The sequence below is a fragment of the Phyllobacterium myrsinacearum genome, assembly GCF_002980555.1.
GTDB classification, from domain to species: domain Bacteria; phylum Pseudomonadota; class Alphaproteobacteria; order Rhizobiales; family Rhizobiaceae; genus Phyllobacterium; species Phyllobacterium myrsinacearum.
Window position 1 is genome coordinate 56,778 of sequence record NZ_PVBT01000009.1, and the last position, 115,343, is coordinate 172,120.

Here is a 115,343-nt window from a genome sequence, read left to right on the forward strand (position 1 = left end):
CCGTCTGCCCGGGAGACCCGGAGCCGGCTGAAATCTGTGTCTGTCATACGTAAGGTCTCTGTTCTTCGGGAAACTATGGCCCTGATCTTCCGCGCCATTGACTCTAAAGTATTCATTGCATACCTAGCGTCAATTACGCACCTGAAGCATCCCAGGGATGCCGGAGGATACCGATGGATAAACCAACACGTGAAAATGACCCGGTCTACCGTGCCGACTGCCCGAGCCGGGTGATCCTCGACCAGATCGCGGACAAATGGTCGATGATGGTGCTGGCTGTGCTCAGCGATCCCCGGCGCTTCAATGCGATCAAACGCCGTCTCGATGGCGTAACCCAGCGCGTGCTGACCCAGACGCTACGCAAGCTGGAGCGCAACGGCATGGTGACGCGCAGGGTTCTGGACGGGCGCGTGCTCGGCGTCGAGTATGCGCTGACGCCGCTTGGGCGATCGCTGCAAGAGCCGTTCTCGATCCTGTTCGACTGGACCATCGAGAACATCGACGTGATTCAGGACTGCCAACGTAGCTTTGACGCGCGCCACGATCAGGTAACAGTTTGAGCCACGCGCGGCAAAATGCAGGCAAACGTGCGGGTTGCCATCATTAGCGCTTTGGCCCTTAGTTTTCACGATCTGTTGAAAAGTCTTCAAAACACTCGACTAGCATCTCGGTGAGCACCCGTATCTTGCGTGCGGGATGCTGCCCCGGCGGCCGGATCACATAGATGCCCAATTTGGGCGGCGGATAGCGCGTCATGACCGGGACCAACACGCCGGAAGCCAGATGCTCCTTAATTAATTCTTCGGGGACACCGGCAAGACCAATCCCGGCAAGTGCTGCAGCCACAAGAGCCACGGCATTATCGGCTTTGAAGCGGCCCTGCGGTTTCAGCGTGATGATCTTCTCCCCATCCATTGCCAGCCAGGTTTCAGTGCCCTGCATGACGACCTCGTGCGTGAGGAATTCCTCTGGCGTCTCGGGCGAGCCGTGCTTTTTGATGTAGTCGGGCGTTGCAACGTATTTGGCGGAGGTCCAGCCAACGCGTCTTGCAAGCATATTTGAGTCAGCAAGATGGCCGACCCTTATCGCGCAGTCGAACCCTTCTGCGATCAAGTCAACGAACCGATCCGTATAGCTGGTTTGAACCTGCAACTCCGGATGGCGCTGCGCCAAGGATGCGAGCACCGGGGCAAAGTGTGTCGGACCGAATGTAAGCGGAGCTGCTATTCTTAGCCGACCGCGAAGGTCGCCGGCAGGCAATATCGCCTCCCTGGCAATGTCGATCTCGGCGCAGACTTTTGCCGCGTGTTCCCGGAAGGTGATGCCGGCCTCGGTTAGGGCGGCGCCGCGCGTCGTGCGGGCGAGCAACTGCACGCCCAGATCCTTTTCAAGCCGAATAAGACGCCGGCTGACCATCGACTTGGAGATGCCGAGCCGCCGCGCGGCGGGAGAAACCCCGCCAGCGTCGGCAACTTCCACGAAGGTCCGCAAGTCTTCGATATCCAAATCAACGTTCCTGTATTCACGACAGATTAGTGCTCGAATCGCTCCAATCGTATCACAAAGAGAAATAACCGGGGGCGATGTTGGCGTTCCTTCATTCGCGACACAGCTTCGCGGGAACGGGTGCTACCGGATCATAAAAAGAAATGACAGTGTCAATTGAGGCGCCGCCTGAGGCAGCACCCATCGTTCGATAAACCCACCTCCCAGCAAAGGATGCTTCCATGACCTTTCGTAACGGCCTTGATTCGCTTCTTCGTCCCGAAGACTCGGTCCTCGTTCTGATCGACCACCAGCCCTATCAGCTTGCGAACCTGAACAGCCACGACCCGCAAGCTGTGGTCAACAGCACGACCGCGCTGGCGAAGCTGGCAAAAGCCTTCGATGTCCCGACCATTCTGACCAGTGTGATCGCGGGGCGCGGCGGTCTTCTCTTCAAGCAGATCACCGACGTATTTCCGGACCAGGAGGTCATCGACCGCACCTGGGTCAACACCTGGCAGGACGAGAACGTGGTGAACGTCGTCAAGGCGACCGGACGCAAGCAGCTGATCATCGCCGGCCTGTGGACCGAGGTCTGCGTGGCAATGCCTGTGATCCAGGCCGCCGGCGAAGGCTGGGACGTGACCGTGATCACCGACGCGTCGGGCGGGATTTCAAAGGAATCTCACGAAGTTGCCGTCCAGCGTATGATCGCAGCCGGCGCGAACCCGATGACCGTGATGGCGCTCGCTGGTGAATGGCAACGCGATTGGGCGCGCACCGGGCATGTCGAGCAGCTGACCGAGATACTTATCCAGCACTTCGCCGGCAGCGGCATCGCCTATCTTTGGGAGCAGCAGCTTCTCAATACGCCGGTGGCGCGCAAAACCGCCTGATCTGAATCGGCTATCGGAAAGGGGAAGGGCGTACAATCGCAAGCGTCCTCCCCGTCGCATTCATCAACGCCGGTCGACAGCGAGGCGGAGTTTACGTCGATGCCGGAGGCCGTTGTGAAGCGGTAGGGGCGGCCGCAAATGCGACGACTATCCCGCTGAGCGATATTGGGTACCGGAGGGGTTGAGCAGCGACCTCCCCTCGCGGCCACCCCCATCAACCAAAGAGTTTCGAAGGAGCCTTCATGGAAATTGGTGTCGACAGCTTTGCCGCGATCCTTCCTGATCCGACCACAAGAAAGCTCCCTTCGGCGACCAACCGCATGGCCGATCTTCTTGAGGAAGTGGAGGTCGCCGACAGGGTCGGGCTCGACGTGTTCGGCATCGGCGAGCATCATCGCGCTGAATTCCTCGATTCCGCACCGGCGATCATACTTGCCGCAGCAGCGGCGCGCACCAGCCAGATTCGATTGACGAGCGCGGTAACGGTATTGAGCGCCGCCGATCCTGTAAGACTCTTCCAGGAGTTTGCGACCCTTGATCTGATTTCCAAAGGACGCACCGAACTCGTCGTCGGCCGTGGTTCGTTCGGCGAGGCCTTTCCGCTCTTCGGCCTGGACACAAGGGCATATGACGAACTCTTCGCCGAGAAGCTCGACCTGTTCCTGAAGCTTGGCGAGACAAGCAATCCTGTCTGGGAAGGCCAATTCCGTTCGGCACTGAATGGTCAAGGCGTCTTTCCGCGGCCCCACCAGCCACGGCTGCCTCTATGGATCGGCGTCGGTGGTACGCCACAATCCTTCGCGCGTGCCGGCGCGCTCGGCCTTCCGCTGATGGTGGCGATCATTGGGGGAACCTTTGAACGGTTTCGCCCGCTCGTCGATCTCTATCGTGAGGCCGGCATACGCGCGGGACACGGTCCCGAGAAGCTCAAGGTAGGTGTTCACGCGATGGGCTTTGTCGGCGAGACCGACGCGGCAGCCAGGGATGCCTTCTTCCCGGGCTGGGCGCACCTGACAGCGAAGGTCGGTCGCGAGCGTGGCTGGTCGCCCCCGACGCGTCAGCAGTTCGAAGACATGGTGGGCCCTCAAGGCGCCTTTCTTATCGGCGCCCCGGCGACGGTTGCGGAAAAGATGCTTCAAGCCAGCCAGGCGCTCGGCGCCCTTTCTCGCATCACCTTTCAGATGAGCACCGCTTCTCTGGAAACGGCGGCAATGAAACGTTCAATCGAGCTTCTCGGTACCGAAGTGGCGCCAATCGTGAGGGCTGCGGGAAAGATCTGATCGAGAAACGAAATCGAAGCGGGGTGACGATATGGATATCGAGGATCTGCGGACATTTGTCGAAGTTGCCGATGCCTGCGGCGTTTCTCCCGCGGCCCGTCGGCTGGGGATATCGAAGTCGATGGTCAGTCGCCGTCTCATCCGGCTCGAGGGAGCCTTGGGCATCCAGCTTCTTGCACGAACGACCCGTGGTGCCGCGCTGACAGAGGCCGGGGTTACATTTCGGGAACATGCGGCAAAGGTTTGCGCCGAAATCGATGCGGCGAAAGACGAGATATTGCCGGACGATGACCTTCGCGGGCGGTTGCGCGTCGCCGTGCCACTGACATCGGGGCCGGTGCATTTTGCGCCCGTGCTTTCTCGGATGGCATGGCTTCATCCAAAGCTGCAAATACAGGCCGACTACAATGATCGCTTCGTGGATTTGATCGCAGAGGGATTTGACTGTGCGATCCGGGTCGGTGCACTGCGTGATTCGAACCTGATCGCCAGGCGAGTTGGTCAGATCTATGGGCAGTTGGTCGCAAGTCCCGAATACATCAAGATGCATGGCTCACCGGAAACACCGGATGAGATCAGCTCTCACCACGCATTGGTGGGAGCTGAAACGTGGCGGTTCATGGATGGAGAGAAAATCGTCACCGTGCAGCCACAAGGACGGTTCAAAACCGAGAACGGCATGGCACTTGCCAATGCAGCGGCGGCCGGGCTTGGCCTTGCATGGCTTCCCAACTGTGTCACGCAACATTATCTTGCGTCCGGCGCGCTCGTACCAGTCATGACCGCATATCCACTGCCGGTCGGCACTGTCCACGTCGTGCGCCCACCCAGTCCGCATCCGGCGCAAAAGGTGCGCATCCTTTCAGAGTTGCTGATCGAATCGTTTGGGCGAAATGCGCCTGTTTGGAGTGCCGGGACATGACGGCCTTCACTCGCACGCTTCTCATGTTTCGAATTGGCTTGTCGCGACAGACTACGACTTACAGCCTGCAACTGAACCGCGGGCTTATGCCAGGACGCCGAGGAGATGCTTCGCATGGTCCGGGCGCTGCGCCTGCAGCTCGTCGATCTGGACTGATCCAATGAAGCGACAAGAACATCCGCGTGCCGATGATCGCCCAGAGAAGGATTCAACGACGATCGCTCACCATCGGGAAGATGGTGGCAACCCGGTCTTCCCATCCGAGAACCTAAGGAAAGCAAAGAAACCATGACGGTGATTACAACGCAGGACGGCACCCGGATCTTCTACAAGGACTGGGGTTCGAAAGAAGCGCAGCCCATCATGTTCCATCACGGCTGGCCGCTCAGCGCGGACGACTGGGACAACCAAATGCTGTTCTTCCTTGGCAAGGGGTACCGAGTCGTCGCGCATGACCGGCGCGGTCATGGTCGCTCGGACCAGACCGACACAGGGAATGACATGGACACATATGCGTCCGACGTCGCGGAGCTGGTGCGGGAACTCGATCTGAAGGAGGCGGTTCACGTCGGGCACTCAACGGGTGGCGGCGAGGTGATCCGTTATGTCGCTCGCAGCGAGCCTGGCCGTGTGTCGAAGGCCGTGCTGATTGGCGCCGTGCCGCCAATCATGCTGGCAACGCCGCGTTATCGCGGCGGCCTGCCGATGCAGGTGTTGGATGGATTTCGCGAGGCGCTTCTGCGCAACCGTGCGCAGTTCTTCCTCGACGTCCCGACCGGCCCCTTTTACGGCTTCAACCGCGAAGGTGCCAAAGTCAGCGACGGACTGATCCGCAACTGGTGGCGGCAGGGCATGATGGGTGGCGCAAAGGCCCATTACGACTGCATCTCCGCCTTCTCGGAGACGGACTTCACCGAGGACCTGAAGGCCGTGTCGCAGCCGGTTCTGCTGATGCACGGCGAAGACGATCAGGTGGTCCCTATCGATGCTTCGGCCCGCAAGGCGATCGACCTCCTGCCGAACGGCACGCTGAAGACCTATCTAGGCCTGTCGCACGGCCTGTTCGCCACGCATCCCGAAGTGATCAACGCCGATCTGCTGGCGTTCATCGAAGGTCGCGACAAGGCTTGAGCGAGGTGGCGGACACCATGCCGGGCCTCGCTTCCAACTGTCAATCACGGGGTGACGGCTTATCGTCGGCCGCCCCGTCGCCCTTCGATCATGAACAACGCAAAGCAGGAAAGGCACGTAGATGGCTGAAGTAAGCTTGGGGCAAACCATTGGACCGGCAGTAGTCCTGATGGGAGCGGCTGTTGTCGCTGTACCGTTATTCCGCCGGCTAGGGCTCGGATCGGTGCTCGGCTACTTCGCCGCTGGTGTTCTTGTCGGGCCATCGGTGCTGGGGCTGTTCACCGACACCCAATCCATCCTCCATTTTTCCGAGCTTGGTGTGGTGATGTTCCTGTTTGTGATAGGACTGGAACTGCGCCCGAACAAGTTATGGGCGATGCGGGCCCAGATTTTCGGGCTGGGCCTTGTACAGGTCTTCATAGCCACAGCCGCTCTTACACTGACGGGCGCGGTGCTCCTTGGCCTTTCCGCGACCGTCGCTTTCATCGCTGGGGCGGGTTTTGTTTTATCCTCAACCGCCGTCATCATGTCGGTGCTGCAGGACCGGGGAGAGATCTCGAGCTCAGAGGGACAGAAGTCGGTCGCTATTCTGTTGTTTGAGGATCTGATGATCGTACCGCTGCTAGCGGTGGTTGCCTTTCTCTCACCTCTCTCGCATGGACAGGCAGGATGGACTGAAGCCTTCGTGGCCGTTGCAGCGCTGCTTGTGCTTATGGGCGTGTCGCGCTGGGGCCTGAATCCGTTCTTCGCCTTGCTGGCACGCGCCCGCACCCGCGAAGTGCTGACGGCAGGTGCGCTACTGGTCGTGTTCGGCGCAGCACTGCTGATGGACGTAGCCGGCTTGTCGATGGCGATGGGCGCGTTCCTCGCCGGAGTGATGCTCTCGGGCTCGAGCTACCGCCACCAGATCGAAAGCGATATCGAGCCGTTTCGCGGCTTGCTTATGGGACTGTTCTTCCTTGCCGTGGGAATGTCTCTGGACTTTTCGATCGTCGCGGCCGAATGGCCGCTCCTGCTGGCCCTGCTGGGCGCATTCACGGTCACGAAGGGCGCTGTGGTCTATGCGGTCGCGCGTCTGTTCGGCGGCTCGAACCATCAGGCCCTGCATCGCATGTCGATGTTCCTTCAGGGCGGTGAATTCGCCTTCGTCCTCTATGCGGCAGCGACCTCGGGCGGTGTGATCGACACTCGGGAGAACGCACTGTTTGCTACTGTCGTGATCCTCTCTATGGTACTGACCCCGCTACTCACGATAGCGACCGACCTTCTGCTTCGAACGGAAGCGTCGATGGATGGCGTCGATCCCGCCCACGATCTCAAGGGGCGGGTCCTTGTCATCGGGTTTGGACGCTTCGGTCAGATCGCGTCACAGATACCTCTATCACAGGGCGTGGAGCTTTCTGTCATCGACAAGGACCCTGACCGCATCCGCGATGCCGGGCGATACGGGTTCAAGGTCTTCTTCGGCGACGGAACCCGGCTCGACACGCTGCGCCACTCCGGTGCGGGGGAAGCCGATGCGATCATGGTCTGTGTCGACGACCCGAAGGCCGCGATGAAGATCGTGGAACTGGCGCAACACGAGTTCACCCAGGCGAAGCTTCTTGTCCGCAGCTACGATCGTGGAAACGCGATAGATCTGATCCGCGCCGGCGTCGATTATCAGATTCGTGAAACGGTCGAATCCGCTTACCTGATGGGAGCCGAAGGTTTGCGGGCGTTGGGCTACGGGGAAGCCGATATTGAAGATGCCACCATCGAGATTCGTCGGCGCGATGCCGAGCGCCTGTCTGAGCAGGTTCACGGGGACACCATGTCGGGCAGCAACCAGCTGCTCCTTCAACCCATGCGAAAGCCGCTCTGATGATCCGGCTTTCTGCAAACGCACATATCGCGGTGACCGTCTCTGCTGTGGATCTTTCCGGAACGAGCGTGCTGATGCTCAATGAACAAATGATCCATCTGCGCATAAAGCGTGAGCAGTGACTGACGCCTTGAAGGTAAATGGTGCGCCCGTGGAAGTGCGTGAGCTTCCAGTCGGCCACGGACTGGCGGACGAAGACATCAGCGAGACGGATGGATGGATTGGGAGAAAATTCCAATGAAAGACGGTCAAAACCCAATTGTTCACAAAGAGTCCGCGTAGACGAACGCATAATCCCCGTCCCCGCCTCAATGGGCGCCGAAGCGCAGGCGATGTTGCATGCCGCCGTGCGCGAGGGAACGCCGCTCAACGCGCTATTTCCAACACCGTCACCGCAAGATCGTGAGGGATGCCGGCAGATGCAGATCGCTGCCGACAGGTATTATGCCGAAACTCTGCTGGACGCTGTGAAGAAAACGAAAGGAAATCTCGAAACACTACATCTCGGCACAACCACCGTTCACGTAGCGACCCCGGAGAATATTCGACTTGGGGATTGTGTTCTTATCGATCTGTATGGCGGCGCGCTTGTTTTTGGCGGCGGCGATTGCTGTCGGGGAAGTGCGCGGGTAGACGCAGAGCGGCACGGCATGATCTGCTACGGTATCGACCACCGCATGCCGCCAGATCACCCCTACTTATTTACGAATGCATAGTGCAGCGTTCCGCTTTCAGCGACACAGCTCTTCATGAAAAAGGGCTACCTAAGCTCGTGCCGCAACAATAGAAATCATGCCACCCGCAAGTAAAGGATTGAACGATGACTGCCTGTAACAGCTCTGGTCTGTGTGTCGCTCTGAAGTCTTCGTGCTCGTCGACATCGATCAGTCTTATCTGTCCGCAGATATCGACTAAACGAATGCCGGAATACCTCCAGCGGACCAATAGCAAGACCTGGAGCGTCCACGACGGTGATTATTAGACCGAACGCTTTGCCTTCGGCAGCAAGTTTCGTCCGCGCCTCGGATTCTCCATCCGGGAATACACAAAAACAGATATAGTAGGAACTGATCATGCTCAAGCTTGCTGCAACGGTTGCTATCGCGACCGCCATTCTGTCCGGTGCCGCTATCGCTCAACCGGTCAAGCCCACTATCATCCTCGTTCATGGTGCATTTGCTGACTCATCAAGCTGGAATGGAGTCATCACTCACCTCCAGAAGGAGGGGTACAAAGCGGTCGCAGTCGCCAATCCGCTGCGCAGCGTCGCGAATGACGCCCGCCTCGTTTCCGACGTCGTCGGCAACATCAAGGGTCCGGTGGTCCTGGTTGGTCATTCCTATGGCGGTCAGGTCATCACGAACGCTGCCAAGGGGCACGACAACGTCAAGTCGCTGGTCTATGTCGCGGCGTTTGCACCGGACGCCGGCGAGGCCGCTGCCGAGCTCGCAGGCAAGTTCCCCGGCGGGACGCTTGGGGATGCGCTTGCAGCCCCTGTCAAGCTCACTGACGGCGGCGTCGATCTCTACATCGACCAGACTAAGTTCCGCGCCCAGTTCGCGCACGACGTTCCGTCAGAGGTCTCGGCACTAATGGCTGTCGGCCAACGGCCAATTACTGAAGCGGCCCTGACGGACAAGTCCGGTGAACCGGCCTGGAAAACGCTGCCGTCCTACTTCGTCTATGGCGACAGCGACAAAAACATCCCGGCCAAGGCACTCGGCTTCATGGCGGAGCGTGCAGGCTCCAAGCGGACGGTCGTGGTCGAGGGGGCATCGCATGTCGTGATGGTCTCGCATCCGAAGGTTGTAACATATCTGATCGAAGAGGCTGCGAAATAATCCTGCTTTCGGTCGATATCCGACCACCGTTGCGCGTGTTTCCACCCGCAACGCGATACGCAAGCAGATCCAAATCTGATCGAATACTGAATCGAGGAGTGTCACATTGAAAGCTGTTACAGTTTCGAAGACGGGTGCAGAAACTCACCTTGTCCTTGCCGACCATACAGAACCTGATGCCGCGCCGGACGAGGCAATCGTCGCGGTTCGCGCGTTCTCGCTGAACAACGGTGAAGTTCGCGGTGCGCTCCATGAGGGTACCGATGGTAATCGACCCGGATGGGATTTGTCCGGCGTGGTACAGACGGCCCCAGAAGAATCCGGCTTCCGACCGGGTGATCGCGTGGTGGGCCTGGTATGGAGCGGTGGCTGGGCAGAACGTGTCGCCGTGCCGACGAGCCGGCTTGCCAAAATTCCGGGCGACGTAAGCTTTGAAGTGGCCTCGACCCTCCCTGTCGCAGGTTTGACCGCGGCCGTAGCGCTGCAGAAGAAGGCGATCGGTCCAGGAAGCCGTGTTCTCGTCACGGCGGCCACGGGTGGTGTCGGTATTTATGCAATCCAGCTCGCAGCGGCTGCAGGCGCCCATGTGACGGCCTTCGCGCGGGATGGGTCGAATGCGGAGTTCCTGCGCAGCCTTGGCGCGAACGATATCGCGGTCGGCGTCGAGGCCGGCGAGAAGGGTGGGCCCTACGACCTTATTCTTGAGGGCGTCGGAGGCTCGCTTCTGGGCGATGCGCTGATGTGGCTGGCATCGCGCGGCGTCTGTGTTCTTTTCGGTGATGCTTCGGAGGATACGCTCACGACCTTTGACGCCCGTCGCTTCCGCCTTCAGTCCGGCGGAGCATACGGCGGTACGGTTCTCTACGGTTTCTTTCTCCTCGAGGAATTGACCCGGCCGGATGGCGCGGCCGACGGGTCGGCCATTCTTGCCGACCTTGCGCGGCGGCTCTCCGATGGAAGTCTGCGTCCGGTTATCGGAAAAACCGCCCCATGGGCTACCATCGATGCAACAGCCCGCGAACTCCTGAAAAGAGAGTTCGCGGGAAAGGCCGTCCTTACAGTGGGCGGATGAAGGAAGACCCCAGGATCTATCTGCTCTCCGGTATGCGCGCGATGACCTTGATCTCGAAATCGAACCCGGCCAACCAGTTCACTCCAACGGCAGTCCAGTTGGGATAAGGCGGCTTGGTGAAAAACCTGTGCCTCACTGCCATGATCGTTGCGAACTGGTTCTCCGGGTCTGTGTGGAACGTGGTGACGTCCACGAGATCATCGAACGTGCAGCCTGCTGCATCGAGTGTAGCCTTGAGGTTGTCGAACGCCAGTTGAACCTGACGTTCGAAATCGGGTTCGGGTGTTCCATCGCCACGGCTGCCAACTTGCCCCGAAACAAAAAGAAGATCGCCGGATTGGATCGCTGCCGAGTAGTGATGTTCTTCGTAAAGAGCATGCCTGTTTACGGGAAAGATGGCCTGGGGTTTCGTCATTTCTCGTTCTCTCTTAATAGCTGTCGATGGGTATGTTAACCAATCTGGTTCGACATTCGATTACTTCAGCTGTTCGGGCAGCGGAATGAACTCAGCCTCGTCGCCGGGCGGTAGACGGAAGCGACCATGCTCCCAGTCGCCCTTGCGCCAGGCCTCTTTCGCACCGTCAATTTTCTCCTGCGAAGAGGCGACGAAGTTCCACGAAATATAGCGCGGTCCATTCATTGTCTCGCCGCCGAGCACCATAAGGCGTGCGCCTGCCTCGCCCGCGGTCAGGCTGATCCGGTCGCCGGGACGGAACACCATCATCTGACCCGCGGCAAACGGAGTTCCGGCGATCAGGATGCTGCCCTCGACGACATAGACTCCGCGATCCTCATGATCGTCCGGCAAGGGCAGCTTTGCTTCGGCCGATAGAATGACATCGGCATAGAAGGTCTCAGTGAAGGTCTTGGCCGGGGCCCGTGCCCCCCAGGCCGAGCCGATGATCAGCCGGACCTGCTTGCCTTGATCCTCGATGAACGGCAGCGCCTCGCAGCCGTGATGCTCGAAACTGGCCGCAGTGTCTTCCGCGTGATCCGGCAGCGCAACCCAGGTCTGGATTCCGAAAGCGGTGCGGGGACGGCGGCGCATCTCCTCGCGGGTGCGTTCGGAATGGGTGACGCCATTACCGGCGATCATCCAGTTCACCTCACCGGGGTAGACAATCTGGTCGGCGCCGGTGCTGTCGCGATGGTGAAAAGCGCCCTCATAAAGATAGGTCACGGTCGCCAGCCCGATATGCGGATGCGGACGTACGTCGATGCCAGCGCCAGTCAGGAATTCCGCCGGTCCCACCTGATCGAAGAAGATGAAGGGGCCAACCATCTGTCGTTTCGGGGCGGGTAATGCACGGCGCACTTCGAACCCGCCAAGATCGCGGGTGCGCGGGATGATGAGAGTCTCGATTGCGTCGAGGCTGCCAGTTTCTGGGCATTCGGGGGTCTGTGTGGGATTCCAGCTCATGTCACGTTCCTTCGCTCAAACTGGTTATAGAGGCCACAGCAGGTGGCGGACGATTGGCGGTTGGTCGCCGCATCTTTTGGCAGGCGTCAACCCAAGCTGGTGGGGCTGGTGATCGATCCGAACGGCTACCGAGTGGTTGGGCGAAGAAGCGAGCAAATCCATTATAAAAGGTCATGAAAACGTCTTTTGTTGCCGATGAGACTAGTGTGATTGGCAGGCCAAACCGCCTCCGACAGTGCTTCAAACGACACTGACATTTATATTTATGGTGCGGTAGCGCCCATTCATGCGAAGCTGTGTCACACCAAGGGGAACGGGCAAGTCCGCACCGACTTGGTGCCCGACCAGGCGGACGATGCGTTCGCCGTCGGCGGCCGTCATCGTCTCACCATCTCGACCACAGCCGGGTTTTCCAGAAACCTGGCGATTGCCGCTCCGAACGCGGTGCGCAGCATGCGCACGCCGCGTTGGATCACTTCCCGTCTGTGGTGGGTGGATGCTACCTCGTCCCCGTTTCTCGTTGGGACGCAACAGATGGTCCCGGGATCAGGGATGATTAAAAGAGCCCGGAATCAGGCCGGTTCAACAAGTTTCCGTCGTAGTCGTAGCGTGGCGTGCAAATATAGGAGAATTTTGGCGAGGGCCGCATCTTGACGGATTAGTCGCTGCGATTGGTCGCCGACTGCGTGTAAAAATGCCGGCCGGCGATTCGGCGGCCCTTACAAAGGCAGCAATTGGGTGGAAACCAGTAAGGCTTCGTTTGGAAAGGGGAGCACCGAAAGCTTCCATTTCTGGTATCGGTCCTATCGAGCATTTTCGCGGTAATTGCGGCTATTTTGCCTTCGCCGCACCATACCGCAGGCCATCCAGCAGCAGCATGAGCATTCGTTCGGTGTGCGCCGGCCCATCCTCCCCCGAAGCCACGGCGAGATTTCCGATCGCGCGCAGCAGATCGTAGGGCGCAACGTCAGCTCGGACTTCTCCCGCACCGGCTGCGGCGTTGAGCAGCGTCGACAGAGCCGGTTCAAATCGGCTGCGGAAATAGTCAGGCAAGGCGGCGAATGCCGGATCACCGGAATGGAGCGCGGCGGCCAACCCCTGCTTGGTGGCCAAGAAACGCGTGTAGCGCTTCAGCCAAGCTGCCAACGCATCGGCTGGCCCGCGCTCAGCGGCAAGCGGCGCTGCCGCATCGGCGCACGCATCAACCTCGCGGCGGAATACCGCGGCCACCAAGTCGGCACGCGTCGGGAAACGGCGGTAGAGCGTACCCAGCCCAACGCCCGCTTGCGTCGCGATCTCCCGGATGGGCGCGTCCACCCCCGAACGGGCGAACACGATCTTGGCGGCTTCCAAAACTGCTTCCTCGTTCCTGCGCGCATCGGCACGCATTCGTGGTGTGGGCGCTTGGGCATCGCCAGGAACCGGTGACGCGGCCTCGACTGCATTCCGAAATTTGGTCGACAACATTTTTCGCGATCCTTCTTGCTAAACGGATCAATGATCCGTATTAACAGTATAACGGATCATTGATCCGTTTGCCAGTTCGGAGGTTCGCAGTCCTATGTCCAGCTCGTTCGCTGAAACCCGCGCGCACGCCGCCAGCTTACCCGCTATTGTCTCCATCTCTCCCATTATCTTGCCGTCCCCGGGACGAGGCATTGATCTGCACCTTCGGGTTTCCTTACCGATCGCAGGCGCCGCGCTGCCCTTCGTCGTCTTCTCGCACGGCAATGGCCAGTCATTTCACGCCTATGGCCCCCTCGCTGATTATTGGGCAGCACATGGCTTCGCCGTGATCCAGCCAACACACCTGGATTCGCGGATGCTCGACCTTACCCCGGACGATCCTCGTCGCGCCCAATTCTGGCGCTTCCGTGAGGAAGACCTCGCCGCCGTTCTCGACGGGCTCGATCGCATCGAGAACGAAGTATTGATGATCCGGGGGCGGCTCGATCACTCGCGCATCACGGTTGCTGGCCATTCGCGGGGCGCGCAGACCGCCAGTACCCTGCTAGGCGCCACCCATCCCGATCCCGACGGCGGATCGGTAGTCAATGGGAAGGACAATCGCGTGAAGACGGGCGTGCTGCTGGCGACGCCAGGCCGAGGCAATGACCTGACCGAATATGCAGCTCGTACCTACCCATTCATGTATCCAGATTTCTCGACCATGACGGCACCGACCCTGATCATCGTCGGCGATCGTGGTGTGGGCAGGCTTTCGACACGTGGCGCTGAATGGTGGCGTGATGCCTACGATTTGAGCCCCTCACCCAAGGCATTGTTTACGGCCTTTGGCGGAGAGCATGCTCTTGGCGGCATCCCTGGTTACGAGGCGCTCGAGACGACAGACGAACGGCCCCAGCGGGTCGCCGCGATCCAGCCCCTTTCAACCACCTTCCTCCGCAGCGCGCTATCCCGGCGATCGCGCATTTTCGGATACGGTCTCGGCGCTGGCAGCCGATGCTACGCCGGAAGGTAGCGTCGAGACGAAGTAGGCCGCCGGCGCGCCTTTTCCGGCTCCCTCGTAACGCGCGTCCAGCCCTTCCGCGGTCACGCTATATCATCACCACAAACAGGAGTTTCACATGAACACAATCCTTATCACCGGCAGCTCGTCCGGCTTCGGGCTTGAGACTGCCCGCTATTTCCTCGATCGCGACTGGACCGTCATTGCCACGATGCGCAAGCCTCGTAAGGACGTACTTCCTGCATCCGAACGTCTGCGCATCGTTGCGCTCGATGTGACCGAGGCTGCCAGTATCAGCCGCGCCTTGAACGAGGCTGGACCAATCGACGCCCTCGTCAACAATGCCGGAGCCGGTCTCATGGGCGCGCTGGAAGGCGTGTCGATGGAAGCAATGCGCCAGCTTTTCGAGCTGAACACCTTCGGCACCATGGCGATGACGCAAGCCGCACTGCCCGGCTTCCGCAAGCAGGGATCGGGCGTGATTGTCAATGTGTCGTCCGCCGTGACTCTCAAACCATTGCCGCTGCTATCAGCCTACACGGCCAGCAAGGCGGCGGTGGAGACATTCAGCGAAAACCTCGCCTTGGAGGTGGAGCTGTTCGGGGTACGCGTGCGGCTCGTCATTCCCGGTCGGGCGCCGAAAACTTCCTTTAGCGCGACCGCCCGCGATCGCTCGCAGAACGGCATACCCGAAGCCTATGCCAGCTGGGCGAAACAGGTGTTCTCCGCAACACCGCCGCAGCCGGCCGAAATCACCACTGCGGACGACGTGGCAAAAGCGGTCTGGCAGGCAGTAACCGATGCCTCTTCGCCGTTTCGCATCCTCGCCGGCGCGGATGCCGTAAAGCTTGCCGCACAGGTCGCATAACGGCTCACTTCTGCCCCTTCACCGGCCGGAAGAGTCGAATGAGCCGATGCGCTCCGTCACCCCAATTTCACTCGCCCCTATGAGACACTGAGCGATGACGAGTGGCCGGGTTCCGCGATAGGCCCGTCCGACGGCATATCTCCCGGATCGATAGATCATCCCGAAAATGCCAGCGTCGGATTACGCTCAGGAACGCCATGTCGATCACTCCAGTGCCCCCGCTGAAACCACAGGGGACGATTGAAACAAGGGGCAATTCACAGTGATATTTTCCCGCAATCCAGGATCAGCTCTCAGTGCAAATCAACAGCCGTCGTTTAGTCACCAGCTGCCCCCAACTTTATACGGCCCCGGTTTGCTCCGTTCGCTCCCAATATCGCAACGTCTCATTGTTTTCGACCATCAGATTAATGCGGTGCAAAACAGGAACGTCTCCATGTCCAGCCGACAGGTAGATGGATGAGTGACGATTCATGAGGACGCAGCACCGCTCAATGCTGCGGTATTTCGCCCAAGCGGCCGTAGGGCAATGGAGAGTGCTGTCAGCTTCATGATAGAAATAAAGGCGACCAACAGAGACCTCGAACGCGGATTTCTTGCGTATAAGAGCAAACGCGCGCTTCGGACAGCACGTGTAGAATTTCAATCACGTGAGATTGGACAATATATATCATCCGGCAGGTGTTCATGTACAGCTGCAAAAAGTATTCATGCATGCGAAAACGCCTGCGGACTGGTATGATGCTTAGCTTGGCTCTATGGCCCTGCAAGCCAAGAAATGCTGCGCGGGTGGGCTCTCTCAAACGTTTGATGCACATTCGTCATTGGCGATGAACCGTTAGCCGCTTGGAAATCGGAAAAGAGATAGGTTACAATCAAACTCGGAGTTATCGTGATTGCGAGTTTACAGATATTGTGCGCAAGGGGGAGGACTGGTGGTTTGACCCGATGAATGTGACCGGGCTTGGCAAAGTATGCTCAGTATTTCTTGCCCGGCTTTCACGCGGTTAAGCTCGCCGACTGCGCGTTTATTCAATACGCTGAAAGATTGCCTCGAAGACGACGCGGGCGTTGGTAAAGTCAAATTGCAGTCCCACGACCAAAGTTATAAAATTCGCCGTTTCAGGACTTCATCGAGCCAGTCCGCGAAGACCTGTAGACGCCGTGAAAGATGTTGGCGGTGCGGATAGAGTAGGGTCATCGCCATCGGCGCAGCGCGATGACCGGGCATCACCTCAATAAGTTCACCTGCGTCGAGATGATGTTTTACATCATAGGCCGGGATCTGAATGAGGCCAAGGCCCGCAAGACAACAAGCGATGTAAGCTTCGGCGCTGTTGGCGGTGACCCTCCCCTTGATCGGCATGGTTCGGATTTCGCCCTTCTCAACCCACTCCCAATCTTCAACGCGTCCGTTTGCCGGCGAGGCGTAGTTCACGGCATGGTGGCCGGCGAGATCAGCAGGTCGATCCGGTGTGCCATGATTGGCGAGATAGCCAGGGCTCGCAACGTTGATCAGCGGCAAGTCGCCGATCTTGCGGGCAACCAGACCGGAATCGCTCAACGGACCGACACGCAGAACGCAGTCGACGCTTTCCTCGACAAGGTTCACTGCCCGGTCCGTGACCCGCAACTCAAGATCAAGCTCAGGGTAAAGGGCCAGGAACTCCGGCAGCGCCGGGGCGATGATTAGACGCCCTATCCGGCCCGGGACATCAACCCTGAGATACCCGGCCGGCCCAACCGATGTGTGCCGGAACAGCCCCTCGGTCTCTTCCACATCAGCAATCAAGCGCAGGCAACGCTCGTAGAAGGCAATTCCATCCTGCGTCGGCGTTACCTTACGCGTCGTGCGATGAAGGAGCCGTGCACCTACCCGGCTCTCAAGTTCAATAATGGCTGCCGAAACCGACGAACGCGGCAGAGCCATCGTGTTGGCAGCGCGTGTGAAACTGGCGCACTCAATGACGCGGGTGAAGACACGAAAAAGATCGATGCGGTCCAATGATCCACCTTACGATTGTCCGTTATTTCTGACAGGTGATGTTAGAAACGATGGCTTTATAGGGATTTTTTAAACGATAACCTGGGGCTTGGAAAGCGGCCGCATGGCTGGGTGTGTGTATCTGAAGATGAGGAGACTTAAATCCATGACGGATCATAGCATTAGGGGTAAAACAGTTCTCATCGCGGGCGGAGCGAAGAATCTTGGAGGGCTGCTTGCCCGGGATCTGGCCGCCCAGGGTGCCAAGGCTGTGGTGGTGCACTACAATACCGGTGCAACCAAGCTGGCCGCCGATGAGACCGTTGCGGCGATCAAGGCTGCCGGGGCGCAAGGGTTTGCCTTCCAGGCCGACCTGACCACGGCTGGGGCAATGGAGAAGCTGTTTGCCGATACAATTGCTGCGGTGGGCCGTCCCGATATCGCAATCAATACGGTTGGCAAGGTGGTGAAGAAACCGTTTGTCGAGATCACCGAGGCTGAATACGACGAGGCGACCGCCGTCAACTCGAAATCGGCCTTCTTCTTTCTCAAGGAAGCCGGCAAGCATGTGAGCGACAACGGCAAGATCTGTACTTTAGTGACGTCGCTGCTCGGTGCCTACACGCCGTTCTATGCGGCTTATGCTGGCACCAAGGCGCCGGTCGAGCATTTCACGCGAGCAGCCTCCAAGGAATTCGGCGAGCGCGGCATCTCGGTAACCGCCATTGGTCCCGGCCCGATGGACACGCCCTTCTTCTATCCCGCCGAGGGCAAGGATGCGCAGGAATATCATAAAACCGCTGCGGCGCTGTCGCCGTTCTCCAAGACCGGATTGACCGATATCGAGGATATTGTCCCCTTTATCCGCTTCCTCGTCTCGGACGGCTGGTGGATGACCGGCCAGACCATCCTTGTCAATGGTGGTTATACGACGAAGTAATCTTGGAATGGGGCCGGGCGATTAGCCCGGCCCCATCCGCTCCTCAACGGGCTCTGTTGGAAAAAATTCGGTGATGCGAAAGAGTGCGGAAGATTTTCAGCGAGACTTTTGATGAGCGATTTCAAGTGGCGCCATTTTGAAGGTAAGATCATTCTTTGGGCAGTGCGGTGGTATTGCCGCTATGGCATTAGCTACCGTGAACTTGAACAGATGATGGGTGAACGGGGTGTGCCTGTGGATCATTCCACGATTTATCGATGGGTGCAGAAATACGCCCCGGAGATTGAAAAGCGGCTGCGTTGGCACTGGCGCAGGCCACAATCAACAAGCTGGCGCGTTGACGAAACTTGTGTAAAGGTTCGTGGCCAATGGACTTACCTGTACCGGGCCATCGACAGCAACGGCGATACGGTTGAGTTCCTGTTCAGCAAAAACCGCGACCTGAAAGCAGCTCCGGATTTGCGCGTCACTCTCTTAACAGTCCACAGCTACCGAAACATTTGCGGCAAAATCCTTTTTTGAAAGACCGTTCCCGCCTCTTTTGTAGAACCAGAGATTTCGACGTTCAAATCTAGCAGATGCTAAATATTCTACAGAAGTTCGCGAGATACGGATTGCTGAATGCGGTTTTCTTCTGGTATCTCGGCGCTGTATTGAACAATATCCCCAACAAATAGATAATTATTGAAGAAGTTTATTATCTCCTTCGATATGGAAGTTTGGCAAACAATTTCAACAATTTCGTAGTTATCCAAAAGCTTTTCTTGGAATGTTAAAACAATTCTTCTGGAAAAAAACTCGATCTTTGAGCACCCGCCATATTGTCTCTCGCTATTATACATGAACTCAGTCTCATTGAGGTCTTCATCATCTTCCAGATAAGTTCCCGTCGCGACCGAAAACGCAGAATCGTCGGTTATGAAATTGATCGCATTGGTATCAAATTTATCGTATACAAACTCTATGATTTTGGCATCTAGACGCAAATTCATCAGTTTTTCTCCCTATCGATATACTTTAACAACATTGCTTCTGATTGCGTCGTTCGCGCTTTGCCAACGCCTTTGCTGCTTTTTGAGGGTCGGTTTTCCATTGATGAGCCACGCCGTTTTTATCCACCCAATTATATTCGATGCTAATATTCTTGTTGACAGCGGCATCGTTCATGTTCCCTCTACAACCAAAGCATGGCGGCAACCTAGCTTCCGTATATATTACCCGGTCTCCAGGCTGAATCCTTTCATTAAATATACTAGCTGATTCCGTATGCGTCATAATTTGCTCGGGCCATGACAACGTACGTCCCGGATTGGTGCCTCCGCTCTTGAGCGCTTCCGTATATCTCAAGTCGCCCTTGGAATCATAGACGGATATCCTGGCTTCATGTGGATCCAGGCCAAAGGGATCAACAAAAATGGTTGGCCGTTCAACATAACCATGTCGTCTGGTACCTCCAGCCAATCCAATTGGATCTGGCGAGATATATTGTCCGGCCAATGGGTCGTAATAGCGAAAATGGTTAAAGTAGAGTCCGGTCTCGGCATCTTCATACTGTCCCTGAAAACGAAAAGGACAAGCCAGAACAGCGACGTCACCCTCCAAGCCGGACTCCATTGCATCCATCGACACCGCCGCATTGCCGGATGTGAGCGGCGTTTTCAGCGACTTGACTTTACCCCACACATTGTAACTTGCGGCCCATTGCAGTTTGCCGGCTTCGTCGAACATTTCCCGCGGCGTGCCAAGATGGTCGGTAACGATATAAAGAAGACTGCCGTCTGGATTTTCTTTGGCCAGCGGGCGGAAACTGTCAGGCTCAAAGTGCCAGCCTATGGCGCCATCCCAGTCAACAGTGCCATCAAGCCGGAATGGGGCTTGTTCAGCCAACACATTGCCATCCCAGAAATAATGCACCCCGATTATCGGCGGCCGCGCTTCTTGAACGCGCAAGCCTCTCAGTTTTGCTTCTTCCAGGTAATAGGATTCACGATCTGCATCGGAAGCAGTTCGGATGACATCGGGGAAAAGCCTGGCATAATGCTGCTTCTCTGCCTCAGTGAATGTTCGCACTTTCCACAACCGCCGTCCAAACGGATCGTAGGCATAGACCCAGGTTTCACCCTCGGGCGTCACGCATGAAATCATGCGATCCTTGGCGTCCCAGCCATAGGCCCAGGCTTTTGGGCGAAAGCCAGCGCGCTCAACACGCCGTTTGACAACGCGCCCGCGCTCATCATGAGTCAGAAATATCTTTTCGTTTTGCGGTCCGCGCGATACTTTGATCCGTCCGCCCGGGGTGGAAAGCACGGTTGAAAAGCCATCTTCCGGACGCCGGGTCGAACGCCCGAAACGCGAACCGAAACCCGACGCGACACCGACAATGTTAAGCGCCGCGTCATACTGAAATCGCTCTGTGGTTAGTGTGCGGCTTCCGTCTTGATCCGAACTCGATAGCTCATCAGTGCGGGCTGCCGTGACCTGACCGTTGCCGTCGTAATCATAGACGGTCGCGCCAAACAATTGATCATGGATGGCCAGTGGCGCGAATACTTTGTTCCATTGATATGAACGCTCCGTCACCGGAGCGACATGCCTTGGATCAACAGCCCCAGTGGCCCGCGTACCAGCGATCCCGCCCCCCCCGTTGATGGCACGTCCTGCGGATTGCAGCAATAATTGCCCGGCCAGATCATAGCTCTGCACCAAACGAAAACCCGCAGCGCTCTCGCGCCGCGTTTCCTGACCCAGGCGGTCACGGGAAAAGGCAAGAGGTGCATGGTCAGCAATAACAAGACTCTTGATAGCACCCAGCGGGTCGTAGATCGACTTTACAAGCCTTTCGCCAATGGCGCGTTCAACCCGGTTGCCGCAACAATCATAAACATTCCCGGCCCGGCGTCCGTTCGCAGTTTCTGCGACAATTGCCCCAAGCTTATCACGTTCAAATTCGATGAGAGCCGACGCATTTTCTGCCCTGACAACCAAGCCGCGGCCATCATACCAATAGCGGGTGATATCTTGCGGTGCCGTTGAATCCGGTGCAAAGGCCTCTTCGCGCGTCAAAGCACCCGTTTTGTCGTAAGAAAATTTTAAGTGCGCACCATCGGCGTATCGTGTCTCAACAAAGCGATCTGCCGCGTCGTAGACATGGCTGATCGTCAGTCCGTCAAAATCTGTTTCGCTGACAACGCGACCGGCAGCATCACGTTGGAATGTCCAGTGCAATCCGTTCTGGTTCTCAACATTGATGAGTTTGCCGAAGTGATCATATTTGAAGCGCAGCAATCCACCCTTGGGATCCTCCAGTTCCTGCAGCAAATCAAATTCACCGAAACGATAGGTTGTGGTACGCCCCTCACCGTCGGTCGCTCGGACCACGGCTTGATCCGCATCGAAAGAGCGGGACGTAACCACGCCATCAGGTCTGGCGGTGGTAACGGCTTCCCAGAAATCGCCACCCCTCTGATCGGCGTAGGCAAAAAGGGTAGCACCGCCGGCGGGATCGACGATGGACGTGACGCGCCCAAATGCGTCGCGCTCGAAGACTGTTTTCTCGCCGGAAAAGCTGCGAACACCGATCAAGCGGTGATATTCGTCGTAATCCCGCTGCTCGATCAGACCGTCGTGCCGCATAATGCCGGTCGGTTGACCGGCGGCGTCGTTGACAATATCGGTCCGGAATCCCAGAGGATTCTGCGTCGAAACCAGATTGCCCTTGTCATCATGCTCATAAAGCCAGCGATTGCTTTCGGCGTCGAACATGATCTGAAGATCACCGTCACTGCTCCAATAATAGAGCGTCTCTCGTCCCTCGGCGTCGGTAATTGCCGCGACATTGCCGTTGTCATCGTAGCGGTAAGAGGTCCGGTTGCCTTCAGCATCAATTTCGGCTGTTTTTTCCCCGTTTGGACCATATTCGAAATAACGTGTATGTCCAAGCCCATCCGTTTCGGCGGTGGTTCTCCGGTCATCATTGTAATGAACGGTTGTGGTGGCGTCCGGGCGGTTTACCGGGATATAGGTCGTTCTGTTCTTCTCCGCTTCATAGGCCATCCGATACCGGAATGTACTGTCGCGCGTGTTGACTGCGATGACCCGGTCGTTCTCATCATAGACATATGTGCTGTCGAGTTTGGCACCATCCGAACAACCGGTCATCCGGCCTTTGGCATCATAGGTATAGATGTGCGACGGTCCATACTGGTTGGCGGCCGACACCATATTGCCATCAGCGTCGTAGGCATAGGAAAGCAGAGCTTTGCGCGATCCATCACAAGCAACAACATCGATTGCCTGCCGGCGGCCGGATGCGTCATTGAAAAAATGCAGCGACAGACCATCAGGATGCACGAGCCGCTCCAGATGGCCTGCAGCATCGCGTTCGAAGGCAACGGTATTGCCGTTGCGGTCCTTTATATACTCCAACCGCCAAAGGCCGTCTGGAAACTTGCGAAATGTCTTGCGCAAGCCCCGATCCTTGAGGATCAGCCGGCGCCGTGCGTCCGCCGCCAGTCCGAGATGCGAGTATTTTACATTCCGGCTGAAATAGCCTGGAATCGGTGTCGGCGTCGCGAAAATGGCCTCAAGACTGGATGCCATGCGGTAGAGCAGAGTTCCATCCGCAAGGCGCTCGATTGTTTCATCCAGCGGACCGGTGCGGTTGCGCCCCAGTGGACCGTCCACACCGAGATCCGAGGAGTAATTGCGGTAGAGGGCGAGAGCAATGGTCCAGCCCATGTGGAATTCCGGTGTGTGCAGAACTTTCGCCCCCGTGGCAAAAGCCACGGGCTGCGACGTGCAGGTAATGCAGTTCTTTGCCGGATTTTCCTCCGGGTCTTTCTTTGGCTTGACGTTTTCCTCTTCCGTCAATGTCTTTTTTGCAGCTTCTGTTTCACGCGCAGCTTTGGCGGCGGCCTCCTCTGCCGCAGCCCGTTTTGCCAGCGCCTCTGCCGTCGCCTGTTCGGCGCTCTTCACCAAGGGACCAGCTTCCTCCCCAACCTTTGCGATGCCCGTTCCGGCTCTTCCCAGTTTTGGGACCGGCGCGAACAGCAGGGCCGTATCACCGACACCGGTGCCCCAATCTCCGACGCTTGCCTGCTTTGCCATGCCGACAACCATGGTCACGGGAGAGGACACAATGGCTTTTCCGACTTCCAAATTACCGGCTATGCCGGACTTTGCCATTTCGGCACCTTCGTCGCGCACCTTGTCGTCACCGGTCACAACGCCCTTGATGTAGGTTATCCCGCCATAGGTTTGCTTGGCATTGTTGACGACGAGTTCCTTTCCGAGTCCAAAGAGTCCCTCGACCATCCGCACGGGAGCCATGGCCACATTCTTGATATTGTCGCCAAGCGTATAAACTGGCCTGCCAGCCTCGAGTGCGGCCTTTTCCCGCTCATACATGGCGATGGTTTCTTGGCGGTTAGGCCCTTCCATTGGCGGCGGGCCATCGCCAGCCCAGGTTGGCTCAAAGGCAGAGTCAGGCGCATTTTTTGCGCCCTCAATCATCTCGTTAAGCCTGCCGATCTGCTCCTGCCGGAGCTTGGCGTGGTCGGCATCTTCCTGTCCGGCAACCGCATCCACCCGCACACGCGCCTTGGCATTCCCCACCTCTTCGCCGGTGGATTCGCCATCGCGCGTCGTGACATAGACCTGTTTGCCCATTCGCCAGGCAATTTGCGTCTCACCGCCATCGGGCATCATTCACTCCATACAAAATCAACGGTCGCAATGGGCTCATCATACGTGGTCAATGCCAACACTTGATTTTGACCTGGGCGTCTCGACACGCCCTGGACCAGGGCGGTTGATCTCGGCAGGGTCACCGTCACGTACGGCCGCCCACCCCTCCGTGAAAACGGCGCTTGCACCCTGCTTGATCACAGCATGGCTTTTATATCCGGCAATCTTGACGCCCTTGCCGGTACCCGGCTCGTGTCCAATGCAAACACTGGGTCTGGTGTTGACCACAAAATCTTCGTTGCTGTTGTTGCGAACGGTCGTTGCTGTCCGCACGACTGTGTCGAAAAAGGCGATCGTATTATAGCCCACCGGAACCATGCCTGACCCTACGGGTGTCAGGCAGACGTCCGGACTGATCGAATAGACAAAGTTGGCGCCATCCTTCCGGGCGGAGACTGGAACAGTCATACACTTACTTCCTCTTCAGCCATGAGATCACACGGAACTGCACATTCATCCGGTTTTGGCGCTGAACGCAATACATCTGGATGGCGCGCGAACCATTCCTTCTCAAGTGAATCGGAGGCTGACAGGATGAGGCCCGCCGTTGTCGGCTCGTGAAATACCAATCGCCACGTTATCATCAACCGGCAGTCTAAGAGATCGTCCGCAAGAACATCGAGAAAAACCGTATCGAGCGCCGGCTTGTAATATTCTGTGGTACCATCCACGTGTTCAAGTGCAATACACGGACAGTGGTCCGGGATGCTCAGCTGAAACAAACGCGTTTCCGGACGAAGACCCGCCAGTTCGATGGTGCACGGCGTCTGTATGTGCTCTCCGGGGACAACAAGCCCAGCCGCGGCCGAGTTATTGTAAGAAAAATCGTAGTCTTCGGGCCATCGAGGCCAGATGTTGTCAAGCCAAGCCTGGTCGTAGGTTCCCCCAAACGTCCGGCGCGGCAGCCACGCAGGCGGTATTGCGCCCAAGCCTTCGACTGCATAACTCCTGTAGGGATCGCTAACCGGTTCCTGTGGATTCTCCAACTGCGGAGCAGATTGGGGTAGCGTGAAATCAGTCAGATTTTTGTCGATCCAACCCCGGCCAAGCGGATTGTGGTGCCACGCATCCAGAACCGGTTTTCCATCTTCGTCATTGCCGGTGAATATCGTACCGCCATAGGCATACTCGTAGCGAATGGGCAGCGCCACGATGGGTTCCGGCTCGCTTAATTGCCAGCCCTTGAACAAGGTGTCATGTTTGCGCCAGTCCGCTTTCTCGTCATCATTTAAATGCTGCTTCCATTCGGGGACCCAAACCCGCGGCCCGGTGACCCGGATGATCTTTTCCGCCCGCACACCGCCGTTGTCAGCGACACGCACGCCCACAAGCCAAGATGGCGCTGCCTTGCCTTCCGGCGCATGGGCGATTGCATTGACGATGATGTCCGTCGCCGGTTTGTACGAAACAAAGTCCGAAGGATGATACAACGAAGATATATTGACGTCTTCGTAGCACAGATCGGTGAAGTTGAATGGGTCCTGTTCCTGCGAAAGAACGCATTGCCCCGTTTCACCGATGTCAAACGTCGCTTTGACCATGAAAACACCGAATTCATGACCTCGACTATCCGTATTGGAAAATCGCATATTGGCAAACGGCGTAAAGTTCCTAATTGCAACAGACATCAGGTGCCCCAATTGGCAGCATGTGTTTTTCCGGCATTGAGTGGCATTGGCCGGCGCTCAATTCAGTTGCTATCAATGACCCCTCCGATCATCTGATATGGGCCATCTGCCTCGAAATGAAACTTCACTCCCTTGATAATGATGGTGCCGTCCTTTTTCATCACGATGAGGCTTTTGCCGACCTCAATCGTATATTCCTCTCCCACGGTCAGCTTCTTGGTATGTCCCACCTTTTCCATTGCAACCTGGCCGACAGTCGTAATCTTCACCGCCCCAACCTGCTCGGTCGACACGGCACCGATGTTGATATTATCCATCTGGCCAATAGTCGTGTTCCGTACACCACTGCCAATGAGCCCGGCAAGCGACTCGGCGATTTTGCTCCCCGCGCCGGCCATTGACTTGCCGCCTTCTGCTCGCAGACCGGGCGCCTTGGCACCGTTGACACCGCCTCGCGCATCATCAAAGCCAGTGGGAATGGCCGCAAGGGTGCTTGCACCCAAGCTGGCACCATAACTGCCGGCTTGTTCCGCTACACCGCCCATTCGTTGAGCTTCTTCGGAACCCTGTGACGCATTTTGAACCCCTGCAGCGCCCATTACCGCCTGGGCTGCGCCTGCCGCCTTTGATGCTGCGGACCCGCCCGCACTTTGGACTGCCTGCATTGCGATGCCCATGGCTTGAGAGAGCAATCCTGAACTCTGCGCCATTAGTCCCGAAAGTCCCCCGCCAAGCAGTGAGGCCGCCGCACCGCCGACCGCGCCGACCACGAGATTCATGCCGCCGCCGACCTGCTGGTTCATATTGGCGCCAACTTCAAGCTGGTGATTGGCACCAGTTGAGTGCATGGCATTGGCGTCTACACGGTGTATTTGATTGTTGAGTACTTTGCTCGTCATATCCTTCTGCGCGTGCAGAAAAAAGTTTTCCTGCCCATTGTCATCCTCAAATGACATTTCATTAAAGCCATTGCCTTTGTGGGTATTGGTCCTGAAACTGGATTTTGTCTTGTGAGCCGGCAGATTGTAAGGAACTTTGTTGTCGGCATTGGCTACCAGGCCAATGACATAAGGCCGGTCAGGGTCACCATTTTCATGGCTGCAAATAGCCTGCATCCCGATACGTGGATTGACGCGCGCTCCCCATGTCCCGCCTCCCCAACTTTGAACAACCTCGACCCATTTCGTGTCGGAGCCATCTTTTTGCGCGCGACGGTCCCAAGGAAACCACAGCTTCACACGGCCATATTGATCGACATGGATTTCCTCTCCAGGCGGTCCCGCTATAAGGCCGATATGTGTGCCATCAATGCGCGGCCGTGGTGTGGAGCGATGCGGCGTTGCCGGCACGCGGCTGGGCAAGGCATGAAAACTATTGGAATAGTCGGCAGCTCCGTCATTTGTTTCATAGGTTGGATCGATTGCCGTATGCACAATCCTTGTAACCACAAACTCTTCATGAGCCTGATCGGGATGGGCAACATCATAGGGTTTGAACCGGCGGCCGGCCGCCAGGGTCCGCACGGTGGAATGGCCTTCAACCCGTTCATGATCGGCTTCGACCGCCTGCATGCGCCGTTGAGATGCCGCTTCATTGTCGGCAACGTTCAACGCGCGCGCTGGATACTCATAAAGTTCGTACTCGCCACTTTTCGGCAGCGAGACCAGGGATGGGCTCGTTGCCTTCGGCACAATTTTGGGCGTTTCAAAATTCCAGTCTGCTCCCGTGCGCTTTCCAGGGGTGAAAACATAACGCTTTTCCAGCCCGCCAATGTGGTTGCGGTCGGTTGAACCCGCTGCATAGCGAACATTGGTTTCGGGACCTTCAGTATAGCCGAATGTGTGGGTGGCCACATGCAATGTGTGTGCGCCCGCGACGTGCTCAAACCAGTAGAAAATGCCATCCTCTTCGAGACGGCGGGTGAGAAAGGCCAAATCCGTTTCGTTCCATTGAACCGAATAATGTTGCGGCTTTGGCGGATTGATCACGCCGCCAGTCACCGCAGCCTTGATTCCATGCTCGGACAAAAGCATCTGCAAAACGTCGATTGAGGTTTTGTCGAGCCAGATGCGGCAATCGGAACGCTGCGACAGCAACCAGAGCTGCGGGCGCAGTACCATGCGATACGCGCGAAGGCCGCGGGTTACGGGAGGCCCTTCCATGAGCTCGGTGACCAGGCCATTCCACGGACGATACTGCCCCTCGCCGGTTTCAAGCTCAATGTCCAGCGTCTTCCCGACAATGTCATTTGCCTTAAGATCCGTCTTCTTCGATTTGACCGTAAGGGCGATCTCGAAAAGCCCCGAAATTTCTTCATTTGCTTCAAACCGCTCAGGAAGCAAGACATCTGGTCCAAGAGGGCTTTGAATGCGCAAAATGCGGGTGGCCTGAATATAGCCGGCATCCGAAATAATATTCATAATCAAAGTCCCTCTTCTTTCACAGCAGCAGCCTTGAACTTCAGAACTTGAGAGACTGCGGCAAAAGCTATTCGGAGCCACAATAAAAATTGGGCGGGCGCCAGCCTATCCCTGCCGCCGCCGTCAGATTCGACAATGTTCCGCCATATGCGCCGGCACAATCGTTCGCCTTGCGTGTCACATCCGCAGAAATACTAACCTTGCGGCAGCACCAACCGGGTTTCAACGCGGCGATTTTCCGGCGAGAAGGGATCGCTTACACTTGGATGGCGCTTGCCGAAGCCTTCTGCCTTCAGACGCTCCGGAGATACGCCAAGTTCGCTGAGATAGGCCGAGACGGACCGTGCGCGGCGCATGGACAATGTATCATTATATGCGTCCGTGCCCGTGGCATCCGTATGGCCTTCGACCTGGAACGTCGCAATCTGCAGACGCTGGTCATTCAGAGCCTTGGCGAATTCGCCGAGCGTCTGCCTGGCTTCTTCGGTCAAGCGATCCGAGTTCAACTCGAATGTCACCTTCATGTTGAGCGGCGAGGCAGCAGGATTTACAACCTTCTTCGCACATTCCTGATCTGTCCCGACGCAGATGGCACGTGCTTTGCCAAGATCTGCCGTATTGACGAAATGCTTGACAATATCTTCCGACTTATACGCTGGCCCAGCCATTGCCGGCGAAGCCGCGCCAATCAAAATGGCCGCAGGAACAGTAAAAAGCTGGCGCATGATGTAACCCCTTTGGGAATAGCAAGTTGAGTTCAGACTAAATTAACCAATGGTCGATTTCAAGCGCTGACCATTACGCAACTCCATCACACACGCTTATATTCGGTACAGAGTCATCGGGGCCGACCGACGTAGAGCGAAGCGGGCACAAAGGCCCACTCCGCTTTCTCATGCCTGCCCTTACGCCGCGCGCGTTGTGGCGAGATCGTAGGATGCAATCATGGGCGACTGCGGGCTCTGATTGGCATCGTAAGGCGTGTACTTCACTTCCATCTTGGTGAAGTTCAGGCGCAGCGTCTCGATCGGACGGTCGCCGTTGGAATCAACCGAATAATTGGCAATCAACGTGTTGGTCAGCTTGTATTCGATATAGGTCTGGCCGGGATTGCCGGTGGTGACCAGATGAATGGTTGCAAGCTTGCCGGAGCTGCCCGACACGGCTTCCTGAAACAATTTCGTTGAGGAGGAATCGCTCACCTTCGTCAGGACAACTTCACTGATCGTGGGTTCGGAGGCTTCGCGGTTGGCGGCTGAACCGGCGGACGTGCTCATCTTACGCCCCACATTCCAATGAATGGCTTCAATGTCCATCCAGCGCTTGTGCGTCTCCTGCGTCGCATCGCCCTGAATTCCATCAATCTGCAAGTAAATCGGCATTGTCTAGCTCCTTGGTCAGTAGGACTGGCGGGATATACCCTCTCTTTGAAATTGCCCAAGTAAAATATGGACAACATATTCACCCCTTAGCATCGTTTTGTGACGGATGTTCAGGTGGATCCTGCAATAGCTTTACCGGTTCGACAGAAACAAGAAGCCCCCCGGCATCATCTGTATCTACACGTACAACTTCCGGATGTAAATTCTCCAGTGTCAATTGCAATATATTGCGTGAAAGTTTTGGCAGCAACTCGCGCGATATGGTCGATTCGATCGCTCTTGCGCCGGTTTCCACAGCTTTGGAGCGGGCAATCAGCGCCTGGGCAACCCTTGCCGAAACGGCAAGATCGGCTTTGTACACATCACGCAGGCGCCTGCCGACCTTGTCGAGCTGCAGCTTGACGATGAGACCCAAGACCTTGTCGTCAAGTGGCTTATAAGGAACAATCGTCACGCGGCCCAGAAATGCCGGCTTGAACTGCCCGAGCAACTCCGGCTGCAGCATATCGACCAGAGCCTGTCCTTCAGGCATGGTGTCGGGATCAGCAGCAAGCGCGGTGAGCGTATTTGTGCCGGTATTGGCGGTCATCAGGATAGTTGTGTTCTTGAAATCGATGTCCCGGCCCTCGCCGTCCTTCAGCATCCCCTTGTCGAAGACCTGATAGAAAATATCCTGAACACCCGGATGCGCCTTGTCGATTTCATCAAGCAGCAACACGCCATAGGGCCGCTTGCGCACCGCTTCGGTCAGTATTCCACCCTCGCCATATCCGACATATCCCGGGGGAGAGCCGAGAAGCAGCGAAACCTTATGCTCTTCTTTGAACTCCGACATGTTGATGATCGTCAGATTCTGGTCTCCGCCATACAGCGTCGAGGCCAATGCCAAAGCGGTTTCGGTTTTGCCGACGCCAGAGGTTCCCACCATGAGGAAGACGCCGGGCGGGCGCCGGTCATCACCGAGATTGGCGCGTGCCGTGATCATGGCGTCCGAAATAAGCGCAATTGCCTGATCCTGTCCGACAACCCGTTCCTGAAGACGCGCTTCCAGTGTCTGTACAGCTTCAACGAGACTGCGCACCAGACGGCCGACGGGAATGCCGGTCCAGCGGGCAGCAACAGCAGCAACGGTTTCGCGGTCGACCACGCGGTGAATCAGCGGAGACTCGCCCTGCAGCAGGCGCAGTTCCTTCTCCAGCAATCCGAGTTTCGGCCTGCTTCCCGGCTCGTCAATCGTATTTTCAATCGCGTCGGCCGCCTTGACGAGAGACTTCTCCTGTTCCAACCGCGCGGTGAATGTCCTGGCCGTGGCCTGTAATGTGCTCAGTTGGGCCCCGATCTCGACCAAACGCTCCCGGCCGGCCGTTGTTTCAGGCTCCAATTCCAATCGCTGCCGTTCAAGATTGAGCAGATCAATGGCACGATTGGCATCTTCGATTTGCGCCGGAACGGTGGCACGGGAGATAGACACCGCTGCCGATGCCGTATCAATCAGACTGACCGCCTTGTCCGGCAGCTGCCGCCCCTGGATATAGCGCATCGACAATGAAACGGCGGCCCTTACAGCCTCGTCGCGAATCTTGACCTGATGGTGTTTTTCAAGGGCTGGCACAAGGCTGCGGACCATGCGCACGGCTGTTTCTTCATCCGGTTCGTCCACCTTGACAACCTGAAACCGGCGGGTCAGTGCCGCATCGCGTTCGAAATATTTCTTGTATTCCGCCCAGGTGGTTGCCGCGACCGTACGAAGCTCGCCGCGTGCCAGCGCCGGCTTGAGCAAATTGGCGGCATCCCCCTGCCCCGCCTGGCCGCCGGCGCCGACCAGACTATGCGCCTCATCGATAAAGAGTATCACCGGAACGGGGGACGACTTCACATCATCGATAACGCCTTTCAGCCGCCGTTCGAACTCGCCTTTGACGCCGGCCCCTGCCTGCAGGAGGCCAAGGTCAAGCGTCAGCAAGCGGATGTCACGCAGCATTTCCGGCACATTGCCGGCAATGATCTCAAGGGCAAATGCCTCGACGATTGCGGTCTTTCCCACGCCTGCTTCGCCGACAAGGATGGGATTGTTCTGTCTGCGGCGAACGAGAATATCGATCAACTGGCGCAGCTCAGCCTCGCGGCCGACCACCGCATCGATTTCGCCGTTGCGCGCCTGTTCGGTCAGATCAATGGTAAACGCGGACAGAAACTCTTCGCTGCCGTTGCGCAGCGGTGCGGCCTGTGCCGTTGGCGTCACTGGCACCTCCGCTCCGCGTTCTTCCATCTGGCGTTCCAGTTCGCCCAGCCGGATATCCCGCGCCGATGGCAACGAACTGATCGTCGTGGCACGCAATGTGCTGTCGGACAGCAATGTGTGAAGAAGATCAAGGATTCCGATACTGGTTCGGCCGCTTTGCAATGACACCGCAATCCATGCTTCGCGAATGACATCAATGATTCCCGTCGAAATCGCGGGGGCTGCCGTATTGTCGCGCGGATAGCGCTCCAATGCCCGGTAAGCCTCCGATTCCAACGCCGCCGGATCACCGCCGCTGCGCTGAACAATCGGACCAAAGCGCTCGCTCTTATCATTCAAGCCAAGAAGCCAATGCTCGATCTCGACATGGGAATGATTATTCCTGACGGCAATGGCAACCGCCTCTTCCAGTCCAACGACCACATCGCCGTCAAGCTTTTGAACCAGCCGCCTCAGATCCAGTTTTGGCATGAATTACAACCCTGCTCCCGCTTTCATCACAGCACAATAGAAATATCCATGGCAGGAAATCAATCGCCAAAGCACCAGCATTGAAAAGGCCGACAATGAAACAACAGTGCCCCATAAAATATGACAGTACGATATCACGCGAACATGATCTTCATGGACGGCATGATGAATCTTGCCAAACCGCCGTGACAGCGGTCATTTGCCAATGTTCCGTTTGACATATTCTTCTTTTAAGGTCCAAAACGGCGATACGGAGTTTGTGTATTTGGGTTTGCGCATGAATAACTATGAAATTCTCGGTATAGCGTTTGCGGGTGACAAACCTTGCGGGGTGAACCTGAGAACGGACGGCACACTGGTTTTCGCCTATCAAGCCATCCGGGATGCGCGCTCAACGGCACGTTCCGAAGACCGGACAAGCGAGAATCCGGCCATTGTCAGTCAGGACGATGAACGCAACGTGCGCAATGCGGCACCCTTTGTGCACAAACCCTCGAGTCAATGGCGTAACGTCCATGATCTCTGCTTCGAGGCACTCTCCCTTCATACCAAGGACATAGAACTGTTCTCATGGCTTCTGGAGGCGGCCGTCCGCGTGGAAGGGATCAGCGCGGTGGCGGAAGTACTCGGCGCCTTCGACAAGATCATCAAGGACCATTTCGGTCAGATCCATTCAATCGACGATGAAGACATATCGGATAAACTCGCGCCCCTGACCGGTCTCAACGGCAGCCAGGATGACGGCACGCTGGTGCGGCCCCTGCGGCTTGTTTCTCTCCTTCCCAACGAGAGTTATGGCCGCTTCAGCCTTTGGGCATATGATCAGGCGTTCCGTGATCTTTCCGGTCCGCAATGGGGAGAGTTTCGCGATGCACTCGAACATGTCGATGTCCACGGCTTCAGCCGCGCCAAGAACGATGCACTGCGCTCGCAGGCAGCGCTGGCTTCCATAGATGCGTTTCTGACGCAGGAGAGCGGCAGCAGTATCGGCGCTTTTTCCGTTTCCAGGATACAGTCGGTTCTCGACTCCATCAGCGGGGCTTACAACGAAATGGAAAAGCTCATCACGCAGACACTGCCAAGCGTGGTTCCGGTCGCAGCGAGCGCCCATGGCGAACAGCCCGTCAATCCCGGCGTTCCGTTGCAGGCGCCGATGGCTGCCGGCGCCATCCAAAACCGCGAACAGGCATTTGATCAGCTCTTGCAGATTGCCGCTTTTTTTCGCATGAGCGAACCGAATTCAGCCATTCCGCTCGCTCTGGAAACACTTGTTCGCCGGGGCCGGATGGACTTTTTGCGCCTTCTGGAAGAACTTATCCCCCAGGATGATCTGCGTCGCGATGTACTCTTGCGCGCAGGAATAGACGCCAATCAACGGCGGGAAGGAAACTGATCGGGTGAGCCGTGACAGTATAGACTACATCCATTGGTTGAGAAATTAGTTGCTAACTCGAAATGGTTTGCAATAATCCCCCCACTTCTCAAGAAGCACACATAGGCAGGAGGCATCAATTGGCCAGCGTTCACGACAAACTCGAAAGAGTCCGCAAGCCGAGGGTACACATCAAATACGAAGTTGAAACCGAAGGTGCCGTTGTCGAAAAGGAACTGCCATTCGTTGTTGGTGTTCTCGGCGATTTTTCCGGTAATCCATCGGAGCCGCTCAAGCCATTCGGCGAGCGCAAGTTCGTTCAGATCGACCGCGACAACTTCGACGACGTCATGCGCCGCATGACACCGGGGCTGAATATCCGCGTGGAAAACACCATTGAAGGCAAAGGCCGCGAGATGCCGGTTTCGCTCAAATTTGAAAAACTTGAAGATTTCGAGCCCGGTTCCATCGTCGAGCAGGTGCCTGCTCTCAAGTCCCTGCTGGATGCCCGCAACCAGTTGCGCGATCTTCTGACCAAGGCCGACCGTTCGGAAAATCTGGAAGTACTGCTTGAACGCATTCTGCAGAACCAGGCGGACCTGAAGAAACTTGCTGCAGAGCTTGACGAGCGTAAACCTGACAGCGAAAAAGGGACGAAATAAATGGCGACCTCCAAGAGTGCATCGCAAGGGACCACGACCGTTGTAACGGAGAGCCTCCTTGACGAAGCGATCTCCGCAACCAAGCAGACGTCCGCAGACCGCACGGAGCAGTTGCTGCGCACCCTGACGAGCGAAGCTTTGAAGGGGACGGTTTCCTACAACCGCAATCTTTCGGTCACGATCAACAATGCGATCAAAAAGATCGACGAACTGCTGTCGACGCAGGTCGCCGAGATCATGCACAATGAGGACTTTCGCAAGCTCGAGGGCAGTTGGCGGGGTTTGCGCTATCTCGTCTACAACAGCGAAACCAGTGCAAATCTCAAGATTCGCGTCCTGAACGCCAGCAAGCGCGACCTGTCGCGCGACCTGTCAAAGGCGGTCGAGTTCGATCAGAGCAAGATATTCAAGACCATCTATGAAAGCGAATTCGGCATTGCCGGCGGCGAGCCGTTCGGTGCGCTCATCGGCGACTATGAGTTCGGCAATTCGTTTGAAGACATTGAAACCCTGCAGAACATGAGTTCGGTTGCTGCGGCGGCCTTTGCTCCGTTCATCGCGGCGGCCGGACCCACACTTTTCGGCTTCGATGACTTCACCGAATTGTCCAAGCCGCGGGATCTGGAGAAGATTTTCCAGACCAAGGAATACATCAAGTGGCGGTCGTTCCGCGAAAGCAGCGATTCTCGCTTCGTTACCCTGACGATGCCGCGCGTTCTCACACGCATGCCCTACGGTCCGGCAACATTGACCATTGATGAATTCGATTTCAACGAAGCCATCAAGTTCGGCGACAACGCAATGGATCACGGCAGTTACTGCTGGTCGAACGCCTCCTATATCCTCGGCTCGCGCCTGACGGATGCATTTGCCAAGAATGGCTGGTGCACCGCCATTCGCGGCGCGGAAAATGGCGGCAAGGTCGAATCCCTGCCCGTTCATGTGTTCCAGAGCGATGACGGTGATACGGATACCAAATGCCCGACAGAAATCGGCATTACCGACCGCCGCGATGCCGAGCTTGGAAAACTGGGCTTCCTGCCCCTGTGCCATTACAAGAACACCGACTATGCCGTGTTCTTCGGCGCGCAGACAACACACAGGCCGGAGAAATACGACCGCCCGGAAGCAACGGAGAATGCCGCGATTTCAGCACGCCTGCCTTACATGATGGCAACGTCCCGGTTTGCGCATTATCTGAAAGTGATCGGCCGCGACAAGATCGGTTCCTTCATGGAGGCGGAAGATTGCCAGGCCTGGCTCAACCGCTGGATCAACAACTATGTGAATGCCAATGACGATGCCGGACCGGAAAATCGTGCGGCCTATCCGCTGCGTGACGCCCGTGTCGAAGTCAAGGCTGTTGCGGGCAGTCCTGGTTCCTACGAAGCAATTGCATGGCTGCGCCCATGGTTGCAGATGGAAGAACTGACAACGTCATTGCGCATGGTTGCACGCATCCCCAAGGCAAGAAATTGAACGATATCCCGGCGCCCGTATGCGCGCCGGGAAACAGTAGTGTTGATTGAATCGGCCGCCTTGCGCAGACGGAAACAGGAGCACTCGTGTTCCCCTCCGTTGGCGCACAGGCGGTCTTTCTGCCCGCATGTTCACCGGAAGAATGCAGGAGTGATGATTTCGTGATATCCGAGCGTCTGACACCGGATTTAGAACGATATGCGATCCGTCAATCATCTTCCGATGCCGCTGCGCCGGATATGGCGGCAACATCTGTCATTCGCTTGCAGATTGACCGGCTGATTGATGCCATTGACCAAACTCTGACGCTGCAGGTCAACCGCATCATACACCATGCGGATTTTCAACGGCTGGAAGCGCTGTGGCGCAATCTGCTTCAGCTGATCCAACTGCCAACGGGCACAAGCCCCGTGCAAATTCGCGTTTTCTCCGCCAAGTGGAAAGAGATCGCCCGCGATATCGAACGGGCTGCGGATTTTGACCAGAGCCGGCTGTTCGAACTGATCTATTCGCAGGAGTTCGATATGCCCGGCGGTCAGCCCTATGGCCTCCTGATCGGAGATTATACGATTACCGCAGGTATCAATCCCGCAACGGGCACGGACGACATAGCCATTGTCGAGGGCATATCGAGCGTTGCGGCGGCGGCCTTTTCTCCGTTCATTTGCGCTGCGGGCCCATCGCTCCTTGATCTTGAAACCTTTGCCGATCTCGATCGCCTGCCGGATCTTTCATTTCTGCTCAAGCCGCAGCGGGCAGCCCGTTGGAACAGGTTGCGCCAGGCGTCCGACACGCGGTTTCTCGGATTGACGCTGCCGCGGATTCTGGTTCGTCCGCCTTACCGGAACAATGATATCGCGCGGCGGGACGGCTTTGTCTTTCGCGAGGAAACCGACCCCGATGGCAGCTCCCTTCTTTGGGGCAATTCGGCCTTCGCCTTCGCCTTGCTCGTTCTGAGGGAATATGCCTCGTCCGGATGGTTCGCGGATCTGCGGGGGGTGCGGGAAGACGAGCACAATGGCGGGCTCGTGGATTCACTGTCCTATGTATCGTTTCATACGGACAAACATGCTTTTGCCTCCCAGCCGCCCGTTGAACAGCGGCTCAATGCGGAGCAGGAACAAACGCTGAGTGAAGCAGGCTTTGTCCCGCTTTCCACCGTGCCCTATACACCGCACCTGGTGTTCAATTCCAATCAATCCGTGCACAAGGCGGCACGGTATGATTCGGAAATCGCCAATCGCAACGCACGCATTGCCTCCATGCTGCAATATGTGCTTTGCGCCTGCCGCTTTGCCCATTATCTCAAAATGATCATGCGTGAAAATGTCGGCCAGATTGCAACCTCCGATAGCTTGCGTGACACGCTGGAAAGCTGGCTGTTTACGTATTGCATCGGCAATGATGATGCAGACAGCAGCGTGAAGGCCCGTCATCCGCTACGGTCAGCATCGGTCGACGTTCGGGAAATACCGGGCCGTCCCGGAGTGTATGGCTGCGTCATGCGGCTCCAGCCTCATTTTCAGCTCGATGACGTCACGGCAAGTTTCCAGCTTCTTGCCGATATGAACAGCAAATCAGACCAGTCCAGCAGGGGTAAAGCGCTATGACAAACGCAACCGGAAGCGTTTCCGCTCTCATCGACGCCGGCGATCTGCAAGGCGCAGTCAGTGCAGCCTTGTCGGTCGTTAAGCAGCGGCCAACAGATGGTGCCGCCCGCCGCCGCCTGATCGATCTTCTCATTGTGAGCGGCGACTTTGAACGGGCTGACAAACAGGCCGACATTCTTTCAAAAACCATTCCTGACATGATGGTGGGATTGGCGCTCCTGCGCGGCCGACTGCGTGCTGCCGACGCGCGGGCCGCCTGGTTTGAAACCGGTGCAGTGCCGGCTTTTCCCGACGGGCCGAGCGCGAACGATCAGCTGGCAATGAAGAATGCCCTGGCGATCGGGGGGGGCCATGCAGGCATCAAAGGAGTGGCCGCGACGGCCTTTCCCGAGAATGTCATCGGCGGTTCGGTCAAAGTCGACGGTCGCTCTGCAGCTTCATTTCGGGACCTTGATGACCGCATTCCGCACGCCGTTGAAATTCTCCACACGAATGGCACCTATATGTGGATCGATTTCAACCGGATCAACCGGATCGAGTTTCAGCCTGTCCGCAGCCTGCGCGATCTCACCTGGCGTCATGCGCTGTTAACACTTCGCGACGACTCCCAGTCGGAAATCATCATGCCTGCCACCTATTTCACGCGCGATGGCAGTGATGCCATGAAGCTTGGACGCACGACTGACTGGACGGAAGCGGGCGGCGGCCTGTTTGCCGGCAAGGGTCAGAAATGCCTGCTGGTTGATGACGATGTTGTCGGACTGCTCGACGTGACGTCGATTGAATTCCTTCACGGTCCGGCGAACTAGATCATGGCGGTGAGCGGCAGGATATCCTTTGAATCCGTTCTTGACCGGTTGATGGATTACGACCCGGATATGACGGCTGACCAGCCATTGACCCCGCGCGAACAGATCAACCGCGTGCGAGAAAACGTTCGCCGGGATATTGAAGCCCTGCTCAATGCCCAGCAATGGCCCCATAGCATCGAAAAGGAATTCGATGAGCTTCAGACCAGCCTGCTGCGCTTTGGCACTCCGGGATTTCATGGGCTTATGCTGGCAACGACCCAGCAGCGCCTGCATCTGGCCGAAGCAATTCGAAAGGTCATCACGGCGTTTGATCCGCGATTGGCGCGCGTGCGGGTTGGTCTGGGCAAAAGCCGTGGTAACCAGGACCGCGTTCTCGATTTGCGCATAGAAGCGGAGATGCTGCTTCCAGACGGCGTGGAAGCGATTGTCTTCGATACCTCGCTCGATCCGGCCACCCGGCATTTCATGATTGGCGGCGCCCATCATGGCTAACCGCTTTCTTAACTGGTACAACAGCGAACTCGGCTCCTTGCGCAAACGCGCTGCCCGTTTTGCCCAGCAGCACCCGAAGATCGCTGGCCGGCTTCGCCTCACGCCGGAAGCGGTCGATGATCCGCACGTGGAGCGGCTTGTTCAAGGGTTTGCCTATACGGCCGCACGCATCCGGCAAAAAATCGACGACGATTTTCCCGAGTTAACGGAAACAATGCTGGAGGCGCTCTACCCGCACTATCTGGCACAGATCCCATCCATGTCGATCCTCAAGTTCGACCCATCCCCTCAACAGGACGAGTCGATCGGTCTTTCCCGCGGGATGATTGTCGATTCCGAACCGGTCAGGGGCGACACCTGCCGCTTTTCCACAACGCAGGACCTCAGACTCAGTCCGATCGCCGTTACCGATTGCAAGCTCGCGCAGCCGCCCTACGTGGCCCCGCCGGCGCCGGATTTGTCTCCCATGGCATGCCTGTCGATCAGTGTCGCGACGACCGGGCCGGTTGATGCGCTCGCAAATCTCGATCTTGATCGGCTGACCTTCTTCATCAGGGCCCCCTTTGCAACGGGAGCGGCGCTTTATGAACTTTTGTTCAACCACACCATCGGCATTGCCGCCGGGCGGCATCGCGAGGACAAGGCAGCGTTGCGTCTTTCGCCAGGTGCGCTGAAACCGGTCAGCTTCGACCACGACCGGCGGATGCTGCCCTATTCCAAGCGCAGCTTTCCGGGATTCCGGTTACTGGCTGAATTCTTTGCACTGCCCGAGAAGTTTCTGTTTTTTGAGCTGAGCGGGTTGAAATCATTTCTTGGCAGCATACCGGGTAAAGAGTTCCACCTCTTTTTCTATCTCGACACGCCAGCCAGCACGCTTGCCAATGCAGTGGGCGCAACAAGCTTCGATCTGAACTGCACACCGGTCATCAATCTGTTCGAGCAGCGGGCTGAACCGATTTCTGTCGACCATATGCGCGATGAATACGATGTACTGCCAGATGCCCGCTACAATTCGACCCGCGAGATTTATGCCATTGAACGGGTTGATATTTCGGATCAGAAAGGCCAGCGCAAGGAGGTCCCTCCCTTCTTCGGCCGCAAGAAGCAAAGCAATGAAAGCCGTGCCGGCATATACTGGCAGTACACGCGCGACATTGATGAGGACAACAAATCTTTCAAGGCAAAGCTGCGATTTGTCGATATGAATCTCAATCCGGCAGCGCCGGAAGATCATCTGGTGGCTTCTGTCGATACGCTGTGCATCAATCGCGGCTTGCCTGAACTCCTGCCCTTCGGCGGTGGGCAACCTTATTTCAAGGCCCAGGCCGCAGTCGCCGAGATCGGCCATATCCATTGCCTTTTGCCTCCCACCCATACCCACCGATTTGAGTCGCAAGGCGAGTCCTATTGGAAGCTGATATCGCATCTTTCTCTCAACCATCTTCCGCTGACCAGCGGAGATCCGGAGATACTGAAAAGCATGCTGCGGCTGTACGATTTCAGACAAGCGCCGGAAATGCGCTCGCTGATTGAAGCAATATCCTCAGTGACAAGCCAGAAGGCGACAGCCCGATTGAGCGATGGGAGCATTGCAAGCGGCGTCGACGTGACGATCGAGTTCAATGATGCCTTGATAGATCGCGGCGTTGCCTATCTTTTCGGCTCGGTCCTGTCGCATTTTTTTGGGCTCTACGCCTCCATCAATACATTTGCCCGCCTTACAGTGCGGCTCACCGGCCTCGCATTGCCTGTGGTGCGCTTTCCACCGCGCACGGCCGATGAGGTGCTGTTGTGACCGATGTTCGGCCGGTATCCCTTCTTGACCGGTTGAAAGCCGAGCCACATCTGTTTGATCCCCATGCGGCACATCTGCTGCTCGAATTGGGTGGAGAGCAAGCTGCATCCGCCGTTACGCTGACATCCCATGCCACCCACAGTCACGCGGCTACAGCGCTCTCGGGCACCGAGAATCGCGGCGGGAATGTCCATATTCACGCAAATTATATCGGGCTGATCGGACCGGTAGCGGCATTGCCATCTGTCTATACCGACCGGGCGCTCGACGAGAAACGCAGACGCAGTTCCAGCTATTTTGACTTTCTGGAAATATTTGCGGGGGAACTGCGCCAACTGTTCTTTGCCAGCACGCGAAAATACCGGCTGTCCAGCTTGATCCAGCTCTTTGGTATCGGTCCGAATAACAAGATTACCCGGAGCATTTATGCGCTGCTCGGGCTTGCGGCGCCAAAGTTGGTCGAGGGGCTGAGGATTGAACCTGAAGTACCGCTGTATTTTTCTGGTTTTTTCGCCAACCAGCGACGCACCGCTATCAATCTGAAACTCATGCTGTCCGAATTTCTCGGCTATGAGGTCGCCGTCCATCAATTTCAGAAGCGCTGGCTGCCAGTCGATCCGGCGGAACAGACGCGCCTGGGACGCGACAGGCAGGAAAACGCCTTGCTGGGAATCACGGCCATCGCCGGGTCATCCTATGCCGATCGCCGAAGTGCCATCCGGATTGCAATCGGCCCGCTGCGATATGGCCAATATCTGTCACTCATGCCGGCGGGCAAGAAATTTGCAGAGCTGCGCGAATTGGTGCGCCTTTACTGCGGTCCCTCGCTCTCCTTTGAGATACAGCTCATTCTGGCCAAGGAGGATATTCCGGAGGCCCGTCTGCAGGGCGGATCACCCGTTGGCCGCCTCGGGTGGGATTTATGGGTCAGGCAGGCTCCGGCCGTCAAAGACAGCGACGACGCGGTATTCGACCCCGATAAAATCGTCTGATGCAGCCCTACCCCTGCTGGCGGAAATATTTGACGGTCACAAGCGGCCTTCCAGGATCGCTTTGCAGTTTCTCCGCCAGGCCTTTGAACGCCTCCTTACCTGCGGTCACATCGAGTTTGTCATCGGACTGGATAGCGATGAAAATATAGGGGACTGACAGGTTCTTTGGCGGCGGGGCAAGCTTGAGATTGAAGGTTGTTTTGTCGCCCTGTCGTTCCGACGGATTGATTGTCTCAACAGTGCCATCGGGCCGGACAAGAAGCACCCGGACGTTGCTGCGTTCTATGCCGTCGAGGGTGGCAAGCAGCGGGTCTGCCGAACCCAACACCTCGTGCTTGAGCGTGAAAGCCGCCTTGCCTGCGTTCACTGGGACAGCGGCCATAAAGGCCACGGCATCACACTGTGCTTCCGCTATCTGGCGGACATTGATTGTCGGCTCGTAGCCGAATTTGCTGATGAAAGCACGTTCCATCTCGATGAATGGGCCCACGCCCCGCGCGAAACCCTCAATATTGATCGTCTGCTGCACCGCAGTTGCACCGTGGGCAAAAAAGCAGGGGCCGCCCGCAAACTGCCTTATCCATTCAGCTTCCGTCACCGGGGCTTGCGGCAGACCATTGCCGCCCGGCACAGGCGCCTCTTGCTTCTGCTCCCCGGATGCCAGGACATCCGGCTTTGGCCCGGCATCGGCAAGCGGCATGCCCGGCTTTTCCTCACCTGTCATCTTTGTCTCTGGCGGCGGTTCCACGGCGGGGGGCCGCGCCGGCTTTACCGTCTCGGCTCCGGTCCCGGCATCCGGCTGCAGCGGGGGAATGATCTGTTCTGCCTTTGGCTTTGTTCCATTTTCACCGGCTTCCAGCTTGAATTCCGATTTGCCTGCTGCCGGCACTGGTCTGGACGTGTTTTGCGCGGTCAGGTAGGCCCTGATTTGCTCTTGATGGTTGTATCCATACCAACCTGCCCCACCCAGGGCGAGCAACAGGCAGGCAAGAGCCAGCCATTTTCCGGAAGTACCCTTTGCACTGGACGGGCGCAGTGCACTCTGCCCGCGCCCGTCTCGCGCAACTGCCGGCATAGGTGCGCGGCGCGCGGGCGAATCTTTTGTAACAGGGATCATCGGGCGCAGGGCATCGATGATCTCCTCCTTTTTGGGTCTGAGCGCCGGATTCGGTTGCAACATGCGCTGGATGATGGATCGTGCGGCTGGATGGATCGTCGCAAGATCCGGAACCGATTGACGTTTTCTGACCACATCGGCATGCGTACCGCTCATATCGATCGGTATCCCGCGCAGCGCGGCAGCAAAGACCAGCCCCAAACTGTAGATGTCACTTGGCTCATGAACGTCACCGCCGAACAATCCGAGCTGCTCTGGCGAGACATAGTTGTACTTTCCGGCAAAGCTTCCGGCAAGGAGCGTGCGGTCGCCGCCGATGCCGAGCCGCGCAATGCCAAAGTCAATGAGTTTGGCGCCCTCAACATTGCCCCCCGACAAAATGATGTTGTCGCAGGAAATATCGCGATGAATGACACCCCGTTCGTGGGCCACTTTGAGACCTGAGGTCATCCGGCTGATGAGTTTGGCCGCTTCGGCCAGACTGAGCGGACGGTCCTTTATACGCTCGTAGAGGGATGGTCCTTCCACGAGTTCCATCGTCAGATAGGCGGTATTGGACAAGCGGTCGACCGAGAAGACGTGATAGCGGACAATCGCATCATGTCCCAAAGAGTTGAGAATGGAGGCTTCCTGCTTGAAAAGCGCAATGACCTGTTCATCACTGGCAAGATGCGGCAGGATGACTTTGATCGCCACCTCGTCGAGTGTTTGAATATTGTGCCCTTTATAGACCTCGGACATGCCGCCCACGGCGAGAAGTGCAGTTACTTCATAGATGTCGTTCAGGCGTGTTCCAGGCTTGATGCTTCCGGATTGGAGTTGTTCGCGCATCATGACCGCCCATCAAGGACTGTGGTTATACGATAGTTGACGACGACGACCGTAACGTTGTCGCTCCCTCCCCGTTCGAGCGCGCCATCAATCAGTGAACGGCATGCCGCTTCAGGTGCCTGCGACAGCACAATGTCCTGAATCTCCAACGCCGAAAGGTGGGCCGTAAGGCCATCGCTGCACAGGATGAATGTATCTCCGTCTCTCAGCTCGCTGCTGATGAGGTCCAGATGGGGTGTCTCCCGAACCCCGATGGCATGCAGGATAATGTTCTTGCCTTTGAAACTGGCAGCACCCTCCGGATCAAGTGTACCGTTGTCAAGCATCTGCTGAACTTGCGTATGATCGCGTGAGAGCTGTGTCATGCGGTTGCCGCGATTAAGGTAAAGCCGGCTGTCGCCTGACCATACAACGGAAAATTGCTGACCAGTGACCAGCAGGGCCACCAGTGTCGACCCCATGACGCCCAATCCATGTTCCTGCGTCAGATTGCGGATATCCTGATTGACGGTAAAAATTTGTTCGCGGAAATCCTGAAGCTTTGCCTCATGCACTGCGTGATGGCCGACCCGTCCGGCCGCCTGCGCAATCATCGATGCGGCAACGTCGCCGTGGGAATGGCCGCCCATGCCATCCGCAACAAGCCATACCCCGTTCTGCGGCTTGGCGAGGAAACGGTCCTCATTGACCGGCCGCACACGTCCGGTATGGGTCATCGCATGGGAAACAAACCATCCTGCTGGCTCCGCTGCGTGGATTTTGCTGTGCGTTGGAACGGTCATGTCTTTCGCTTGTTAGCAGCTCTTGGGTTGAAGGGCATTCGACCAATTTTGTCTGTTGTTCGGTTAGTCAGTGCCGGTCGGTCAGAAACAGCGTCCAGTTGTCCGATGACTGGGTATCCACTTCCTTGAATACGCCTCGCAAATGATTGCGCTGCCAGCAAGCATCTTTACCGGTAATCTGGAATTTTTTCGTATCGACACATAATGTAACCGCACCGTCCAGAATCGGCCGCCCCCGAACATCAATGGCGTGAACATAGATATAGCGGTTTGAGAGCTTTGACTTTATGACATCCGCGCAGCGATTGGCAGCAACGGCCCACCACCCCTCCGTCCGCATTTCGCCCCCAACCTGCTCGCCGATCGCAACATTGGCAACGTCGGCAGTCTGATTGCACACGGTGAAGGCCGCGTGCGCCGCGTCGGGCGCCGCGCATAACAAGGGCGCCGCGAGAACCGCGGCAAACCAGAATGTCTCCTTCGCATTAAAGATCTGTGTTTTCCTGCCTGTGCCACAGCAACTGTGCCGAATCTGGTCCATCATTGAAAAGTTCCGCATCCAAATCGCTATACTCTTGGTATCCAACACTTTATTTGAATAGTCTATGGCCAGACAAGAAATGCCGGAGAAGCCAATGCGACTTGTTCTGAGATTGGAGAACCGATCCCTGCACGGGGATGATGTGGTGCCGGAATTTGCTGCGGATCAGCGCGCCTTCATCATCGGCCGCTCCGAGGAAGCGGATTGGTCTTTGCCGGACAGAAGCCGCTTTGTTTCGACCAAGCACTGCCGTATTTTCCATGAACAGGATGGGTATTGGGTGGAGGATCTGTCGGCGAACGGGCTTCTGATCAATGGAGAGGAGTTGCAAAGGGGCACGCGCCGTGCCCTCTCGGCTGGCGATCTCATCGAGATCGGAGCCTATCAGCTTCGTGTGTTTCTGGAGCATCAGCGGCCGCCCGAGCCGTTGCTTACAGCGGAAGAAACAGTCTTCCTTTCCCGTGGCGGCGACGCGCCGCTGCGCGTGATGGAAGACCGCACTATACTGCTTGGGGCAGAACAGAGCCCGCCGGTACAGCCACGCCATCCCCGCACGTCCGATGTTCTCCCAGCGGTGAAGCCGGTCAAGCCCCGGCCATCTCTGGCCCCTTCCCATTCGCGAGAGCGGTTTATCGAACATTTCGCTCGTGGGGCCGGCATCGACCCGGATACGCTCGCTGGGCGGCACGATGACGAGTTTGCCGAAGAGCTGGGTGCAATCTTCCGCACGATCGTCCCTGGATTGACGCAGCTTCTCACCGCACGGTCGCAATTGCGGGCCTTGATCCGGAGCACCAGGCAGACGATTCTGAAACCCAACGGCAACAACCCCCTGAAATTCATCCCTGAAACCTCGGCCGCACTCGGTGCCCTGTTTGCAGTGAACAAACATGAATATCTCGATGCAGCAACGAGTTTCAGCGAAGCGCTTGACGAGCTTAGGCAGCACGAACAAGCGGTTTTCCAGTCGGTGCAAACCGCCCTCTTCCGCCTGCTCAACGAATTATCACCCGATGCGATCGAAGCATCGGGCAGGAGCGCATTCCTGTCGGGAAAAGGTGCGCGGTGGACCCGCTACGTCAACGCCTGGAACGAACGCAATGAGCCCTATGAGAACGGTATTCTCGATGTATTCCTGCACTATTTCGGCGAAGCCTATGATGAGAAGATCGGAAAAGGGCGGATGGAAGACTGAATACCGGCAGGCCATTCATCCCGGCAATCTGGCAAGAATGGCGTCAACAGCAGCGCTATAGGCACGAAATCGCGCTGCCTTGATCCGTGCCTCGCGATAAACTGGTGAAACCTGTGTACCGCCTTGCCCCGACATCTTGCGGCTGGACCAATCTGTGATCCATCCTGCGGTCTTGCCATAAAGAAATGGATTGGCATCAAACACCGAAACATCCAGCAGGGAACTCAGCTGCGTATCCGGGGATGCGGAAAGAACGGAAACGGCGCCGCCGCCGCCAAGAAAATGAGCGAGATAGAGATTACCGGCGGTACCGGCAATGCCCGACGCCTTGAGCGTTGCTTCATTCTCGTTGGCGAGATTCATGACCATCTCGGTCGCCAGCGTCGGATCCGATTTCAGGGCCAGCAACTCACTGACGCTCATTTTTGAAACAAGGTCCGCCCGATAGGCACTCATCATGCGCAGCCACGTGCTGTTAATGAATTGTCCCAGGCCGCTGGCCGAGGACAATGGGTTTGCCGCGTTGGGATTGCCGCCGCTTTCCACATGGATAATCCGCTGGACGAGCTTCTCGGCTTCTCCATCCAGGCCGATTTCGCTGTACCCATAGCCCAGAGGATCCACAAGCCCGCCATTTGCCATCAGTTCGAAATGCAAATGCGGGCCTGTACTCAGACCCGTGGAGCCGACGAATCCGATGACTTGGCCTGCCTTTACGGCCTTGCCTGCGACAATGCCGTTCGCAAAACCCTGCAGGTGGGCATAATGCGTCTCTCTGGCACCCGCGTGGCTGATCTTGATGAAATTGCCGAAACTCCCGTTGGTGCCAGCGAAACTGATTGTGCCGTCAAACGAGGCATAAACCGGCGTTCCCGCCGGCGCGGACCAGTCGACGCCTTCGTGAAATTTGACCGACCCGAGAATGGGATGAACACGCGGACCGAAGCCCGAGCGGAAAACGCCCTTGACCGGCAGCACAAAACCTTCAGCGCCGCCCAAGCCCGAAGTGGTATCGTCTTCCGTCATGCAGGCATAGTCGCCGCCACGTTCGGGACGCAGCAAATAACATTTCAAGGTTTCATCACCCCGCCGAACTGAAACATAGAGTACGCGCCCGCTCTCATTGGTCCCGTCACGCGGTGTTTCGGAATACAGAAGGGATATTTTGTCTTCCGGTGAAATGAATTTCCCCAAATCATAGAGCCGCGACATTCGCATGATCGTCTCGGTAATCACATTGACGGGAACCTCATTGCGGATGCCGGCGCTGTAGATTCCATCCATGATGCGAAAATTCTGATCAAGTTTCGCGCCTTCGCCGCCATGGGTAAGGTCGTTCCAGCTTTCATCCTTCCAGGGATCGTCGATTTTGAGATAACTGCCGTCATCTGCCCGGGCCACACTACCGATCAACCCTTCACTGCCATAGAGCGATATTTGTACCGGAGCGGTTGTTCCGCTCTGCGCATCAACGACCGCCGTGCGCCAGACTGCAAGATAACCAGGCCTAAGCATCTGAATGTTCAAATGTTTGGCCACGCTCTCGGCGGCCTTGGCCGTTTCGGCGGGTGTCGTATCACCGTCCTGAAGAACATCTTTTACGCTGCGCTCGGCAAGCAGCCTGACGACAAATTGCTGGTTTTGCGGCAAACGCCTCTTTTCATCGATGATTTCGATATTGCTTGAACTGCCGGGTGAAGACGCTTCAATCTGGGCCGTTTCACCGGGCGATATCTTGCCTTCCCAGCCCGCATCGGACGGGGATGCGTCGGCTGGCAAGATGGGCTGCGCCGGGTTTTGCTGGGCAACTTGCGGTGATGGCGACGTTGCCGCGGCTGTTTGCATGAGCGCAAAATCCTGCGGTGTCGCAGGCAACGCCGTCATGAGCCTTACGGAGCCCGACAACATTGTATCTGCAACAAAATAGATCGGGCCGTTAATCTCCGAACCGCTGGTGTTTCTCTGGAAACGGATCTCGCTCTTTTGCGGCCTCGGCTTTTCATTGTTGACGGACTGGAGCAGCAGTGCGTCTCGCCGGTCATCTGTCGCAGACAGTTCAAACTCGCCTTCCTTGCCAGCGGATTGAACTTCACCCTCGGGTATGACCAGGGTCTGGTTTGTCAAATCGTTCGGCGTGCCGGAAAATTTTGACAGATAAACGAATGCTCCTGCAGCCATTGCGGCACATGCAGCAAGAGCAACCCCCTGCCGCAGGCGACGCCGGTTGCGGCGTTGCCGCGCCACTGTTTTGGCCTGTTTAAAATCGGCCCTTATCGTATGGAGTTCATCTCCACGCATGGATCAGCAACGGATAGCAAGGGAAACCCGATACGCGGGTTGAAATCGTCGGGTGCGGATCTCAAGCTCTGACATCAGCGATACACGCCGCCAATAAGACTTCCGCGCAGGCTTTTCTTTGGCGGGGCTGCTGGCGCGGCAGGTTTGAAGACACGCGGCGAATCGGGTTCGGAGACGGCGATGCGAGAGGTTCGTGGTTTTGCGGACATGCGCGGGCCAGGCCGGACCGGCGCAACAACCTGACGAGGGGGCTCATAGAGGCAAACAACGGAAGGTTCTCGCTGCAGATTGTCGTAAAGAAACTGGCTGGGATCCGTATCGGTTGCCTTCAGCTTTTTGGTGGCAAAATAGCGGGTCATTGCTTCGCGCGAGCTTGCGCCCCACACGCCGTCCACATCGGAGGTATAGCAGCCCAGCCGTTGCAACTCTGTCTGGATGGCCCAGACAAGGTCTTCCTGACCGAAGATTTCCGCGGGTGCTTCCGGCATGTATATGACCGGGTTGATGCCCATCTGCATATTGAGCGCCGGAGGATAGGCAGGGTCATTGGGTGAAGTGGCGGTTAGCCCCCCAGCAGGTCCTTGCGCTCCATCCTCTACATTGGTCCGGCGTGTCAGCCCCTGATCGGCGCGGGGCTCAGATCCACCCAGCGCGGCCACGCGATTTTCCGCATCGCCTTTGACCGCAGCGGACGGCTCCGAGAAATAAAACTGCTGTTTCAAGGACGACTGATCCCAAGGTGTTTGCTGATAAAGCGTTGCCTTCTCGACATCGTTACGGACCTGGATCATCAGATCGGAAATACTCAGGCCCGGCGTTTTGATGTGATCAACAAGCGCCTTGGTAAACGGGCTGAACGAGCTTGTCCCATCATAGCTGATATTTCCGGGCTGCGTGGCAAAAGCCACAAACACCCCGGCACCAGCCGTAACCTGTGCCAAACCGGCATTGACGGATCCACCGCCGGGGAGTGGATTGTTGCGGCACGCGTCAAGGAAGACCAGGGTCTGCCGGTTGCGCCGCTGAACTTCACCAATCACCGTGTCGAGACTGATCGTTTCATCTGCAATCTTGGATTTGTCGTTGAGGCGCGCGTCGACCGGCACCAGATAATTGACACCATTGAGCTGAAATCCATGCCCGGAGAAATAGACGAGTGCCACATCCGCGGTTTCCGCCTGAGTCTTGAATTCTTCAAATATTCGGTCGAATTCCGCATGTGTCGTATCATTGGCCGGAAAAATATCAAAACCTTCATCGCGCAGCGCGGCTGAAATTCCGGCGGCGTCATTGGCCGGATTGACCAGTTTTTCGACATACTGATAATTGGCGTTTCCCACGACAAGTGCGATACGCTTGTGGCTGCCGGCGGTGATGATCTCAGCCTGGGCGACGTGCCCGGCGAAAAGAAGCGCAAGACACGTCAAAACCACCCGTCCAACATGTGCAAGAAACCATTCTGGGGTTAGCGCGTAAGGCGTCACTCGACTGTCTCTACAGCTCATGGGGCTTGACCAGACGGGTTTTGTCCAGCTTACTCCGGTTGCGGATCTGATTGTCGCCAGATCACACTGGATAAGGAAAAATAGCCTATTTCCTGCTCTACTTGCAACCATGTTGTATGGGGAACTAAAATCGCAAGGCTTCAATATTTGCCTCCCGCAAGGCAAATAGAGAAACTACTGTGATGGTCATCGGCAGGAACAACCATGCGAATCGAACTTCAGGCTCAAAACAATCCCAATGACACGTCATTCACGGGTTCAATGGTTGTGCATGAGGCGCAATTTACCATTGGCCGGGGTGAAAACTGCAGTTGGGTGATCAGGGATAGCCGGCGTGTCGTGTCCAAGCATCACTGCACGCTTGAGCAGCGCGAAGACGGTGTCTATCTGGTCGACAAGAGCACCAATGGTGTCAGTGTCAGCGGTGTTGCCGCCGACCGTCGCTACGGGCATCGGCTGTCGGATGGCGATACAATCGAGATTGCGGACTATCGTTTCCGCATTGCCATCCGGATAGAGAATGTCATGCCAATTCACAGCCCGGATACCTTGCCAGGTCCAAGCCTGACATCGATCCTGTCTGACATTGCGCCGGGCGGGATCGGCGCAACGAGCAAACTTCCCGGCGAAAGTCGCGATGAACTCTTCGACAGTCCAGCAAAGCCAGTAACGCGCGAAGCGCTTGGCGCGGTTGATGTCGGATGGGACGGGCCGCCGATCACGGAAGTCGATATCGTCAAGCCGTATCATGCGATCCGGCCCTCGGCCCTTGCGGATCGGATTGAGCAGACACCGAGCGCCAATTCGCTGTTCGATCTTCCCGTTGTCCGTCCCATTCTGCCGGAAAACTGGGACAGTGATGACGAGGAGCCTGTTGCGCCTGCGCTATCGGCATCACCCCATATGCCGCAACTTGCACCTCAATCTCATGCCGCACCTGCGCCAGCCGCGCGGCCAGCTTACGCCGTCCAACCCCGACCGGAGCCGGCCGAGCATGCTGATGCCAGGCTTTTGGCCGCATTCCTCCAGGGTGCCGGGATCGACGCAGCATTGTCATCGGATGTCGATGCAGAGCAGCTCATGCGAAAGGCCGGCGCGGCGCTCAAGATTGCTTTTGTCGAGCTTTACGAAATGCATGTCGGAAAAAATGCCTCCGCCGCCCGCCTAGAACTTGACGGCATTGCCGGTGAAACGCCCTGGATCTTTTCGCTGGCAGGGCAAAGGAACGATCGGTTAATGGACAGTATCATCGAGTTCATCGGGGATGCAGATCCCACAGACATGAAACTGATCGAGCGGGATTTTCACGCAATCACTAATCACCAGACGGCTCTGTCTGCTGCCGTTCTCGACTTTATCGGCGAAGTCCAGCGGGCCATCGATCCTGCCACCCTTTCCACCAGGGCGAAAGCAAAGGCCATACCCGCCCTGCGCAAGGCTGCGCTCTGGGATGAGTTCCTTGCGTCTTCCAGTCTTTTTGACGGTCAGACGGCGGGCAAACCAAAGCCAGCGCTGATGAAACTTCTGCGCAAGTTCTTTCCCCAGCCATAATTGGGCGCGCTCAAGATTACGTTGACGTGATGCTGTCTTATCTGCAAGTTACAGCAGGTTCACAACCTTAGATTGGGCATATGTCCCACTATAGCGCACGGGGAGAATAGTATGCGTTTTGAAGCGCTTGAGGCACACACACATTCCTGTCGTCGCTCGATGTTTCAACGCCGTGTTTTTCAGGCAACCATCATGGGCATGGGCGTGTTTCTGACAGCCTGTACATCCACACCCGAAACAAGCGGCCCCAAATACCAGGATCCCATCCCAACAACTGTAGCGGCCAGTGCAACCGCAAACCCTTCTCCATCCGGTTCACCCACACCAACATCCGTTGAGATTTTCGTGTTGAAATCACCGGGGCGCTTCCAGTCGCTCGATTACTTCCAGTTGAAGGGTGGCAGCGCCCTTGGCGATGATCTTGTGGAACGCAAGACCGTGTCCGTGCGACCGGGCCAAACGACTGAACTGACTATAAATCCGGGCACGGAGGGTGCTTACGCCGGGGTCATTGCCGGTTTCCGCGATATCGAGAATGCGCGCTGGCGTGCACTGACACCGATTACAGGTTCCAGCCGGTTGAGCATTTCGGTCGGAAAACTTTCCGTCAGCGCAGCCGCAGGCCATTAACCAGGACGGTGTTTACGAATGGAACATGACAATCGCGTCGTCTGGTCGGAAGGCATGTTCCTTCGGGTACAGCACTTTCAGCAGCAGGACCGCTGGACGGAAAAGCTTGTCAAATCCGTCGTGCGTGAACTGGTCAAGTTCCCTTGGGGCGTTTCGCGTATTGCAATCAATGAACAACTGCTGGGCAACGGCATGTTCGCGCTGTCGAGCGTGCGCGGCGTTATGCCGGATGGCAGCATTTTTGAAGCGCCTGGACCGGTTGACCTGCCGCCTGCCCTGAGACTGGAGGAAGGCACCAAGAATGTCTTCGTCTATCTCTGTCTGCCCATGCAGCAGCCTGGGCTTGCTGAGATCGGCGGCGAAACAACCCCTGGCCGCAGCGTGCGGTATGCGCGTCGAAAATACGAAGTGCAGGACACCAATGAGGGCAGTTCGATTTCTGCCCTTCTGGATGTCGGACGTTTGCGATTGAGTTTTCTCTTGTCCGACGAGGAGTTGGCCGGTTACGACCGCATCGCCGTTGCACGCATCGTGGAAGTGCGCCAGGACCAATCCGTCGTTCTGGATGACAGTTTCATTGCACCGTCGATCAATTGCACGGCGCAGCTGCAACTGGAAAATATCGTAACCGAGCTTCTGGGCATCATGTCACACAGGGCAGAGGCGATTGCCGATCGCATGGGTGATCCATCCATCCGCGGCACGGCTGAAGTATCGGATTTTCAGTTTCTCCAGGCGCTTAACCGAAATGAAGCTGTCTTTCGCCATCACCGCGAGAATCTGAGCGCGCTGCACCCGGAGACGCTTTATGTGCTGTGCACGCAGCTCGCCGGCGAGCTTTCCACATTCACCAAGGAGCGGCGGCGCGGCTCGGTTTTTCCCGGCTACCGGCATCTCGACTTGCGCGGTTCGTTTGATCCGGTTCTCTTGGATCTGCGTGAATCGCTTTCGTCTGTCCTGGAACGATCGGCAATCGAAATCCCGCTTGACGAGCGCAAGCACGGTGTGCGGGTTGGCACCATCACGGATCGCAGTCTTCTCGTGGGCAGCGGCTTTGTGCTGGCTGTGCGCTGTGACATGCCGTCCGAAGCACTGCGCAGCACCCTGCCCCGGCAAATCAAGGTCGGTCCGGTCGAACGGATTGCAGAACTTGTCAATGTCGCCCTGCCCGGCATTGCGGTTCGCCCGCTGCCGGTCGCACCGCGACAGTTGCCCTATCGTCCGGGCACCAGCTATTTCGAACTTGATCGCGATGGTGCACTATGGAAACAGCTGAGCACCTCAGGTGCCATTGCCATGCACCTTGCCGGGGATTTTCCAGCCATCGAGTTTGAACTCTGGGCAATAAAGTCGTGATGCCATGAGCGACGATAAATTCTGGCGCAGTGAGCCGACGATCATCAAGCCCAAACCGGGGGGCGAACGTGGACGCGCGGCGCAAGGCGGACCAAATGACGCGGATGGCAACGAAACCACGACGCTTCAGTCGGCACTGCGCGACGGTGGGATAGACACAATCGATACCGGTCCGAAAGGCCTGCCATTTCTCGTCGCTGCCGCCCGCCCGCAGCTCAATTTGCTCTACCATCTTCGCGGACTTCATGCCGATCCTGATACCGAACAGCTCAGGACAGCCGTGATCGATGAAATGCGCGCCTATGAGCGTAAAGTCGCAAATGCCAATGTGGATACACAGCACGCCCGTGTCGCGCACTATGCGCTCTGTGCCACTATTGACGACGTTGTTCTCGCCACGCGCTGGGGTGGTGCCAGCAATTGGGCAAGCAACAGTATTGTTTCGACCTTTCACCGCGACGTGCAGGGCGGCGAGCGCTTCTTCGAACTGCTCGAACATTTTCACAAGGATCCGGGCCGCAACCGCGATATCCTTCTCCTGCTTTATCTTTGCCTGTCTCTCGGTTTCAAGGGCAGGCTGCGTGTCAGTGCCCGCGGCGCTCTCGAACTCTCCCAGATAAGGGACAGTCTCTACCGCACGCTCCAGTCATCCATGGGTGATATCGAGCGGGAGGTGTCTCCCCATTGGCGCGGCATCAATGCGCGTTTCTCCAAGGCGCGGTTCAAGAACCTCTACCCGGCACTGCTCGGCATGCTCGTTCTTCTGTGCGCCGTTGGCTATGTGGGTATCCTGCGTCTTCTCAATACGCAATCGGACGGGATCATGATTGCCATGGCGGCCGCCCCGCCGCAAGGCAACCCGTCGATCAAGGTCGAGCAGCCTGCACCGCCGCCGTTGGAACAGGTGGACAGGCTGCGCGACTTCCTTGCGTTCCTTCAGCCGGAAGTCGACCGCGGCGTTGTCACAACGACCCGGGATGGCAACCGCGTGCTCGTGCGGTTCCGCAATACCGGTTTCTTCGAAACGGCAAGGGCGGAGGTCAATCCGCAATTCCAGGGCTTGATCGATCGAATTGGCCGTGCAATCGCCGATGAGAAATTTTCCGTCCACATTGTCGGCCACACTGACAACCGGCCGATGCGGGGCGTGCGTTTTCCCTCGAACTATGATCTGTCCCGCGCACGTGCGCAATCGGTCGCCAGCATTATTGGCACCCACGTCCCGCAGAACCGGATCAGTTTTGAAGGCAGGGGCGAATCCGAACCGATCGACACCAATGATACCGATCCAGGGCGTGAAGCGAACCGGCGTACTGAAATCATCGTCACCGCTAATCCGCGGCCTGAAAAAGACAAGACAACCGGCGCAGGCAACCAACAGTGAATATCCTCAACTGGATCTATACGATCCGCTCCTACATTGAAGGCTATTTGGGCTTCCTGAAGGGCGGTCGCTTCTGGTCGTTGATCTGGGTCGTGGCCATCGCCGTGATGATCTGGTTCTATGGCGAAAGTGTCGCCTTTGGCCAATGGAGGCCGCTCGAATCCCAGTATAACCGCATCATTGCGATTGGCGCGGTTGTTCTGGTCTGGCTGATCTATGTCATTGTATCGGCTGTTCGCCGGCGCCGTGCCGAAGCTGCGATGATCGACGCGGTGGCAGAGGACGGAACCGATTCGGAAACCGAAGCCAAGGAAGAAGTCGCTCTTCTGAGGGAGCGCCTGAAACACGCCCTTCTTCGCCTGAAATCAATCAGTAAGAAGCGCTTCGGGTATGTCTACGATTTTCCGTGGTATTTGATCATCGGAGCGCCAGGTTCCGGCAAGACAACCGCTCTCGTCAATTCAGGTCTGTCCTTTCCCTTTGCTGAAGAAATGGACGAACACAGCATTCAGGGCGTGGGCGGCACACGCAGTTGCGACTGGTGGTTTACCGACGAGGCTGTACTCATCGACACGGCAGGCCGCTATACCACCCAGGACAGCGATGTCACAGTGGACAGCACCGCCTGGCAGAGTTTCCTGGGCCTGCTCAAACGCCATCGTCCGCTGAAGCCGATCAATGGCGTGCTTGTGACCATCAGCATGGAAGACATCCTGACCCAGAGCGCTCAGGCCCGCTTCAAGGAAGTCAGGGTCATCAAGCAGCGTCTGCGCGATCTGGAGGACAATCTCAAGGTCCGGTTGCCGGTCTATCTGATCTTTACAAAAGTGGACATGCTGGCCGGGTTCGGCGAGTTTTTCGACAACTTCAACAAGTTCGATCGCGAACAGGTGCTCGGCGTGACTTTTCCCCTTGGTGTCAGCCAGTCAAAGGGCAGGATTGCCGAGGCTTTTTCCGGTGAGATCGATCTTCTGCTCGAGCGCATGCACCGCTTGCTGCTGGAGCGCATGCAGCAGGAACCGGACGATATCAGGCGCAGCAGCGTTTTCCGTTTTCCGGCCCAATTCGCCTCGATCAAGAGTGTTCTGGTTGAACAGATCGGCGAATTGACAGCAAGTTCCAAGCTGGTTGGCGCGCCGCTCCTGCGGGGTGTCTATTTCGTCTCGGCGACACAAACCGGTGCGGTTTACGATAAGGTAGGACGCTCGACATCAGCACGTTTCTCATTTCTGCAGGAACCCAACACCGCCGGAACCGTCTCGCAGAAAGCATTCTTCCTGTCGCGGCTGTTCAACGATGTTGTTTTCGGCGAAGCCAATCTCGTCACCACCGATATCAAGGTACAGCGCCGCAAGCGCATCCTCTCTGCCATCTTCTATCTCGTGCCGCTGATCATTGCCGGCGGGCTTTTTGCCGGCTGGACCCATGCCTATTTCGCCAACCAGAGCACGATGAGCGCGGTCAATGAACGGATTGCCTCCTACAATCGCGAGGCGACGTCGATTGCCATCGAGGATATTGCGACTGATGACCTGAACCGGATACTCTCGCCGCTCGACACATTGCGCGATGCCATCGCGGATGACATTGCCGGCAAGAGCCGCTGGTATCATTTCGGCACGGATCAGGAAGCCAAGCTCAGCGACAGCATGCAGGCAACATATGCTCGCGCGCTCAACGGCTTTCTTCTTCCGCGTTTGCTTGTGCATCTGCAGAACCGGATGAATGATCCTCAGATCACAACCGGACAGCTCTACGATGCATTGAAGCTGTATGCGATGCTCGGTGGTCTCGGTCCAATGGACGAGCAGTTCGCAATACAGACCCTAAAGGCAAATTTTGCAGCATCCTTACCCGGCGCCGGCCGGGCCCAAGCCCGAGACAGTTTGCTCGCACATAGCCGCGCACTCCTGTCCCGCCCATTGATGACAGTTACGCTCGATGACAATCTCATCAAGAAAGCACGCGACAAGATAAATGCCATTCCGCGCTCGCAACAGCTTTTTGAACTGTTGCTGACGTCAGCCGATGCCATGGCGTTGCCCGAGTGGCGTCCTATAGACAAGGCGGGATCGGGCGCGGAATTGCTGTTTGCCCGCGGCAGCCATACGGATCTTCGTCAGGGCATAGCCGGAATTTTCACCCGTGACGGCTATTTCAACTATTTCCTGCCCCGTCTGGCAGAGATGTCTGAGCAGTTTGCCCAGGAGGGCTGGGTGATCGGTGAACAAAAAGCGCAAGCCGAATCCGGCGACAATCTGAAGACCGATGTGCTGCGCATATATTTCAACGCCAATCGGCAACAGTGGGCGGCACTGTTGAATGACATGGCGATTCGTCCGGCACCCGACCTGATCCAGGCAGCCGATATCGTCCGTATCTTGGCGTCGGCTGACAATCCGCTGCGGACATTTGCAGCGGCTGTAGCCGAGGCAACCAATCTCGATCCGCAGCAGTTCGCCGCATCCCCGGCCAAACCTGCCGGGAAGGAAGCGGCTGTTGACGAAGCGCAGCGGCGGGCCGCGGAGGAGGCAGCCAAGGTGAATGCAGCACGTGTTGAGGAGTTGCAGGCCCTGACCGACGGCTTCGAAACCACCATGCTCGACCCCTACGCGGCGCTGCGCAAATCCCTGCAGCCGCCGGAAGGACAAAAATCGCAGTTCACGGATCTTTCGCCAGTTCTTGAGGAACTGTCGCTGCAACTGAGCCGCGCGGCCACCAATGCAGGTGAGGTCAACACGATTTTTGGTGTCGAGAGCAAACTGGCGTCGGCCAATCAGATGCTGGTCGCACAGGCACAGCGTTTGCCTGAACCGGTCAGCCGTTGGGTTGGGCGCCTCGCCACGGATATCGCCCGGCTGTCTGCAAGCGGGGCCCGGCGATCCATTTCGGATCTGTGGCAAAGCACCGGTGGACGGTTCTGCAAGATCGCCATTGCCGGGCGCTATCCCTTTGATCCGAATGCCAACAACGACGTTGCCATCAATGATTTCATCCGAATGTTCGGTCCTTCGGGCGAGTTTGCAACATTCTTCCAGCTGCAGCTGAAACCATTCGTCGATGTTTCGCAGACACCGTGGCGCCTGGTCGGCATGAATGGTGCGGAGGCCATTGCCAGTGATGCCCTCGTACAGTTTGAAAATGCCCAGACCATCCAAACCGCATTTTTCTCGAAAGGTGGCAATGATCTCAGCCTCGACCTGGATATCACACCCAATGATCTCGATAACAGTTCAACGGGTGTAACGCTCGATATCAATGGCGAAACGATCAACTATGATCACGGACCAGTTCAGACCAAATCATTCAAGTGGCCCGGCCAAGGCAACCGTTCCGCCCGCATCGCCTTCAATCCTCCGGGACCCAACGCAAGCGTGAGCAAGACTGGCCCCTGGGCAATGTTCCGGCTGTTCGACCTTGCCCAGAGAAAGGCAGCAAGCGAAGATCAGTTTACAGCCTCGTTCCGGATGGGCAGCCGCGCCGCAAGCTTTGATGTGCGCGTTGGTTCCGTGCTCAATCCGTTCACGCTGAAGGCACTGCGCACATTTCGCTGCCCTGACGCACTTTGAGGCATGAATTTCAGCAATCCATGACGGCATTGCCATCGTGGATACAGGACCGGAAGAGATGAACCCGATGCTACCAAGAGATACGGTTCTGGCCGGCTATTTCGGCAAGGTGCCGTCCAAGGGCGATTTCATCAGCCGTCGGCTGGATAGGGATGTCCGCATGCAGCTCGATCAATGGCTGCAACCCGCGCTCCAGTCGAGTCGCGAGATGCTGGGCGATGAGTGGATGGACCTCTATCTCAATGCGCCGATCTGGCGCTTCTATCTTGAGGGCGGCATTTGCGGGCCCTACCCGGTTGTTGGCATGATGATCCCGAGCGTTGACAAGGCCGGGCGTTATTTTCCTTTTCTCGTCGCCGCACAGATACCGGACTTTTCCCTTTCCGTTGCGTCGATTGCCCGTGCCGATGGTTGGCTGCACTCCCTTGAAGACATTTTGCTGAGTGTTCTGGAGGATGAATTTGACATCGACTATTTCGACCATCAATTGGCAAAGAAGGCATTTGATCTTGATAACGCGCCAGCGGGCCTGAACCCGCTTGATGAACCGCCATCACAAACAGGCGCCTTTGCACCCCTGGCCGCCGCTCTTGCCGGGAAGTCGCTGCCGCAATCGGTCTGGTGGACATCCGGATCCGACCGCCGCAAACCCGGTATGTCATTGTATACCGGTTGGCCAGCCGCCACGGCCTTCGCATCATTCTTCAAGGACGATACGGCTTCGTCCGCATTTGAGGATGAATTTGCCAGGGCGAGGCAAAGCGGCCAATCCCTGCACAATAACGGCATGTTTTCCGAAGCGCGGACCGTTGGCAACATTGCCGTCGCCGGCCGGTCTCATCGCGGTACACTTGCCGAGCAGAATACGGAAAGCTTCGTGTTTCAGCTGGAAAGAGGTTTCGTCTCTATCGCGGACGGTACATTCGGCCTAACCCGGAACGCGGCCATCTCGCGTTTTCTGCTTGCCGCCATAGACAGTATTCAATTGCCGGAGAACATCGAGGATGCACTTCAGTTGCTCGCCGATCGCCTGGAAGATGCCAAGCGGGCTCTCACAGCGCGTCTTGATATAGCCGTTGCCGGACTTGCATTGCAGGCGGGTTCACTCAGCTTAGTCCTTCGGCCGGAACGGTTTGGTCTCATCGTACAAGGAAATGTCCATTGTCTCCTGTTACGGGACGGCACACTGACCGAACTGACGGACACATCGCTCGGCAAGCGCTCCAGTTCAACATTGAAACTGCAGCTGAATCCGACCTCCGTTACAGTGACGGGAGACCTTGTCGCCGGCGACCGCTTTTTTCTGATGACAGAAAACATAGCGCAAACGGTTCGAGAAGACAGCATGTCAGCCTTGTCCACCACAAGCCGCGTGGAATCAATTGTCGACCGGCTTGTCGATGACAGCCTGATCAATGGCGCTGAAGGCAATCTGACGCTGATTGCCATTGCTGTAGACCCGGCACCCGGCAATCACCGGCAATGATCGTAGGTGCAGAGCGAAGACAGATCAGAACTGCATTCGGAACTGTGCCGTTACGGAGCCGCCAGTAATCGTCTCCCCGAACTGCACATCGCCGCGCACGCTGCCGATCACGAGACGTTCGACACCGTTGATCTTGCCTGTTAACGCCAGCAAATTCATACCCAAGCTTGCTTCGCCATAGGTATCGAGACGTTCTGTCTTTACCGGCAAGACAACCGGATTTGCGCTGTTGGGGTCCAATGTCAGTTTGGCATTAATGTCACCGGCGAAATCGTGATAGGCGGTCATTGTCAGGAATGGCGATAGACGAATTCGGTCATCGGAGAAGAAAAAGTTCCGCGAGACCGTTATGCCGCCAAACCCGATCATGCTCTTGACATCGTCAAACTGAACACGGCCCTCATTCTGATTGAGCAAGATGTTTCGCGGAATAATCAGATCGTCCGTGCTGCTGTTGGAGTATGTGAACCCCGTCGCCGGAATGAACGACCAATCATTGTAGGCGAGTGTATAGGATGCTGATCCGCCAACGGAGGTGCGCTTGCCTTTGACACCGGCCCCATTGATCTTGAATATTGGGTCATCAACAGTAATGGTATAATCCATTAATTCCTGTCGAACCTGCATATCAAAAAAGAGCGGTCCTTTGGTATAGGCTGCATAGCCGCCATAGAACACGGAACTGAAATCCGTGGTATTCGCATAGTTTTTCTGGTTCGATTTGCCGAATATCTGGCCCCCCGTCAGGCCGAAATTGACGTTGCCCCCCGTGCCTTGAATATTGAAGACACCTGCATCCATGCCCACCTGATATCCGTAGTAGCTCGTTTCGATGGTTGCCGGTGTGTTGACCTCTGAACCATCGGGCTGGTGAATGGTGCCTTGAGTATCAATTTTGGACATGCCGCCGTTGGTTCTGATCCAGGGAGCAAGACCAAACTGGTTCTTCTCGGGGTCGATGGGCGCTGAAATCAGACCGCTCGAAGGCTTGAAGAACGATGATGCAATGACGTTCTGTGACGCGATGAAGCCGGATACGACACCACTGGCTGCCGTGCCATTGATACCCGACTGAACGACATATTGCGCGTGATTGGTGCCGCCTTCCGATACCGTTTGACGGACCAGATTGTATTGCACGATGCCACCCGTGGGCAGTCCAGTTGCCGTCACCTGGCCGTTGCCGCTGCTGTCGGCAGCGTCAACCAGCAGGATGGTCTTACCAAATGCGGTAGGCTCCTGTCCGGAGGACAATGCATTGAGTTTCAGATTGGTGGTGCCCATCAAGACGCCGCCCAGGGTAACGACGTCTGATGTTCCTTTGTTGAAATCAACATCCAGTGAAATATTCGATCCCGGCTGGCCGATATAACTACCGGAAATCGAAACGCGATCACCGACTTGGTTGTTGGCGAGGTTCAGGTTGCCGCCGGCCTGGTTCCGGAACTGCTCCAGACCGTTGAATCGCGTATTGCCAGTCGCGTTGATCAGTCCGCTGTTCTGAATAACGTCATTGCTGCCCGACAGAGCGAACTGACCGGAATTGCCGATATTCCACACGCCGCCAGCCATGTTGTTGACAAGTGTCTGCGCTCCCGGACCGGAAGACAGAACACCTTCAAGCAATGCGCCGGCATGGTTGTTCAGAGTTGCCTGGCCGCTGATATTGTCCAGCAATGTCAGGTTTTCCGGATTGGATGACGCGGAACGAATGGACGAAAAATTATCAAAAGTGACCGCACCTTTCGTGTCGGTGCGCAGCGCAGTCTGCCCGGCAGTGATGGCCTGATTGATGACCGCTTGCGCGGCAGTTGTCTCGCCTTTCAGGGAGATTGCCGTATCGCTCGCCCGGATAATACCATCAAGATTGAGCTGCATGGCTCCGTTGCCGGTGGTCTCGAGCGCTATGCCCGTATTGCCGGTGACAGCATTCGCCGTGGCAACAGAGATATCGCCGAGCTGAGATTTGACAAAAATTCCGTGACTTGTGCCAGTCAAGGCGGCCGTGTTCGCAATTGTGACCCGCCCGCCCGTCGACCCGGCCGATATAGCCGCACCGGATGTGCCTTGAACATTGCCACGTGCCGCGACATTCACGTCACCGGCACCGGTCGCAACAGCGCTGATACCCGTTCCACCGGAAACAACATCCGCAGTCTGGATATCAATTGCTCCATTCTGCGTTGTGGCAGATATGCCCTGGCTTGCGCCGTTTACCGCATTTGCCGCGGCAATTGTGACCCGCCCGCTCGTGGATCCAGCTGATATGGCCGCGCCGGATGTGCCTTGAACATTGCCACGTGCCGCGACATTCACGTCACCGGTACCGGTCGCGAAAGCGCTGATACCCGTTCCACCGGAAACAACATCCGCAGTCTGGATATCAATTGCTCCATTCTGCGTTGTGGCAGATATGCCCTGGCTTGCGCCGTTTACCGCATTTGCCGCGGCAATTGTGACCCGCCCGCTCGTGGATCCAGCTGATATGGCCGCGCCGGCCGCGCTTGTCACCACGCCGTTGCTGCTGACAGTCACATTCCCGCTACCGCTGGCAGCCGCATCAATACCAACTGCACCGGACACATTCCCGTTCGTTTGGATGTTGATATTGCCGGTTGTCTCGCGTGCAGTTATCGCAGTGCCAGATCCATTGTTCACAAAGGCATTTGTGCTGGTCAGAATATCGATACCGCCGCCGGTATTCGACACATTGATTCCGCTGGTCGACAGTGCCGAGATGGTCCCGCCGATTGCCTGGGCTTTGATGTCGGCCACAACCGTCCCTTGAACGGTCCCGCCTGTCTGGCCGAATGCATTGGTCGACACTTTGTTGGTGTTTGCCAGTGTGCCGCCGCTCAGCAGATAACTGTTCGTCTTCACAGACCCCTGCATGGTGCCACCGGACTGGGCAAAGATGTTCGTGGTCACCATCCCGCCCATCGTGCCGCCGGTCTGTGTCACACTGGTCGTCGCGTTCAACACGCCCATCGATCCAACCGTACCAGAACCTGAAATCGTTGCCGTTTGCGTGTTCACCGTACCCGTCAGATTGCCTGTACCTGAGAGTTCATAGCTGCTTGTCGCGGCCGTGCCCGACAAGATACCGCCGGATTGCGTAACGACGTCACTTGTACCAAGGCCATTCTTGATCGTCCCGGACATTGTCCCGCCAGTCAGATCATAGGACTTGGTGTTGGCCGTCCCGCCCATCGTCCCGCCTGTCTGGCTGATGGCGTTGGTAGCCGTAATGACGCCATTGCTCGCCACCGACCCCGACCCGCTGATCGTGGCCTTGTCTGTTGCCGTGACGGAACCGGAGAGAACACCGCCTGACAATTCATAGGTGCCGGTCGCGGCCGTGCCCGACAATGTACCGCCGGTTTGCGTCACATCGGTCGCATTGATGATTTTCCCGGACATTTCGCCGCCGGACAAGTCGTAAAGCGGCGTATCCACCGTTCCACCCATCGTCCCGCCGGTCTGATTGATCTTGTTACCCGCCTTGATCGTGCCAGTGCCCGTTACCGACCCCGTCCCGCTGATCGTGGCTGTATTGGTCGCCGTGACAGTTCCGGAGAGCGTTCCACCGGAGAGCGTGTAGTCCTTCGCCCCAGCACTACCCGTTAGATTGCCGCCGGACTGAGTCAGGCCATTGGAAGCAGTGATCATTCCTGAAGCCGTTCCCCCGGACAGGCTATAATCGACAGTCTTTGCCGTCCCGCCCATCGTCCCGCCTGTCTGGCTGATGGTGTTGGTAGCCGTAACGACACCAGTGCTGGTAACCGATCCCGACCCGCTGATCGTGGCCTTGTCTGTTGCCGTGACAGCTCCGGAGAGCGTTCCGCCGGAAAGCGTGTAATTCTTCGCTCCAGCACTACCCGTTAGATTGCCGCCGGACTGAGTCAGGCCATTGGAAGCAGTGATCGTTCCTGAAGCCGTCCCTCCGGACAAGCTATAATCGACAGTCGTTGCCGTCCCGCCCATCGTGCCGCCCGTCTGCTTCACATTGGTGGCATTGATGATCTTGCCGGACATCTCACCGCCGGACAGGTTATAAAGCGGCGTGTCTGCCGTCCCGCCCATCGTCCCGCCGGTCTGGCTGATGGTGTTGGTAGCCGTAACGACACCAGTGCTGGTAACCGATCCCGACCCGCTGATCGTGGCCTTGTCTGTTGCCGTGACGGAACCAGAGAGAACACCGCCTGAGAGTTCATAGCTGCTTGTCGCGGCCGTGCCCGACAAGATACCGCCGGATTGCGTAACGACGTCACTTGTACCAAGGCCATTCTTGATCGTCCCGGACATTGTCCCGCCAGTCAGATCATAGGACTTGGTGTTGGCCGTCCCGCCCATCGTCCCGCCTGTCTGGCTGATGGCGTTGGTAGCCGTAATGACGCCATTGCTCGCCACCGACCCCGACCCGCTGATCGTGGCCTTGTCTGTTGCCGTGACGGAACCGGAGAGAACACCGCCTGACAATTCATAGGTGCCGGTCGCGGCCGTGCCCGACAATGTACCGCCGGTTTGCGTCACATCGGTCGCATTGATGATTTTCCCGGACATTTCGCCGCCGGACAAGTCGTAAAGCGGCGTATCCGCCGTTCCACCCATCGTCCCGCCGGTCTGATTGATCTTGTTACCCGCCTTGATCGTGCCAGTGCCCGCTACCGACCCCGTCCCGCTGATCGTGGCTGTATTGGTCGCCGTGACAGTTCCGGAGAGCGTTCCACCGGAGAGCGTGTAGTCCTTCGCCCCAGCACTACCCGTTAGATTGCCGCCGGACTGAGTCAGGCCATTGGAAGCAGTGATCGTTCCTGAAGCCGTTCCCCCGGACAGGCTATAATCGACAGTCTTTGCCGTCCCGCCCATCGTCCCGCCGGTTTGTGTAACGCTGGTGGCAGCATCTATCGTTGAGTTCGATGCAACCGTCCCCGTACCGCTGATGGTTGCGGTGTCAACCTTTATCGTTCCATTGATGACAGATCCCGCCGTCACATTCAGGGCTTGCTGCTGCTGTGTTGTTGTTCCCAGATCAAGTGTTCCACCGGAAACGCTGGTTGTTCCCGTTGTGGAACCCAATTTACCGTCCAACGATGGAAATAACCCCTTTTGAAGCTGCAATACGCCGCCTCTGACATCGGTACCCCCAGCATAGCTGTTGTCCCCGCCAAGCACGACGGTTCCAGCTCCGTCTTTAACAAACTGGGAACCCGCGTTCCCGGTTATCTTCGTATTTATCACAGCCGTTACACCAGGGTCGGCGGTAACAATGTTGGTGGGATTGGACAGATTAAGCGAAGCATTTCCAAGCACCTGATCTGAGAGCTTGTAGCCATCCGTCTTGAACGTCAGCCCGCCAATGTTCTGCTGCCCGGCAATCGAAACCGTACCGGCCGTGCCTTGAAATACCGCCGTGCCGGCACTTGTCCAGGTTGAATTGGTACCACCGTTCGCCGTTGTCCAATTTGTGCCCGTGGCATTCCATGTGCCGGAGCCGCCATCAACTGTACCGTTGGCCGTGGTATTGCTGCCATCCCAGTACTGGTCCGCAGCGTGCGCCATGCCTGCCAAAACGATATTGAGACCAACAGACAACAGGCCCGATGCAAGGACGCATCGCGAAAGGTTAGTTGTAGACCGCAAACGATAAACGTAGTTTTCCTTCCGAAAAACGCGCTGCCTGGAATGGACGGGAGAGGTTGCGCTCGTCTTGTTCAATGAATTGATTTCCGGTGAATGGACGTTGATGAAGCAAATCAGGAACTACGTTCTATGCGCAAACTATACAACGAGGCCAAAGCGCTCAACCCCAAGATGCATTTACATCAGTAGAGTTGCAATTATGTGTCGGTGTATCCACGGGAACTTTGGTTCACGAGAACAAGCAAAAGTTTCAACAGCTTGACCGGGACGGCGGCGCTGATCCGTACCGCTTCGGACAGGACTTGTTAGCGGCTGTTTGAATAATAAATCCCGAAATTCAACGCAAGCAGGGCTGCAAGCGTTACAAGAAAACTGCCAATGAATATAATAGCCTTGCCGCCCGCAGTTTTCTGGCGGTTTTTCTTATTGAACGTGACAGCGATTGCAGCGCCAATTGAGATGCCCGCAACAGCGGGCACAGACATCAGATTCATATTGGCAGCCTTTTTATTTGGTAACAACGAGAAGCTTGGCTACCCATTTTGAATCGTGCAAACAACCTCATAAATGTATAATTGCACAACAAATATATCACTGCGGGTTGAAGATTCCCGTTGCATCAGGAAGCGGGCACACCGGCGGCAGAATCCCTGCGTAACTCCTTCAGCGCAGCAAACATCCACTGCCCGACTTCTGCCGACCCGGTTTTATCCTGTCGCACCGTCACATTCGTGCGGCCCGCAGAGCGATAGATCTGATTGCCCTTGCGTGCGAGTTCGTCCGACAGGATCAATCCGCCCACAGCGGGAGTGGACAACGCGAGCCCTCGGATCAGAGGGTTTTGGACGACCGGCCTGCCTAGGTCGATGTCTTCGGCTTCGTTGATGAAACCATCCGGATCGGCCTTGAGCCATGGTACGCCACCCATGCCGCCATGGGTGCAGTAAAAGAATTTCTCCCTGTAGATCGTGTTTTCTCGATGTGCCTTGGTGCCGTAATTTCCAAAGCTGTTACGGGAATTGCATCGCGGATCACGGCGAGCGTGGAAACAAAATCGAACATTGCGTGGAATAAAACTCGGCGTAATGAGCATGGCTCTGTCGACAGCATCAAACAAGAAGAGTCCGTGTACGGGAATATTCTTGTCCTGCAGCAGGTCGCAAACCTTGGCCACCGCCGCTCCGCCGCGACTATAGCCGGCCAGAAAAATCCGCTTGGGCTTTCCGGTTTTCTGGCTGTAAAGCTTATGCACATGCTCAAAGGCAGCAAAGGCCAGATTGGCTGTCCCGATGCCGTCGATGCTGGGGCCCCGCCGGTAGAATTTGGCTGGCGTATCCCATTCCCGACTCATTCGATTGACAAAGCTATTCTGGAACTCCAGTTGGTACTGACGGTCATTGAACACGCCTGTACCATCCACGCCGGCAAAAATGTCGGTCGCAGCATAGCTCGCCGCAATCTCAGCCTGCCGTTGCCGCTCACCCTCAAGTCTGGCAATTTGACCACTGACATAATTACCCATGCTGGCGGGAAACGGACTTTGCATATTGAACCTCATCGGTTGGTGGACGTCGACAATCCCATCTTTGAAAAACTGTCCGCGAGCCTTGCATCGACTTGCGTATAGGCATTGAGCACAAGATTGAGTTTCTTCGCGATCAGTGGGACCCGGGCCGCCAGATCACGCATGCGAGACGGATTGGAAAAGATGATTTCCGCATAGGTGTTGAAATCGTTCTCGGATGTGGTTGCGCCATAGGCCGACAGAAAACCGGTCTCTACGGGTGGGTCCGCAGCGTGACCGCTTGCAACCTGGTTCATCGCACTGGTCTGAAACGTCCAGTCAGCGGGTTCCTGTGCAATGAAAGCAGCCTGAAGCGCGGAATTGCGCCACCAGATAAACGAGCTCGTTTCGTGGTGAACGCCAAGTTCTGCCGCCAACTCACGCGTCTCGGCTGAGGTATTGCGCGGCGCAGCGACGAATATCCAATCCTGGCCATAGGTACCCCCAACCTCGGCGCCGTCGATTGTGATCTTTCCGGCAATGAAGATCGCCTTGATAATCCTGCCAAGGCATCCTTCCGGATAGGCATTGAAGGCCCTGGCGATTCCTTTTAGCGATGCCGCCACCATATCGCGATCGACCGGATCGAACACAACACCCTCTACCGCAGCATCGGCCTCAATATAGGGCGGCGCGAAGAAGCTTTTGGGATTGCCAAAGCCAATGATGAGCCCTTGCCGCCGGCCAAGTGCATCCGCCACACCCTCAAGATCACCGGCATCGTCTCCGGCCGGGCGCGTGATCAGATAGGCGCCGGCGCCAGCCAGCGCTACCGCCATGCCAAGGAGAACACGGCGGGAAATCCTCAATGCGCCAGCTCGAATGAATTGCGCATGACGAAACTAGCGGGCACAGCGGCGCGCGGAAGCACGGTTGCAGCGCGTGAAAACGCCGCCAGGCCGCGGGAGAACAGTGCGGCGGCAGCGGCAAAAGAAGCTGGATCATCAGCCACACCAGCACCGGCAGTGAAGAAATCCTCCACTACCGTGGCAACGACAATCACGCCGGCGGTCGCTATCAAACCAACACCAATGGCTTTTCCCCAATCCCTGCCGGAGCCTGGTTGAGCCTGGGGCACTGTCGAAGGGACTGGCAACATGCGCGGAGAAGGCCCGCTTGTGGGGGGCTGCCGCTTCGGCGTAACCAGGACGACAAATTTTATGTCGACGGCGGTATAAAGGAAATTGTTGATGCGGCCATTTAGTTTGGGCAGCCTCAGTTCGAAACGGAGTTTCGGTATGGGGCTGAGACTGCTCATTTCAACGCCAACGGCAGTCGCTGTTGTCGGCATGCCGGGAGACGTGCTCTGGCTCACCAGCATCGACCTTATCGTACACTCATTCTTTTTTGGGTCGAAGATGAAACGGTTATCACTGACAAGCTCTCCGAACGCATGATGCATCGCCGATGTGGCTTTGACCTCGGTTTTCTGATCGCTCATGCTGTGAGTGAGGGTCGCACTGCTGCTTGCCATCAGCAAAACGTCACCGGTAAGCTGCACTTCAATCGTTGCAGCCGGCGTCTCAACGGTTTGCTGTTCCTTCAGCGTGTATTTGAGTGCCGCCGGTAATTTGACGCTTTTCAGTGCGCCCTTCAAGTCTCCTTGCTGCCCCGATGCGTGCGTGGTTTGTGTTCTAGGCTGCGAGCTGCGCCTCGACGGAACCGGCAATGAGGCGGTTTCCTGACGCGGATGAGCCGCTCCGCTCTTCGCGCTGCCCCTTGGAGCAATTTTCTGGCTTGGCAGAACCGGAATAAGGATCGTACGGCCGGCATGGATCAAATCCGGATCAGGAATATCATGACCCGTGCTGCGTACCACTTCGCGGCGATTGTTGTAGCGCCAGATTCGCGGCCATTGCCCGCCACTCCCCAGTTGGTCCTGAGCAATAGACCAGAGCGTATCGCCCGACTTGATCACATACCGAGCACCAAGCATGGTACCTCCTCTGCCCCTGGAATGTTAAAATCCCCGCCACCCAAAACATGTGAATGAAATCACCATGTTTTGACTACAATCCTGTGACACGGCCGCAACAAGGGGCCGCATCGCCATCATTTGACGCCAAAGGACTGGCCGTAACCTGGAAATGGCAAACTCCATTGGCAAAACCTGAGATATTGCTGCCGGTGACAAACGGTGAAAGACAGGCGGATCATTGTGACAATCCCAGCCAAGATGACCCGATTGAATTTCTGTCAAGATACGTCAAGCATTTCCGGCCGACGATAGCGTGTCCCAAGATTGCGTAGTGACTGTATGGCATCACGTATGTTCTGCTCGGTGAGCGTCGAGAGAAACCAGCCATCCGCCACTAGGTCTTTGCCGAAAAACTTGCGGTGCAGCTCATTCAGCCGTTTATCCACCTCGCCGCCAAGCGGCTCTATCTCGACTTTGGCGTAGGCATAGACTTTCCGTGGGCCTGAATTGGGCGCAAGATCTTTCCGGTAGCCGCGCGGATATTCCGGAGAACCAGGCTCCGCATTGATCGCGGTCCTGGTGGGGGGCAACGGAAATCTGGATTCAACCCCCTTGACCAGTGTATCGCGGGTCGTGACGAAATTCAGGTACATCATTAGTTCGAGAGCATCGGCAAGGGCGGCATCATAAAGAAGGGAACGTGGCGGCTTCATGAGCGGAGCCTGACGTAAAATGTCCAGTGCCTTTCTTGCCTCGTCAGCGCTCGACCGGTTGTCACGAATATCCAGCGCCGCAAGAGTGGCAAACTCAACCGCACGCCCCAGAACCTGCAGCATTGCCAAATAGACGTCGAACGCATCATTTGTGACCGTTGCTTCGGAAGGAACAGGGTTTTGAAGGCTCTTTTTGGCAGCGTCGGTCAGCGCTTTGCTTGCCGCATCAAGCAATTTTCCTGTAGCGAAACTCGCAACCGGACTGGAATCGAGTATTCCAACCAAATTGAATGTCCGCTCCATGCGCAAGTCGCAAATTTTCGCAATTACCTTGTCTTTTACGACAGTTCGGAGAGCAACTTTTCCTATGACGGCCGTGATCGCCGATCCACCAACAATTGAAAGACCGACAAACAGCAGCTCAGCTTTGGCAGCATTGGCCTTGTTCTGTTTGTCCAATACCCTGTTATACGCGGCATAGGCCTTGTTGTAGGCACGCGCATAGGGAAGGACAACATTGTTATCCCACTGTTTTCTCGCAAGCTCTACATCCTGGAGATAGCGCGTGACCAATTCAAGCTTTGTTTCCACCTTCTGCTCCTGATTTCGATTGTTAATCGGCAAGCCAAGTTGCAACTGCCTTTGAGGTGTAGCGTGGCCGACCCGGCAATGTATACTCAATGCAAATCTGCTGGTGCTGTGTTTGACGCAAAAGCAACCCGCTGCAGGTTCTTGCCCTTACGCCGCGCGCGTTGTGGCGAGATCGTAGGATGCAATCATGGGCGACTGCGGGCTCTGATTGGCATCGTAAGGTGTGTACTTCACTTCCATCTTGGTGAAGTTCAGGCGCAGCGTCTCGATCGGACGGTCGCCGTTGGAATCAACCGAATAATTGGCAATCAACGTGTTGGTCAGCTTGTATTCGATATAGGTCTGGCCGGGATTGCCGGTGGTGACCAGATGAATGGTTGCAAGCTTGCCGGAGCTGCCCGACACGGCTTCCTGAAACAATTTCGTTGAGGAAGAATCGCTCACCTTCGTCAGGACAACTTCACTGATCGTGGGTTCGGAGGCTTCGCGGTTGGCGGCTGAACCGGCGGACGTGCTCATCTTACGCCCCACATTCCAATGAATGGCTTCAATGTCCATCCAGCGCTTGTGCGTCTCCTGCGTCGCATCGCCCTGAATTCCATCAATCTGCAAGTAAATCGGCATGCTTGTCTCCCCCAATCACGTGTTGCCCTTCAAAAACCGCGAAACGCGGCAACAGTTGCGATAACAGAACGCGAAACTGACACTATAGATCATAGAAATCACGATACGCTGCCGGATACAACCACCCCTGACACTCCACTATACAGGGCACTGGTTCGGACCGGCAAACGATCTGCCACTTTTGCATTTGCGGCCCGTTATGCCCCGGGGGCCATTATCGGCCTGTGTCACGGACCGAATGGCTCTACAGTGTGTCTTTTCACACCTGTACCAAGCGCCGATCTTCTCCCGGAACGGCAGTGACCGTAGGCACTGTGAAGGAATTGAGCCCAATGCCATTGCGTTCCGTCAAAAGCTCGATGACCGCCCCACAAATGCTTATGCTCCCCAGATCGGAGCCATGCCGTTGACGCCTTGGCTTGGAGAGACCAAGCCCTCTTGTTTCATCACCCGCTACACAACCTTCTCAAAGATAGTAATGCACTCATTCAAACTCGAGCCAACTGACCCCTTGTTGCAGCCGGCCGCCGTGTTCACAGCCATCGGCCTCAAGAGGTTGTCCTCGGTTAGACCGATTTTGGTGAAGGGTGGCCTTGAGTTTAGACTGCCATGGGGCCTGTGCCAATTGTAGGAGTGCAGCCATTGCGGCAATCGGGCGGCGCGCAAGTCTGAGTTGGGATAGGCAACGGCATATGCCCATTCGTGAAGGGCAGTCTGGATGAAGCGTTCGGCCTTTCCATTGGTCTTGGGTGTATATGGCCGGATTCTGACGTGCTTGAGACCATATCGGCGGCATATGTGCGTGAATGCCTTGGAGGTATTATAGCAAGGCCATTGTCGGTCATGACGCGCTCGACCCAACGGGCAACCACCTTTGGCGTCACCCCATAGGTCCGCCCGCATGGGCTTTGGAATAACGGCTTTCAACAACGTTGCGGGCCATTTCCTCTCGACGCATCGGCGTCAAACAAGCATTCTTGTGAATGTTCATTCGGGGCGATCCTCGTGACTTGAAGTGTTGTAACTCCAGTCTCCTCGATCTGCCTCGAATGGACAACCTGCTGAAAGCTCGCAGCTAGGTATCAGCCAACAGGCAGCGTGACGTAGGGGGCATGCATTGCGTTTGCTGGTTGCTCGCAATGAGCAATTCGCCGGTACGATCGAAATCTACCAATTCTATTTCGGCACCACACCCCGCCTCGATGCAGACCGTCCGCGCTTGGGACGTGGCCGCAAAGGTCAACCTAACACTTTGAAACCACCAGCTCTTGCTGTTGTCTAAAGACCTCAAATGCGCACCACCGGCTCCCGCGCCGGACATGCCCATGCCGCAGTCATCAACAATCTCTCAGAAGCAGAAGCGGACCGGGTCCTCAGTAATACGATAGACCAGAATTCGCATCTGATGAGCGACGCGCGGCAAGGCTTCATTTCCATCGGCACCGCATTCAGTGCCCACGACACTGTCAATCATTCCCAACGCGAGTATGCCCGCGGTCCTGTCCATCCCAACTCTGCGGAAGGGTATAATGACCGGGTGCGTCGTACGATCTCTGGCATGTTTCACCACATCAGACCTCCTCACGCCAACCTCTACCTCAGTGAGATCAGCTTTCGGTGGTCACAACGGGTTGTCGCGACACAGGCTCGGCGCCGCACGCCAAAGGACATGAAACAGTTCGAACGCTTTGGTTACGAATTCCACCGGCGCTACAATTAATGGCGGTGTTTCGCACAGCTGTTGGCAGGTAAATTCGGTCAACCGAAAAACGCCAATAACATTCTTACCTTCAATACCGTCGCTGCCGGCAATCGGCAAAATTCCCCAATGATAGCGTTTGACTAGTCGCCATTGATAAAGACGTTCTTCGAACCAGTGACAACTGTTCCGCCACAGTCTATAGGGTCGCCGATACGCCCAGCCTTCTTGCCGTTGACATAGACATTCGGTGAACCGTCTGCGAGTGTCCTGGAATGCACCGGTTTTGGGCACGTCGGACAGCCGTGGGATTCGAAATGATCGTCAACCCTCAGCACTTTCAGACCATTGATCCAGACATTCGGGCTCCCCTCAATCGCGGGAGTCTCCGGGAAATGGCAGCTATGGCCTGAACCGATATCGGTCTTTCGTGCAGCTTTCGGCATTGTGCTTGTGCATTTCCCCGTTTCGAACACGGAGTATGTCACGCATACGCCGCAGAGGTTTATCGTCGTCGCTTCGATGTATCACATTGTCACAGATGACAGCTGAAGTAGCTTTTGAGAAAACAAATCATGGATACCTCCTAAGGCATGGAACTTCCCGGCTTGCCGTCGATCCGTAGGTGCAACTCATTGTCGGAATACCATCGTCGAATGAGGTTTCCTTTCGCGTCGTGATTGAGGTGCATCTTATTCCAGCCGCTCACATCAGTCGGTTTGGATCCGTATTCGTCGATGAGGTCGATTGGGCCGCCCGAATGCGTGGCGTAATCCCGTGCCCAATACGCGGTCAGGGCCGATCCAAACATGTCACCAGGAAAAGCGACGAGTGCAGACCCTGCAGCCATGGCGATGCGCCGGTTGCCATGTAACTGCCCACTTGCAGACCCGATACGCCGATGCACGACACAAAAGACCGCGCCTGATGAGGAATCCAACAAGAAGCTTTCGGCATTGGGGAAGCCATCGCCCACCATACGCGCAGCAAAGGACAGCGTTTGTTCCGAACGATTAACCATGATGTCAAGCGACATCGCAACGTCAAGGTCCGGAACAATCGTCTCAAATACATCGCGATTGGAGGGACCGGCGGAAAAGGGAACGGGTTGCAACCGTATACCCGGTCCCGGACCCGATCCGGGTCCGACCACGGGTCCAACGACCGGTACGTCAATAGACCCCTCAATCATCTTCCTTTCCGGATTGTTCATGCCAGGCATGGCAAAGTTCTGACCACGATATGTAAGAAAGAGCTGGGCATGTTGATCACCATCTTTGCGATATGGATCTATTTGGCCCTGAACAGTCCCCGTCGGCTGCAATTTTGGATTCTTGTAGTTCTGGTCCCAACCAAAAATCGCATTGCTGCTCGGGTCCGATGTAGTCGGTCCCTTTTCTATTCTTGCAGCCTCAAGATCAATATAATTCTCGTTTTTTATCCGTGATGTAACTCCGGTTTTTAAAGAAAAATCCCTATCATCCCCTTTATAATAAAATCCACCCAGGCCAAAATTTGGCATCGGATGGAAAGACCGTGTGTGAAGTGTGAGCCTGCTCACTTGGAAAGTTCCCTTACGCTGCAGGAAACAACACCTTCAAATGGCGCGCAATTATAACGTTCCTCCAAATATCCAAGCTTCACCTCTGACACGAGGGCACGCGATTTTTCCTCATCGGCATCCGGCCCGATGATGGTGAACACCTGAAACTCAGGAATGAATTTCTCTTCTCGGGTTTTCGGGTGATAGTCATATGTATTGCCCGCCGTCACGAGAATCGATCCCTGCTTTTCCGGTGGAACCCCGCTTTCCAGCGATGGAAGGAAACGAAAATCATAGCTTCCTCCCTTGGGATAATCGAAGCGTACAACACTAACCTGACCGGATGCACGAGCAGAAAGCCGCCTGTCGCGCGCGGTTATCGGCACGCGAATATCCAGCCGCGGATCGGATCGAGCCGGATTGGGCTGATCGAGATGCGGTTTCCATTCATCGGCCGGAATTTCATTGGGAACGACGAAAACAGTTCCCCCCCGATCGAGTAGCGGCCTATCGAGATAAATAGTAACATCTGATTTCATGGAATAGTCTCGTGCTTCTACAATGCAAGCATTGATGAAAAGTGCCAAACAAGCTGCGCCAGCGACCAGGAATGCCGCAGAAATTTTTCGCCCGTTATTGCCCATTCGATTAAGCATTCAGATCAATCCTGCCTGCCTTCATGTTGATATGATCTTTCTCCTCAACGATAAGCTGCGTTCCCTTTAACGTGATCACACCGTCGGGTTTCATGATTATTTCAGATTTACCGCATCTTAGATGAATCTCGCCATGGGCATCGATCATGCGCTTACCGCCGACGACATCACGGTGGTCTCCACCGGCTGAATGAAAACTTGAGCCCCCGACATTTGTCGTCTTACTCACGCCAATCGTGGACATATGAATACCGGTTACTTCCACGCTGTAAGAATTGGTGGTGTTCATGCTTATTGAAGATGACGAGTTAATGCTTAAATGTCCTGAACCCACACGCTCGTTGTTTGTAGCCTCCAAGTGATAAGCGGCAGGAAGCATCCCAAATATCCGATTCTTCAGGATTTCACCAACAATTGCACTACCACCCATCGTCCCAACATTGATCGTATAATTGCGTCCAATATTCTCGGAATGTGATTGCTCTACCTCAAAATGGGACATGGCGCCAATCGAGCTAATGCGATTTGAATCGACCCTCTCGGTCAGGTGATTTTCTACCTTGACCGTCAAATCCCTCTGAGCCCGCAAGAGAACTTCTTCACGACCTCGTTCATCCTCGAAGGACAGTTCGTTGAAACCATCGCCTTTGTGAGTCTGTGTGCGAAACACAGACTTTGTTTTATTCTCAGGCAATTTATACGGCACTTTCGTGCTTGGATTCGGCACGATGCCGGTAACGACGGGCCGATCCGGATCGCCTTCGAGATAGGTGACCATGACCTCCATACCGATACGGGGGATGACCTGCGCACCGAAACCGCCGCCCGCCCATGACTGCATCACACGGATCCAACAGGTATCTGAGCCGTCCTTTCGGGCGCGATTGCGTTGCCAAGGGAACCAGACTTTGATCCTGCCATACTCATCCGGATGGATTTCCTCACCAAGAGGTCCGGCGACGATCGCAACCTGCGAGCCGTCGACCCTCGGCTGCGGCGTTGACCGGTGCGGCGTTGCAGGAAGCCGTGAGGGAAGCGCGATAAAGTTGTTTGAATAATCGAGCGCACCGTCATCGGCGGTCTCGTAGGAATGATCGACGATCCGGTGAACAATCGCTGTGACCACATATTCTTCGAATACGTGGTCGGCATGGGCTATTTCATAAGGCTTGAACTTGCGTCCTGCTGCCAGCGTTCTGACCGTGGACGAGCCTTCAATCTTCTCATGATCCGCTTCGACCGCTTGCATGCGCAGTTTCGACGCCTGTTCGTTGGACGATTGGTCAAGCGCCTTGGCCGGGTAATGGAACAACTCATACTCGGCATTCTTCGGCAGCGACACGAGCGATGGTGTCACCGAGCCCTGGGGTCCCTGCGGCTTTTCAAAGTTCCAGTCACCGCCAGCGCGTTTTCCCGGCGTGAACCGGTAATCTCTGGCAAATTCACTGATGTGGTTTCTGTCAGTCGAGCCCGCCGCAAACCGCACATCGGTTTCCGGGCCTTCCGTATAACCAAAGGGATGACTGGCAACATGAAGTGCATGCTGACCATCCTCATGTTCAAACCAGTAGAACAGCCCGTCTGCCTCCAAGCGGCGGGTAAGATAGGCAAGGTCGGTTTCATTCCACTGGACCGAATAATGCATTGGTGCCGTGGGAGTGATGACACCACCGGTCACGGCAGCCTTGATACCGTGCTCGCTCAGAAGCGTTTCGGCAATCTGCAATGTGGTCATATCCATGAAGATACGGCAATCGGAGCGCTGCGAGAGCAGCCACAATTGTGGACGAATGACTAAGCGATAGGACCGCAGCCCGCGAGAGACAGGCGGCCCTTCCCGAAACCCGGTAATGAGGCCGTTCCACGGGCGGCGCTCGCCATAGGCAATCTCCAGGGATACGTCAGCCATTGTGCCAACGAGCTCTTCCGGTTTGATATCGGTGCGCTTTGATTTGACATCCACGTGGATTTCAAAGAGACCATTGATTTCTTCGTGGATATCAACCTTCTCCGCCAGAAGCACGTCCAACCCAAGCGATGTCGAAATGCGAAGAATACGGTTAGCCTGGATCAACCCCGCGTCAAAGAACTCATATTCCATTCCACATGATACCTTTAATAGAGCTCAATTGTTGCCTTGGAGTGCAAGACGACCGATTGCTTAAACGCTGCGGAGGAAGAGCCAACATTTCTCCTGCTCATTGAGGTCGTCGCGTGAGCCGATTTTACGCCGCGCGCGTTGTGGCGAGATCGTAGGATGCAATCATGGGCGACTGCGGGCTCTGATTGGCATCGTAAGGCGTGTACTTCACTTCCATCTTGGTGAAGTTCAGGCGCAGCGTCTCGATCGGACGGTCGCCGTTGGAATCAACCGAATAATTGGCAATCAACGTGTTGGTCAGCTTGTATTCGATATAGGTCTGGCCGGGATTGCCGGTGGTGACCAGATGAATGGTTGCAAGCTTGCCGGAGCTGCCCGACACGGCTTCCTGAAACAATTTCGTTGAGGAAGAATCGCTCACCTTCGTCAGGACAACTTCACTGATCGTGGGTTCGGAGGCTTCGCGGTTGGCGGCTGAACCGGCGGACGTGCTCATCTTACGCCCCACATTCCAATGAATGGCTTCAATGTCCATCCAGCGCTTGTGCGTCTCCTGCGTCGCATCGCCCTGAATTCCATCAATCTGCAAGTAAATCGGCATTGTCTAGCTCCTTTGCTGCAAAGCCCGACTTAGACTTCAAGGGACTACTTATGACCCAACTGGAGCCGAAAGCAAATTCTCACGAGCTGAGTATGAATCCACGTATCTCCACAATCACAATGATCGATTTGCAGGCGTCAAGGAAATTGTGATGGTTTGCGCCTGCCCGTCAATACGGCGGATTTGACAGATCATTCATCAAAGCAAAGGAACTCAGATCCAGCGCCCTTGATACGGCATGGGTAATGTTAGCGGCCTTGAGTTTCACTCGCGCTCGATCTTGATAAAATCGAACGGTGCGTTCCGACAGTGAGAGAATATCTGCAATCTGTGCCGTGGTTTTACCTTTTGCTGCCCATTTCAGGCATTCGATTTCGCGTGGCGAGAGGTGCACCATTTCGGATTCTAATGTTGCTGACCGCATCAAAAACCAATGGAAATGATGAGCGATCGCATGAAAATCACGTTTGTAGATATTCAAAGCGCCGTCCCACTCCTGATCGGAAGCTTCACCTGAAATAGTGAAAAGTGCCCGTTCCCCAAGTGGGCCTCTGACGGGGAAAGTTAAACCCTGTCTACCAACATTGAAATCCGCAGCCTCTCCAAACAGATTTCTCAGTCTGCTGCTTTTGTGGTCAAGGTCACGCCAATCTATCGGCAGAATCGAGGAAAAGCCGGTTGAAAGAACCGGATCAATTTTGACATAGCGACATTCCTTGTAGTGATCTATCCATTCCTGTGAGTACGTGACCGCCAGGAATGGCTCATCCCCGATGCCTGCCGGGAGATTAACCGCAAAGTAGGCGACGTTCTGCAACCCATACCGTTCCTTGATAAGGTCAAGGACATCGGGGAGTTCTGCCAATGAATCTGCAGTATCGATTTTATCTACCACACTATGAAACATTGTATCGATGCTGCTCATATCTTCAAGGCTCCAACAAGCGACGGTCAATTGTATAACATTGTCTCCAGGAGTGTATTGATTTCACACCTTTTCCAAATTCAAAAGTGGCGAGGGAACAATCGGTTGTACGCGCTGCGAAGGACTCGTAAATCTTCCTGTGAAAATGCCCATCACAGGCGAATCTAGAGCATTTTTGATTGTAGCGTGAATGTCTACAATCCCATGAAAATCCGGTTATGGAGTAGCTATCCAATGTCCGTCTTAAGAGGATTCGAACCGAGAGCCATGCGATTGATAAAAGGCTTTGGCCGACCGATGCCAACCCAATCTCAGTACAAGATTTAGGGCACTGCGACACCTTATGAAGGGTCGCTTAGCACCATCATGACATTATTTCAGGCCTCGATTTTAGACGAGGAAGACCACGTGCAACCCTAGAAACGACACGAAGGTTTCCCGCCGAACAAATGTCGTCGAGAACAAAGCCCGACAAACTCTATGTTCAAGCGAAAACACGAGCGCTATCGAGATAGTCCATCCTATGTCCGAGGAAAGGACAGTTAGTTTACCGACTTCACGGCTTGAAGAATGACGTCTGCTGTTTCTTGCGGGTGAGACATGTAGACCATGTGGCTAGACTTGATGTCTGTCGTTTTAGTTCCTGCCCGCTCGTACGTCCAACGCAGCAACTCTGGAGGAATAACCCGATCCTCGGTCGTTACGATGCCGAATGACGGTTTCTCATGCCACGCCGCCTGGTTGAACCTTTCTTGATACGTCTCCACAGTCATCGGCTTTGAGGATGCGGACATGAAGTCGGTTACATCTTTGGGAAGGTCGGCGGCAATCGTGTCGTGATAGGTCGCCGGGCTGGGAACAAAAGTGTGAGCGTCGAGCATCTCCATGTCGATCTTCATCGGGTACCGCTGCGATAGCTCGGTCAGGTTCTCACCCTTGTCCGGCTCCAGGGCGGCCACATATACCAGCGCTTTTACCACCTCTTCGGTTCCTGCCTCCGTGATCACCGCTCCGCCGTAGCTGTGACCAACGAGCACTGTCGGCCCCTTCTGCTGCTTCAGAATGAGCCGGGTGGCGGTGATGTCGTCTGCCAGACTGGTATGCGGCAGCTGGACGGCGCTCACTTTCAGGCCCTTCGCTCTTAGAATATCGTAAACTGGTCGCCACCCTGATGCGTCCATGGTCGCGCCGTGGACCAGCACGACGTTTGTGGCATCGGCGAAGGCGGGGGTAGCCATTGATGTCCCAATAAGGGCGGCCAGCATAAGTTTGCTCATCGTCATCTCATACCTCTCAATTCAATTTCAGGATTTGGATATAGCGAACTGGTGGCTTATCTATTAGATAGTATATTTTGCATGCCTCTATCGATGAGTTAGATAAATGGATCGCCTCGTGCTTCGTGACCTTGCTGCCTTCGAGACGGTAGCAAGACATCAAAGTTTTACGGCTGCCGCAGCCGAGCTTGGAATTTCGCAGTCGTCTCTCAGCTATGCGGTAAGCCAGCTTGAGCAACGTGTCGGCATAGCGCTGCTTGCCAGGACCACGCGCACCGTCGCGCCGACGGAGGCGGGAAGGCAACTTCTCGGGACGCTTGTGCCATCCCTTCGGGACATCGGCCATGAACTCGCCAACCTGCAGGAGATGCGTTCGACTGTTTCAGGTGCCGTTCGGTTGACGATGGTTTCCATCGCCTACGAGACCATTCTGCGTCCATCGCTCACGTCGTTTCGCGAGAAATATCCGAACGTCTCAATTGAGGTTTCGGTCGACGAGGGGTTCAGCGACGTCGTAGCCCAAGGATTCGATGGAGGTATCAGGTTTGGCAACCTGGTCGATAAGGATATGGTCGCAGTGCCTCTTACACGATCCGCACCTGTTGTGATCGTGGGCTCCCCGGAATATCTCCAAAAACACGGCCCGGTTCCCACGCATCCCGATGATCTCTCGGCGCATATCTGCATCGGATATCGCTTCGTCAGCTCGAAGAGACTCTATCGCTGGCCATTGTCAAAAAAGGGCAAGACTGTCGAGCTCAAGACAAGCAGCCCACTGATTTTCAACGATGGCGAGGCGATACGTTCCGCCGCTGTTGATGGTTTGGGTCTCGCCTACCTTTTTGAGGCTCAGGTTCGCGAGGATATCAAGTCCGGGCGGCTTATCTCCGTCTTGTCAGACTGGCTTCCGGCTCTGCCGGGTTTTAGCCTGTACTATCCCAACCGGACCAGGACATCTCCCGCGTTCAGGGCATTGATCAATCACTTGTGGCCTTGAGCCCGACAACAATCCAGTGAACTGTCTAGACGACCGAGCATTCGGAAGTGATGGGACAGAGGAACATGCAAGACAATACGGAAAGAACTGTGCTTAGCGAGCACACATCTTGCATATCGTGGGGTCGTTTGCCGTATCAGGCTCGGCCCCCGATGTGGCTCATTCCGATGAATGCTTGATGTCCAAAAAACAGCCGTCAATTAACAGCCTTTGCAGATGCCGATTATTCTGGCGATCGCGCCTCTCTTCTCGTGGACTAGTCCTGCAAATCAAGAGAGGTAACCCGCTTTCTCGATCAAGGGGCGCGCTGCCCAGGTCCATTGGGCGCGTTTGTACTCTCATACTGGCCGCTGCTTTCACGGTGGCTTTGCTCCGCCCTCTTCAACGGCGTTAGCAACCGCTCACAATAGGAATCGGGCCAGCCGATATCCCATAAAATATGATCGGGAAGATCATTTACATGCTTCTTTTTGCCCATTGTTTTCCGCAAGTTAACGACTGTGCTGAGCCATCGCTGTACTCTAGCTACCACTGCAAAACTCGTCTTAGTCAGAGCTTTCACCATTTACGTGCGGATACGTCTCGTGACGTATCCGCACACCGTTGTTATTCAATTGTTGATGTTGAACGACCTTCGATCAGGACTGGCCTGCTTCACGAACGGTCGTAAGCAGGCCAATGATTAGGTGCGGATCATATTGATGCCCACCGCGGTTAAGCGAAGAGACAACTCCACGTCTGCAGCGAAAGGCACCGAGAGATAGCCATGTTTAACAGATCGGACCCGCGCGACGTATTCCGGACTTGCGTCCGCATTGTCGGCAATTATGAGCGCGCCAGTCCGCAACCGCCCTTCTAAAAGGGACAGCACGGAAGGATAGAGATTTTTAGCGCCATCCAGAAGTACGAGGTCGATCTGTTCTGGCAGATCGTGCGCGAATGTCTCCAGCGCGTCGCCTTCCCGAATCTCGACCAAGTCGGACAGGCCGGCGGTTTCAATATTCTGACGAGCGCGATTGACCTTCGAAGGCTCAAACTCGCTACCGATCAGGCGGCCGCCCCCATTGTCTCGTAGCGCCGAAGCAAGATGGATGGTCGATATCCCGAAAGATGTCCCGAACTCGATGATAGTACGGGCACCGGTAGCGCGCGCAAGCATATAGAGAAGGACACCGGTTTTGCGGGAGACCGCAAGTGGCTGCTCCTTGAGGCGCTCATAGAAACGCCGATAATCGGCCCGGTCCGCGTTGCGGACTTCGGGCGGGACATCTGCCATCTGCCGATCATAGGCCTCCTCGATAGCATCGGCATCCGCGAAGAGCCGGTCGATCAGGGAGGATATTGCGGATGAGGTAAAGTTTATCATTGCACGCTCCATAAGGTGGATGACCCCGAGACAATCGGCGGTTCTATGCAATGCGCTGAGATATGACGATGTGTGGAGGCGAGAGGGCAAGCAGCCCCTACCCTTGAGGCCCTCGAACCTATTTAATACCAGCACCGCCTTAGCGGTCGTTTCTGGAATGAGCGTCAAATCATCACCTAAGCGCAATTGCAGAGAACCAACTGAGTCGGTCTCAGGCTTGCGCGTTGAGTGACGTTAACGCTTACGGTCGCCAGTGGTGCGACAGCTAGCTCTTAGCATTGCAGATGTCTGGACTGCAAGCGAAAATGGGGATGCTGCCCCTTCTCGTCAATCTGGGGACGCTGCACCTGCCTTTAACAGCTATTGGCCACATGTTGGCTAACCGATAGCGTGTGACTGATATAAATTTGGCCTCCGTCCCTTAACCGATGGACGAGGCTCTCAAAACTTAGGAGTCCTGTAAGAAGCTATCGTCAAGCTCAGCCTCCAGCTCCAGCAAAGCTTGCTTTAGGGAGCCATCCTGATGATGGATGTCCGCAACCATATCCAGCGGTGCGCCCTCAATCGTTGAGCGGGGCAGTGTAATACCAGGCATCGTTGCGATTATGCGCATCTTCAAGCCCTCTGCAACCTGCTTGAGCTGGGCCGCGCACTTGCCGCCACCGTGACCACCATAGGTAACGATGACCAGTGGCTTGTTGCGCCACTCGGAATATAGATGATCGATCGCATTCTTGAGTACGGCAGGATAACCCCAATTATATTGAGGCGCTACGAACACGACTGCGTCGGCACCGGCAATCTTCTCACTCCAAGCCCTCGTGGACACTTGCTGATAGGCACCGGCTGCCGGAATGTCCGGCTCGTCATTCATTGGCAATGGCCAGTCAATCAAATCGACTAGTTCGGAATGGAAGTTGGTTTCGGCACGTGCAATGTCGATCACCCAAGCTGCAATCTGAGGACAAAGCCGGTTAGCTCGGACGCTACCCATGATTACCAGGATGTTTGGTCTGCGCTTCTGTTCTGATGTATATGCGTGTATCATGCACAGAACATAACAACTGCATGGAGGCTTGTAAATCGTGCAAGATACACACAATTCCGATGCGCTGGCTGCAGCCCTTATTGATCTGGTAGGCATCCTGAACAGCCCACGTCAAGATGACGTGCTGTTGAAAGAAGCCGGCGTATCGCTCGACCGGGCGTTGTTTCCATTGCTGGTTCGTATTGGAACAGCTGGCTCTATCGGCGTCGTTGAGCTTGCTGAACAGGTGGGTCGCGATCATTCGACGATCAGTAGGCAACTAGCAAAATTGGAGATGTTGGGACTAGTCGATCGCCAAGCAGCAAGGGTAGATCAGCGTATCAATCAAGCCATCATCACAAAGAACGGCAGTCAGAAGGTGCTTGCTATTGTGCGGGCACGACGAAAGCTGCTTGACGCATTGCTGGCGGACTGGAGTTCAGACGAACGCAAAGCCATTGCACATCTTAACCGGAAGCTTGCCGATGCAATGAAGGCTGCGAGGAGCGCTAAAGCCTAGAGAGAAAAGATCCTGCCTGCGGCCCGCAAAATCACCTCTTCGGTAACGTCTATACGTGTTGATCTCCACGCGGAACTGAGCCACCACCGCACTCAGCCAACATCAACAGCATACCTCCTTGTTGAGACGTTCCAAATGGGATCGTGATGTGCAGTTTGGCGCGCTGTTGTGCTGGGAACGTCATGTAGGCAAGCACATCCTGTTCCGACTCATCCATGAAATCTCCAACCGCAGCATCTGGCACGGGTGAAGCCCACGGCGTTCAAAGAAAGAAACGCTCGGGAGCAATGCTGTTGGGCATCAGCGGTCTTAAAGGGGAGACTATTTCCGGCCTGCCAACGAGCAAAACATCGATTGCCAGACGCTTGCTCGCTCTTGATCAGCACATTGCAATTGCGTGGGACGACCTTATGATTGAATCTACACAAAAGGGATTGAATAAGCCGTCGGTAGAATGCAACGGCGTGTCAGATATTATCGCGCAACACCACTTCGGTACTCACTCAATGGCTTTCTGGCCGATTATGTAAGACCAACTTCTGCACCCAATCTGCCAGCCCATACCGATGGTTGTCGTCCGATCCAAGGCAAAGCGCGCTCCAGCTGACCCGCGAGGCTAAAAAGCAGAGCCTCTTGACCAAAGCCTGCGGTAAATTGCGACCCCACGGGCATACCGATTGCTGCATCAACAGATAAGGGCACGGACATCGCAGGTATACCGGCAACATTTGCTGCAGCGGTGAAGGGTGAATAACTGAACACCCGCTCCACCCACTCCAGGCCATCCAGGTGGTCTTGGCCGTTGTTGTATTCGCCAATAAGAGGCGGCAGGTTAGGCAAGGTTGGGGTTAACAGCACGTCATATTGGTCAAAAAAGGCTCCGAGGGAGCGCGTCACACTGTTTCTTGTATCAAGCGCCTCGAGCAGATTGAGGCCACTTACTTTTTGTCCATAGGCATAAACGGCAGATGTTGCCGGCTCAAGTACGTCACGGTCAGGCTTTCTGCCGGTCAATCTCGCCACCAAATCGATCCAGGCAGCAGTATTTACCCCCCAGAACTGAGCATTGGCATGAACGAAAGCTTCCCACGAAACTCCGAGATCAAGTTGAACCTCCTCCACGTCGTGACCGAGATTCTCACAAAGCCTCGCAATTAGGCAAAGCTGATCTGCCACTGCAGGCGACGTTTGTGTGCCGTTGATCGGATGAAGCATAAACCCAACCCTGAGCGGTTGCGGATCGGCGTCCAACGCTGAAAGGAAGGTGTTTTCTGGCGATGGAATATAATACGGCTCACCCGTACCACCTCCATGAACGGCATCCAGAAGCGCTGCGCTGTCTCTGACTGTCCTACTGATACCGAACTGTACCGCCAGCCCGCTCCAAACCTCGTCAACAAAAGGACCGTTGGAAACCCTTCCCCGGGTCGGCTTCAAACCGAATAAACCATTTACTGCAGCAGGCACACGAATACTGCCACCGCCATCAGTCGCATGGGCAAAAGGAACAATTCCAGCCGCTACCGCAGCTCCGGAACCTCCACTTGAACCGCCCGCACTTCGGCTGGTGTTCCACGGATTTCGCGTCGGGCCAGTGGCAATACTCTCAGTGGTCGTGCTGATCGCAAACTCCGGTGTGGTCGTTCGTCCGATCGGTATCAGCCCACTTTGCCGAAACCGCTTCATCAGGTTCGAATCCGCCGGTGCAGCCATGCCGGCGGCGATACGGCTGCCAAGCTCACTCGCGCGCCCGGCTCGCGTTGCTCCTAGATCCTTGATCAAAAACGGCACATTCGAAAAGGCTGCGTTTGTTGCCAGCTCAGATTGCGGCATGATCACCTCGTCCGGCCAAATCCCTACAACAGCATTTAAGTCTGGATTGACTAAGTTATACGCCTCCAAAGCCGCAGCCATAACTTCATGCGCTGCCACATCCCGATTTTCAATCAGCTTCGCAAGCCCCAGAGCGTCCTGGACGGCATAGTCGTGCAGATTCATGCTTGCTTCCTCTTTTCAATGAACTACATTCGCAGAATGATACTGTGCAGTATCAATGATACTAAGAAGTATCATTGTCAAGATTGATTGTTTGAGAGGATCAGATGTCTTCGCTGAAAGAACGCATTACCGCCGCCGCTTACAAACTGTTTGATGAGAATGGCATCCAGCATGTGACAATGGACGCCATCGCAGTTGAGGCGAAGACGACAAAAATGGGCATCTATAGGCATTTTGATTCACGCGATGCCCTCATCCAGGATTGGTTGACGGCAACCATTGATCGCTATCGCCATGCGCTGGACGAAATTGAACGAGTACACCACGATGACCCACGCGCGCAGCTTATGGCATTGGCCGAGTTTATTTCACGGGGTTTGAGGACAATATCCCACCGGGGCTGCCCGTTTGTGAATACAATCGCCGAGATCGAAGACAGAGAAAGCCCTCTGCGCCAGCAAATCGAGGCGCACAAGACCGCACAGGCCGGGCGCGTCTTACAGATGTGCCGCAAAGCCCACATTCCAAATCCGCAGCTCACGACTGCGGAGATCACATTTCTGTTCGAAGGCGCTCAGGTTTCTGCTCAAAACGGGAGTATTCAACACATCGAACGCCACATCATGACGATTATGCGCAAAATCCTGGAACGATAAAATGTGCGCGCGCAGGCCACCCCACGTATCATTCGGACTGCTGATAGGCGATTTTCCGCATGAGTGATGCTGAGATGCACGATAGTGTGTATCACCCGCGGACCTTTCAGGTTTTTACTGCATAACGCATCCGACCTCGCCGCAAGCCGCGGGATTGGCAAGCACCTTCATTAGATCCTAGCGCGACCGACGCAGGGTAGTGCAATAGACTCTGCTATGTGCCCTCCAAAATATCCGCTTCTGCAACACCTCTCTCTGACGCCTCTAGCGGCGGTGAACTAAGCAACATGTATATCACTGTAGAAGCGTGAGGCATCAGGAACTGGCGGTCCAAACATAGCCTCAATGCGAACCTCGCCAGATTGCCGCAACCCTCAGATCAGGACGAGGCGATGCGGCCTGGCCGTGCTGCCCAAAGAGTTAGATACCGTGCATCCAAGAGACTCAGCGAGGAAAGGGATGGTCAGGCGTGATGGCACGGTCGAGCAGGATCAACCGCCCCAATCTCCGGTAGCATTTGGGCCGCCTTGCCAAATATTCCTTTTTAGCAGATGTTCAGCAACCAGCCGGGTGTGGCGCCCAACCAGACTTAACGCCCCGGGATAGCGACTTTTATCTCGATAAAGCGGAAGATCCTTCCAAAGACTGCGCCCATAACCAGGTAAATAGTGCCGGCGATGAGGAAGGTTTCAAAAGGTGCGTAGGAGCGGGCGACGAAGACGCGAGCTGCACCAGTCATTTCGAGCACCGTTACCGCACTTGCGAGCGTCGAGCCCTTCATCACCAGAACGAGTTCGTTTCCGATCGCAGGAAGAACCGAGCGATAGGCTTGGGGAAGGATGATTTTCAACAACAAGGCGGTCCTATGCAGGCCCAGCGCCCGTCCAGCTTCCCACTGCCCGGTCGGAAGTTGCCTGATCCCGCCCGCCAGAAGTTCCGCAGCGTAGGCGGCCGAGTTCAGACCGATAGCCAGAATTGCGCAGTAGACCGGACTGCGAAGCACAGGCCAAAGAAAACTGTTCCTTACAAGTTCGATTTGCCCGAGACCGTAATAGATTATAAACAGTTGTACCAGCAGCGGACTTCCGCGAATGAGAAAGGTATAGGTTGAAACGGGCACTCGGATTGCCTGCCGGGTCGACGTCAGGCCGAGTGCCAACGGCAACGCGAGAATCTGTCCCAGCGCAAAGCTGGCGATCGTGATCGCCACGGTCAGCAAGAATCCGTTCTTGACTGCGAGAAAGGCCGGAAGAAAAAGGTCTAATGACATACGTCACCTCATATGCGGTATGAGGCGCGCTTCGTAAGCCTTCAGAAGAAGGGTCGAGACGCCGGTGACCATTATGTAAAGCGCTGCTGCTGTGAGGTAGAACGCTAAAGGCTGATGAGTTGCCCCGGCCCCCACGACAGACTTGCGCATGAGTTCTTCAAGGCCGACGACGGAAACAAGCGCACTCTCCTTCAGCACGACGAGCCACTGGTTCCCAAGCCCCGGCAAAGCACGCAACATCATTTGCGGCAGAATGATCATCAAAAACGCACGCGGGCGGCGAAAGCCGAGAGACAACGCGCCTTCCCATTGCCCGTGCGCGACGCTCAAAAGCGCACCGCGCAGAATTTCGGTCAGGTAAGCTGCGGCAACGATCGAGAGCGAGGCGATGCCCGCAGTCAATGCATTGACCTCGATGTAGCGGCCTGCAATTTTGGTCATGAAAACCGTGCCGCCGTAGAAGATCAGGAATATCACCAGAAGCTCCGGCAAACCGCGTATAAGGGCGACATATCCCATGATTGCGCGGCGTAAGAACGGCCCACCGTAGACCGCCAGAGGTGCAAGGACAGCCGCGATCAAAAATCCGATTACAAAGCTTGCTATGGCGACTGCCAATGTCATCCCAAGTCCATGAAGGAGCTGGTCCCGGTATTGATAGACCGCCTCAAACATCGCGTGATCCCTCCGTTGATAGGCGAAAGCGATCGCTCAGGCTTGCGAAAAACTGCTCCGAAAACCAGATCATGTTTTCAAGATGAGAGACGAGAATGTTTTCGTCCGGGGAGTGAAGCATTGCGCCGTGATGTGTCAGGCCTGCCCCAAATAGTGTGCAACCGAACTTGTTAACGAACGGATGGGCGAGACCCGATGCTGCAGAGCTTGGTTGGATGATGGCCGGGCGTCCGAACGCTTGCAGCAAAAGGTCCACCCCTAAGTCGATTGCGAAATGCAAGGAGGAGCTTCGGACGCCAAGGACTTCCGCATCGAGGATTTTGAGCGAAATATCGTCGAACCCGTTCAAGTCGAGATGCTGTCTCAACAATTCGGCGACCAGTAAAGGGTGCTGGCCTGGCGCAAGTCGGAAGTCCAGCTTAGCAACGCCCTCACACGGGAGCACTGTTTTTGAACCCTCCCCGCCGTAGCCGCCGTGGAAGCTGTTGACGTTTACGCATGGCTCGAAATTGATGTGCTCGTAGAATGTATCGGCATCGACGCCTGCGAGTAGACGTTCGCCGCCCGTTTCCTGCTGAAGGTCGACAAGCGGGAATGGTGGAACCGCCGCCAACTGCTTACTGCGGTCATCTGGTTCGACAACGTCGTCGTAGAAGCCCTTGATCAGAACACGTCCCTTATCGTCTCGAAGTGAGGATACGGCAGTTGCCAGACGCCAAAGAGGGTTGTCAAAGATCGCCCCGAGGCTCGAATGAAGGTCAGCCTTTGCGGTTCGACAACCGAGTTCGATCGCGAGAATGCCCTTGAATCCCATGAGAATAATCGGGCGTCCAGTCTTGTCGACCTCGCCGAACTCCCACCAGCAGAGATCGGCCGTGGTTTCGGGAAACCTGCGTTCGAGGAAACGCGCGAGCGAGGGGCTGCCAATTTCTTCTTCTCCGTCGACGATCCAGATGATTTTAAATGGAAGAGGTTCGACACATGACTTCCTAAAGGCACGCCAGCCTGCAAGACGGCTGACGAACTCGCCTTTGTCGTCGGCCGATCCGCGCCCATAGAGACGACCATCCCGCTCAGATAGAACGAACGGCGGTTCGGTCCAAAGATCGACCGGGTCCTCGGGCTGCACATCATAGTGGTTGTAGATAACCAGGGTGAACGGTCCCTCTCCCGTTTCGCCGACAACGAACGGTCCGACGTCACCGGGGTATTGGCCGGTATCGAAGCCCGCCCCAGAGAGAAGGTCTTCAACCTTGTCCGCGCAGGCTTCCAGGTCTTCAGCTCGAGCGCTGACGGATCGGATCGAAACGAGGTCTGCGAGATCTTGCTTGGCCGCGGCGAGGATTTCTGCTGCAATTTGCATGTGCACTCCTGAAGAAGGGAGGCGGCGTGCCGCCTCCCTTAAGACGTCACTTCTTGGACACATCGTAGCCGAAATATTTCTCGGCAATCGTTTTGATGGTTCCGTCCTTGAGCATGGCTTCTACCGCAGCGTCGATCTTTCCCTTGAGTTCGGCCTTGCCCTTAGTCATTGCGACCCCCTGGCCTTTTCCGAACTCAGCAAAGTCGGCGCCCGTCAGCAACGGTCCAGCGTAGACGAGCTTGTCAGCGCCACGATCCTTTACGAGAGGCGCCCAAGCGGAGCGCTCCATAAGACCCGCTTCGATGCGGCCGGCAATAAGGTCGTCGGCGATCTGGTCAGGGCGCTCGTATGTGCGAACGTCCGCCTCCGGGAAATGCGCACGGATAACCTGCTCGTGTGTGGTTCCGCTCTGCACACCGATGGCGGCAGTCGCGAGCGCCTTAGGCAGATCAGCAGGCGTTTTGGCGGACGCAGCTTTGTTGCCGGGAGCGACGACGATCGAGTTCGGGGCATCGGCATAGGCCACTGAGAAGTCGACCTTCTGAGATCGCTCGTCGTTGATCGAGACACCTGAAATGACGACGTCGAACTTGCCGACCTGCAATCCCGGAAGAAGACCGTCATAGGCTTGGTTCTGCCATGCGCATGTCGCAGCGATGCGCTTGCAAATCTCGTCGCCGACATCCTTGTCAAAGCCGACAATGTTTCCAGCACCGTCCACGGATTCCCAGGGTGGGTAATCAGCGCTTGTGCCAATGCGGAGGTCGTCCGCCGATGCGGCGCTAGCCAGAAGAGCGGCACCAAGAGAGAGAATGACTGTCAATCGTTTCATGAATATTCCCCTTTTGTTAGAAACGAACTTCTCCTGCCGCCCTGGGAGAGGGCGGTTGGAATTCTTGAATGGTTGAGGATCAAGCGGCCAATGAAGCGGCCTCCCTAAGGAACGCCGACACGCGTTTCAGGCCTTCGCGCAAAACAGCTTCGCCGTTCGTGTAGCCGATACGAAGGTACCCCTCCATATCCATCGCACTGCCTGGCGTAAACATGACCCCGGTCTTTTTCAGAAGGCGGATACAAAACTCTTCCGAGGAAATTGGCAGGTCGTATTTCAGGAGTGCGGTCGTGCCGGACTTCGGCTTGATCCACGAGATCAGCGGCTCAGCATCCACCCACTCCGACAGGATCGCAAGGTTTGTACGGGTAATCTCGTGGCTGCGCTTAAGGATCTTGTGCTTATTCTCCAATGCGATCGCAGCGAAATGATCGTCGAGCATGCCGACCGAGATCGTGTTGTAATCTCGGTGAACAGAGACCGCATGGATCAGTTCCACGGGGCCGGCGATCCAGCCGAGGCGAAGGCCGGCCAGCGAGTACGTCTTCGACATCGAGCCAGTGCTAATGCCTTTCTCGTAGAGGTCGGCGATGGATGCTGTCATGCCAAGTTCGCCCTCCTGGTCCGTGCCACGATAGACTTCATCGCAGAGTATCCATGCGCCGCAATCCCGAGCGATCTCGACGATCTTCTCGAGATAGGCGCGGTCCATCAAGGAGCCGGTCGGGTTGTTTGGGTTATTGATGGCGATCAGCTTGGTGCCGGGTGTCGCCATCGTCTTCAGTTCCTCGAGATCCGGCAGGAAGCGGGTCTTCTCGGTGAGCTTCAGGATTTGCGTGTCAGCGCCGATGCTCTCCGGTATCGAGTAGTGCTGCTGGTATGTCGGCAGAACGGAAACCACGCGGTCGCCCCGCTCCACCAGCGTCTGGTGAACAAGAGCGTTCGCGCCAATCGCACCGTGGGTGGTAACGACATTCTCCATCTTCTGCTTTTCGTACAGGTCGGCCACGAGGTTGCGAAGGCGGACGCTGCCCTCGATTTCGCCGTATGTCAGCTTCAGTGGATGAAGCTGCTGCGCGATGTCGTTGATACCCGCCATATCAAGCAGTTCGGCAACGGTCAGCGATTCAACGCAGGTTTCGGCGAGGTTGAGCTCGCACTGCGTCTCATATTTGTTCATCCAGATTTCGACGCCGAATTTGCGGATCTTCATGGCATTGTCCTCGTGTTTTCTGGTTCTTGTTCAGGCGCGTGCGGCAGCGAGCAGCGCGACGGCAGCGGCGATGTCTTCGAGGCCGAGGCCAATCGAACGGAAGAAAGCCGGACGCTCCCGGCTTGGCGCAGTCGCACGGCCGGAAAGCAGTTCGGGAAGGTCTCCCCGGATCGATTCCGCACTCCAGCTCCCTGCAGCCGCAGCAAGCTTCATCTCACCGGCCGATGCAGGCGTCGTCGCCCGATAGTCGCAATAGACGTCGAAGTCCTGGAGAGCGGCCGGGTCGACTTCGTGTGCGTTGGCGACGTTCGTGCTGATCGAGGTGACGACAGCAGCCTTCGACAATGACGTGGCGTTGATCACCGGTTTGCCGGAGGACGTGCACAAGAGCACGACGTCAGCACCGCGCACCGCCTCGTCGACGTTTGCGTATTTCGTGATGGTGACGCCGTTCGTGGTCTTCTTAGGAATGCCGGTATGGCCGGCGATGTTCGGCGACGCTATCCTGACTTCCTTCCAGTCACGGATTCCTTCGGCATAGCCGAGATGCGCGAGCGCGATCGGGCCGGAACCTACGATCGTCAGCACAGAAGCATGCTTGGGCGCGAGAGCGTCAGCAGCGACGATGGAAGTCGCGGCCGTACGTTCGGTGGTGAGCTTCTTGGAATCGCACAGCAGGACCGGCGCGCCTGTTTCCATTGACATCAGCAGAGTCCAGGCCGTAACCAGCGCCTTTCCCTCGCCCGCAATGTAAGGGGAGAGCTTGACACCGAACACCTTTTCCTTGGCAAAGACGCCCAGGTACGTAATGAAGTCGCCGGTATCGTCTGGGAAGACGCTCAGAGTCTGAGGCGGCTGTACGGCCTGCCCGTCGGCAAGTGCGCGAAACATGCACTCAAGCGCACCACGGATGTCGACCTTGGGAAGGAGCGCCGTGATCTGGGTTTCATCGAGTACGATCTGTTGCGTCATAAGAAGCCTCACCTTTAACCATCCGGACAGCAGTGGACATGCGTCTCCATCCGCGCAAATGGTTAACTGCGCGGTCGAATTCACTGTTGAAACGTCTGCCCGTTAAGAGTAGAGAGAACCTATGAGCAATATATTGCACAGTCAAGAGCGCAGAGATGTGCTTTCTCACGTTTCAGGCAACCTGCGCCGCCTGAGGCAAGCGTCGGGTATGAGCCAAGTCGCACTGGCCGAGGCATCCGGCATCAGCCGCCGTATGATTATCGGCGTTGAAGCAGGAGATGCGAACATCAGTCTATCGAGTCTCGACAAGCTCGGCGCAGCGATGGGTGTCACCTTTGTCGACCTTGTCAGGGATCCGGACCGGTCGTCGACAGACATAGACGAGGTGACTTGGCGCGGACGGGGCGAGAACAGCGTTGGTGTCCTGCTCGGCACCGCGCCCGCCGGGCAAGAAACACAGATGTGGCGATGGTCGTTGGAAGCAGGCGAACGGTACGACGCCGAACCTGATCCTCAGGGGTGGCATGAGATGATCTTCGTCATCGAGGGCGTGCTCACGCTTGTCCGAAGCGGCATGGAGACCGACCATCCGGCCGGATCTTTCCAGATTTATGGCTCCGCGCAGGAGTATTCGTATCTGAATAAGACCATTGAAACGGTGCACTTTATCCGTAACGTGGTCGCGTAGCGTCATTGGCTGAAACAGCCAGTTCATAAAAACAGGCTAGCATCGCCAGCACAAGGGACTGAACAATCGGGCAGAAAATTCGCATCAGCCGACACGGCGACGAGAAAGGATCGTGAAGCGCTTCAAATCATCAAGGCAGCTTCAGCGATTTGTCTCCATCCATGATCCTATTGCCAATCTTCACCACTTTCCCCGCAACAAGTTCTCGTCAACAGCAGCATAACTGCGCTATCAAAGGCACCATTGTACCTGATCAGAACCAGCGGAAAGTTAAGGTTACAGTGCCGGGTTTAGTGTTGGTGCATGCTGGATTTGACCACAGCGCCAGCGACTGTTGGCTGACGAATGCGCCAAAGGCAGCCTGTGCAGGAAGCGAGATCTCAATTCCTGACTGGAATACGCGCGATCACCTTGATCTCGAAATCGAAACCGGCAAGCCAGTTAACCCCGATCGCTGTCCAGTTCGGATAAGGCGGTTCGGGGAAGACTTCGCTCTTCACCGCCATGATGGCTGCGAACTGGTTCTCGGGATCGGTGTGAAAACTCGTAACGTCGACAATGTCATCGAGGTTGCAACCACCAGCCGCCAGCGTCGCCCTTAGATTGGCAAAGGCCAGTCGGACCTGTTCAGCAAAATCCGGCTCAGGCGAGCCATCCTCGCCGCTTCCCACCTGACCGGACACAGACAGGAGATCTCTGGAGGCAATGGCAGCCGAATAGCCGTGGGCATCGTAGAGCGCGTGACGGTTTGCGGGAAAAACGGCAGTGGGTTTCGTCATATCAAGAGCCTTTCTCAACATTCGGCGCGCCCAGATGCTGGCAGACAGATCGGGCGGCGCCAGGATTTCGGTTTGGCATCGCAGCCGCCCTTGGCATGTTTTGCGGCGCCAGCATCTAGGGGGATATGGATTGCCTCAGAGGAAGGCGCGGATTCGCTCCGCGATTTCCGCAGCATGGGTCTCCAGTGCAAAATGTCCGGCATCCAGCAAATGGATCTCTGCATCCGGAAGATCACGGCGGTAAGCTTCAGCCCCGGCCGGGATGAACGCCGGATCATGGCGCCCCCAAACCGCCAGCAGAGGCGGGCGATGCTCGCGGAAATAAGACTGGAAAGCAGGATAAAGCACGACATTGCTACGATAGTCGAGGATCAGGTCCAGCTGGATTTCCTCGGCTCCGGGTCGCGCCATATAGGCGATGTCGAGCTCATAACCATCGGGCGACAGCAAGTTAAGATCGGCCCCGGTGCCATATTGCCAGTGGCGGATTGTGTCCGGCGCCAGCGAGGGGCGGCAGTCTTCCCGGTTCGCGGTGCTCGGTTCGCGCCAATAGGTCTCCCACGGGCCCCACTGGTCGCTGAACCCTTCCACATAGGCGTTGCCGTTCTGTGAGATGATGGCGGTAACCCGCTCGGGATGGCGTATCGCCAGACGCAGCCCCACCGGCGCACCATAGTCGAAGATATAGAGCGCGTATCGATCAAGCGACATGGCTTCGGTGAAGCCCTCGATCACGTCGGCAAGATGGTCGAACGTATAGTCGAATGCACCCCTTGGTGGTGCCTTGGTCTGCCCGAAGCCAGGCAGGTCCGGCGCAACGAGCCGAAAGCGATCGGCAAGGAGCGGGATCAGATCGCGGAACATGTGACTGGCGGTCGGAAATCCATGCAGCAGCAGGATCACCGGCGCATCAGTTGGTCCGGCCTCACGGTAGAAAACTTCAACATCGCCGATTTTCTTGGACCCGTAACGTATTGTCATCGTGTGCACCTTTCTTTTGTTTTCAGAAATGTAGTGCATTTCAGTTTGGAGAATAATAAGAAGACTCTGAAAGTATTGATTACAGGATTGGAAACACTGATGGATCGTCTCGAAGCCATGTCGATCTTCGTTGCTGTGGTGGAAGCTGGCTCCCTTGCCGGTGCTGCTCGCAAGCTTGGCCTGTCTCCGGCCTCGGTGACGCGGGCTGTCACACAACTGGAAACCACAGCCGGTGAGCGGCTTCTCGAGCGCACGACGCGGCGCTTTGCCATCACAGAGGCGGGCGAGCGTCATGTGTCGACATACAGGCTCATGCTGGAAGAACTCGCACATCTTGAAACCCGGACACAGGACATGGACATCAGCGGCAGTGTGGTGATCACCGCGCCGGAACTGTTCGGACGCATGAAAGTGATGCCCGTGATCGAAAGCTTTCTGACGACGCATCCCCGCATACAGGTCCGGGTGCTTCTCCTCAATCGCCTGGTTGATCTCGTCGGCGAAGGTGTGGACATCGCCGTTCGCCTTGCTGATCTGCCGGATTCGTCGATGCGTGCGATCCGGATAGGCGAGGTGCGCCGACTGACCTGTGCCGCCCCGTCCTATCTCACCGAACGCACGGTGCCGACCCGTCCCACCGACTTGGCCAACCATTGGTGTATCGGCTTGAACGAAGCCGGGGCTCAGGAGCTGTGGCCTTACCGGGAAAGCGCATCGGCGCATCGGGTTCGGTCTGTACGCGTATCCTGTCGCATTGCACTCAACAGCGCAGGCGCGGCGATCGACGCCGCTGAACGCGGAATGGGCATTGTGCGCCCACTCTCCTATCAGGTTGAGCGCCAGATCGCAGAGGGCACTCTCATTGCCCTTCTCCCTGAATACGAGCCGGATCCGATCCCCGTGCATCTGGTCTTCCAGCCGCGACGTTTCGAAGGCGGCGCCCTACGCGCATTCATAGACTTCGCGGTGCCAATCTTGCGAAAATCGGTTAGCGGCACGGCGACATCGACTTCGTAAAGTCATTGAGGCATTTAGACGCGACCGTAGCAACAGGACCATTACCGGCTCATCGTTAGACAGCCTTCGATATCCTTTCAACCAAGCTGCAAACTCCGTCGTCATTTACCGTATTGACATATCGCTTATTTCCGATATGTCTTGTGCATGGATTTGCTCGAAATATTCAAAGCTCTCTCAAATCGGACACGTCTTGAAATCGTGCAGGGTTTGAAGGACCCCGTGAAGAACTTTCCTCCGCAGGATGAAGGTGACGTTCATACTGTGGGCGTCTGCGTCAGTAGTATTCAGGAAGGCGTCGGACTGTCGCAGTCAACGGTGTCTGATTATCTCGCAACCCTGCAACGGGCTGGCCTGGTAGAAGTCAGACGCATAGGTCAATGGACTTACTACAAGCGGAACGAGGCGACTATCAGTGCTCTTGCCGAGATCATAGGGAAAGAACTGTGATCTTTTATCATAACATATCGAGAATTCTCTATATTCCATATTACCGAAACGAGGATCTGCAATGAAAGCGATGACACTTAAATCATTTGGCGGCCCGGAATCGTTCGAGCTTTGCGACGTGCCAAAGCCTGTTCCGCATGCGGGACAAGTCCTGGTGCGCGTACATGCCACGTCGATCAACCCATTGGATTATCAGGTTCGGCGCGGCGACTATCGCGACTTGGTACCATTGCCGGCCATTACCGGTCATGACGTATCCGGGGTTGTCGAAGCAGTCGGGCCAAGCGTGACGACGTTCTCTCCAGGAGACGAAGTCTGGTACACCCCGCAAATATTTGACGGGTCGGGAAGCTATGCTGAGTACCACGTTGCGAACGAAAACATCATCGGAAGGAAACCCTCCTCACTAAGCCATCTCGAAGCAGCAAGTCTGAGCCTGGTTGGCGGGACGGTGTGGGAGGCCCTTGTTGAGCGCGCAGCTCTAAGAGTGGGAGAAAGCATCCTGATCCACGGCGGCGCAGGAGGGGTCGGTCATGTGGCGATCCAGGTCGCGAAAGCCATCGGTGCGAAGGTATTCACGACTGTACGCGAAGATAACTTCGAATTCGTACGAAGTGTTGGAGCGAATGTAGTCATCGACTACGAAAAGGAAGATTATGTCAGCGCTATTGTGCGGGAAACAGATGGTCGCGGGGTCGATGTCGTGTTCGACACCATCGGCGGCAACACGCTGTCCCGCAGCCCCGACGCGCTCGCACAACTTGGTCGCGTTGTTACGATCGTGGACATCGCACAGCCGCAGAACCTTATTGAAGCATGGGGCAAGAACGCGAGTTATCACTTCGTTTTCACAAGACAGAACCGCGGCAAACTTGATGAACTGAGCACATTGGTAGAGCGTGGTCAGCTGCGGCCGCACGTTGGGGCTGTCTATTCGCTCGCTGACCTCCCCCTCGCCCATGCCCAGCTTGAGACCCCGAACAACGGTATCCAGGGAAAAATCGCGATTGCAGTTGATCCATCGGCTGACTCTGCGCGGACGAGCTCATAAACGCTTCAATTCACTTTAAAGGTGCAACTATGATTTATGAGATCGCTCTGCTGCCCGTTTACAAGGAACGTATTGAAACGTTCAGACAAGCATTCACCGAAGTCGTTCCGTTACTAAGCCGCGCGCAGGGTTATCGCGGTCATCTTCTGGCGCAAGGGATCGAATCACCCGAAGTGTTCAACCTTATCGTGCGATGGCACTCACTCGAAGATCACACACCGGGCTTCGAAGCGAGCGAAGACCATCGGATCTTCATGATGGGCTTACGGAAATATTTTTCGAATGAACCGACGGTCTATCATATCGAAGGCGGAGCTTTTTCGACAAGCGAGCATGATGCCAACAGCGCCGTCAGCACGGGCAATGCCACCCATCAGTCAGGAGTTGCGCGAAACAGCCCCAGTGTTATGCCATAGCCCGTCAAGCAGCAGCGTGACCATTCGCTTGGTATGAGCGGCTCTCTCCTCCCCGCATGCAATGGAGAGATTACCGATCGCCCGCAGCAGATGATAAGCTGCCACGCCGGCACGTATCCTCCTTCGACATCGCCCAGTGGATGCACGCTTCATGCCTGTCGCGTTGCGGAACATCCCGGTCGCCCGTGTAGCCGAGGTCTGCTCGATCGAAAGACAGGTTGATATCTTCGGAGAAGCGGCGGATGGCGTCTTAACGTGGAACCGCCACGACTTTCGGACATGAGGTAATCAAACATGGGTCAACTGATTGGAAGAGGCCTCATGCAAATGCTTTTCGATAGGAATCTTTTAGCGTGAGAAAATTACCTCGAAACGCAAACACGTCAATGCCCTCGAAGGTTACGATTGATCCGTCCGGCATGCGCTGGTCAAGAGACCACAGCGCAAAACCGCGATCTCCGGCGATGCAGCAAGCTCCAGGCTTGAACGATCCGGCCTCCAGCGACTGGAAAATGCGCGCCAGTTCGTCTTGGATAGCTTGCCTTCCGGCAAAGATCGTGCCCGGCCCTGATCCGGTCGACGCGGCATACACCGCATCGTCGGTGAAATAGTGCATGCAGGCATCAAGGTCATGACGTCGCCAATCCTCGCCAAACCGGGCCAGCCGTTCCAGGCTCATGACATCAGGAGAATTAGAAGGCATTGCGTCAAGTCCTTTCGCCGGTGGTATCACTCTGTTATCCGGTTATCCGTGCCGCTGTTTGAGCTTAGCTATGGCGGTGCAGGAAGCCGGTCAGGAAGGCTTCGAAATTGTGCTCAAGCTCGGGTGATTGATACCCCCCCTCCTGCACAATAACCGTTGGCAGGCGCATGGAACCAATTGCCTCCCCCATGCGCGCAAAGCCGGTCCGATCCACGCGCATGCAGGCAAACGGGTCGTCCGTCGATGCATCGAGACCAAGTGCGACAACCAGCATCTCTGGGGCGTATTGGTGGATCACGCCGATCCCGCGATCCACGGCGGCGCAATAAACCGCATTGTCACTCATCAGCGGCACGGGCAGGTTCAAATTCGTCCCCTCGCCGGCGCCCCGCCCGCACTCATCGGCATAGCCGGCATAGAACGGATAGAGATCGGCGGGATCCCCATGCACCGAGACATGCAGGACATCGGGACGTTCATAAAAGATTGCCTGCGTGCCGTTCCCGTGATGGACATCAATATCGATGATTGCAACACGGTTCACGCTGCCGCGTGCGACCTCAGCGGCGAGTGCCGTATTGTTGAGATAGCAAAAGCCGCCGGCCTTGTCGGCATAGGCATGGTGCCCCGGCGGCCGGCAGAGCGCATAGGCCGTCCGCGCACCGCCAAGAACGCGTTTCGTCGCATCAATCGCCGTCATGGCGCTCGCACGGCAAGCCGGCCACGTCCCTTCGACGATCACACAGCCAGCATCGGCCTGGTAATAGCCAGCGCGTCCGTAGAAATTGCGCGGCAAGCGGTTCATGTAGATATTCGGATGGGCGCTGACGCGCAGTTCCGGCCCGCTGTCCGGCATGGCCCGCCACTGGGCATAGCCAGTGGCGAGGAAATCGAGATACCCGGCATCATGCACGCTATGCAGGATTTCATCACCCGCATCGGCCGGGACCATGGTCGCAATGGACATCCGGCGCAGTGCATTCTGGAATGAGACGACACGATCCGCCTGCTCAAGATTCGGACGGAAGACGCCTCCAGCCAGCCGCGTCAACGGCTGGTGCAATTCTTGCCGGGGATCATAGATAGCCAACATTCATAACACCCCTATTTTTGTATGGTTCAACTCCGGTCTGCCATTTGTCCGAATGCGCCATCACATCACTTCGGCAATCGCTCTGCCCACGTTGCGATGGCTTCGGCGACGGCGGCCGGCTGTTCCGGAAATAAGGCATGCGACGCGTTGGCAATGGTGACTGTCGTCACCCGGTCACCGAACTGCTGCCGCAATTCACCCCAGCGGTCGCGCGGTTTGAACGGATCTTCCTCGGGGATGAGTTCAAGAATCGGCGCGCTGCCCGCCGCCCACCAGACCGTCCGCGGAACCGGGTTTTCGGATTGCATCTTGATGACTTGAGGATACCAGCCCTGCAGCCACCGGGTGGCATCATGCCCCTTGGCAAAGAAAGCACCCTTCAGGGCTGCCAGCCGCATATCATCGGACAGGGAAAGTGTGGAGGCATAATCCGGCGCCCACCAGACCAGCGGATTTCTTTCTGCGGTATCGCTGGCAGCACCCGCAGCAATCGTAACGCCGCGAACCCGCTCGGGATACTGGGTGGCAACCATGCGGGCGATGAAATGGCCATAGGCATGTCCGACGAGAACGGCCCTGCCATCGCCCAGGGCATCAATGACATTGGCGGTGTCCCGGGCAAAATCGTAGAGGCTCACACCTTCCATCGCGCCCTTGGATTGCCCCACCCCCCTCGGCTGCGGCCGCAGGACTTTAAAGCCCGCTTTGGCCAGGTACTCTGCCGCCGCGTCATAGTCTTCATAACCGTCACGCCCCGTCGACGGCAGGATGACGATTGCCGGGCCGCTGCCTTCAACGATGGTTTCAATTTCGGTGTTGTCCTTCTTAACGATCTCCACCTGCCTGGCAGCCGCCGGAAAACCGGTGCCAAGCATAAAGACCAGGCATAAAGACAGCTTTTGAACACGCATGCTCTTTCCTCCCCCCCTGTTTTATGACAATCAAGACTTTGCAACATCGCCGGACATCAATCTGTCCGGACACGCATATCAGCTGCGGGTGATGCCACCCGACGCGCTGTAGGCATCCAGCGAAGCGTTGAGCGCCTGCGTGAAGCGGGCAACGATTTCGTCGATCTGTTCCTCCGTGCAGATCAGTGGCGGTGCCAAAGCGATGCCGGTGCCCAGCGACCGGCAGACAAGCCCTCTTTCGAACGCCCGGTTCTGCACGCCGAGACCAAACTGCATGTCCGGCGCAAAGGCCTCCTTGCTCTGTTTGTCCCGCACAAGCTCGACGGCCCACATCAGCCCCACACCCCGTACTTCGCCGATCAGCGGGTGATCGGCCAACGGCGCCATCGCCGCCTGCATCCGTGCAGCCAGCGCCGGGACATTGTCGATGATCCCGTCTTCTTCGTAGATGCGCAGCGCCTCGACACCGACAGCACAGGCAACGGGATGTGCGCCATAGGTGTAGCCATGGCCGAACACGCCGATCTTCTCGCTTTGTGCCCGCATCCCCTGGTAGACCCGCTCGGATATCAGCAATGCCGACAGTGGCATATAGGCCGCGGTCAGCGCCTTGGCGCAGGTCACGATATCGGGTTTCATGGCATAGGTCTGGCTTCCCCACCAGTTTCCGGTGCGGCCAAAGCCGGTGATGACTTCATCTGCAACAAGAAGAACGTCGTGCTTGCGCAAAACCGTCTGGATTTTCTCGAAATAGTCGGCGGGCGGCACGATCACACCGCCAGTTCCCATTACGGGCTCGGCGAAAAAAGCGCCAACCGTTTCCGGTCCTTGGGCAACAATCAGTTGGTCCAGCTCTTCGGCAAGCCGGGTTGAAAACGCCTCTTCCGTTTCTCCTGGCAGGCCTTCCCGGTAGAAATGCGGACAGGTGACATGCAGGAAACCGTCCAGCGGCAGGTTGAAATCCCGATGCAGGTGCGGAAGTCCGGTCAAGCTGGCCGATGCAATTGATGTGCCGTGATAGCCGCGATGACGCGTGATGATCTTGCGCTTCTGTGTCTGGCCCTTGGCATGGAAATAGTACCATACCAGCTTGATGGCGGTATCGTTGGCTTCCGAACCGGAGCTCTGGAACAGAACCTTTGACATCGCCACCGGCGCGACCTTGAGAAGGCGCTCTGCCAGTTCAATGGCTGGCTCCGTCGAACGATGGGCGAAATTCTGGTAGTAGGGCAATGTATTGAGCTGCCTTGTCGCAACATCGGCGAGCCGTTTCTCGCTCATGCCGAGTGCCGCGCACCACAGGCCCGACATGCCCTCCAGATACTGCTTGCCATCATCATCGTATACATAGGCGCCTTCCCCGCGCATCATGATCGTCGGTCCCAGCGTTTCATGCAGCGCCAGATTTGTTTGCGGATGGATATGCGTGCTGATGTCGCGCATTCGAAGCGAGTTATATGTCACGGTTTCTTTCCTTTTTTCTCAAACGCATCTTGCGGATGTTTAGTCTGGCGAAGGGCTGGCACGACTGCGCCGCTGTATGAATTGGCCGGCAACCAGGACTACAATCGACAACACGACGAGTATGGACGAGATTGCCGCGACCGTTGGGTCGACCTGATCGCGTATATTGGCGAACATTCGTTTGGTCAGGGTAGAGTTTGCGCCGCTCGACACGAAGATGGAGACCACCACTTCGTCGAAGGATGTCACAAAGGCGAACAGCATGCCCGACAGTACGGAAATATGGATCTGCGGCAGTGTTACGGTCAGAAAGGCGCGAACCGGCGATGCTCCAAGTCCCCTGGCGGCGCGCTCCAAATTCATGTCAAAGCCGGAAAGCCCATTCCCGACGGCAATCATGACGAAAGGAATAGCCAGCGTGGTGTGTGCCAATACAAGGCCGGTGATCGTATTGTTGAGGCCAAGCCGGGCGTAGACGAAGAAAACACCGATAGCCACGAAGATCAGCGGCACCATCATGGGCAGCATCAACGCGCTGCTGATGATGGGTTTCAACAGATTCCCGGACTTGTGCAGTCCGTAGCTGGCAAGGGTACCAAGAATGGTTGCCAGAATGGTTGTTGCCGCGCCGACCTTCAGCGACACCCATGTCGACTGGCGCCACTCCGACGAGAAGAAATAGGCCTCGTACCAGCGCAGACTCCAGACCCGCGGTGGGAATTCCAGATATTGCGAATCCGAAAATGACATGGGCACAACGATCAGGCATGGGATAATGAGGAAGGCGATGACCAATCCGACAAGCCCGTAGAGCCATAACCGCTGGAGGTGGGTGATTTGTGTTGAGGTAGCGGGACGATGCAGCATCAGGGCTTCCCTCCCCATGCGTTGGAGACGCGCATGAAACGGTTCACGCCCCCAAGGATCGCTCCGGTCACGATGAGCAGCACCACGCTCAAAGCACTCGCCGCGCCCCAATTTGCGAATTTGGCCACCATGTCGGCAATCTGGGTCGACCACATGGCGACGCGGCCGCCGCCAAGCAGGGCGGGCGTCAGATAAAATCCAAGGCAGAGGACGAAGGTCAGGGCGATACCAGCGGAAAGACCTGACAAGGACAAGGGCAAAAAGACCTGCCGGAACGCCTGCGCCGGTGATGCACCGCAATTGGCTGCTGCACGCAGGAGAACCGGGTCAATCGCTTTCATCGAGGCGTAAAGCGGCAGGATGAGGAATGGCAGCATGACATGCACCATCCCGATCACGGTTCCCGTCATGTTATGCACCAGTGGCAGCGGCTCGCTGATAAGGCCGCTCGACAGCAGCCATTGATTGATGATGCCCTGCCGCTGAAGCAGGACGAGCCAGGCATAGGTGCGCACCAGAACGGAGGTCCAGAACGGCAAGATGACAAAGACCATCAGTATCTGGGCTGCGCGCTGCGGCAGTTGCGACAGGAGATAGGCAACGGGATAGCCAAGCAGGACGCAGATGGCGGTAACCAGTCCAGCAACCTTGAACGTGGTGAGAAAGCTTTCAACGTAAGCGGGGCGCAGCAGCCGCACATAATTCTCCGTCGAGAGGTTACCGGTGGCATCGAAGAGAGAAAGCCAGGCCAACCAACTGAACGGGATGATTAGAACCGCTGCCACCAGCATCGCGGCGGGCAGGGAAAGCCCGATAAAGGAGATACCCTGCAGGCTTCGGGAGCGCTGCAGCAGGGAATTGTTGATAATGGCCGGTTTCACTTCTTGCACCATGACCGTCATTGGATCGCGTCTCCAACGACGACACTGGCTTCCGGGGTCAGCCACAGCTCAAGATCCTGTCCGGGCACGGGCAGTTCCTTTCCTTCCGACCCCGTGTGACGGATGGAAATTTCGTGGTCCCCCGCCAGGCTGATCGAGACGAGATGACTGTCACCGCGATAGACGATGTCCATGACCTTGCCGGATATCCGGTTGTCGCGTTGCGCGTTACCAGCCCAGCGCAACCGCTCCGGGCGTACGATCAGCCAGCCATTGGCACCGCGATGCAGCGGTTCCGAAGCGAGGCGTAACGATCTGCTATCCAGATGATAACCGCTGTCGCGCCGTTCGACCGGCAGGAAGCGCGTTTCACCCATGAATCCGGCCACAAATTTGCAGTTGGGATGATCATAAATGTTCTGCGGCGTATCGAGTTGGATAACCTTGCCCCGGTCGAGCACGGCGATACGATCGGACATGGTCAGCGCCTCCTGCTGGTCATGCGTCACGTAGACCGTCGTCATCCCGAGGCGGTTATGCAGCCGCTTCAATTCCATCTGCATATGCTCGCGCAGGTTCTTGTCCAGAGCCGAAAGCGGCTCATCCATGAGCAGTATCCTGGGTTCGAACACGATGGCACGCGCCAAGGCCACCCGCTGGCGCTGGCCGCCTGACAGTTCCCCGATGCGCCGGGCCGCCAGCTTGTCCATATGAACGGTTTCCAGCGCACCCATGACGCGGCTGCGGATCGATGCCCGGTCTATCCCGCGCAGTTTGAGCGGATAGGCGACATTGTCGAAAACATCCATGTGGGGGAACAGGGCATAGTTTTGAAACACCATACCGAGATCACGCTTGTGCGGCGGCCGGGTGATGAATTCCACCTCGTCCACCATCAGACTGCCGCTGTCCGGCCGCTCAAATCCCGCTATTATATTGAGCAGCGTCGTTTTGCCAGAACCCGACGGCCCCAGAAGGGTGAGGAACTCCCCCGGCTGAATATCCAGTGAAATTCCATCAAGTGCCTTGAAGGCACCATAGGCCTTGTGAACGTGGCGAATGGAAACCTTACCTGCACCCATGATGCCCTCCCGAAGTCATTTGCACGTCAGTTTGCCATCAAGAGACTATAGTCTTCGCGGACCAGATTGGTGTTGTCACGCCACCAATTCGCGTCAAGAAACACCTGCTTCTTGATGTTCTCGGGGGACATGTTGGACCGCGCCAGCACCTCCGGCGAGAATTTTCCGACCTTGAAAGCGAGACTGTTGGTTGGACCGTAATAGGGCATCATTTCCGGAATGCGAGCCTGGATTTCAGGCGAAACCACACCCGCAACCAATGCCTGCGCCGCCCTGGCATGCGGCGCTCCCTTGAGGATGGCAAGGCAGCCATAACCCAGAATGGCATCCTGATAGGTGTAGGAAACCGGCGCTCCATCGGCAATGACACTGGCAACACGGCTGCCCCAGATCGCCATCATATCGACCTCGCCATCCTTGATCAGCTGTGAAGACTGAGCACCAGACGACCACCATACCGCGACCTTGCTCTTGATCTTATCCAGCGAGCGAAAGGCGCGCTTGCTGTCCAAGGGATAAAGCTCGTCCTTCGGGACGCCGTCGGCCATCAGCGCCACCTCAAGCATTTCCTGCGGATAGGTGCTCAATGCGCGGCGGCCGGGAAATTTTTCCGTGTCCCACAAATCCTTCCAACTTTGCGGCGCCTTGTCCTTATAGACATCTGTGCGCCACGCCAGCACGACAGAATAGGAATTCGTGGCGATCCAGTGCTCACCATACCCTCGCTTGTCGAAACCATCTGTGTTGATGACCTTGTAATCCAGGGGTTCAAACAGGCCCTCCTTACCACCAACCGCGCAGTCATCGGAGCCCAGATGAACCAGATCCCAGGTCGGAGAACCCGACTGAACCTGTACACGCACGGCCGCCAATCCGTCATGGGTTTCCTCCGCGATGGAAAGGCCGGCCTTGTCGGCGGCCGGCTGCCACAATGTGGCGCGAAGATCCTTTTGCAGATTTCCGCCGAAACCGGCGATGGTCACGGTTTCGTTCGCGGCAAATGATCCTGACGCCATTGCCAGGGCAGCAGCCCCAACCAACAAGCCTGATAATGTAACATGCCTGATTTGCATTGCTCGTTCTCCCGTTTGAGCTGACTGCTTCTCACGTCGCCCCGCTTCCCCTGCAGGGTCATCGACACTGTCGACAAATGTTTCGTATCGTGGCAATCTAGTTGATGAAATTAACTATCTAGTTTACATTGTCAACTAATTTTTTGACATGAAAATCCAATGCATTTCATGGAGACTGAATGAAACAGCCGCAAACCACCCAAACGCACTGGGATGTGAGGCCCGACAGAATGGCGGCAGAGGATCAGCGCTCCATTCCTTCCCTTGCGGGAAGCGCCACGCATGAGTCCGCATCTGGCACAGTGCATGTGGGCCCGAGCCCGGATGGCGATATCCGTGATCTCTTCTCCTTTGAGCTTCAGCGTCTTGCCGGCCTTTCCACGCGGATTGCAGCTCTGTCGATACGCCCCAAATATGGCATTACTGCACGCGAATGGCGCGCCCTTGCAGTGCTGAAATATCTCGGAAAAGTGCCGTTACAGGAGCTTGCCAAGCATAGTGGTCTTCTCAAAAGCCAGATGAGCCGCACCGTCTCGGCGATGATCGATCGCGGCTATATAGAGAAGACCGCCAACCCAGGCGACGGCCGCAGCATCCTGCTGTGCCTGAGTGCCAAGGGCCTCGATCTGTCGGAACAGATTCTGGAAGATTCGTTTGAACGCAACGAGCACATGCTCTCTACGCTCAGCCAGGCCGAACGCCATATACTGATCGAACTCCTGCAACGCGTAACGCGCAGCAGCACGCAGTATTACCACCACCTGAAGCAGACGGCGTCACAGGCCGACTTGCAGCAGCTTGACGAGGAGTGACTAGACCTACGTGAAATTTAGTTGACATTATGAACTATATGGTTCACTTACTCAACCAAATAAAGATGGAGTGAATCGAATGGAGCGAACGGTAGTCATCTGTGAATGCTTCGCTCGGGACGGCCTGCAACACGAAACGGTGACGGTCCCGACCGACATAAAGATTGAACTGATCAATGCCTTCACCGCCGTAGGCTTTGATCGCATAGAAGCGACCAGTTACAGCAACCCCGTTCGCATCCCCTCATTTGCCGATGCCCCCGCTGTCCTGGCGGGGATCACGCGCCGGCAGAGCAGTCACTATAAGGCCACATGTCCCAATAGGCGCGCCATCGAGCGCGCCATTGCGGATACAGAGGCCGGATATGGCGCCGACGAACTGAGCCTTCTCGTATCGGCGACGGAAAGCCACACGCAACGCAATCTCGGCACGACACGGGATCAGCAATGGCAGAACATTGCTGATATGGTGAAACTGTCCGATGGACGCTTTCGCCTTGTCGGCGTCCTATCCATGGCTTTCGGCTGTCCGTTTGAAGGCAAGGTCGACGAAACCAGCGTCCTCACAGATATCGGACGTTTCGCCGCGCTTGGCGTCACCCATGTTTCAGTCTGCGACACCACCGGACATGCAACACCGTCACATGTAAAGCGGCTCTTCCGACGCATCGCGGATGAAATGCCTGACATCATACCCATAGCACATTTTCATGACAGCCGCGGCAGCGGAATTGCAAATTGCGTGGCCGCCTTTGACGCGGGCTGCCGCTGGTTTGACAGTGCGTTTGGCGGTGTTGGCGGCCATCCCGCGCAAATCCGGTACGGACAGGGCTATACCGGCAATGTCGCCACCGAGGACCTCGTCAACCTTTTCGAAGCCGAGGGCATCCATACCGGCCTTGACCTTACCCGCCTCAGCCATACCTCGCAGCTGTGCGAAAAGGTGCTGGGCCGGGAATTGCACAGCCGCGTCGCCCGTGCCGGCTTCGGCCATCTCGCAGCATAGGATCACACGATGCAGCAAACCACCCAATCAGCCGTCCTGCTTGTCGAGGATCGCGGCGTAGTCCGCATCATAACGCTCAACCGCCCGGATAAATTGAATGCCCTCAACACGGCATTGACACAGGCTCTGCACGATGCCCTGATGGCCGCAGACCACGACGATGCCATTCGTGCCATCGTCCTTGCAGGAAACCAGCGCGGCTTCTGTGCCGGCGCCGATCTTTCCGAATTCAGCACCCTGACCCCGGCAAATCAGGATCTTGTCGACAAGCGTGCCGACCTGACCTGCCGCACGCAGGCCATGATGCAGGGTCTGTCGAAGCCCGTGGTGTCAGCTGTGTGCGGAGCGGCCGTCGGCGGCGGTGCCGGGCTTGCCATCGGCGCGGATATGATGGTCGCTGGCACCAATCTCAAATTCGGTTATCCCGAGCTCAAACACTCGATCGTCCCGGCACTCGTCATGACCGGCCTGCAGCGTTCGCTTGGGCGCAAGGCCGCCTTTGAAATGGTCAGTCTTGGCCGCCTGATCGGCGCTGACGAAGCCTTGCAGCTGGGCCTTGCCAATCGTGTGGTTGATCCGGAAGCCGTTCTTGAAACCGCTCTCGGGATTGCGCAACAATGGGCCAGCGCCAATCCGCAGGCCATGGCCGCCGTCAAGACTCTCTATTACACCGTGGCCGATCTTCCCTATGACCAGGCAATGGCAGCGGGCCGCGCGGTCAATGCCCGGATGCGCGGTTTTAGGGAAACGCAATCGTGAAGCCGCTTGAAGGGGTTCGCATTCTCGATTTCTCCCGCGTTCTCGCCGGCCCGATGGCAACCCAAATCCTCGCTGAACTGGGTGCTGACGTCACCAAGGTGGAACGGCCCGGAAATGGGGATGAATCGCGCTCCTTCGAACCACGTCTGCCCGAGGGCGAGAGTGCCTATTTCTTCGCCTTCAATCGCGGCAAGCGCTCGCTGACACTCAATCTGAAATCCCGCGAGGGTCAGGAGATCGCCGCGAAGCTGGCGGCGCAATCGGACGTGATCGTTGAAAACTTCCTGCCAGGCGATATGGACAATTTCAATCTCGGCTATGACGAGCTGTCGGCAAGCAATCCGGGTTTGATCTATGTCTCCAACACCGGGTTCGGCCAGACCGGCCCCTATCGTCATCGCCACGGCTACGACACCATCTTTCAGGCCCTGTCCGGCGTGATGCAACTGACCGGTCATCCCGATACGCCGCCAGCAAAGGCGGGCATTCCCATTGCCGACATGTCATCGGGCTTGTGGATCGCCATTGCCATATTGACCGGTCTGGTCGGACGCGGGAAGAGCGGCAAGGGATGTCACATCGATCTGGCGATGATGGATGTGCAGGCAAGCCTGCTGGCGCTTGCCGCTGCCCGCCTCTTCGCGCTGGACGAGGACATAACCCGTGCAGGCACCGAACATCCCGGCCGCGTGCCTTCGGCAGCCTTTCAATGCCGTGACGGCGATTGGCTGCATGTCAGCGGAAGCGACCAGCACTGGCCCGCATTATGCACCATTCTCGGTCTTGATGCGCTTGCTGCCGATGCCACGCTTGCAACCAATAGTGGCCGCGTCGCCGCACGTGAGCAAGTGATGGTATCCATGCGCGGCGCCATTGCCGTACGGGAACGCGGAGCGCTGGCGCAAGAGCTGCGAGCGGGCGGCATACCTGCCGGGGAAGTCAATACGGTACGCGAAATTCTCAATGATGCCCATATGACCGACCGGCAGGTCGTCGGTGCATTTGATCACCCGACCGCCGGGCGTTTTCCTGCTCTGCGCACGCCGATCCGCTTTGCGGGGTTCGATAATCCGCAGATCGGTTGCCCGCCGCCGCTCGGTGGGGACACGTTTGATATTTTATCCGGTGAACTCGGGTTCAGCGACGAGGCCATCACCAAGCTCAAAGAGGATGGAGTGATTTGACAATGGACGCCACAGCACCGGTCACCTGCCATCACGACGGTCCGATAGCCCACGTCATCCTCAATCGGCCTTCGGCGCGCAATGCCTTGAACTTGCCGATGTGCCTCAAACTGCGCTCGGTCTTCGAACAGCTGGATGCCGACAATGCGACGCTCGTCATCCTGCTTTCGGCCAATGGCCCGGTCTTTTGCGCCGGCGCCGATCTGAAGGAACGCGCCGACAAGGATGAAACCTGGATGATCGCCCGCAGGCGCGCTTCCTTCGCCGCCTATGACGCCATCGCCCGCTGCCGCAAGCCTGTCGTCGCCCTGACGCAGGGGCCCGTTGTCGGCTCCGGCGGCGAAATCCTGATGAGCTGCGATTTCGTCATCGCATCGGAACTCACCACATTCCGCTTCCCCGAACCGCAATGGGGGACCGTTGGCGCGACTCAGCGCCTGCAACGCGTCATCGGCAAGATGCGCGCCAAGGAACTTCTGTTCACCGGACGCACCATGCCGGTCGATGAAGCCTATGAGCGAGGGCTGGTTGCCCGCATCGTTCCACCCGATCAACTGGCTGCAACGGGACAGGAAATCGCGGCGGGCATAGCGGCCGCGCCCGCCCTTGCCATGTCCCTCACCAAGCAGGCAGTCGACCTCGGTCATGAAACCGATCTCGGCAATGGCATCCGCATCGAGATGGCGGCCATAGAGCGGTGTCTTGCCGATGGCGGATGGCGCAATGGCATTCAAAAATTCAACGACCGGATGGGTATGGAAAGGACTGCCGATGAGCAGGGGTGATATCGATCTTAAGGCAATCTGTCCTTTGACCGTCGCTTCCGCCCTTGCCCGTGCGGCGGCCAGCGCTCCCGATGTGGAAGCGATTGTCGCCGGTGACGGCCGCATCACCTATGACCAGCTTGCCAGGGACGTGGCAATCATCCGCAAGGGGTTGCATGCTCAGGGTGTAGGCAAGGGAGACCATGTCGGCCTGTGTCTTGGCAATTCGGTGCGCTGGGTGACAACATTTTTGGCGCTCGGTTCGCTCGGTGCGGTGACGGTTCCCATCAACACCCGCTTTGTCGCTCCGGAAATGGCTTATGCGCTGGATCAGTCGCAGGTCAAAATGCTCATTATTTGCGACCGTTTCCTCAAGGTCGATTTCATTGCCCTCCTGCGACAAATCTGTGCCGGAATCGACAAAGCACTTCCCGATGCTGCCCTGCCTTTCCTTGGCAAGATCATCGTCATCGGGACCGACGTTCCCGCCAGCGCCATCAGCTGGGATGAAATGATTCAATCCGGCGTCAGGGGACCGGGCCACGAACTATCGGTTGCGGAACCGGATGATCCGCTGCTCATACAATACACCTCAGGCACCACCTCATTTCCGAAAGGTGTCTTGCTGACCCACCGCAACATGTTGGCGAATGCCTATTTTTCCGGTCTGCGGATGGGACTGCGCCCTGCCGACCGCTTTCACAGCGCCCGGCCCTTCTTCCACGTCGCGGGAACAACATTGTCGATTCTTTCGGCCCTGCAGCAAATGGCAACATTGGTGAGCATGGACCGCTTTGAACCAGGCGAAGCCCTCCGGCTCATGGAGGCCGAAAAATGCACGCATTTTTCCGGCAACGACACCATGGCCCTGATGCTCCTTAATCATCCGGACCTGCCGGCGCGAAAACTCGTCCTGCGTGGTGCATGGCTTGCCGCGTCGCCGACCATCGTTCGCCGCGTCATTGATGAACTCGGCGCGCGCGAATGTGTGGTCGGCTACGGCCTTTCCGAAGCGTCGCCCAATGTGGCGCAGTCCTGCTTCTGGGAAGCGGAGGAAATCCGGGCCAGCGCCGCCATGCGCATACAGTCCGGAGTCAGCGTCCGCATTCGCACGGCGGATGGGGGCGAGGCTCCGGCAGGTCAACCCGGCGAAATTCTGGTGTGCGGCTGGAATGTCATGCAAGGCTATTTCAACAAGCCGGAGGAAACCACCGCCGCGCTCGACACGGACGGGTGGCTTTCGACCGGCGATCTTGGGCAATGCGATGATGCGGGCCGCCTCACCTTTCTTGGCCGCGTCAAGGATATCGTGCGTGTCGGTGGAGAAAATGTCTCACCTGCGGATGTCGAAAATGTGCTGCACCGCAATCCCGCCATCCGGCAGGCCGCCGTTGTCGGCGTTCCCGACGAGCGCCTGGTCGAGGTAACCGCAGCTTTTGTCATTCTCAATGATGGGGTGACTGCAACCGCTGAGGAGATCATGCAATGGTCAAAGGGTGAAATGGCGGGTTTCAAGGTGCCGCGCCACATATGGATCGTGGACGGCTTCGAGACCATCGGCATGACCGCCAGCGCCAAGATCCAGAAGAAGCAGCTTGCGGAACATGCTCGCACGCTTCTCGGCCTGTGAGGTGGTCCCCATGCGCATAGAAACATCCGTCACCCGGCTTCTTCGTATTGACCTGCCAATCATTCAGGCCGGCATGTCGTGGGCTTCCTCTAATGCAGCGCTTCCACTGGCCGTCTCCCAGGCAGGGGGGCTCGGTGTCATTGCCGCCGGGCCGATGTATCGCGACGATCTGGCCGTAGCGATTGACGAGGTGCAGGCGGGCACTGACCGGCCTTTCGCCGTTAATTTGCCGCTCTATCGCAAAGGCGCCGATGAGATAATCGACCTGCTGGTCGAAAAGCGTATTCCGGTCCTCATTGCATCGCAGGGCGGCCCTGGGAGATACCTGCATCGTTTCAAACCGATTGGCACGGTATGCCTTCACGTCGTGGCAGGCGAGGACCATGCCCGCAAGGCGGCCGATGCCGGCGTTGACGGACTGATTGCAGTGGGCGGCGAAGCTGGCGGTCATCCGCCGCCGGATCTGGTTTCAACATTGGTGCTTGGGCGCGCCATCGCCAAGGCTGTTCCGCATGTGCCGCTTGTACTCAGCGGCGGATTTACCGATGGCCAGGGGCTGGCGGCAGCGCTGTCGCTTGGTGCAGGCGCGGCACAGTTCGGCACGCGCTTCATGCTGTCGCGAGAAGCCCGGCTTCATGACGCCTATAAGGACTGTCTGCTGCAGGCGCGCATCGGCGATACGGTTATCGTGGGGCGCGACCTAGGCATGATCCGCGTGCTTCGCAATGTCTTTGCCGACCGCATGATGGAAATCGAGCGCCAGGATACGGCGGAAGATGTCAGGCGCGCGTTTTTCCAAACTGCCTCCCTGAAAGCTGCGGCCTTCGGCGGCGACACACAAATGGGCAAGCTTGAGGCAGGCCAGAGCGCTGGCCTGGTTTCGGATATTCTCCCGGCGGCAGACATCGTGCGGCGGGTCGCACTCGAATATGCGGCAACCGTCAACGCGCTGCCCATTCCCAATGAAGACGAGGAAAGAAAACTCCATGCTGGATAAACCACTCTTGATTGACGGCACCTGGCGTGCGCCCTCCGGAACCCGTGCGGGCGAAGTCAGGAATCCTGCAACTGGCCAAACGATCGCCCGCCTGCCCTTCTGTGAAAAGGCCGATCTCGATGACGCCCTCGCGGCTGCCGCCAAAGGTTTTCAAACATGGCGCAAGATGACAGCGCTGGAACGGGCCAAGATCATGCAACGCGCTGCGGCGCTTCTGCGCGAGCGGGCCGATGCGATTGCGCACCACATGGTTCGTGAACAGGGCAAGCCGCTGGCCGAAGCCCGCGGTGAAGCCAACGCCGCACCGGAACATGTCGAATGGCATGCGGAAGAAGGGCGCCGCACCTATGGCCGCGTCATTCCCTCCCGCATTCCCGGCGCGCGCCAGATGGTGATCAGGGAGCCAGTCGGCCCGGTTGCCGCTTTTTCACCGTGGAATTTCCCCGTCAACCAGCTGGTGCGCAAAATCTCTGCAGCCCTGGCCGCCGGATGTTCGATCATCGCCAAACCACCCGAGGAAACCCCGTCGGCCTGTATTGAGCTCGCCCGTGCATTTCAGGATGCTGGCGTGCCCGATGGTGTCATCAACATCGTCTTCGGCGTTCCCGCGGAAGTATCCGAGTATCTGATCGCATCGCCGGTCATCCGCAAGATTTCCTTTACCGGCTCGGTGCCCGTCGGCAAGCATCTGGGCGCATTGGCTGCCGCTGGCGTCAAACGCGCGACAATGGAACTGGGCGGACATGCACCCTTCATCGTTGCCGAAGACGCGGATATCGAGGCTGCCGTCCGTCTTGGCGTCATGCTCAAATTCCGCAATGCCGGGCAGGTGTGCGCGTCACCAACCCGCTTCTATATTGAAGAGCCCGTGTACGACGCGTTTCGCACGGCCTTCGTCACCGCAGCCAAGAACCTGATGATCGGCGATGGTCTCAACCCGTCCACGCAGATGGGCCCACTGGCCAATCCGCGCCGGCTCGACGCCATGGACGACTTTGTCGAGGATGCCATCGCGGCGGGCGCACATCTGGATTGTGGCGGGCGGCGGGTCGGTAATGCCGGCTTCTTTTTCGAGCCGACGGTATTATCGAATGTCCCCGAAAGCACGCGCATCATGAATGACGAGCCTTTCGGTCCCATCGCCGCATTGGCGAAGGTCGCATCCATCGACGAGGCCATCGCGCGCAGCAACCGGCTTGACTTCGGCCTCGCGGCTTTTGCATTCACCCGCTCGCTTGCGACCGCCAACCGGTTCTCGGATGAGCTGCAAGCAGGCATGGTGTCGATCAACCATTTCGGCATTGCAGCGGCAGAAACACCCTTCGGCGGCATCAAGGAGAGCGGCTACGGCAGCGAGGGCGGCGCGGAAAGCCTCGATGCGTTCATGACCGTGAAATTCATCAGCCATATCGGAGCCTGAGCAAGTCAAATCTAGCGGGGAGGAGGAATCCCGGTGCAAACCTATGACTACATTGTCGTTGGCGCAGGATCTTCGGGCTGTGTTCTGGCGAACCGGCTGGTGACGGCTGGCAAGAGCGTGCTGCTGCTCGAAGCCGGAGCACGCGACAACACGCCATTCATCCATATTCCCGCCACTTTCGTTCGCGTGCTCGGCACGAAGCGGACATGGATGTACCGCACTGAACCGGAGCCCGGCGCCAATGGCCGGGTGCTCACGGTCCCGCAAGGGCGCACGCTTGGCGGTGGCTCCTCCGTCAACGCAATGATCTATATTCGCGGGCAGGCGGAAGACTATGATACGTGGCGCGATCTGGGCTGCGCGGGCTGGGGTTACAGCGAGGTTCTGCCGGTCTTCCGCCGCTCGGAAGACAATGAAACGTTTTCCGATGCATTCCATGGCACAGGCGGCGCGTTGAAAGTATCCGAACCGCGCCATCGCCACCCCATCAGCTCGGCCTTCGTGCGCGCAGCACAGGAAGCGGGCCTGCCCTACACCGCCGATTTCAACGGCGCGACGCAGGAAGGCATCGGGTTCTATCAGACAACAACCTTTAACCAGAAGCGCGCCTCCACCGCTGCGACTTTTCTGAAGGCGGTCCTGAAATCACCTTTGCTGACCGTCCGGACGGAGAGTGAAGCACACGGCCTCATTCTTGAAAATGGCGCGGCTGCCGGCATTTGTTACCGCACACGCGACTGCACCATGCACACCGCGCGCGCCAGGGAGGAAGTTGTCCTGAGCGCTGGTGCACTGGCCACGCCCAAACTGCTGATGCTCTCGGGTATCGGCCCTGGCGCGGAGTTGCAGCAGCATGGCATAGCAGTGATGCGCAACCTTCCGGGCGTAGGCGAAAATTTCCAGGATCACATCACCGCTTCAGTATACGGCGTAACCGACAGTCCCATCTCGCTCAAGGGACAGGACAGGGGCTTTCGCGCCATCGCAAACGGCCTGCAATATATGGTCACCAGGTCCGGCCTGCTGACATCGAATGTCGTGGAAACCGGCG

General features: G+C 56.7%; 99 protein-coding genes and 5 pseudogenes (2 of these 104 cut by a window edge). 49 read left to right on the top strand and 55 right to left on the bottom strand.

The annotated features are described in order from the left end of the window. Window positions 1–47, bottom strand: partial view of an enoyl-CoA hydratase/isomerase family protein gene (locus C5750_RS23760; RefSeq protein WP_105737470.1) — the 5' portion only. It extends 787 nt beyond the left edge of the window; 47 of the gene's 834 nt are visible here — the first part of the coding sequence; the start codon lies at window positions 45–47; the stop codon falls past the left edge of the window. 126 nt (window positions 48–173) lie between these two features. Here C5750_RS23760 and C5750_RS23765 point away from each other — a divergent pair, with 126 nt between their 5' ends. Then, complete coding sequence (locus C5750_RS23765) at window positions 174–560, top strand: winged helix-turn-helix transcriptional regulator (RefSeq protein WP_105737472.1); 387 nt, start codon at window positions 174–176, stop codon at window positions 558–560. A 58-nt stretch (window positions 561–618) separates the two neighbouring features. Here C5750_RS23765 and C5750_RS23770 read toward each other — a convergent pair whose 3' ends face one another. Further along, window positions 619–1,506 carry a LysR family transcriptional regulator gene (locus C5750_RS23770; protein ID WP_105737474.1) on the bottom strand — a complete coding sequence of 296 codons (888 nt, stop codon included), beginning with the start codon at window positions 1,504–1,506 and terminating at the stop codon, window positions 619–621. A gap of 221 nt (window positions 1,507–1,727) precedes the next feature. Here C5750_RS23770 and C5750_RS23775 point away from each other — a divergent pair, with 221 nt between their 5' ends. From C5750_RS23775 to C5750_RS23810, 9 genes are all read left to right on the top strand, one after another. Then, the gene (locus C5750_RS23775) at window positions 1,728–2,381 is read left to right on the top strand and encodes a hydrolase (RefSeq protein WP_105737476.1); all 654 of its coding nucleotides are present in this window, start codon (window positions 1,728–1,730) and stop codon (window positions 2,379–2,381) included. A 242-nt stretch (window positions 2,382–2,623) separates the two neighbouring features. Then, window positions 2,624–3,661 carry an Atu2307/SP_0267 family LLM class monooxygenase gene (locus C5750_RS23780; protein ID WP_105737478.1) on the top strand — a complete coding sequence of 346 codons (1,038 nt, stop codon included), beginning with the start codon at window positions 2,624–2,626 and terminating at the stop codon, window positions 3,659–3,661. Between the two features lie 31 nt (window positions 3,662–3,692). Beyond that, window positions 3,693–4,583 (top strand): LysR family transcriptional regulator, encoded by an 891-nt coding sequence (locus tag C5750_RS23785; protein WP_105737480.1) that lies wholly within the window; start codon window positions 3,693–3,695, stop codon window positions 4,581–4,583. A gap of 288 nt (window positions 4,584–4,871) precedes the next feature. After that, complete coding sequence (locus C5750_RS23790; protein ID WP_105737482.1) at window positions 4,872–5,714, top strand: alpha/beta fold hydrolase; 843 nt, start codon at window positions 4,872–4,874, stop codon at window positions 5,712–5,714. 121 nt (window positions 5,715–5,835) lie between these two features. Next, window positions 5,836–7,578: a monovalent cation:proton antiporter-2 (CPA2) family protein gene (locus C5750_RS23795; RefSeq protein WP_105737484.1), complete on the top strand. Its 1,743-nt coding sequence runs from the start codon at window positions 5,836–5,838 to the stop codon at window positions 7,576–7,578. Beyond that, on the top strand, window positions 7,578–7,700 hold the full coding sequence (locus C5750_RS26945) for a hypothetical protein (protein WP_280952427.1): 123 nt from the start codon (window positions 7,578–7,580) through the stop codon (window positions 7,698–7,700). Before C5750_RS23795 ends, C5750_RS26945 begins: the two co-directional genes overlap by 1 nt. Before the next feature lie 297 nt (window positions 7,701–7,997). Then, entirely contained in the window at window positions 7,998–8,294 is a 297-nt protein-coding gene (locus C5750_RS23800; protein ID WP_130502133.1) for an alpha/beta hydrolase family protein, read from the top strand. A 357-nt stretch (window positions 8,295–8,651) separates the two neighbouring features. Further along, a complete protein-coding gene (locus C5750_RS23805; protein ID WP_105737488.1) occupies window positions 8,652–9,419 on the top strand; it encodes an alpha/beta fold hydrolase in 768 nt (255 codons plus the stop codon). Between the two features lie 106 nt (window positions 9,420–9,525). After that, a complete protein-coding gene (locus C5750_RS23810) occupies window positions 9,526–10,491 on the top strand; it encodes a zinc-binding dehydrogenase (protein ID WP_105737490.1) in 966 nt (321 codons plus the stop codon). A gap of 16 nt (window positions 10,492–10,507) precedes the next feature. Here the strand turns inward: C5750_RS23810 and C5750_RS23815 are convergent, their stop codons facing one another. The 4 genes and pseudogenes from C5750_RS23815 to C5750_RS23830 form a co-directional block, all read right to left on the bottom strand. Next, window positions 10,508–10,906, bottom strand: coding sequence for a RidA family protein (locus C5750_RS23815; protein ID WP_162800208.1), 399 nt, complete (start codon window positions 10,904–10,906; stop codon window positions 10,508–10,510). Between the two features lie 60 nt (window positions 10,907–10,966). After that, window positions 10,967–11,911: a pirin family protein gene (locus tag C5750_RS23820; RefSeq protein WP_105737494.1), complete on the bottom strand. Its 945-nt coding sequence runs from the start codon at window positions 11,909–11,911 to the stop codon at window positions 10,967–10,969. Window positions 11,912–12,229: 318 nt separating this feature from the next. Beyond that, window positions 12,230–12,366: pseudogene (locus C5750_RS26860) on the bottom strand (P-type conjugative transfer ATPase TrbB); the annotation flags it as partial. Between the two features lie 376 nt (window positions 12,367–12,742). Then, a complete protein-coding gene (locus C5750_RS23830; RefSeq protein WP_245421241.1) occupies window positions 12,743–13,300 on the bottom strand; it encodes a TetR/AcrR family transcriptional regulator in 558 nt (185 codons plus the stop codon). Window positions 13,301–13,472: 172 nt separating this feature from the next. Here C5750_RS23830 and C5750_RS23835 point away from each other — a divergent pair, with 172 nt between their 5' ends. Both C5750_RS23835 and C5750_RS23840 read left to right on the top strand, forming a co-directional pair. Next, window positions 13,473–14,393, top strand: a complete 921-nt coding sequence (locus tag C5750_RS23835; RefSeq protein ID WP_199538082.1) for an alpha/beta hydrolase family protein — start codon at window positions 13,473–13,475, stop codon at window positions 14,391–14,393. Window positions 14,394–14,499: 106 nt separating this feature from the next. Further along, entirely contained in the window at window positions 14,500–15,249 is a 750-nt protein-coding gene (locus C5750_RS23840) for an SDR family oxidoreductase (RefSeq protein WP_105737498.1), read from the top strand. 1,105 nt (window positions 15,250–16,354) lie between these two features. Here the strand turns inward: C5750_RS23840 and C5750_RS23850 are convergent. Then, on the bottom strand, window positions 16,355–17,254 hold the full coding sequence (locus C5750_RS23850; RefSeq protein ID WP_105737502.1) for a LysR family transcriptional regulator: 900 nt from the start codon (window positions 17,252–17,254) through the stop codon (window positions 16,355–16,357). 145 nt (window positions 17,255–17,399) lie between these two features. Here C5750_RS23850 and C5750_RS23855 point away from each other — a divergent pair, with 145 nt between their 5' ends. Together C5750_RS23855 and C5750_RS23860 are read left to right on the top strand one after the other, a co-directional pair. After that, window positions 17,400–18,173 carry an SDR family oxidoreductase gene (locus C5750_RS23855; RefSeq protein ID WP_105737504.1) on the top strand — a complete coding sequence of 258 codons (774 nt, stop codon included), beginning with the start codon at window positions 17,400–17,402 and terminating at the stop codon, window positions 18,171–18,173. Window positions 18,174–18,284: 111 nt separating this feature from the next. After that, a pseudogene (locus tag C5750_RS23860) lies at window positions 18,285–18,626 on the top strand (IS6 family transposase); the annotation flags it as partial. Window positions 18,627–18,763: 137 nt separating this feature from the next. On the opposite strand, the gene C5750_RS23865 reads toward C5750_RS23860, so the two are convergent. From C5750_RS23865 to tssH, 8 genes are all read right to left on the bottom strand, one after another. Further along, window positions 18,764–19,165 (bottom strand): hypothetical protein, encoded by a 402-nt coding sequence (locus tag C5750_RS23865; RefSeq protein WP_105737506.1) that lies wholly within the window; start codon window positions 19,163–19,165, stop codon window positions 18,764–18,766. A gap of 25 nt (window positions 19,166–19,190) precedes the next feature. Then, window positions 19,191–23,876 carry an RHS repeat-associated core domain-containing protein gene (locus tag C5750_RS23870; RefSeq protein WP_158531349.1) on the bottom strand — a complete coding sequence of 1,562 codons (4,686 nt, stop codon included), beginning with the start codon at window positions 23,874–23,876 and terminating at the stop codon, window positions 19,191–19,193. 39 nt (window positions 23,877–23,915) lie between these two features. Then, window positions 23,916–24,326 carry a PAAR-like domain-containing protein gene (locus C5750_RS23875; RefSeq protein ID WP_105737510.1) on the bottom strand — a complete coding sequence of 137 codons (411 nt, stop codon included), beginning with the start codon at window positions 24,324–24,326 and terminating at the stop codon, window positions 23,916–23,918. Next, window positions 24,323–25,546: a DUF2169 family type VI secretion system accessory protein gene (locus C5750_RS23880; protein ID WP_105737512.1), complete on the bottom strand. Its 1,224-nt coding sequence runs from the start codon at window positions 25,544–25,546 to the stop codon at window positions 24,323–24,325. The genes C5750_RS23875 and C5750_RS23880 overlap by 4 nt, the downstream gene beginning before the upstream one ends. A gap of 62 nt (window positions 25,547–25,608) precedes the next feature. Next, window positions 25,609–27,966: a type VI secretion system Vgr family protein gene (locus C5750_RS23885; RefSeq protein WP_105737514.1), complete on the bottom strand. Its 2,358-nt coding sequence runs from the start codon at window positions 27,964–27,966 to the stop codon at window positions 25,609–25,611. 194 nt (window positions 27,967–28,160) lie between these two features. Continuing rightward, window positions 28,161–28,691: an OmpA family protein gene (locus C5750_RS23890; protein ID WP_105737516.1), complete on the bottom strand. Its 531-nt coding sequence runs from the start codon at window positions 28,689–28,691 to the stop codon at window positions 28,161–28,163. Between the two features lie 180 nt (window positions 28,692–28,871). Then, window positions 28,872–29,348, bottom strand: a complete 477-nt coding sequence (locus C5750_RS23895) for an Hcp family type VI secretion system effector (RefSeq protein ID WP_105737518.1) — start codon at window positions 29,346–29,348, stop codon at window positions 28,872–28,874. A 79-nt stretch (window positions 29,349–29,427) separates the two neighbouring features. After that, on the bottom strand, window positions 29,428–32,061 hold the full coding sequence (gene tssH / locus C5750_RS23900; RefSeq protein ID WP_105737520.1) for a type VI secretion system ATPase TssH: 2,634 nt from the start codon (window positions 32,059–32,061) through the stop codon (window positions 29,428–29,430). Between the two features lie 277 nt (window positions 32,062–32,338). Here tssH and C5750_RS23905 point away from each other — a divergent pair, with 277 nt between their 5' ends. The 8 genes from C5750_RS23905 (at window position 32,339) to tssG (ending at window position 41,275) form a co-directional block, all read left to right on the top strand. Next, window positions 32,339–33,454 (top strand): type VI secretion system protein TssA, encoded by a 1,116-nt coding sequence (locus tag C5750_RS23905; RefSeq protein ID WP_158531364.1) that lies wholly within the window; start codon window positions 32,339–32,341, stop codon window positions 33,452–33,454. A 119-nt stretch (window positions 33,455–33,573) separates the two neighbouring features. Then, window positions 33,574–34,095 (top strand): type VI secretion system contractile sheath small subunit, encoded by a 522-nt coding sequence (gene tssB / locus C5750_RS23910; protein WP_105737524.1) that lies wholly within the window; start codon window positions 33,574–33,576, stop codon window positions 34,093–34,095. Next, entirely contained in the window at window positions 34,096–35,574 is a 1,479-nt protein-coding gene (gene tssC / locus C5750_RS23915; protein WP_105737526.1) for a type VI secretion system contractile sheath large subunit, read from the top strand. A gap of 161 nt (window positions 35,575–35,735) precedes the next feature. Continuing rightward, the gene (gene tssC, locus C5750_RS23920; RefSeq protein ID WP_245421233.1) at window positions 35,736–37,184 is read left to right on the top strand and encodes a type VI secretion system contractile sheath large subunit; all 1,449 of its coding nucleotides are present in this window, start codon (window positions 35,736–35,738) and stop codon (window positions 37,182–37,184) included. Further along, a complete protein-coding gene (locus C5750_RS23925) occupies window positions 37,181–37,993 on the top strand; it encodes a type VI secretion system accessory protein TagJ (protein ID WP_105737530.1) in 813 nt (270 codons plus the stop codon). Before tssC (C5750_RS23920) ends, C5750_RS23925 begins: the two co-directional genes overlap by 4 nt. Before the next feature lie 3 nt (window positions 37,994–37,996). After that, window positions 37,997–38,488 carry a type VI secretion system baseplate subunit TssE gene (gene tssE, locus C5750_RS23930; RefSeq protein WP_105737532.1) on the top strand — a complete coding sequence of 164 codons (492 nt, stop codon included), beginning with the start codon at window positions 37,997–37,999 and terminating at the stop codon, window positions 38,486–38,488. Next, the gene (gene tssF, locus C5750_RS23935; RefSeq protein WP_130272852.1) at window positions 38,481–40,283 is read left to right on the top strand and encodes a type VI secretion system baseplate subunit TssF; all 1,803 of its coding nucleotides are present in this window, start codon (window positions 38,481–38,483) and stop codon (window positions 40,281–40,283) included. Before tssE ends, tssF begins: the two co-directional genes overlap by 8 nt. Window positions 40,284–40,315: 32 nt before the next feature. Beyond that, window positions 40,316–41,275, top strand: coding sequence for a type VI secretion system baseplate subunit TssG (gene tssG, locus C5750_RS23940; protein ID WP_158531363.1), 960 nt, complete (start codon window positions 40,316–40,318; stop codon window positions 41,273–41,275). A 7-nt stretch (window positions 41,276–41,282) separates the two neighbouring features. Here the strand turns inward: tssG and C5750_RS23945 are convergent, their stop codons facing one another. The 3 genes from C5750_RS23945 to C5750_RS23955 all read right to left on the bottom strand — a co-directional run bounded on the left by C5750_RS23945 (window position 41,283) and on the right by C5750_RS23955 (window position 44,549). Further along, window positions 41,283–43,226, bottom strand: a complete 1,944-nt coding sequence (locus tag C5750_RS23945) for a serine/threonine-protein kinase (protein WP_105737539.1) — start codon at window positions 43,224–43,226, stop codon at window positions 41,283–41,285. Further along, window positions 43,223–44,005, bottom strand: coding sequence for a PP2C family protein-serine/threonine phosphatase (locus tag C5750_RS23950; RefSeq protein WP_105737540.1), 783 nt, complete (start codon window positions 44,003–44,005; stop codon window positions 43,223–43,225). The genes C5750_RS23945 and C5750_RS23950 overlap by 4 nt, the downstream gene beginning before the upstream one ends. Window positions 44,006–44,072: 67 nt before the next feature. Further along, the gene (locus tag C5750_RS23955) at window positions 44,073–44,549 is read right to left on the bottom strand and encodes a DUF1036 domain-containing protein (protein WP_245421234.1); all 477 of its coding nucleotides are present in this window, start codon (window positions 44,547–44,549) and stop codon (window positions 44,073–44,075) included. 91 nt (window positions 44,550–44,640) lie between these two features. Here C5750_RS23955 and tagH point away from each other — a divergent pair, with 91 nt between their 5' ends. Beyond that, the gene (gene tagH, locus C5750_RS23960; protein WP_158531362.1) at window positions 44,641–45,741 is read left to right on the top strand and encodes a type VI secretion system-associated FHA domain protein TagH; all 1,101 of its coding nucleotides are present in this window, start codon (window positions 44,641–44,643) and stop codon (window positions 45,739–45,741) included. Window positions 45,742–45,756: 15 nt separating this feature from the next. Here tagH and C5750_RS23965 read toward each other — a convergent pair whose 3' ends face one another. Further along, window positions 45,757–47,919 (bottom strand): peptidoglycan DD-metalloendopeptidase family protein, encoded by a 2,163-nt coding sequence (locus tag C5750_RS23965; RefSeq protein ID WP_158531361.1) that lies wholly within the window; start codon window positions 47,917–47,919, stop codon window positions 45,757–45,759. Window positions 47,920–48,113: 194 nt separating this feature from the next. Next, a complete protein-coding gene (locus tag C5750_RS23970) occupies window positions 48,114–49,688 on the bottom strand; it encodes a caspase family protein (RefSeq protein ID WP_130272849.1) in 1,575 nt (524 codons plus the stop codon). A gap of 60 nt (window positions 49,689–49,748) precedes the next feature. Between C5750_RS23970 and C5750_RS23975 the strand changes: the two genes are divergently transcribed. From C5750_RS23975 to tagF, 6 genes are all read left to right on the top strand, one after another. Continuing rightward, window positions 49,749–51,095 (top strand): type VI secretion system-associated FHA domain protein, encoded by a 1,347-nt coding sequence (locus C5750_RS23975; RefSeq protein WP_105737549.1) that lies wholly within the window; start codon window positions 49,749–49,751, stop codon window positions 51,093–51,095. A gap of 198 nt (window positions 51,096–51,293) precedes the next feature. Next, window positions 51,294–51,725 carry a type VI secretion system lipoprotein TssJ gene (tssJ, locus tag C5750_RS23980; RefSeq protein WP_245421242.1) on the top strand — a complete coding sequence of 144 codons (432 nt, stop codon included), beginning with the start codon at window positions 51,294–51,296 and terminating at the stop codon, window positions 51,723–51,725. An 18-nt stretch (window positions 51,726–51,743) separates the two neighbouring features. Further along, window positions 51,744–53,081, top strand: coding sequence for a type VI secretion system baseplate subunit TssK (gene tssK / locus C5750_RS23985; RefSeq protein ID WP_105737553.1), 1,338 nt, complete (start codon window positions 51,744–51,746; stop codon window positions 53,079–53,081). 4 nt (window positions 53,082–53,085) lie between these two features. After that, window positions 53,086–54,465, top strand: coding sequence for a type VI secretion system protein TssL, long form (gene tssL / locus C5750_RS23990; protein WP_105737555.1), 1,380 nt, complete (start codon window positions 53,086–53,088; stop codon window positions 54,463–54,465). Beyond that, window positions 54,462–58,034, top strand: coding sequence for a type VI secretion system membrane subunit TssM (tssM, locus tag C5750_RS23995; RefSeq protein ID WP_105737557.1), 3,573 nt, complete (start codon window positions 54,462–54,464; stop codon window positions 58,032–58,034). Before tssL ends, tssM begins: the two co-directional genes overlap by 4 nt. A 37-nt stretch (window positions 58,035–58,071) precedes the next feature. Continuing rightward, window positions 58,072–59,520: a type VI secretion system-associated protein TagF gene (gene tagF / locus C5750_RS24000; protein WP_130272848.1), complete on the top strand. Its 1,449-nt coding sequence runs from the start codon at window positions 58,072–58,074 to the stop codon at window positions 59,518–59,520. A 24-nt stretch (window positions 59,521–59,544) separates the two neighbouring features. Here the strand turns inward: tagF and C5750_RS24005 are convergent, their stop codons facing one another. The 8 genes and pseudogenes from C5750_RS24005 to C5750_RS24040 all read right to left on the bottom strand — a co-directional run. Beyond that, window positions 59,545–65,115 carry a hypothetical protein gene (locus C5750_RS24005; RefSeq protein WP_146118191.1) on the bottom strand — a complete coding sequence of 1,857 codons (5,571 nt, stop codon included), beginning with the start codon at window positions 65,113–65,115 and terminating at the stop codon, window positions 59,545–59,547. 353 nt (window positions 65,116–65,468) lie between these two features. Continuing rightward, the gene (locus tag C5750_RS24010; RefSeq protein ID WP_105737563.1) at window positions 65,469–65,657 is read right to left on the bottom strand and encodes a hypothetical protein; all 189 of its coding nucleotides are present in this window, start codon (window positions 65,655–65,657) and stop codon (window positions 65,469–65,471) included. Between the two features lie 125 nt (window positions 65,658–65,782). Beyond that, a complete protein-coding gene (locus C5750_RS24015) occupies window positions 65,783–66,709 on the bottom strand; it encodes an alpha/beta hydrolase fold domain-containing protein (protein ID WP_130272846.1) in 927 nt (308 codons plus the stop codon). An 8-nt stretch (window positions 66,710–66,717) separates the two neighbouring features. Further along, complete coding sequence (locus C5750_RS24020) at window positions 66,718–67,536, bottom strand: hypothetical protein (RefSeq protein WP_130272845.1); 819 nt, start codon at window positions 67,534–67,536, stop codon at window positions 66,718–66,720. Then, window positions 67,533–68,663: a LysM peptidoglycan-binding domain-containing protein gene (locus C5750_RS24025; RefSeq protein ID WP_105737569.1), complete on the bottom strand. Its 1,131-nt coding sequence runs from the start codon at window positions 68,661–68,663 to the stop codon at window positions 67,533–67,535. Before C5750_RS24025 ends, C5750_RS24020 begins: the two co-directional genes overlap by 4 nt. Before the next feature lie 260 nt (window positions 68,664–68,923). Further along, a complete protein-coding gene (locus C5750_RS24030) occupies window positions 68,924–69,949 on the bottom strand; it encodes a hypothetical protein (RefSeq protein WP_105737571.1) in 1,026 nt (341 codons plus the stop codon). A gap of 147 nt (window positions 69,950–70,096) precedes the next feature. Beyond that, window positions 70,097–70,573, bottom strand: coding sequence for an Hcp family type VI secretion system effector (locus tag C5750_RS24035; protein WP_105737518.1), 477 nt, complete (start codon window positions 70,571–70,573; stop codon window positions 70,097–70,099). A 546-nt stretch (window positions 70,574–71,119) separates the two neighbouring features. Beyond that, window positions 71,120–71,430 (bottom strand): annotated as a pseudogene (locus C5750_RS24040) (integrase core domain-containing protein); the annotation flags it as partial. A gap of 434 nt (window positions 71,431–71,864) precedes the next feature. Between C5750_RS24040 and C5750_RS24045 the strand changes: the two are divergent. Then, complete coding sequence (locus tag C5750_RS24045; protein ID WP_105737573.1) at window positions 71,865–72,293, top strand: transposase; 429 nt, start codon at window positions 71,865–71,867, stop codon at window positions 72,291–72,293. Between the two features lie 122 nt (window positions 72,294–72,415). Here the strand turns inward: C5750_RS24045 and C5750_RS24050 are convergent, their stop codons facing one another. The 7 genes from C5750_RS24050 to C5750_RS24080 all read right to left on the bottom strand — a co-directional run bounded on the left by C5750_RS24050 (window position 72,416) and on the right by C5750_RS24080 (window position 79,375). Further along, entirely contained in the window at window positions 72,416–72,718 is a 303-nt protein-coding gene (locus C5750_RS24050) for a PAAR domain-containing protein (RefSeq protein ID WP_105737575.1), read from the bottom strand. Between the two features lie 140 nt (window positions 72,719–72,858). Then, window positions 72,859–73,833, bottom strand: coding sequence for a hypothetical protein (locus tag C5750_RS24055; RefSeq protein WP_130272844.1), 975 nt, complete (start codon window positions 73,831–73,833; stop codon window positions 72,859–72,861). After that, entirely contained in the window at window positions 73,830–74,471 is a 642-nt protein-coding gene (locus tag C5750_RS24060) for a hypothetical protein (protein WP_130272843.1), read from the bottom strand. The genes C5750_RS24055 and C5750_RS24060 overlap by 4 nt, the downstream gene beginning before the upstream one ends. Then, a complete protein-coding gene (locus C5750_RS24065) occupies window positions 74,464–76,572 on the bottom strand; it encodes a type VI secretion system Vgr family protein (protein WP_105737581.1) in 2,109 nt (702 codons plus the stop codon). Before C5750_RS24065 ends, C5750_RS24060 begins: the two co-directional genes overlap by 8 nt. 124 nt (window positions 76,573–76,696) lie before the next feature. Further along, on the bottom strand, window positions 76,697–77,173 hold the full coding sequence (locus C5750_RS24070) for an Hcp family type VI secretion system effector (RefSeq protein WP_105737518.1): 477 nt from the start codon (window positions 77,171–77,173) through the stop codon (window positions 76,697–76,699). A 169-nt stretch (window positions 77,174–77,342) separates the two neighbouring features. Next, window positions 77,343–78,098, bottom strand: a complete 756-nt coding sequence (locus C5750_RS24075; RefSeq protein WP_105737583.1) for a LuxR family transcriptional regulator — start codon at window positions 78,096–78,098, stop codon at window positions 77,343–77,345. 542 nt (window positions 78,099–78,640) lie between these two features. Continuing rightward, complete coding sequence (locus tag C5750_RS24080; protein ID WP_105737747.1) at window positions 78,641–79,375, bottom strand: alpha/beta fold hydrolase; 735 nt, start codon at window positions 79,373–79,375, stop codon at window positions 78,641–78,643. Window positions 79,376–79,481: 106 nt separating this feature from the next. Between C5750_RS24080 and C5750_RS24085 the strand changes: the two genes are divergently transcribed. Continuing rightward, window positions 79,482–80,372 (top strand): LysR family transcriptional regulator, encoded by an 891-nt coding sequence (locus tag C5750_RS24085; RefSeq protein WP_105737585.1) that lies wholly within the window; start codon window positions 79,482–79,484, stop codon window positions 80,370–80,372. Between the two features lie 682 nt (window positions 80,373–81,054). On the opposite strand, the gene C5750_RS24090 is transcribed toward C5750_RS24085, so the two are convergent. Together C5750_RS24090 and C5750_RS24095 are read right to left on the bottom strand one after the other, a co-directional pair. Beyond that, window positions 81,055–81,738 carry an O-methyltransferase gene (locus tag C5750_RS24090; RefSeq protein WP_105737749.1) on the bottom strand — a complete coding sequence of 228 codons (684 nt, stop codon included), beginning with the start codon at window positions 81,736–81,738 and terminating at the stop codon, window positions 81,055–81,057. Window positions 81,739–82,186: 448 nt separating this feature from the next. Then, the gene (locus tag C5750_RS24095; protein WP_342588483.1) at window positions 82,187–82,882 is read right to left on the bottom strand and encodes an NADPH-dependent FMN reductase; all 696 of its coding nucleotides are present in this window, start codon (window positions 82,880–82,882) and stop codon (window positions 82,187–82,189) included. On the opposite strand from C5750_RS24095, the gene C5750_RS24100 reads away from it, so the two are divergent. Then, window positions 82,824–83,285, top strand: coding sequence for a MarR family winged helix-turn-helix transcriptional regulator (locus tag C5750_RS24100; RefSeq protein WP_245421235.1), 462 nt, complete (start codon window positions 82,824–82,826; stop codon window positions 83,283–83,285). The genes C5750_RS24095 and C5750_RS24100 overlap by 59 nt on opposite strands. A gap of 111 nt (window positions 83,286–83,396) precedes the next feature. Here C5750_RS24100 and C5750_RS27055 read toward each other — a convergent pair. Beyond that, window positions 83,397–83,502, bottom strand: a pseudogene (locus tag C5750_RS27055) (transposase); the annotation flags it as partial. On the opposite strand from C5750_RS27055, the gene C5750_RS24105 reads away from it, so the two are divergent. Further along, on the top strand, window positions 83,501–83,815 hold the full coding sequence (locus C5750_RS24105; protein ID WP_130502135.1) for a hypothetical protein: 315 nt from the start codon (window positions 83,501–83,503) through the stop codon (window positions 83,813–83,815). The pseudogene C5750_RS27055 and the gene C5750_RS24105 sit on opposite strands and share 2 nt — an antisense overlap. On the opposite strand, the gene C5750_RS24110 is transcribed toward C5750_RS24105, so the two are convergent. Further along, window positions 83,808–85,283: an amidase gene (locus C5750_RS24110; protein WP_105737593.1), complete on the bottom strand. Its 1,476-nt coding sequence runs from the start codon at window positions 85,281–85,283 to the stop codon at window positions 83,808–83,810. The two genes, C5750_RS24105 and C5750_RS24110, sit on opposite strands and share 8 nt — an antisense overlap. 104 nt (window positions 85,284–85,387) lie before the next feature. Between C5750_RS24110 and C5750_RS24115 the strand changes: the two genes are divergently transcribed. Next, a complete protein-coding gene (locus tag C5750_RS24115) occupies window positions 85,388–85,939 on the top strand; it encodes a TetR/AcrR family transcriptional regulator (RefSeq protein WP_105737595.1) in 552 nt (183 codons plus the stop codon). 589 nt (window positions 85,940–86,528) lie between these two features. Here C5750_RS24115 and C5750_RS24120 read toward each other — a convergent pair. The 6 genes from C5750_RS24120 to C5750_RS24145 all read right to left on the bottom strand — a co-directional run bounded on the left by C5750_RS24120 (window position 86,529) and on the right by C5750_RS24145 (window position 92,264). Then, the gene (locus tag C5750_RS24120) at window positions 86,529–87,209 is read right to left on the bottom strand and encodes an ABC transporter permease (RefSeq protein ID WP_105737597.1); all 681 of its coding nucleotides are present in this window, start codon (window positions 87,207–87,209) and stop codon (window positions 86,529–86,531) included. A 3-nt stretch (window positions 87,210–87,212) separates the two neighbouring features. Beyond that, window positions 87,213–87,884, bottom strand: coding sequence for an ABC transporter permease subunit (locus C5750_RS24125; protein WP_105737600.1), 672 nt, complete (start codon window positions 87,882–87,884; stop codon window positions 87,213–87,215). Further along, on the bottom strand, window positions 87,877–89,247 hold the full coding sequence (locus tag C5750_RS24130) for a M20/M25/M40 family metallo-hydrolase (RefSeq protein ID WP_105737602.1): 1,371 nt from the start codon (window positions 89,245–89,247) through the stop codon (window positions 87,877–87,879). Before C5750_RS24130 ends, C5750_RS24125 begins: the two co-directional genes overlap by 8 nt. Window positions 89,248–89,293: 46 nt before the next feature. Then, window positions 89,294–90,079 carry a transporter substrate-binding domain-containing protein gene (locus C5750_RS24135; RefSeq protein WP_105737604.1) on the bottom strand — a complete coding sequence of 262 codons (786 nt, stop codon included), beginning with the start codon at window positions 90,077–90,079 and terminating at the stop codon, window positions 89,294–89,296. Window positions 90,080–90,158: 79 nt separating this feature from the next. Then, window positions 90,159–91,292, bottom strand: a complete 1,134-nt coding sequence (locus C5750_RS24140; RefSeq protein ID WP_105737606.1) for an aminotransferase — start codon at window positions 91,290–91,292, stop codon at window positions 90,159–90,161. Window positions 91,293–91,322: 30 nt separating this feature from the next. Further along, window positions 91,323–92,264 carry an ornithine cyclodeaminase family protein gene (locus C5750_RS24145; RefSeq protein WP_105737608.1) on the bottom strand — a complete coding sequence of 314 codons (942 nt, stop codon included), beginning with the start codon at window positions 92,262–92,264 and terminating at the stop codon, window positions 91,323–91,325. A 121-nt stretch (window positions 92,265–92,385) separates the two neighbouring features. Between C5750_RS24145 and C5750_RS24150 the strand changes: the two genes are divergently transcribed. Together C5750_RS24150 and C5750_RS24155 are read left to right on the top strand one after the other, a co-directional pair. After that, window positions 92,386–92,952, top strand: coding sequence for an XRE family transcriptional regulator (locus C5750_RS24150; RefSeq protein ID WP_105737610.1), 567 nt, complete (start codon window positions 92,386–92,388; stop codon window positions 92,950–92,952). Window positions 92,953–92,992: 40 nt separating this feature from the next. Beyond that, a pseudogene (locus tag C5750_RS24155) lies at window positions 92,993–93,175 on the top strand (DDE-type integrase/transposase/recombinase); the annotation flags it as partial. A gap of 157 nt (window positions 93,176–93,332) precedes the next feature. Here C5750_RS24155 and C5750_RS24160 read toward each other — a convergent pair. Continuing rightward, entirely contained in the window at window positions 93,333–93,731 is a 399-nt protein-coding gene (locus C5750_RS24160) for a RidA family protein (RefSeq protein ID WP_105737612.1), read from the bottom strand. 135 nt (window positions 93,732–93,866) lie between these two features. Further along, window positions 93,867–94,712, bottom strand: coding sequence for an alpha/beta fold hydrolase (locus C5750_RS24165; protein ID WP_105737614.1), 846 nt, complete (start codon window positions 94,710–94,712; stop codon window positions 93,867–93,869). 99 nt (window positions 94,713–94,811) lie between these two features. On the opposite strand from C5750_RS24165, the gene C5750_RS24170 reads away from it, so the two are divergent. From C5750_RS24170 to C5750_RS24185, 4 genes are all read left to right on the top strand, one after another. Continuing rightward, window positions 94,812–95,729 carry a LysR family transcriptional regulator gene (locus C5750_RS24170; RefSeq protein ID WP_158531344.1) on the top strand — a complete coding sequence of 306 codons (918 nt, stop codon included), beginning with the start codon at window positions 94,812–94,814 and terminating at the stop codon, window positions 95,727–95,729. Between the two features lie 147 nt (window positions 95,730–95,876). Then, window positions 95,877–96,179, top strand: a complete 303-nt coding sequence (locus tag C5750_RS24175; protein ID WP_105737619.1) for an ArsR/SmtB family transcription factor — start codon at window positions 95,877–95,879, stop codon at window positions 96,177–96,179. A gap of 61 nt (window positions 96,180–96,240) precedes the next feature. After that, window positions 96,241–97,230 carry a zinc-dependent alcohol dehydrogenase family protein gene (locus tag C5750_RS24180; protein ID WP_105737621.1) on the top strand — a complete coding sequence of 330 codons (990 nt, stop codon included), beginning with the start codon at window positions 96,241–96,243 and terminating at the stop codon, window positions 97,228–97,230. 29 nt (window positions 97,231–97,259) lie between these two features. Beyond that, the gene (locus C5750_RS24185) at window positions 97,260–97,646 is read left to right on the top strand and encodes an antibiotic biosynthesis monooxygenase family protein (protein WP_105737623.1); all 387 of its coding nucleotides are present in this window, start codon (window positions 97,260–97,262) and stop codon (window positions 97,644–97,646) included. A gap of 319 nt (window positions 97,647–97,965) precedes the next feature. On the opposite strand, the gene C5750_RS24190 is transcribed toward C5750_RS24185, so the two are convergent. The 8 genes from C5750_RS24190 to C5750_RS24225 form a co-directional block, all read right to left on the bottom strand. Continuing rightward, complete coding sequence (locus C5750_RS24190; protein ID WP_105737625.1) at window positions 97,966–98,349, bottom strand: nuclear transport factor 2 family protein; 384 nt, start codon at window positions 98,347–98,349, stop codon at window positions 97,966–97,968. Window positions 98,350–98,413: 64 nt separating this feature from the next. Continuing rightward, window positions 98,414–99,442: a histone deacetylase family protein gene (locus tag C5750_RS24195; RefSeq protein ID WP_105737627.1), complete on the bottom strand. Its 1,029-nt coding sequence runs from the start codon at window positions 99,440–99,442 to the stop codon at window positions 98,414–98,416. A gap of 65 nt (window positions 99,443–99,507) precedes the next feature. Then, complete coding sequence (locus C5750_RS24200) at window positions 99,508–100,353, bottom strand: alpha/beta fold hydrolase (RefSeq protein ID WP_199538074.1); 846 nt, start codon at window positions 100,351–100,353, stop codon at window positions 99,508–99,510. Window positions 100,354–100,431: 78 nt separating this feature from the next. Further along, window positions 100,432–101,817, bottom strand: a complete 1,386-nt coding sequence (locus tag C5750_RS24205; protein WP_199538073.1) for an aminotransferase — start codon at window positions 101,815–101,817, stop codon at window positions 100,432–100,434. Between the two features lie 39 nt (window positions 101,818–101,856). After that, window positions 101,857–102,684 (bottom strand): ABC transporter permease, encoded by an 828-nt coding sequence (locus C5750_RS24210; protein WP_105737633.1) that lies wholly within the window; start codon window positions 102,682–102,684, stop codon window positions 101,857–101,859. Then, window positions 102,684–103,586 (bottom strand): ABC transporter permease, encoded by a 903-nt coding sequence (locus C5750_RS24215; protein WP_199538072.1) that lies wholly within the window; start codon window positions 103,584–103,586, stop codon window positions 102,684–102,686. The genes C5750_RS24210 and C5750_RS24215 overlap by 1 nt, the downstream gene beginning before the upstream one ends. Next, window positions 103,583–104,647 (bottom strand): ABC transporter ATP-binding protein, encoded by a 1,065-nt coding sequence (locus C5750_RS24220; protein ID WP_105737635.1) that lies wholly within the window; start codon window positions 104,645–104,647, stop codon window positions 103,583–103,585. Before C5750_RS24220 ends, C5750_RS24215 begins: the two co-directional genes overlap by 4 nt. Before the next feature lie 26 nt (window positions 104,648–104,673). Then, the gene (locus C5750_RS24225) at window positions 104,674–105,663 is read right to left on the bottom strand and encodes an ABC transporter substrate-binding protein (protein WP_158531343.1); all 990 of its coding nucleotides are present in this window, start codon (window positions 105,661–105,663) and stop codon (window positions 104,674–104,676) included. A gap of 236 nt (window positions 105,664–105,899) precedes the next feature. Here C5750_RS24225 and C5750_RS24230 point away from each other — a divergent pair, with 236 nt between their 5' ends. From C5750_RS24230 to C5750_RS24270, 9 genes are all read left to right on the top strand, one after another. Further along, entirely contained in the window at window positions 105,900–106,532 is a 633-nt protein-coding gene (locus C5750_RS24230) for a MarR family winged helix-turn-helix transcriptional regulator (RefSeq protein ID WP_105737639.1), read from the top strand. A 79-nt stretch (window positions 106,533–106,611) separates the two neighbouring features. Further along, window positions 106,612–107,538: a hydroxymethylglutaryl-CoA lyase gene (locus C5750_RS24235; RefSeq protein ID WP_105737641.1), complete on the top strand. Its 927-nt coding sequence runs from the start codon at window positions 106,612–106,614 to the stop codon at window positions 107,536–107,538. A 9-nt stretch (window positions 107,539–107,547) separates the two neighbouring features. After that, on the top strand, window positions 107,548–108,297 hold the full coding sequence (locus C5750_RS24240; protein WP_105737643.1) for an enoyl-CoA hydratase/isomerase family protein: 750 nt from the start codon (window positions 107,548–107,550) through the stop codon (window positions 108,295–108,297). Next, the gene (locus C5750_RS24245) at window positions 108,294–109,481 is read left to right on the top strand and encodes a CaiB/BaiF CoA transferase family protein (protein ID WP_199538071.1); all 1,188 of its coding nucleotides are present in this window, start codon (window positions 108,294–108,296) and stop codon (window positions 109,479–109,481) included. Before C5750_RS24240 ends, C5750_RS24245 begins: the two co-directional genes overlap by 4 nt. 2 nt (window positions 109,482–109,483) lie before the next feature. Next, complete coding sequence (locus tag C5750_RS24250; RefSeq protein ID WP_105737647.1) at window positions 109,484–110,266, top strand: enoyl-CoA hydratase/isomerase family protein; 783 nt, start codon at window positions 109,484–109,486, stop codon at window positions 110,264–110,266. After that, the gene (locus tag C5750_RS24255; protein WP_199538070.1) at window positions 110,253–111,875 is read left to right on the top strand and encodes an AMP-binding protein; all 1,623 of its coding nucleotides are present in this window, start codon (window positions 110,253–110,255) and stop codon (window positions 111,873–111,875) included. Before C5750_RS24250 ends, C5750_RS24255 begins: the two co-directional genes overlap by 14 nt. A 10-nt stretch (window positions 111,876–111,885) precedes the next feature. After that, entirely contained in the window at window positions 111,886–112,872 is a 987-nt protein-coding gene (locus C5750_RS24260; protein WP_105737649.1) for an NAD(P)H-dependent flavin oxidoreductase, read from the top strand. Next, on the top strand, window positions 112,862–114,292 hold the full coding sequence (locus C5750_RS24265; RefSeq protein WP_105737651.1) for an NAD-dependent succinate-semialdehyde dehydrogenase: 1,431 nt from the start codon (window positions 112,862–112,864) through the stop codon (window positions 114,290–114,292). Before C5750_RS24260 ends, C5750_RS24265 begins: the two co-directional genes overlap by 11 nt. 33 nt (window positions 114,293–114,325) lie before the next feature. After that, window positions 114,326–115,343 carry the 5' portion of a GMC family oxidoreductase gene (locus C5750_RS24270; RefSeq protein ID WP_105737654.1) on the top strand. The gene runs 578 nt beyond the window's last position, so the window shows 1,018 of its 1,596 coding nt (coding positions 1–1,018); its start codon is at window positions 114,326–114,328; the stop codon falls past the right edge of the window.

Coding starts and splice junctions, on each gene's coding strand:
- C5750_RS24190 (WP_105737625.1), bottom strand. CDS start 98,349: ATGCCTTCTAATTCTCCTGATGTCATGAGCCTGGAACGGCTGGCCCGG.
- C5750_RS24215 (WP_199538072.1), bottom strand. CDS start 103,586: ATGACGGTCATGGTGCAAGAAGTGAAACCGGCCATTATCAACAATTCC.
- C5750_RS24250 (WP_105737647.1), top strand. CDS start 109,484: ATGGACGCCACAGCACCGGTCACCTGCCATCACGACGGTCCGATAGCC.
- C5750_RS24200 (WP_199538074.1), bottom strand. CDS start 100,353: ATGCGTGTTCAAAAGCTGTCTTTATGCCTGGTCTTTATGCTTGGCACC.
- C5750_RS24230 (WP_105737639.1), top strand. CDS start 105,900: ATGAAACAGCCGCAAACCACCCAAACGCACTGGGATGTGAGGCCCGAC.
- C5750_RS24160 (WP_105737612.1), bottom strand. CDS start 93,731: ATGACGAAACCCACTGCCGTTTTTCCCGCAAACCGTCACGCGCTCTAC.
- tssJ (WP_245421242.1), top strand. CDS start 51,294: ATGGGCGTGTTTCTGACAGCCTGTACATCCACACCCGAAACAAGCGGC.
- C5750_RS24140 (WP_105737606.1), bottom strand. CDS start 91,292: ATGAAGATCCGCAAATTCGGCGTCGAAATCTGGATGAACAAATATGAG.
- tssK (WP_105737553.1), top strand. CDS start 51,744: ATGGAACATGACAATCGCGTCGTCTGGTCGGAAGGCATGTTCCTTCGG.
- C5750_RS24165 (WP_105737614.1), bottom strand. CDS start 94,712: ATGACAATACGTTACGGGTCCAAGAAAATCGGCGATGTTGAAGTTTTC.
- C5750_RS24050 (WP_105737575.1), bottom strand. CDS start 72,718: ATGCCGAAAGCTGCACGAAAGACCGATATCGGTTCAGGCCATAGCTGC.
- C5750_RS23890 (WP_105737516.1), bottom strand. CDS start 28,691: ATGCGCCAGCTTTTTACTGTTCCTGCGGCCATTTTGATTGGCGCGGCT.
- C5750_RS23895 (WP_105737518.1), bottom strand. CDS start 29,348: ATGCCGATTTACTTGCAGATTGATGGAATTCAGGGCGATGCGACGCAG.
- C5750_RS24075 (WP_105737583.1), bottom strand. CDS start 78,098: ATGAGCAGCATCGATACAATGTTTCATAGTGTGGTAGATAAAATCGAT.
- C5750_RS23820 (WP_105737494.1), bottom strand. CDS start 11,911: ATGAGCTGGAATCCCACACAGACCCCCGAATGCCCAGAAACTGGCAGC.
- C5750_RS24125 (WP_105737600.1), bottom strand. CDS start 87,884: ATGTTTGAGGCGGTCTATCAATACCGGGACCAGCTCCTTCATGGACTT.
- C5750_RS24255 (WP_199538070.1), top strand. CDS start 110,253: ATGAGCAGGGGTGATATCGATCTTAAGGCAATCTGTCCTTTGACCGTC.
- C5750_RS24090 (WP_105737749.1), bottom strand. CDS start 81,738: ATGATAAACTTTACCTCATCCGCAATATCCTCCCTGATCGACCGGCTC.
- C5750_RS24260 (WP_105737649.1), top strand. CDS start 111,886: ATGCGCATAGAAACATCCGTCACCCGGCTTCTTCGTATTGACCTGCCA.
- C5750_RS23815 (WP_162800208.1), bottom strand. CDS start 10,906: ATGACGAAACCCCAGGCCATCTTTCCCGTAAACAGGCATGCTCTTTAC.
- C5750_RS24110 (WP_105737593.1), bottom strand. CDS start 85,283: ATGAATCTGCACGACTATGCCGTCCAGGACGCTCTGGGGCTTGCGAAG.
- C5750_RS23885 (WP_105737514.1), bottom strand. CDS start 27,966: ATGAATATTATTTCGGATGCCGGCTATATTCAGGCCACCCGCATTTTG.
- C5750_RS24085 (WP_105737585.1), top strand. CDS start 79,482: ATGGATCGCCTCGTGCTTCGTGACCTTGCTGCCTTCGAGACGGTAGCA.
- C5750_RS23830 (WP_245421241.1), bottom strand. CDS start 13,300: ATGCGTGCCGATGCGCGCAGGAACGAGGAAGCAGTTTTGGAAGCCGCC.
- C5750_RS24095 (WP_342588483.1), bottom strand. CDS start 82,882: ATGCCTACCAGATCAATAAGGGCTGCAGCCAGCGCATCGGAATTGTGT.
- C5750_RS26945 (WP_280952427.1), top strand. CDS start 7,578: ATGATCCGGCTTTCTGCAAACGCACATATCGCGGTGACCGTCTCTGCT.
- C5750_RS24150 (WP_105737610.1), top strand. CDS start 92,386: ATGAGCAATATATTGCACAGTCAAGAGCGCAGAGATGTGCTTTCTCAC.
- C5750_RS24045 (WP_105737573.1), top strand. CDS start 71,865: ATGCGCACCACCGGCTCCCGCGCCGGACATGCCCATGCCGCAGTCATC.
- C5750_RS24170 (WP_158531344.1), top strand. CDS start 94,812: ATGGATCGTCTCGAAGCCATGTCGATCTTCGTTGCTGTGGTGGAAGCT.
- C5750_RS24130 (WP_105737602.1), bottom strand. CDS start 89,247: ATGCAAATTGCAGCAGAAATCCTCGCCGCGGCCAAGCAAGATCTCGCA.
- C5750_RS24145 (WP_105737608.1), bottom strand. CDS start 92,264: ATGACGCAACAGATCGTACTCGATGAAACCCAGATCACGGCGCTCCTT.
- C5750_RS23865 (WP_105737506.1), bottom strand. CDS start 19,165: ATGAATTTGCGTCTAGATGCCAAAATCATAGAGTTTGTATACGATAAA.
- C5750_RS24180 (WP_105737621.1), top strand. CDS start 96,241: ATGAAAGCGATGACACTTAAATCATTTGGCGGCCCGGAATCGTTCGAG.
- C5750_RS23925 (WP_105737530.1), top strand. CDS start 37,181: ATGACAAACGCAACCGGAAGCGTTTCCGCTCTCATCGACGCCGGCGAT.
- C5750_RS24120 (WP_105737597.1), bottom strand. CDS start 87,209: ATGTCATTAGACCTTTTTCTTCCGGCCTTTCTCGCAGTCAAGAACGGA.
- C5750_RS23955 (WP_245421234.1), bottom strand. CDS start 44,549: ATGATGGACCAGATTCGGCACAGTTGCTGTGGCACAGGCAGGAAAACA.
- C5750_RS23800 (WP_130502133.1), top strand. CDS start 7,998: ATGCAGATCGCTGCCGACAGGTATTATGCCGAAACTCTGCTGGACGCT.
- tssE (WP_105737532.1), top strand. CDS start 37,997: ATGGCGGTGAGCGGCAGGATATCCTTTGAATCCGTTCTTGACCGGTTG.
- tssF (WP_130272852.1), top strand. CDS start 38,481: ATGGCTAACCGCTTTCTTAACTGGTACAACAGCGAACTCGGCTCCTTG.
- tssH (WP_105737520.1), bottom strand. CDS start 32,061: ATGCCAAAACTGGATCTGAGGCGGCTGGTTCAAAAGCTTGACGGCGAT.
- C5750_RS24105 (WP_130502135.1), top strand. CDS start 83,501: ATGAAATCTCCAACCGCAGCATCTGGCACGGGTGAAGCCCACGGCGTT.
- C5750_RS24035 (WP_105737518.1), bottom strand. CDS start 70,573: ATGCCGATTTACTTGCAGATTGATGGAATTCAGGGCGATGCGACGCAG.
- C5750_RS24195 (WP_105737627.1), bottom strand. CDS start 99,442: ATGTTGGCTATCTATGATCCCCGGCAAGAATTGCACCAGCCGTTGACG.
- tssC (WP_105737526.1), top strand. CDS start 34,096: ATGGCGACCTCCAAGAGTGCATCGCAAGGGACCACGACCGTTGTAACG.
- C5750_RS24240 (WP_105737643.1), top strand. CDS start 107,548: ATGCAGCAAACCACCCAATCAGCCGTCCTGCTTGTCGAGGATCGCGGC.
- C5750_RS24025 (WP_105737569.1), bottom strand. CDS start 68,663: ATGCTTGGTGCTCGGTATGTGATCAAGTCGGGCGATACGCTCTGGTCT.
- C5750_RS23880 (WP_105737512.1), bottom strand. CDS start 25,546: ATGTCTGTTGCAATTAGGAACTTTACGCCGTTTGCCAATATGCGATTT.
- C5750_RS24210 (WP_105737633.1), bottom strand. CDS start 102,684: ATGCTGCATCGTCCCGCTACCTCAACACAAATCACCCACCTCCAGCGG.
- C5750_RS24065 (WP_105737581.1), bottom strand. CDS start 76,572: ATGGAATATGAGTTCTTTGACGCGGGGTTGATCCAGGCTAACCGTATT.
- tssL (WP_105737555.1), top strand. CDS start 53,086: ATGAGCGACGATAAATTCTGGCGCAGTGAGCCGACGATCATCAAGCCC.
- C5750_RS24115 (WP_105737595.1), top strand. CDS start 85,388: ATGTCTTCGCTGAAAGAACGCATTACCGCCGCCGCTTACAAACTGTTT.
- C5750_RS23965 (WP_158531361.1), bottom strand. CDS start 47,919: ATGGCTGCAGGAGCATTCGTTTATCTGTCAAAATTTTCCGGCACGCCG.
- C5750_RS23780 (WP_105737478.1), top strand. CDS start 2,624: ATGGAAATTGGTGTCGACAGCTTTGCCGCGATCCTTCCTGATCCGACC.
- C5750_RS23945 (WP_105737539.1), bottom strand. CDS start 43,226: ATGATGCGCGAACAACTCCAATCCGGAAGCATCAAGCCTGGAACACGC.
- C5750_RS23870 (WP_158531349.1), bottom strand. CDS start 23,876: ATGCCCGATGGCGGTGAGACGCAAATTGCCTGGCGAATGGGCAAACAG.
- C5750_RS23805 (WP_105737488.1), top strand. CDS start 8,652: ATGCTCAAGCTTGCTGCAACGGTTGCTATCGCGACCGCCATTCTGTCC.
- C5750_RS24015 (WP_130272846.1), bottom strand. CDS start 66,709: ATGCAAAGTCCGTTTCCCGCCAGCATGGGTAATTATGTCAGTGGTCAA.
- C5750_RS23855 (WP_105737504.1), top strand. CDS start 17,400: ATGACGGATCATAGCATTAGGGGTAAAACAGTTCTCATCGCGGGCGGA.
- C5750_RS24135 (WP_105737604.1), bottom strand. CDS start 90,079: ATGAAACGATTGACAGTCATTCTCTCTCTTGGTGCCGCTCTTCTGGCT.
- C5750_RS23875 (WP_105737510.1), bottom strand. CDS start 24,326: ATGACTGTTCCAGTCTCCGCCCGGAAGGATGGCGCCAACTTTGTCTAT.
- C5750_RS23795 (WP_105737484.1), top strand. CDS start 5,836: ATGGCTGAAGTAAGCTTGGGGCAAACCATTGGACCGGCAGTAGTCCTG.
- C5750_RS23790 (WP_105737482.1), top strand. CDS start 4,872: ATGACGGTGATTACAACGCAGGACGGCACCCGGATCTTCTACAAGGAC.
- C5750_RS24080 (WP_105737747.1), bottom strand. CDS start 79,375: ATGAGCAAACTTATGCTGGCCGCCCTTATTGGGACATCAATGGCTACC.
- C5750_RS23785 (WP_105737480.1), top strand. CDS start 3,693: ATGGATATCGAGGATCTGCGGACATTTGTCGAAGTTGCCGATGCCTGC.
- C5750_RS23775 (WP_105737476.1), top strand. CDS start 1,728: ATGACCTTTCGTAACGGCCTTGATTCGCTTCTTCGTCCCGAAGACTCG.
- tagH (WP_158531362.1), top strand. CDS start 44,641: ATGCGACTTGTTCTGAGATTGGAGAACCGATCCCTGCACGGGGATGAT.
- C5750_RS23975 (WP_105737549.1), top strand. CDS start 49,749: ATGCGAATCGAACTTCAGGCTCAAAACAATCCCAATGACACGTCATTC.
- C5750_RS23905 (WP_158531364.1), top strand. CDS start 32,339: ATGAATAACTATGAAATTCTCGGTATAGCGTTTGCGGGTGACAAACCT.
- C5750_RS23950 (WP_105737540.1), bottom strand. CDS start 44,005: ATGACCGTTCCAACGCACAGCAAAATCCACGCAGCGGAGCCAGCAGGA.
- C5750_RS24060 (WP_130272843.1), bottom strand. CDS start 74,471: ATGCTTAATCGAATGGGCAATAACGGGCGAAAAATTTCTGCGGCATTC.
- C5750_RS24070 (WP_105737518.1), bottom strand. CDS start 77,173: ATGCCGATTTACTTGCAGATTGATGGAATTCAGGGCGATGCGACGCAG.
- C5750_RS23765 (WP_105737472.1), top strand. CDS start 174: ATGGATAAACCAACACGTGAAAATGACCCGGTCTACCGTGCCGACTGC.
- C5750_RS24265 (WP_105737651.1), top strand. CDS start 112,862: ATGCTGGATAAACCACTCTTGATTGACGGCACCTGGCGTGCGCCCTCC.
- C5750_RS24235 (WP_105737641.1), top strand. CDS start 106,612: ATGGAGCGAACGGTAGTCATCTGTGAATGCTTCGCTCGGGACGGCCTG.
- C5750_RS24175 (WP_105737619.1), top strand. CDS start 95,877: ATGGATTTGCTCGAAATATTCAAAGCTCTCTCAAATCGGACACGTCTT.
- C5750_RS23840 (WP_105737498.1), top strand. CDS start 14,500: ATGAACACAATCCTTATCACCGGCAGCTCGTCCGGCTTCGGGCTTGAG.
- C5750_RS23835 (WP_199538082.1), top strand. CDS start 13,473: ATGTCCAGCTCGTTCGCTGAAACCCGCGCGCACGCCGCCAGCTTACCC.
- C5750_RS24010 (WP_105737563.1), bottom strand. CDS start 65,657: ATGAATCTGATGTCTGTGCCCGCTGTTGCGGGCATCTCAATTGGCGCT.
- C5750_RS24185 (WP_105737623.1), top strand. CDS start 97,260: ATGATTTATGAGATCGCTCTGCTGCCCGTTTACAAGGAACGTATTGAA.
- C5750_RS24225 (WP_158531343.1), bottom strand. CDS start 105,663: ATGGCGTCAGGATCATTTGCCGCGAACGAAACCGTGACCATCGCCGGT.
- C5750_RS24220 (WP_105737635.1), bottom strand. CDS start 104,647: ATGGGTGCAGGTAAGGTTTCCATTCGCCACGTTCACAAGGCCTATGGT.